This is a genomic window from Flavobacterium sp. WC2409 (assembly GCF_041200085.1).
GTDB lineage: Bacteria > Bacteroidota > Bacteroidia > Flavobacteriales > Flavobacteriaceae > Flavobacterium.
This window is the reverse complement of record NZ_CP165625.1, coordinates 1262057-1377399: the sequence shown is the minus strand read 5'-3', so window position 1 is coordinate 1377399 and position 115343 is coordinate 1262057. Positions and strand designations below refer to the sequence as shown.

Annotated in this window: 102 protein-coding genes and 1 riboswitch (2 of these 103 running past the window's edge); of the genes, 29 read left to right on the top strand and 73 right to left on the bottom strand. The window is 32.5% G+C overall.

What is annotated here, in order from left to right; genetic code table 11:
• The 12 genes from hisD to AB3G34_RS05910 form a co-directional block, all read right to left on the bottom strand.
• Positions 1-1087 carry the 5' portion of a histidinol dehydrogenase gene (hisD, locus tag AB3G34_RS05965; RefSeq protein ID WP_367769802.1) on the bottom strand. It extends 197 nt beyond the left edge of the window, so only the first 1087 of its 1284 coding nucleotides appear in the window; it begins with the start codon at positions 1085-1087; the stop codon falls past the left edge of the window.
• A 112-nt stretch (positions 1088-1199) separates the two neighbouring features.
• Positions 1200-2057 (bottom strand): ATP phosphoribosyltransferase, encoded by an 858-nt coding sequence (hisG, locus tag AB3G34_RS05960; RefSeq protein ID WP_367753009.1) that lies wholly within the window; start codon positions 2055-2057, stop codon positions 1200-1202.
• Positions 2058-2334: 277 nt separating this feature from the next.
• The gene (locus AB3G34_RS05955; protein ID WP_367769799.1) at positions 2335-2856 is read right to left on the bottom strand and encodes a DUF2231 domain-containing protein; all 522 of its coding nucleotides are present in this window, start codon (positions 2854-2856) and stop codon (positions 2335-2337) included.
• Between the two features lie 102 nt (positions 2857-2958).
• On the bottom strand, positions 2959-4077 hold the full coding sequence (locus AB3G34_RS05950) for a VIT1/CCC1 transporter family protein (protein WP_367753005.1): 1119 nt from the start codon (positions 4075-4077) through the stop codon (positions 2959-2961).
• 9 nt (positions 4078-4086) lie between these two features.
• Entirely contained in the window at positions 4087-5205 is a 1119-nt protein-coding gene (locus tag AB3G34_RS05945) for an efflux RND transporter periplasmic adaptor subunit (protein WP_367769796.1), read from the bottom strand.
• A 10-nt stretch (positions 5206-5215) separates the two neighbouring features.
• The gene (locus AB3G34_RS05940) at positions 5216-9550 is read right to left on the bottom strand and encodes a CusA/CzcA family heavy metal efflux RND transporter (RefSeq protein WP_367769793.1); all 4335 of its coding nucleotides are present in this window, start codon (positions 9548-9550) and stop codon (positions 5216-5218) included.
• Between the two features lie 84 nt (positions 9551-9634).
• On the bottom strand, positions 9635-11020 hold the full coding sequence (locus AB3G34_RS05935; protein WP_369753776.1) for an ATP-binding protein: 1386 nt from the start codon (positions 11018-11020) through the stop codon (positions 9635-9637).
• Positions 11020-11682 (bottom strand): response regulator transcription factor, encoded by a 663-nt coding sequence (locus AB3G34_RS05930; RefSeq protein WP_369753775.1) that lies wholly within the window; start codon positions 11680-11682, stop codon positions 11020-11022. The genes AB3G34_RS05935 and AB3G34_RS05930 overlap by 1 nt, the downstream gene beginning before the upstream one ends.
• A gap of 13 nt (positions 11683-11695) precedes the next feature.
• The gene (locus AB3G34_RS05925) at positions 11696-13141 is read right to left on the bottom strand and encodes a DUF3570 domain-containing protein (protein WP_369753773.1); all 1446 of its coding nucleotides are present in this window, start codon (positions 13139-13141) and stop codon (positions 11696-11698) included.
• A gap of 10 nt (positions 13142-13151) precedes the next feature.
• The gene (locus tag AB3G34_RS05920; RefSeq protein WP_367752993.1) at positions 13152-13361 is read right to left on the bottom strand and encodes a DUF4266 domain-containing protein; all 210 of its coding nucleotides are present in this window, start codon (positions 13359-13361) and stop codon (positions 13152-13154) included.
• Positions 13354-14343 (bottom strand): FAD:protein FMN transferase, encoded by a 990-nt coding sequence (locus AB3G34_RS05915; protein WP_369753772.1) that lies wholly within the window; start codon positions 14341-14343, stop codon positions 13354-13356. Before AB3G34_RS05915 ends, AB3G34_RS05920 begins: the two co-directional genes overlap by 8 nt.
• A 5-nt stretch (positions 14344-14348) precedes the next feature.
• Complete coding sequence (locus tag AB3G34_RS05910) at positions 14349-14783, bottom strand: thioredoxin family protein (RefSeq protein WP_369753771.1); 435 nt, start codon at positions 14781-14783, stop codon at positions 14349-14351.
• Between the two features lie 203 nt (positions 14784-14986).
• Between AB3G34_RS05910 and AB3G34_RS05905 the strand changes: the two genes are divergently transcribed.
• Positions 14987-17083: a sulfatase-like hydrolase/transferase gene (locus tag AB3G34_RS05905; RefSeq protein ID WP_369753769.1), complete on the top strand. Its 2097-nt coding sequence runs from the start codon at positions 14987-14989 to the stop codon at positions 17081-17083.
• Between the two features lie 54 nt (positions 17084-17137).
• Here AB3G34_RS05905 and AB3G34_RS05900 read toward each other — a convergent pair whose 3' ends face one another.
• Positions 17138-18142, bottom strand: coding sequence for a zinc dependent phospholipase C family protein (locus tag AB3G34_RS05900; protein ID WP_369753768.1), 1005 nt, complete (start codon positions 18140-18142; stop codon positions 17138-17140).
• Between the two features lie 97 nt (positions 18143-18239).
• Here AB3G34_RS05900 and AB3G34_RS05895 point away from each other — a divergent pair, with 97 nt between their 5' ends.
• A complete protein-coding gene (locus AB3G34_RS05895; RefSeq protein ID WP_369753767.1) occupies positions 18240-18989 on the top strand; it encodes a YoaK family protein in 750 nt (249 codons plus the stop codon).
• Here AB3G34_RS05895 and AB3G34_RS05890 read toward each other — a convergent pair.
• The 14 genes from AB3G34_RS05890 to AB3G34_RS05825 all read right to left on the bottom strand — a co-directional run bounded on the left by AB3G34_RS05890 (position 18973) and on the right by AB3G34_RS05825 (position 33664).
• Positions 18973-19878, bottom strand: coding sequence for a YeiH family protein (locus tag AB3G34_RS05890; RefSeq protein ID WP_369754081.1), 906 nt, complete (start codon positions 19876-19878; stop codon positions 18973-18975). The two genes, AB3G34_RS05895 and AB3G34_RS05890, sit on opposite strands and share 17 nt — an antisense overlap.
• 144 nt (positions 19879-20022) lie before the next feature.
• On the bottom strand, positions 20023-20922 hold the full coding sequence (locus AB3G34_RS05885; protein WP_367769764.1) for a LysR family transcriptional regulator: 900 nt from the start codon (positions 20920-20922) through the stop codon (positions 20023-20025).
• A gap of 20 nt (positions 20923-20942) precedes the next feature.
• Positions 20943-22970: a hypothetical protein gene (locus AB3G34_RS05880; RefSeq protein WP_369753766.1), complete on the bottom strand. Its 2028-nt coding sequence runs from the start codon at positions 22968-22970 to the stop codon at positions 20943-20945.
• 79 nt (positions 22971-23049) lie between these two features.
• Positions 23050-23796: a 3-oxoacyl-[acyl-carrier-protein] reductase gene (fabG, locus tag AB3G34_RS05875; RefSeq protein ID WP_367752977.1), complete on the bottom strand. Its 747-nt coding sequence runs from the start codon at positions 23794-23796 to the stop codon at positions 23050-23052.
• A 185-nt stretch (positions 23797-23981) separates the two neighbouring features.
• Positions 23982-25304: a Na+/H+ antiporter NhaC family protein gene (locus AB3G34_RS05870; protein WP_369753765.1), complete on the bottom strand. Its 1323-nt coding sequence runs from the start codon at positions 25302-25304 to the stop codon at positions 23982-23984.
• 58 nt (positions 25305-25362) lie between these two features.
• Positions 25363-25459, bottom strand: a riboswitch (SAM-I-IV-variant riboswitch).
• Between the two features lie 119 nt (positions 25460-25578).
• A complete protein-coding gene (locus AB3G34_RS05865) occupies positions 25579-26001 on the bottom strand; it encodes a hypothetical protein (RefSeq protein WP_369753764.1) in 423 nt (140 codons plus the stop codon).
• Positions 26002-26089: 88 nt separating this feature from the next.
• On the bottom strand, positions 26090-26962 hold the full coding sequence (sucD, locus tag AB3G34_RS05860; RefSeq protein ID WP_367752974.1) for a succinate--CoA ligase subunit alpha: 873 nt from the start codon (positions 26960-26962) through the stop codon (positions 26090-26092).
• An 84-nt stretch (positions 26963-27046) separates the two neighbouring features.
• Positions 27047-27409, bottom strand: coding sequence for a nuclear transport factor 2 family protein (locus tag AB3G34_RS05855; protein ID WP_367769755.1), 363 nt, complete (start codon positions 27407-27409; stop codon positions 27047-27049).
• A 2-nt stretch (positions 27410-27411) separates the two neighbouring features.
• Positions 27412-28341 carry a UDP-3-O-(3-hydroxymyristoyl)glucosamine N-acyltransferase gene (locus AB3G34_RS05850; protein ID WP_367769753.1) on the bottom strand — a complete coding sequence of 310 codons (930 nt, stop codon included), beginning with the start codon at positions 28339-28341 and terminating at the stop codon, positions 27412-27414.
• Between the two features lie 78 nt (positions 28342-28419).
• Positions 28420-28986 (bottom strand): elongation factor P, encoded by a 567-nt coding sequence (gene efp, locus AB3G34_RS05845; protein WP_367752968.1) that lies wholly within the window; start codon positions 28984-28986, stop codon positions 28420-28422.
• A 120-nt stretch (positions 28987-29106) separates the two neighbouring features.
• A complete protein-coding gene (gene lpxA, locus AB3G34_RS05840; RefSeq protein WP_367752966.1) occupies positions 29107-29892 on the bottom strand; it encodes an acyl-ACP--UDP-N-acetylglucosamine O-acyltransferase in 786 nt (261 codons plus the stop codon).
• A 78-nt stretch (positions 29893-29970) separates the two neighbouring features.
• Positions 29971-31359 (bottom strand): bifunctional UDP-3-O-[3-hydroxymyristoyl] N-acetylglucosamine deacetylase/3-hydroxyacyl-ACP dehydratase, encoded by a 1389-nt coding sequence (locus AB3G34_RS05835; RefSeq protein WP_369753763.1) that lies wholly within the window; start codon positions 31357-31359, stop codon positions 29971-29973.
• Entirely contained in the window at positions 31352-32395 is a 1044-nt protein-coding gene (gene lpxD, locus AB3G34_RS05830) for a UDP-3-O-(3-hydroxymyristoyl)glucosamine N-acyltransferase (RefSeq protein ID WP_367752962.1), read from the bottom strand. The genes AB3G34_RS05835 and lpxD overlap by 8 nt, the downstream gene beginning before the upstream one ends.
• A 39-nt stretch (positions 32396-32434) precedes the next feature.
• Complete coding sequence (locus tag AB3G34_RS05825) at positions 32435-33664, bottom strand: HD domain-containing protein (protein ID WP_369753762.1); 1230 nt, start codon at positions 33662-33664, stop codon at positions 32435-32437.
• 213 nt (positions 33665-33877) lie between these two features.
• Between AB3G34_RS05825 and AB3G34_RS05820 the strand changes: the two genes are divergently transcribed.
• Genes AB3G34_RS05820 through AB3G34_RS05805 form a run of 4 tightly spaced genes read left to right on the top strand, consistent with a single transcriptional unit; the run spans position 33878 to position 40103 of the window.
• Positions 33878-34372: a GbsR/MarR family transcriptional regulator gene (locus tag AB3G34_RS05820; protein WP_369753761.1), complete on the top strand. Its 495-nt coding sequence runs from the start codon at positions 33878-33880 to the stop codon at positions 34370-34372.
• 30 nt (positions 34373-34402) lie between these two features.
• Positions 34403-35509, top strand: coding sequence for an efflux RND transporter periplasmic adaptor subunit (locus tag AB3G34_RS05815; RefSeq protein ID WP_369753760.1), 1107 nt, complete (start codon positions 34403-34405; stop codon positions 35507-35509).
• 33 nt (positions 35510-35542) lie between these two features.
• Positions 35543-38713 (top strand): efflux RND transporter permease subunit, encoded by a 3171-nt coding sequence (locus AB3G34_RS05810; protein WP_369753759.1) that lies wholly within the window; start codon positions 35543-35545, stop codon positions 38711-38713.
• A complete protein-coding gene (locus AB3G34_RS05805) occupies positions 38703-40103 on the top strand; it encodes an efflux transporter outer membrane subunit (protein ID WP_369753758.1) in 1401 nt (466 codons plus the stop codon). Before AB3G34_RS05810 ends, AB3G34_RS05805 begins: the two co-directional genes overlap by 11 nt.
• A 94-nt stretch (positions 40104-40197) precedes the next feature.
• Here AB3G34_RS05805 and AB3G34_RS05800 read toward each other — a convergent pair whose 3' ends face one another.
• The 20 genes from AB3G34_RS05800 to AB3G34_RS05705 all read right to left on the bottom strand — a co-directional run bounded on the left by AB3G34_RS05800 (position 40198) and on the right by AB3G34_RS05705 (position 59782).
• On the bottom strand, positions 40198-40992 hold the full coding sequence (locus AB3G34_RS05800; protein WP_369753757.1) for a DUF1080 domain-containing protein: 795 nt from the start codon (positions 40990-40992) through the stop codon (positions 40198-40200).
• A 155-nt stretch (positions 40993-41147) separates the two neighbouring features.
• On the bottom strand, positions 41148-41630 hold the full coding sequence (locus AB3G34_RS05795) for a GNAT family N-acetyltransferase (protein ID WP_369753756.1): 483 nt from the start codon (positions 41628-41630) through the stop codon (positions 41148-41150).
• A gap of 4 nt (positions 41631-41634) precedes the next feature.
• Positions 41635-42735, bottom strand: coding sequence for a Gfo/Idh/MocA family protein (locus AB3G34_RS05790; RefSeq protein WP_369753755.1), 1101 nt, complete (start codon positions 42733-42735; stop codon positions 41635-41637).
• A 230-nt stretch (positions 42736-42965) separates the two neighbouring features.
• On the bottom strand, positions 42966-43238 hold the full coding sequence (locus AB3G34_RS05785) for a DUF4242 domain-containing protein (RefSeq protein WP_367769734.1): 273 nt from the start codon (positions 43236-43238) through the stop codon (positions 42966-42968).
• A 344-nt stretch (positions 43239-43582) separates the two neighbouring features.
• A complete protein-coding gene (locus AB3G34_RS05780; RefSeq protein ID WP_367752942.1) occupies positions 43583-44218 on the bottom strand; it encodes an NAD(P)H-dependent oxidoreductase in 636 nt (211 codons plus the stop codon).
• 61 nt (positions 44219-44279) lie between these two features.
• Positions 44280-44702: an organic hydroperoxide resistance protein gene (locus AB3G34_RS05775; RefSeq protein WP_367769731.1), complete on the bottom strand. Its 423-nt coding sequence runs from the start codon at positions 44700-44702 to the stop codon at positions 44280-44282.
• Between the two features lie 2 nt (positions 44703-44704).
• Entirely contained in the window at positions 44705-45124 is a 420-nt protein-coding gene (locus AB3G34_RS05770) for a MarR family winged helix-turn-helix transcriptional regulator (protein WP_367769728.1), read from the bottom strand.
• Between the two features lie 277 nt (positions 45125-45401).
• Entirely contained in the window at positions 45402-47066 is a 1665-nt protein-coding gene (locus AB3G34_RS05765; RefSeq protein ID WP_369753754.1) for a serine hydrolase domain-containing protein, read from the bottom strand.
• 75 nt (positions 47067-47141) lie between these two features.
• Complete coding sequence (locus tag AB3G34_RS05760; protein ID WP_369753753.1) at positions 47142-47951, bottom strand: helix-turn-helix domain-containing protein; 810 nt, start codon at positions 47949-47951, stop codon at positions 47142-47144.
• Between the two features lie 185 nt (positions 47952-48136).
• Positions 48137-48982 (bottom strand): transglutaminase family protein, encoded by an 846-nt coding sequence (locus AB3G34_RS05755; protein ID WP_369753752.1) that lies wholly within the window; start codon positions 48980-48982, stop codon positions 48137-48139.
• A 377-nt stretch (positions 48983-49359) separates the two neighbouring features.
• A complete protein-coding gene (locus tag AB3G34_RS05750; protein WP_369753751.1) occupies positions 49360-50919 on the bottom strand; it encodes a serine hydrolase in 1560 nt (519 codons plus the stop codon).
• A gap of 93 nt (positions 50920-51012) precedes the next feature.
• A complete protein-coding gene (locus AB3G34_RS05745; protein WP_369753750.1) occupies positions 51013-51852 on the bottom strand; it encodes a prolyl oligopeptidase family serine peptidase in 840 nt (279 codons plus the stop codon).
• Between the two features lie 114 nt (positions 51853-51966).
• Positions 51967-52515 (bottom strand): transposase, encoded by a 549-nt coding sequence (locus AB3G34_RS05740; RefSeq protein WP_369753748.1) that lies wholly within the window; start codon positions 52513-52515, stop codon positions 51967-51969.
• A gap of 276 nt (positions 52516-52791) precedes the next feature.
• Complete coding sequence (locus AB3G34_RS05735; RefSeq protein WP_369753747.1) at positions 52792-54567, bottom strand: DUF6119 family protein; 1776 nt, start codon at positions 54565-54567, stop codon at positions 52792-52794.
• A 172-nt stretch (positions 54568-54739) separates the two neighbouring features.
• Positions 54740-55240, bottom strand: a complete 501-nt coding sequence (locus AB3G34_RS05730) for a TIR domain-containing protein (protein ID WP_369753746.1) — start codon at positions 55238-55240, stop codon at positions 54740-54742.
• A 1-nt stretch (position 55241) separates the two neighbouring features.
• Entirely contained in the window at positions 55242-55838 is a 597-nt protein-coding gene (locus tag AB3G34_RS05725; protein ID WP_369753745.1) for a hypothetical protein, read from the bottom strand.
• Complete coding sequence (locus AB3G34_RS05720; RefSeq protein ID WP_369753744.1) at positions 55820-56980, bottom strand: toll/interleukin-1 receptor domain-containing protein; 1161 nt, start codon at positions 56978-56980, stop codon at positions 55820-55822. Before AB3G34_RS05720 ends, AB3G34_RS05725 begins: the two co-directional genes overlap by 19 nt.
• Positions 56981-56986: 6 nt before the next feature.
• Complete coding sequence (locus AB3G34_RS05715) at positions 56987-57574, bottom strand: toll/interleukin-1 receptor domain-containing protein (RefSeq protein ID WP_369753743.1); 588 nt, start codon at positions 57572-57574, stop codon at positions 56987-56989.
• A gap of 177 nt (positions 57575-57751) precedes the next feature.
• The gene (locus AB3G34_RS05710) at positions 57752-58393 is read right to left on the bottom strand and encodes a hypothetical protein (protein WP_369753742.1); all 642 of its coding nucleotides are present in this window, start codon (positions 58391-58393) and stop codon (positions 57752-57754) included.
• A 318-nt stretch (positions 58394-58711) separates the two neighbouring features.
• Positions 58712-59782: a type I restriction endonuclease gene (locus AB3G34_RS05705; RefSeq protein WP_369753741.1), complete on the bottom strand. Its 1071-nt coding sequence runs from the start codon at positions 59780-59782 to the stop codon at positions 58712-58714.
• Positions 59783-60184: 402 nt separating this feature from the next.
• Between AB3G34_RS05705 and AB3G34_RS05700 the strand changes: the two genes are divergently transcribed.
• From AB3G34_RS05700 to AB3G34_RS05680, 5 genes are all read left to right on the top strand, one after another.
• Entirely contained in the window at positions 60185-61738 is a 1554-nt protein-coding gene (locus tag AB3G34_RS05700) for a PglZ domain-containing protein (RefSeq protein WP_367769703.1), read from the top strand.
• Between the two features lie 200 nt (positions 61739-61938).
• On the top strand, positions 61939-62346 hold the full coding sequence (gene tsaE, locus AB3G34_RS05695) for a tRNA (adenosine(37)-N6)-threonylcarbamoyltransferase complex ATPase subunit type 1 TsaE (protein WP_369753740.1): 408 nt from the start codon (positions 61939-61941) through the stop codon (positions 62344-62346).
• A 10-nt stretch (positions 62347-62356) separates the two neighbouring features.
• Positions 62357-62830, top strand: coding sequence for a GNAT family N-acetyltransferase (locus AB3G34_RS05690; RefSeq protein WP_369753739.1), 474 nt, complete (start codon positions 62357-62359; stop codon positions 62828-62830).
• Between the two features lie 96 nt (positions 62831-62926).
• Positions 62927-64126, top strand: coding sequence for an alanine dehydrogenase (locus AB3G34_RS05685; RefSeq protein WP_369753738.1), 1200 nt, complete (start codon positions 62927-62929; stop codon positions 64124-64126).
• 36 nt (positions 64127-64162) lie between these two features.
• Positions 64163-64537, top strand: coding sequence for a DUF4258 domain-containing protein (locus AB3G34_RS05680; protein WP_367769691.1), 375 nt, complete (start codon positions 64163-64165; stop codon positions 64535-64537).
• Positions 64538-64688: 151 nt separating this feature from the next.
• Here the strand turns inward: AB3G34_RS05680 and ung are convergent, their stop codons facing one another.
• Genes ung through AB3G34_RS05665 form a run of 3 tightly spaced genes read right to left on the bottom strand, consistent with a single transcriptional unit; the run spans position 64689 to position 66010 of the window.
• Positions 64689-65360 carry a uracil-DNA glycosylase gene (ung, locus tag AB3G34_RS05675; protein WP_369753737.1) on the bottom strand — a complete coding sequence of 224 codons (672 nt, stop codon included), beginning with the start codon at positions 65358-65360 and terminating at the stop codon, positions 64689-64691.
• A 1-nt stretch (position 65361) separates the two neighbouring features.
• Positions 65362-65727 carry a DUF86 domain-containing protein gene (locus AB3G34_RS05670; RefSeq protein WP_367752901.1) on the bottom strand — a complete coding sequence of 122 codons (366 nt, stop codon included), beginning with the start codon at positions 65725-65727 and terminating at the stop codon, positions 65362-65364.
• Positions 65720-66010 carry a nucleotidyltransferase family protein gene (locus AB3G34_RS05665; RefSeq protein WP_367752899.1) on the bottom strand — a complete coding sequence of 97 codons (291 nt, stop codon included), beginning with the start codon at positions 66008-66010 and terminating at the stop codon, positions 65720-65722. Before AB3G34_RS05665 ends, AB3G34_RS05670 begins: the two co-directional genes overlap by 8 nt.
• A gap of 70 nt (positions 66011-66080) precedes the next feature.
• Between AB3G34_RS05665 and AB3G34_RS05660 the strand changes: the two genes are divergently transcribed.
• From AB3G34_RS05660 to AB3G34_RS05650, 3 genes are all read left to right on the top strand, one after another.
• Positions 66081-68249 carry a DNA mismatch repair protein MutS gene (locus AB3G34_RS05660; RefSeq protein ID WP_369753736.1) on the top strand — a complete coding sequence of 723 codons (2169 nt, stop codon included), beginning with the start codon at positions 66081-66083 and terminating at the stop codon, positions 68247-68249.
• Positions 68250-68502: 253 nt separating this feature from the next.
• Positions 68503-68916, top strand: a complete 414-nt coding sequence (locus AB3G34_RS05655) for a thiol-disulfide oxidoreductase DCC family protein (protein WP_369753735.1) — start codon at positions 68503-68505, stop codon at positions 68914-68916.
• 74 nt (positions 68917-68990) lie between these two features.
• Positions 68991-69119: a hypothetical protein gene (locus AB3G34_RS05650; RefSeq protein ID WP_367752891.1), complete on the top strand. Its 129-nt coding sequence runs from the start codon at positions 68991-68993 to the stop codon at positions 69117-69119.
• Between the two features lie 52 nt (positions 69120-69171).
• On the opposite strand, the gene ettA is transcribed toward AB3G34_RS05650, so the two are convergent.
• From ettA to holA, 7 genes are all read right to left on the bottom strand, one after another.
• Complete coding sequence (gene ettA, locus AB3G34_RS05645; RefSeq protein WP_367769681.1) at positions 69172-70866, bottom strand: energy-dependent translational throttle protein EttA; 1695 nt, start codon at positions 70864-70866, stop codon at positions 69172-69174.
• A 196-nt stretch (positions 70867-71062) separates the two neighbouring features.
• The gene (locus AB3G34_RS05640; protein ID WP_369753734.1) at positions 71063-72166 is read right to left on the bottom strand and encodes a response regulator; all 1104 of its coding nucleotides are present in this window, start codon (positions 72164-72166) and stop codon (positions 71063-71065) included.
• Positions 72156-72713 carry a chemotaxis protein CheB gene (locus tag AB3G34_RS05635; protein WP_369753733.1) on the bottom strand — a complete coding sequence of 186 codons (558 nt, stop codon included), beginning with the start codon at positions 72711-72713 and terminating at the stop codon, positions 72156-72158. The genes AB3G34_RS05640 and AB3G34_RS05635 overlap by 11 nt, the downstream gene beginning before the upstream one ends.
• A gap of 1 nt (position 72714) precedes the next feature.
• Entirely contained in the window at positions 72715-73527 is an 813-nt protein-coding gene (locus tag AB3G34_RS05630; protein WP_369753732.1) for a protein-glutamate O-methyltransferase CheR, read from the bottom strand.
• Entirely contained in the window at positions 73528-77583 is a 4056-nt protein-coding gene (locus AB3G34_RS05625) for a response regulator (RefSeq protein WP_369753731.1), read from the bottom strand.
• A gap of 93 nt (positions 77584-77676) precedes the next feature.
• Entirely contained in the window at positions 77677-77859 is a 183-nt protein-coding gene (locus AB3G34_RS05620; protein ID WP_367752879.1) for a CAL67264 family membrane protein, read from the bottom strand.
• Between the two features lie 43 nt (positions 77860-77902).
• The gene (gene holA, locus AB3G34_RS05615; RefSeq protein ID WP_369753730.1) at positions 77903-78907 is read right to left on the bottom strand and encodes a DNA polymerase III subunit delta; all 1005 of its coding nucleotides are present in this window, start codon (positions 78905-78907) and stop codon (positions 77903-77905) included.
• Positions 78908-79001: 94 nt separating this feature from the next.
• Between holA and AB3G34_RS05610 the strand changes: the two genes are divergently transcribed.
• The 3 genes from AB3G34_RS05610 (at position 79002) to AB3G34_RS05600 (ending at position 81359) form a co-directional block, all read left to right on the top strand.
• A complete protein-coding gene (locus AB3G34_RS05610; protein ID WP_369753729.1) occupies positions 79002-79451 on the top strand; it encodes a type I restriction enzyme HsdR N-terminal domain-containing protein in 450 nt (149 codons plus the stop codon).
• Positions 79452-79464: 13 nt separating this feature from the next.
• On the top strand, positions 79465-80451 hold the full coding sequence (locus tag AB3G34_RS05605; protein WP_369753728.1) for a glycosyltransferase family 2 protein: 987 nt from the start codon (positions 79465-79467) through the stop codon (positions 80449-80451).
• A gap of 74 nt (positions 80452-80525) precedes the next feature.
• Complete coding sequence (locus tag AB3G34_RS05600) at positions 80526-81359, top strand: flagellar motor protein MotB (protein WP_367752871.1); 834 nt, start codon at positions 80526-80528, stop codon at positions 81357-81359.
• 381 nt (positions 81360-81740) lie between these two features.
• Here AB3G34_RS05600 and AB3G34_RS05595 read toward each other — a convergent pair whose 3' ends face one another.
• The 5 genes from AB3G34_RS05595 to AB3G34_RS05575 all read right to left on the bottom strand — a co-directional run bounded on the left by AB3G34_RS05595 (position 81741) and on the right by AB3G34_RS05575 (position 86803).
• Positions 81741-82526 carry a hypothetical protein gene (locus tag AB3G34_RS05595; protein ID WP_369753727.1) on the bottom strand — a complete coding sequence of 262 codons (786 nt, stop codon included), beginning with the start codon at positions 82524-82526 and terminating at the stop codon, positions 81741-81743.
• Between the two features lie 33 nt (positions 82527-82559).
• Positions 82560-82802, bottom strand: a complete 243-nt coding sequence (locus AB3G34_RS05590; RefSeq protein WP_367769655.1) for a carboxypeptidase-like regulatory domain-containing protein — start codon at positions 82800-82802, stop codon at positions 82560-82562.
• 84 nt (positions 82803-82886) lie between these two features.
• Positions 82887-83507, bottom strand: coding sequence for an L-threonylcarbamoyladenylate synthase (locus AB3G34_RS05585; protein WP_367769652.1), 621 nt, complete (start codon positions 83505-83507; stop codon positions 82887-82889).
• 70 nt (positions 83508-83577) lie between these two features.
• A complete protein-coding gene (locus tag AB3G34_RS05580) occupies positions 83578-85914 on the bottom strand; it encodes an ATP-dependent helicase (RefSeq protein ID WP_369753726.1) in 2337 nt (778 codons plus the stop codon).
• A 118-nt stretch (positions 85915-86032) separates the two neighbouring features.
• Complete coding sequence (locus AB3G34_RS05575; RefSeq protein WP_369753725.1) at positions 86033-86803, bottom strand: sulfite exporter TauE/SafE family protein; 771 nt, start codon at positions 86801-86803, stop codon at positions 86033-86035.
• Positions 86804-86949: 146 nt separating this feature from the next.
• Between AB3G34_RS05575 and AB3G34_RS05570 the strand changes: the two genes are divergently transcribed.
• Positions 86950-87471 (top strand): hypothetical protein, encoded by a 522-nt coding sequence (locus AB3G34_RS05570; protein ID WP_369753724.1) that lies wholly within the window; start codon positions 86950-86952, stop codon positions 87469-87471.
• Positions 87472-87475: 4 nt separating this feature from the next.
• On the opposite strand, the gene AB3G34_RS05565 is transcribed toward AB3G34_RS05570, so the two are convergent.
• Together AB3G34_RS05565 and AB3G34_RS05560 are read right to left on the bottom strand one after the other, a co-directional pair.
• A complete protein-coding gene (locus AB3G34_RS05565) occupies positions 87476-88372 on the bottom strand; it encodes a patatin family protein (RefSeq protein WP_369753723.1) in 897 nt (298 codons plus the stop codon).
• A gap of 18 nt (positions 88373-88390) precedes the next feature.
• A complete protein-coding gene (locus AB3G34_RS05560; RefSeq protein WP_369753722.1) occupies positions 88391-90457 on the bottom strand; it encodes a M1 family metallopeptidase in 2067 nt (688 codons plus the stop codon).
• A 101-nt stretch (positions 90458-90558) separates the two neighbouring features.
• Between AB3G34_RS05560 and AB3G34_RS05555 the strand changes: the two genes are divergently transcribed.
• Positions 90559-91296 carry a diphthine--ammonia ligase gene (locus tag AB3G34_RS05555; RefSeq protein ID WP_369753721.1) on the top strand — a complete coding sequence of 246 codons (738 nt, stop codon included), beginning with the start codon at positions 90559-90561 and terminating at the stop codon, positions 91294-91296.
• A gap of 59 nt (positions 91297-91355) precedes the next feature.
• Here AB3G34_RS05555 and AB3G34_RS05550 read toward each other — a convergent pair whose 3' ends face one another.
• The 9 genes from AB3G34_RS05550 to AB3G34_RS05510 form a co-directional block, all read right to left on the bottom strand.
• Entirely contained in the window at positions 91356-92840 is a 1485-nt protein-coding gene (locus AB3G34_RS05550; RefSeq protein WP_369753720.1) for an aminopeptidase P N-terminal domain-containing protein, read from the bottom strand.
• 160 nt (positions 92841-93000) lie between these two features.
• The gene (locus AB3G34_RS05545; RefSeq protein WP_369753719.1) at positions 93001-93429 is read right to left on the bottom strand and encodes a hypothetical protein; all 429 of its coding nucleotides are present in this window, start codon (positions 93427-93429) and stop codon (positions 93001-93003) included.
• A gap of 78 nt (positions 93430-93507) precedes the next feature.
• Positions 93508-94053 (bottom strand): DUF1697 domain-containing protein, encoded by a 546-nt coding sequence (locus AB3G34_RS05540; protein ID WP_367752849.1) that lies wholly within the window; start codon positions 94051-94053, stop codon positions 93508-93510.
• Between the two features lie 150 nt (positions 94054-94203).
• A complete protein-coding gene (locus AB3G34_RS05535; protein WP_369753718.1) occupies positions 94204-94650 on the bottom strand; it encodes a YhcH/YjgK/YiaL family protein in 447 nt (148 codons plus the stop codon).
• Between the two features lie 148 nt (positions 94651-94798).
• Positions 94799-95536, bottom strand: coding sequence for a BlaB/IND/MUS family subclass B1 metallo-beta-lactamase (bla, locus tag AB3G34_RS05530; protein WP_369753717.1), 738 nt, complete (start codon positions 95534-95536; stop codon positions 94799-94801).
• A 56-nt stretch (positions 95537-95592) separates the two neighbouring features.
• Positions 95593-97311 (bottom strand): serine hydrolase, encoded by a 1719-nt coding sequence (locus tag AB3G34_RS05525; RefSeq protein ID WP_369753716.1) that lies wholly within the window; start codon positions 97309-97311, stop codon positions 95593-95595.
• Between the two features lie 93 nt (positions 97312-97404).
• Positions 97405-98034, bottom strand: a complete 630-nt coding sequence (locus AB3G34_RS05520) for a hypothetical protein (RefSeq protein ID WP_367769624.1) — start codon at positions 98032-98034, stop codon at positions 97405-97407.
• A 14-nt stretch (positions 98035-98048) separates the two neighbouring features.
• Complete coding sequence (locus tag AB3G34_RS05515) at positions 98049-98519, bottom strand: hypothetical protein (protein WP_367769621.1); 471 nt, start codon at positions 98517-98519, stop codon at positions 98049-98051.
• Between the two features lie 134 nt (positions 98520-98653).
• Positions 98654-99148, bottom strand: coding sequence for a TlpA family protein disulfide reductase (locus tag AB3G34_RS05510; RefSeq protein WP_367769619.1), 495 nt, complete (start codon positions 99146-99148; stop codon positions 98654-98656).
• Between the two features lie 181 nt (positions 99149-99329).
• Between AB3G34_RS05510 and recG the strand changes: the two genes are divergently transcribed.
• The 10 genes from recG to AB3G34_RS05460 form a co-directional block, all read left to right on the top strand.
• Positions 99330-101435, top strand: coding sequence for an ATP-dependent DNA helicase RecG (gene recG, locus AB3G34_RS05505; protein ID WP_367769616.1), 2106 nt, complete (start codon positions 99330-99332; stop codon positions 101433-101435).
• A gap of 281 nt (positions 101436-101716) precedes the next feature.
• The gene (locus AB3G34_RS05500) at positions 101717-102775 is read left to right on the top strand and encodes an efflux RND transporter periplasmic adaptor subunit (protein ID WP_369753715.1); all 1059 of its coding nucleotides are present in this window, start codon (positions 101717-101719) and stop codon (positions 102773-102775) included.
• 68 nt (positions 102776-102843) lie between these two features.
• Positions 102844-105939 carry an efflux RND transporter permease subunit gene (locus AB3G34_RS05495; protein ID WP_369753714.1) on the top strand — a complete coding sequence of 1032 codons (3096 nt, stop codon included), beginning with the start codon at positions 102844-102846 and terminating at the stop codon, positions 105937-105939.
• Positions 105940-105949: 10 nt separating this feature from the next.
• Positions 105950-107254 (top strand): TolC family protein, encoded by a 1305-nt coding sequence (locus AB3G34_RS05490; RefSeq protein WP_369753713.1) that lies wholly within the window; start codon positions 105950-105952, stop codon positions 107252-107254.
• 156 nt (positions 107255-107410) lie between these two features.
• A complete protein-coding gene (locus AB3G34_RS05485) occupies positions 107411-108268 on the top strand; it encodes a bestrophin family protein (protein ID WP_367752828.1) in 858 nt (285 codons plus the stop codon).
• Positions 108269-108981: 713 nt separating this feature from the next.
• A complete protein-coding gene (locus AB3G34_RS05480; protein ID WP_369753712.1) occupies positions 108982-110439 on the top strand; it encodes an FAD-dependent oxidoreductase in 1458 nt (485 codons plus the stop codon).
• 65 nt (positions 110440-110504) lie between these two features.
• Complete coding sequence (locus AB3G34_RS05475) at positions 110505-111302, top strand: DUF1853 family protein (RefSeq protein ID WP_369753711.1); 798 nt, start codon at positions 110505-110507, stop codon at positions 111300-111302.
• Positions 111303-111450: 148 nt separating this feature from the next.
• On the top strand, positions 111451-112098 hold the full coding sequence (locus tag AB3G34_RS05470) for an HAD family hydrolase (RefSeq protein WP_369753710.1): 648 nt from the start codon (positions 111451-111453) through the stop codon (positions 112096-112098).
• Positions 112099-112299: 201 nt separating this feature from the next.
• The gene (locus tag AB3G34_RS05465; RefSeq protein WP_369753709.1) at positions 112300-114141 is read left to right on the top strand and encodes a cystathionine beta-synthase; all 1842 of its coding nucleotides are present in this window, start codon (positions 112300-112302) and stop codon (positions 114139-114141) included.
• A 486-nt stretch (positions 114142-114627) separates the two neighbouring features.
• On the top strand, positions 114628-115343 hold the 5' portion of the coding sequence (locus AB3G34_RS05460; protein WP_369753708.1) for an AraC family transcriptional regulator N-terminal domain-containing protein. It continues 202 nt past the right edge of the window; only the first 716 of its 918 coding nucleotides appear in the window; the start codon lies at positions 114628-114630; its stop codon lies beyond the right edge, outside the window.

Here is a 115343-nt window from a genome sequence, read left to right as displayed (position 1 = left end):
GATTAGTACCCGAAGCATAGTCTCCAGCGCTTTCAGGGGTATAATTCCCTATAAAAACAGAACCTGCATTTTCGATTCCGTCGATAAAAAAATCATCGTTTGCAGTACAAACTATGAAATGTTCCGGTCCATATTCATTGATTAATTCTAAAGCAGTTTTATCATTTTCTACATAAATCAACTTTGAGTTGGCAATCGCTTTTTCGGCAATCGCTTTTCTAGGTAATTGCTCTAGTTGAATTTGAATTTCGGCTTCAACGGCGTCAATCAGTTTTTTTGAAGTTGACACCAAAATAACCTGACTGTCTGTACCGTGCTCTGCTTGAGACAATAAATCAGAAGCTACAAAAGATGGAATAGCAGTATCATCGGCAACAACAAGTAATTCAGAAGGTCCAGCAGGCATGTCAATTGCTACACCAAATTGAGTTGCTAATTGCTTGGCAACAGTAACAAATTGGTTTCCAGGTCCAAAAATTTTATACACTTTAGGGATCGTTTGGGTACCAAAAGTCATTCCTGCAATTGCCTGAATACCACCTACTTTTAAAATTTTAGTAACACCACATAATTGTGCTGCGTATAAAATGGCTGGATTTATAACTCCTTTTTTATCAGGAGGAGAACATAAAACAATCTCATTACAACCTGCAATTCGAGCAGGAACGGCAAGCATCAAAACAGTTGAAAATAAGGGAGCAGTTCCTCCTGGTATATACAAACCAATCTTTTGAATCGGTCTTTTCTCTTGCCAACATTGTACTCCTTCTACTGTTTCTACTTCTACTTTCGCCGTTTTTTGAGCTGTATGGAATTTTTCAATATTGCTTTTAGCCAATTGAATCGCATCTTTCAATTCGTTAGGAACGGTAGCAACAGCAGTTTCGATTTCTTGTATAGATACTTCTAGATTTTCAAAATTTACTCCGTCAAAAATCGAAGTATATTTGGCCACAGCGGTATCTCCTTTTTTCTGAACTTCCTTAAAAATTTCTTTTACAGTAAGTTCGATGTCGTCGATAGTCTTAGTAGGTCGTTCTAGAATTGCTGACCAGGTATTGGGTTTTGGGTCGTATATTTTATTCATCGTATTGTGTTTTAACCGCAAAGTTCGCAAAGGTTTTTCGCAAAGTTTGCAAAGTATCAACTATTTAAGTTTTACTCAACTTTATAATTCATACTTAATAATTTATAATTATTTATAGCACCATTTTTTCAATTGGGCATATCAAAATTCCTTCGGCACCAGCGTCTTTCAATTGATCGATTACTTGCCAGAAAGTATCTTTATCAATTACAGAGTGTACACTGCTCCATCCTTCTTGCGCCAATGGCAAAACGGTTAAACTACGCAATACTGGAAGAATTTTACCTACTTCTTCAATTTTATCATTAGGCACGTTCATCAAAATATATTTTGATTTTCGCGCTCTTAAAACGGATTCAATTCTAAATTTTAAGGTGTCAATTAATTTTTGAACATCTGGAGTTACTTTTGGAGAAACTGCCAATACCGCTTCACTTTTATAAATAATTTCAACTTCTTTTAAATTGTTTTTAAACAACGTACTTCCGCTTGAAACAATATCAACAATGGCATCGGCTAGACCAATATTTGGAGCGATCTCAACCGAACCAGAAATTTGGTGAATATCTACATTTACTCCAAAAGAATTGAAATATTCGATCACCGTATTTGGGTAAGAAGTCGCAATACGCAATCCATCTAAATCTTGAATAGAATTGTATTCGAATGTTTTGGGTACAGCAACTGAAACTTTACATTTAGAAAAACCAAGCTTTTGAATCACTTGAATCCCTTTCCCTTTTTCAACCAATAAATTGTCTCCTACAATGGCAATATCTACCACACCATCAATTAAGTATTGAGGAATATCAGAGTTTCTTAAGTATAAAACTTCTAAAGGGAAATTTGAAGCTTCTGCTTTTAATTGATCAATTCCATTGTTAATAGAGATTCCGCAATCTTTTAGAATTTGGATACTGTCTTCGTTTAAACGTCCTGATTTTTGAATTGCAATTTTTAATGTACTCATTTTTTTGAATTTAATTTTGTTAGTATTGTGTCAGAGTACAAAAGTTAGGCAATAAAAAACCCGTTTGATGTACTCAAACGGGTTTTAAAATATGATGACTTACACCCATTTCATTAACACATCGCTTGAGAGCAATAATGAAAATGATGATGTAATTGTTTTGTAAACATAATTGTGTTATTGTTTTAGAACTTTAATTTCTGATGCAAATATAAATCATATTTTAATTAAAACGCTATTTTAAATTTAACTAATTGCTATTTTATTGTTAAATATCTTATTCGTCGACTTTCCTTTTTAGCGTATCATTAAAACCGGGACGGACACTATTTATATTTTTAGAAACCAAAGTGTCATTGTTATCTCTAATTTCAGTATGACGAATTTCTCCACCAGATGTTCCTACGAACGTTGATAGTCCAGCAGCAATTAACGCCAGAATCAAAGTGATGTATGTTACTATTTTTGCAAATTTATTTCTTTTTTGAGTTGCATAAAGTGATACAATACTGAAAATACCAGTTGCATATAACACCAAAGCAAATTTCTCGGCTATTTGCTCATGTTCATGAATAATTTTTTCTCCAATTGTAGGCATATCTTTTACCATTTCTTCAGCGCCATCACCTGTCGCCATGCTTGCCAACGCGAAAACAGCTGCAATAATAAGTAGAAAAAAACCTGTATTCTTAACCGAATTATTTTTTAAAAATAGTCCAGCAATTAAAACCCCAAGGCCCAATATAGATCCAATAATTGGAAAATGGTTAACTACTAAGTGTAAATGAGCATCATTCATATTTTAAATTTTATGGTTTCATTTTAAAAATTAAAAATAACATTTTAATTTGATTATAATTTACTTTATTTTTTGATTTAATAAGAAAATTCCTTTTGAATTCTAAGCTGCTAAGGATACGCCTATCAATGATCCAATTCCATAGGTGACGGCCGCTGCCGCTAAGCCAAAAAAAACTTGTCTAAAACCTGAAAATAATATACTTTTCCCTGTTAGTAACGTTATTGCAGCACCAATTCCAAAAAGCCCTATTACACTGCTGCCAATACTTAAATAAATGGCATTCATCCCGTCTAAAATCATAAAAGGATATAATGGTATTATGGCTCCTATTGAAAAAAGGACAAAAGAGGCAATTGCAGCTTCCCAAGCGGAACCACCTAATTCTTCTTTATCTATTCCTAGTTCTTCTTTAATTATTGCATCAATTGCAGTTTCAGGAGTTTCAAATGCTTTATCGGCTAATTTTTTAGCCTCTTCCATATTCATTCCTTTAGCTTGATATAATAAAACAAGCTCTTTTTTCTCTTCTTCTGGCGAAGCTTCTAGTTCTTCTGTTTCTAAATCAATTTGGCGTTGGTTCAATTCTCTCGAACTTTGTACGGACAACCATTCTCCCAATGCCATTGAAATTGCTCCTGCCATTAACCCTGCAATTCCAGTTAGTAAAATAGTATTATTAGAAACGGCGGCACCTGCAACTCCCATTACTAAACTCATATTGGAAACCAAGCCATCATTCGAACCTAATACAGCAGCGCGCAAGGCATTACCTCCCACTGATTTATGTCGGCTTTCAAATTTAGATAGAAAACCTCCCGAAACATTCAACGCAGCATTATCATTTACTGCTTCAATTATTTTAAGATGATTGTGCTCAAAACCTGTTGGTTTTTCACCACTTTGTAATTTATTTTTAATAGCGTTAACCGCAAATTGCTTTTCAATATTGGATAAACTACTGATTATCGATCCGTAGCCAAAAAACTTACCAAGTTTTAATTGAAATTTTGCTCTAGAAGAAGGCAGTGGCATTTTATAATTAGACTCAAATGAAATGACTTTGTCAAACATATGTTTAGCATGCCCCTTTTCAATTTCACCTAAACTTTGTAAAACACGAACTAAATTATCATCCGTTTGAATAGCAGCAATACTTTCGTACAAAAATGCAGTATCTACTTCTACTTGTAATTGCTCTTTTAATTTTTTTAAATCCATAATTATCGATTAATTAGTAACATCAAAAACACCTTTTACCAAAATTTTTGAAGATGAATTAATATGAGTATCCGGAAGAATTTCAATAAATTTTTCAGAACGTTCGCCAACTTTAACTGCCACTTTTTTAAAGAAATAACTGTTGTTTTTATCTTCTTTCAATAAAAGTACAAAGTATTTATTATTTTCTGTTATTAATGCTTCGGTAGGAATTGCTAAACCTTTCTTTGAATCCACTATAATAGCAGCTTCTACAAACATTCCTGTTATTAATTTTTGTTTCATGGTTTCGTCTAAATGGCCATGAACATTGATTGTTCTATCACTTCCTTCTATCGATTTTCCTACTAAATGAACTTCGGCGTTAAAAACATCTTTTGAAGCCTCTGGAACAGTAAATTTAATTTTTTGTCCTTCTTTTACATTCAATATATCTTTTTCAAAAACATTTAATTCCAAATGTAAATGAGAAGTTTGAATAATATCTAATATTACATCCGATGGAGAAACGTGCATACCAACATTGGCATTCATTACAACAATATCACCAGATATCGGGGCATAAATGGTTATTACAGAAGTTAAATTTCCTTTTTCAACATTTGCAGGGCTAATATTAAGCATCAATAATTTTGCTTTTAAGCTTTGGTACATCCCTTTTGCTCTGCGATAGTCACTCTCTGCTTTTAAATAATTTTTTTGAGAAGTGATTTTTTCATCGAATAATGTTTTCTGACGTTCATACTCCGACTTTAGATACTTAATTTGTTCTGCAACGTCTAAATATTCTTTTTGAATATCTAAAAATTCTGTGTTTTCTAATGTCAATAAAGCTTGTCCTTTACTCACTTTATCACCTACTAGAAGTGTTGTAGATTTCACATATCCACCTATAAACGAAGTGATCTGAGCTCTATTTTGTGGCGGTACATCAATTTTTCCCGATGTTTTTACCGTTACGTCAAAATCTTCCTCAACAGGAGCTGAAATTTCCATTGCACCCGACTTAAATTGCGCTGTTGTAACTGATATTAGATTGTCATTTTTATCAATGACTTCTTCTGATTTTGTCTCTTTACAAGAAACAAATAGAATGGAAAGAGTAAATATATATAGTGTTTTTTTCATTTTAAATATTTTAGTAATTAAGGAATTGAATGTCAAGTTGTGTTTTATTGAATTGAAGTACATTATCTAAATAATCTACTTGAATAATGGTCGCGTTTTCTAAACTTTGGATGTATTGAAAAAAATCTATCTCTCCATGTTTGAAACTCAAATTTCCTACTTTAATAATTTCGTTCGAAAGTTTTTTACCGTATTGATTGTAATAATTTAAAGCATCTTGGTATTTTGCTAATTCATTCTTTTTTTGATTTAAATAACTATCCATTTTTTGGGTTTCATTTTGCTTTTGTTGCTCCCAACTTTGTAGTTCAAGTTGTGCCACTTTTGATTTTGAAATATTCGCAGTATATAAAATAGGAACTGCAATTCCAATTTGAAAACCATTCAAAGATTGCGAAATTCCTTTGTTAGAACCTCTAAAATAGTCTAAGTGCAAATCTGGAAACCAATTTTGTTTTTGAAGGTATATTTGACTTTCATAATTTTTACTAACACTTTCTAAATAATAATTATAGGTAAATTTACTTAATTCATTAGTTAAGACATTTAACGGTATTATTTTTATGCTTTTAATTACTATTTTATCCTCTGATTGTACTAATGCTTGTAATGTTTCATACTCCGCTTGCTTTTCATTTTTTATTTGAGAAAGTTTTGTTTTTATCTGTCTGAATTTGGCTTCTGCAGTGATTTTTTCGAGATAATTCGTCTCCCCTAATTCAAATCGTCTATCACTTGCTTTAGAAAAATTTTGATACAAACTATCTAAATATTGATACAGTTTTTCTTCATGTTGTAAGTACACGATTTGATAATAAACCTTAGAAATCATTAAGGAAGTTTTGTTTTTTTGAATCTCAAAACTAGCCTTTTCTTTTTCAAATTCTGTTGTATTTACTTTTTTCTGAGCACCATAAACGGTAGGAAAAGAAAAGCGTTGTTGAATCCCGAATATTTTTAAAGGTTCATTATTATAGGCAACATTATTTTGGTCATAATTGTAGTAGATATTCGTTTTATCGAATGCAAAAGCGCTATTTATATTTGCCTGGAATTTATCTACTTGCAATTGATGCGCTTTTAATCCTTTGTTGTTACTTATCCCTTTTGAAATCAAACTATCTAATTCAGTAGTAGTATTTTGTGCAAAACTATAAGAACTGCTTAATATTAAAAATATGATATAAGTAGCACTATGATGTTTTTTAAATCTTGGTTTTCTAAATTCTTTCCCTTCAAAAAGTTTATATAAAATAGGCAATACAATCATCGTTAAGATGGTTGCTGTAAACAAACCTCCAATTACTACGGTTGCTAAAGGGCGTTGCACCTCTGCTCCTGCTGATGATGAAATAGCCATTGGTAAGAAACCTAGAGCGGCAGCGGCAGCAGTTAATAGCACGGGACGCAATCGATCAGTAGTTCCTTTTAAAATAAGTTCATCAATATTTTTCATTCCCTGGTGTTTTAATTCTTTAAAATGCTCAATTAATACGATTCCGTTTAGCACAGCAATTCCAAACAGCGCAATAAATCCAACTCCTGCAGAAATACTAAAAGGCAATCCTCGAATCCATAAAAACAACACCCCTCCAACTGCCGAAAGTGGTATGGCCGAATATACCATCAAGGCCTCTTTTACTGAACCAAAAGCAAAATACAATAATATAAATATTAAAAATAGCGCAATTGGAACTGCAATCATCAGTCTGGCTTTGGCACTTTGGAGGTTTTCAAATTGCCCCCCGTATTGCACATAGTAGCCCGTAGGTAACTTTATTTGAGTATCTACAATTTTCTGAATATCAGTTACTACACTTTGTAAATCTCTATTTCGCACATTGATTCCTACAACAATTCTTCTATTCGTATTGTCTCTTGAAATTTTAGCAGGACCTTCGGTATAATCTATGCTTGCTAACTCCTGCAACGGAATTTGCTCTCCAGACGAAGTGGTGATATAAAGGTTTTTTAAGTCATTTATACCCGTTCTATTGGACTGATCTAAACGGATAACCATGTCAAATCGTTTCTCGCCTTCAAACACATTTCCAACCGTTTTTCCTGCAAAACCAAGCGCTATCATTTCATTTAAATCGGAGATATTCAAACCATATCGAGCAATTTTTGAACGATCATATTTTACTGTCATTTGCGGTAATCCTTCGGTTTTTTCAATTATTATATCCGAAGCTCCTTCTACTTTTGCAATAGCTTTTTTAATTTCATGGGCTTTTCGAGCCAAAACATTTAAATCTTCACCAAAAATCTTCACCGCCACATCTGAACGTGTGCCTGAAATCAATTCATTAAAACGCATTTCAATCGGCTGTGTAAACTCGATTTCCATATTGGGAATTTGTTTTTCGATAGCCGTTTTAATTTTATCAGCTAATTCATCTTTACTGGATGCCGATACCCATTCTGATTTTGGTTTCAATTTTACAATTACATCACTTTCTTCCATACTCATTGGGTCTGTAGGAACTTCGGCAGCACCTATTCTACTAACCACTTGCTCCACTTCGGGGAAATTCTTGAGTATTATTTTTTCGATTTTGGTAGTAGTAGCTATCGTTTTTGTTAATGTAGTTCCCGTTTTAAGAACAGGTTGAATGACAAAATCCCCTTCGTCAAGTGTTGGAATGAACTCCCCTCCCATAGTGGTAAATAAAACGATCGCCATAACTAATAATCCAAAAGCACCATACAATACTTTTTTAGTATTAACCAAAGCCCAAGTTATAAGAGGTAAATACCAAGAATTTAGCTTTCGAATTAATTTACTAGATAACGATTTTGGATTTTCTACGGTTGGTTTTAAAAACAACGAAGAAACCACTGGAACATAGGTAAAGCAGAAGATCATAGCCCCCACCAAAGCAAAACTAAAAGTCATCGCCATGGGTTTGAACATTTTACCTTCGATTCCTGAAAGAGAAAGAATTGGAATAAAAACAATCAAAATAATAAGTTGGCCAAAAATAGCCGAATTCATCATTTTAGAAGCGCTCTTATACGTAATTTGATCAATTTCTAACTGTCGGTCTTCTTTGGAAAGTGGCCCTAACTGTGCTGATTTACTGGCTATTTGGAATGCAATGAATTCAACAATAATAACCGCACCGTCAATTATTATTCCAAAATCGATGGCACCTAAACTCATTAAATTAGCGTCTATTCCAAAAATATTCATCAGTGAAATTGCAAATAACAAACACAATGGTATGACTGAAGCTACAACTAATCCTGAACGCCAATTTCCTAATAATAATACTACAACAAAAATCACGATTAAACAGCCTAGAGTAAGATTTTCGGCCACTGTAAAAGTGGTTTTACCAACTAATTCGCTACGTTCTAAGAATCCATTGATATAAACGCCTTCGGGCAGTGATTTTTGAATGATTGCAATTCTATCTTTCACATCATTGATGACTTGTTTTGAATTGGCGCCTTTAAGCATCATCACTTGTCCAAGTACCTTCTCTCCTTCACCATTACCAGTAATTGCTCCAAAACGATTGGCATGACCAAAACGAACATCAGCCACATTCTTTATATAAACAGGGAAACCATTACTGTTTTTAACAACAATGTTTTCAATGTCTTCCAAGTTTTTAACTTTTCCTTCGGCACGAATAAAATAACTTTGATTTATCTTCTCAATATAAGCACCACCTGCAATACTGTTATTTTTTTCAAGAGCTGTAAAAACATCCGTTGTAGCAATATTCATTGCTTTCAATTGGGATGGATTAATAGCAATTTCATATTGTTTTAAAAACCCTCCCCAAGTATTAATTTCAACAACACCTTTAATTCCTGACAATTGCCTTTTTACTACCCAATCTTGGATCGTTCTTAAATCAGTAACGGAATAGTTGTTTTTAAATTCGGGTTGTACTTCAAGTGTATATTGGTAAATTTCACCAAGTCCAGTGGTTATTGGCCCCATTTCAGGAGTACCAAAACCGGCTGGTATTTTCTCAGAAGCCGATTTAATTTTTTCAGCAATTAATTGTCTTGGTAAATAAGTACCTAAATCATCCTCAAAAACAATGGTGACAACTGATAATCCAAATTTTGAAATGGAACGAATTTCCTTTACTCCTGGTAAATTAGCCATTTCAATTTCAACAGGATATGTAATATATTGCTCAATGTCTTGGGTTGAAAGATTACGTGAAGTAGTGATTACTTGAACTTGATTATTGGTTACGTCTGGAACAGCACCAATAGAAATTTGGAATATAGAAAAAACGCCAAATCCTAAAATACAAAGAGTGAATAATAAAACAATGAGTTTGTTTTTTAGACTAAAAGCTATAATTTTTTCTAACATAAATATTTTATTTTGATCCTTCAAAAGTAAAATATAAAGATAGGGATTAACTTAAGATAGTCTTAAGGGATACTTAAAGAATACTTAATGAAAGTTAAGTTCCACTTGTGTTCCCTCATTTTCTTGACTAGAAATAGTAACTTTAATGTTCAGTAATTTACATAATCTACTAACAATCGAAAGTCCTAAACCAGTCCCTTTAATATCTGGATGATCTGTAGATTGAGAACGAAAAAAAGGGTTAAATATTTTTTGTAAATCTTCTTTTGGAATTCCAATCCCTGAATCAGATATGTGACATGTCACTTTTCCTTCTAATTCAGTTAATACAATTGCCAACTGACCATCATAATTTGAATATTTAATTGCGTTCGAGACAATATTATTAATAATAATGGACACTAAGTAGCGGTCACTTTTTACATATATTTCATTTGTAAATTGTGTATTAACCTGAATATTATTAGACTGAATTAAAGTAGAAAATCTAGAAATAGTATCTAATAATATGGCATTCAAACAAACATTTTCTATTTTAATAGATTGATTTTGATTCTCATATCTTGCCAGTAAAAGTAGTTGATCAACAATATTATTTAAGCGATTTACTTCAGTAATACAATAATTAACTTTATCATGATACTCTTCTTGATTACGCGGTTTTCGTATTAAAACTTCTAATGTTCCTTTAATGACTGTTAAAGGTGTTCGTAATTCATGAGAAGCATCTGAGGTAAATTGTCTTTCTCTTTCAACTGCTGTTTCTATTCGATCTAAAAGATGATTTATCGTTTTTGATAAAATGTATAATTCGTCTTTTTTTTGTGGCAATGGAATTCTGGACTTTAAATTATCCTTTGTAATAATATTTGAGGTTTCTATAATAGAACTGATTGGTTTTATACTTCTACCTGCAATAAATCGAGCGATAAGAAAAAGTATTAATAGAATTAAAGGATAAGCAATAATTAATATTTCGGATAAATTTTGAAGTACCATGGAAGCATCTTCAAGCGACATAGCAATTATTAAATAACCAATTACTTTTTCATTTTGATAGATAGGAACTTGAATTTGACGAATTTTATTTTTTAAAATTTTTGAGTCAAACAATTCATTGTCTGGAACAGATTTATTAAAATATAAAATTTGATTCTTTAAATTAGGTGATTTTTCAAGAACATCCCCATTTGCATCCAAAAATTCAATAAATACAGGATTTACATCAACCGTATTGTGCTCTCTTTCTTTCCATTCTTCCATATGGATTAGGAAAAAAGAGTTGTTTTTAATTTCTATTTCATTCAAATGGTTGTTGACCTCTTTTGAAATATCAGTATTTACGTGATTATAAACACTAAATTTTACGATAGAATGTATAGCAAAAAACACCACAAAAATTAAAAGTGCAGTTGTGATTATATAATTAGAAGCAATTCTATTTTTAAAAGAAAGTTGTTGCATATTCATTAGTCATTAGCTATGTAACCTACACCACGAACTGTTTTAATATAATCTTCTTCGATTTTTAGGTTTAATTTTTTACGAATGGCATTGATAAAAACATCAATTACACCGGTATCGTATTCAAAATGGATGTCCCAAACATCTTCAATTATTTGATTTCTTGTACATACTTTACCTTTGTTTTTAATGAGATAATACAACAACTCAAATTCACGCTGTGTCAATGAAACTTCTTCTTGTTTAACTGATACGATGTGCTTTGTTCTATTGATTTCAATAGTCCCTAAATTCAGAATTTCTTCTTTATTTAGGTTTCGAAAGTGAATCTTGATTCGCTCTACCAATTCTTCAAAACTAAAAGGTTTTTTTATATAATCATTGGCTCCCGCTTTCAACCCTTCTATCGTTTCCTGAATCGTATCTTTAGCTGTTAAAAAAAGAATAGGCACTTTGGTATCTTTGATTCTGATGGCTTTACACAAATCCAAACCACTCATTTTAGGCAACATCCAATCTAATAAAATTAAATCAAAGTTGTTCTTTTGAATTAATTCAAACCCTTGTAAACCATCGGATGCACAAGTGATGTTATACCCTTCTTCTTCCAAACCTTGTTGCAAAAATTGAATAATACCTAATTCATCTTCAACTATTAATATATGCATTTATTAAATTGTTTTATTGTACTTCAAATTTAAACCCAAAAGAAGCAATATTTGCAGATAAACCATCACTCCTTTGATAATGATTCAATCGCAAATCTATTGATTTTAATCCTAAAACAAAGATTCTTGCTCTAGCAAATATATCCGTATACGTAAAACCAAGCCCATATTGATTGCTTACAAATTTAGATAAATCATAATCGGAGGTATAATATTTTTCGGTTGAAAGGTGCTGTTCATAAGGTGCAAAATAATCAGATGCAGTTTGCGTATAGTAGCGATACATTGGATACGCCGTAAATTTTGAATTTATTTTTATAGGCAACTCTATTGATGCCGTATGTGCTTGAATCCCCCAATTGTCCTGATAATATCTATAATATGCACGTGCAACCACATATTCATTGATGTAAAAATTTAGACGAGCGCCAATAGGAATTTTAAATCGAGAACTAGGTAACCTTTCTTTATCATCTGCTAATTGATATACTCCTTTGTTATCATAAGATCCATACACTGGAATATATTGTGATTGTCCAATATAATAGTTGGCTTTATCAGCAAAATAAACCCTTTGATACGGTGTAGCTAATAATCCTTCTTGCTTCAAAAGATCCATAAATATTGATAATTGAATCTTTTTAGTCATGATTTGTGAAAAGGAAATCGAAGCAGAATACGAATTTCTATTTGAATTAGTATAAGGTGTAAAAGCAGACGGCAAATAATTCGTTGATTTATTACCATATCGATCCATAATTGTAACACCAGTTAAATATCCTTGATTTTGAAAGTTAGCACCGTAAGTGGCATATTCATGCAATTCAGTTGGATAAATGGGTCTCCATTGATCCAGATAAGCATTCGCTTTCAAACTAATCTCTGTGTTTTTTTCATTGAATAATTTAGTGTACCCACCACCAAACCCAAACGAAGTATAATCAAATTCATTTGATACAGCAATATCAGCATTCCACAAATTATTTCTATTGTCTGAACTATGACTGTAATTTGCCGAAACTGAAGCCAATTGATCACTCTTCGAAGCTCCGGAAGAAGCTTGCCAAGGTGTTCCGTAAGGTGCAGAACTTACTGTTGTAGAAGTCGTTTTCCCCGAAGCGCCAGAAGATGTTGATGTAGAACTTTTATTGGAATTAAAAGGATTAATATTACTGGAAGACGCTGATGTATAAGTAGAGATTCCAACATCGAATGTTAATACATCATCATCATTAATCGGCACTGCTATAACAATATTGGAGGCAACATCTGTTAATTTTTCGGAACCGATACCTCCGTTAACTGGTGAATGTGTCCCATCTTGATTGTAATAACTCAATAAAAAATCAACTTCTGTATTTTCTAAAACCCTCTTTTTAAAAGTAGTAGCAGTTTCTTTTTCTTGTGCAAAAGCAGTGAAATTAATCAATACAACAATTGCAATTAATATTTTTTTCATCTTTAATAAATTAATTGCATCCACAACCACCACCTGTTTTTCCTCCGTTTGCACCTGCGGCAGCTTCACGGTATACTTGAAAAGTAGTCTCGTATTTTTCAGCTGGCTTTGCAGCTAACTTCATGTCGGGATCATTGATATATAATTTATCATATTCTTTCACAGCAACACAGGATTGCATTGCTAGCGCTAAAACTAAAAAAAAGGGCCATTTATTCATTTTTATAATTTTTTAAATCAATATTTTTTGAGGTGGATATTTTTCCTTTATCGTCAACATAAATACAGCCAATTCCGGGCAGTTGATTCACCAAATCTAAACCAACATCAACTCCAAGTACAAAAATACCTGTGGCTAATGCATCGGCTAATTCAGTTGATTTTGCAAAAACAGAGACACTAATCACACCTGATGCTGGATAACCCGTTCTGGTGTCAATGATATGAGAATAGCGTTTACCATTGAATGTAACATACTTTTCATAACTTCCTGATGTTTCAACAGAACTATCTTCGAGTGGAAAAGTAGCGAAAATTTTATCCTTATTCATTGGGTTTTTAATTCCCACTTTCCATTTCTCTCCATCGAGTTGTTTACCCCAAGTATTGATATCTCCAGAGATATTCACTATTCCAGCAACTACCCCTTTGCCGATGAGCATAGTTTTAATTTTATCAGCAATAAAGCCCTGACCAATACCTCCTAAACCCAATTTCATTCCTTCATTTTTAAGAAAAATAGTTGTGTTTTTTGGATCTAATATGATATTTTTATATCCTACTTTACTAACCGAATTTTTAATCTCTTCAGGTGTTGGCATCCTTGTCATACTTCCGTCAAATTTCCAAATCTTATCCATTGAAGCATAACTAATATCAAATGCTCCTGAAGTTAACTCTGATATTTTCATCGCTCTCCCAACCAAATCAAATACCTCTTGAGGTACTTTTACTGGTTTAATTCCTGCATTTCTATTGACTTCGGATATGGGAGTTGTTGGAATCCAGTCGGAAATTAAATGTTCAATTCGAGAGACTTCCGCTACAGCCATATCAATATATCCATCGGCTTCTGGAATATCTTTAGCTACAACAATCATTTCAAACGGGCTTCCTAACATCGATAAAGTTCTTTTTTGGGTAACCTGAGCCGAAGTTCCAAATACTACAAAAAAGAAAATACAGGAAGATAATTGTCGCATTGTCATTATTTTAAAAATGAATTAAGCAACCCAATATATTCCGTTGGAGAAATATTTTTATAACTTGTAGTGCCCAATACTTTTCCAGTAGTATCTAATACAACTACCAAAGGAAAAATTCCATCCTTATTATATATTTCAGCAAGATCTTGATTTTGTTTCTTGATTTGTGCTTCTAATTGATTTTGCTTTTTCTTTGGAAAATCGGCACGTTCTAATATTAAATTTTCAGCTGCATATTTCTTAAACTCTGCCGATTGCCAAATATTTTTGTCCAACTTGATACAAGGCGCACACCAATCAGAACCTGAGAATACAAGTAAAATGGGTTTGTTTTGTGTAACGGCCTCTTGTTTAGTAAGATTAAAGTCCGTTTTCCAATCTTGTGAATATCCTATTGTTCCAATAAAAAACAATAGAAGCAGCATGTTTTTTTTCATCCAATTATTTATTTTATGAGCGTTAATTAGTGTAATGATTGATTTAAACTTCAGCATTATAATATTTTACAAACTTAACTCAAAAACAAATTGATTATTGTTATCCTAAAGAGTTCTTAAGCTAAAATTAAGAATACAATACCATAAAAAGTTAGTACTATTATGTCTCAAATTGCATATTTTTGCATAAAAATTAAATAGCTATGTCTTTTTTAAAAAAATTATCTCCTTTTTATAATCTTACTCTTTTTTACGTTTTAGTAAGTTTTATATTAAGAATTGTTTTACTTTTTCATCCTATTACACAAACCTCTTTCAAAGGAATAGACGCAATCAAAATATTTTCTTTAGGTTTAGTCTCGGATATTTTTGTTTTCATTTTAGCAAGTGGTTTCCTTTGGTTGTACCTTATTTTTATATCCAATGCAAAGTATTTAAAACCATATGGATATATCCTTTTTGGACTATTTATAGCTTTATTTTTATACATTCTTTCTGGAAAATCAATACTTAATGAATATGGTGGTGCTTTACCTGAAATTGGTTTGGCATTTGTAGGAATCAAAACGGTATTGTTTGGATTATTGCTTTTTTTACCCAAACACAGAAACAAGATTCGATTTTGGCTCTTTAGTTTTGTCTTGTTTTTATTTATTGTTTTTATTTTGCAAAATGCTATAAGTGAATATTTTTTCTGGAATGAATTTGGAGTGAAGTATAATTTTATAGCAGTAAATTATTTAGTTTATACTAATGAAGTAATTGGAAATATCATGGAATCCTATCCTGTCATTCCATTATTTTCAGGATTATTCCTTATTGCCGGAATCGTTACCTATTTTATTGTTGGAAAATCTAAAAGTTACATTGACAACATTCCAACATTTGTTGAGAAAATTAAAATATCAGGATTATATCTAGTCTTATTTGTAAGTTCCTTATTTGTTATTCCATCTTTAGCAACTGAAGAAAATTCTCAAAATATATTTGCTAATGAATTGCAAGCTAATGGAATTTATAAATTTTATTTGGCTTTCATGAATAGTGAATTGGATTATTTTAAATTCTATAAAACACTACCAGAAAAAGAAGCATATACCTTACTTTCTCAACAAATTCCAGGTATTTCAAATGAATCTACTTTAAGGGATATCAAAAGTGCTGCTGCTGAAATGCATAAAAATGTAGTGTTAATTACAATTGAAAGCTACAGTGCTGACTTTATGGAAGCTTATGGAAGCGATAAAAAAATTACTCCTTTTCTAGATAGTTTAGCAAAACAAAGTTTACTGTTTACCAATTTTTATGCTTCGGGAAACAGAACTGTTCGTGGATTGGAAGCCGTAACACTATGCTTACCTCCTACTGCAGGTGAAAGTGTAGTGAAAAGAAAAGACAATAAAGACAAATTTACAACAGGAAGTGTATTTAAGCAAAAAGGATATAATGTAAAATACTTGTATGGAGGAGATTCCTTTTTTGACAATATGGAAGATTTCTTTTCAGGAAATGGATATGATATCGTAGACAAAAAGAATTTTCAACCTGAAGAAATCACTTTTTCGAATGTATGGGGAGTTTGTGATGAAGACATGTACAACAAAGCCATAAAGGTCATGAACGCTGAAGCAAATGAAAACAAACCTTTCTTTAATCATATTATGACGGTAAGTAATCACAGACCCTTTACTTATCCAAACAACAAAATTGACATTCCTGGAGATGCTAAATCACGTGATGGAGGTGTAAAATACACTGATTTTGCTATGAAAAATTTCTTTGAAAAAGCAAAAAAACAGCCTTGGTTCGCCAATACGGTTTTTGTAATTCTTGCCGATCATTGTGCTTCAAGTGCTGGAAAAACCGAATTGCCTTTGGACAAATATAGAATTCCAGCTATGATTTATAGCCCAGGATTTATACAGCCACAACAGTATAATAAACTAATGTCACAAATAGACATTATGCCTACCGTTTTTGGTCTTTTGAATTTTAATTATCAATCTAAGTTTTATGGTCAGGATGTTTTAAAACCAGATTATAAACCTAGAGCATTAATTGCTACTTATCAAGATTTAGGATTGATAAAAGATAATGTTTTGACCATTATTTCACCTAAACAAGCCTATAAGCAATACCAATTGACACTATTGCCAAAGCCTGGAGTTGGTGCCGATTTTCAAATTTATTATGATGAGAAACCACTAGATAAAAGCCGAATGGATTTAGTAAATGAAACTATTTCATTCTATCAAACGGCATCAGATATGCTAAAGAAAAAGAAGTATCAGAAGAATTAATTTAACAAAAAAGCCTGTGAAAATCACAGGCTTTTTTGTTATTATTAAAATTATTTATTCAGCGTCTTTATCACTTTCTATTCCAAATAAATCTCCTTTTTTGAAAAGTTGATTGTCTTTTTTCAAACACTTAGCATTACGTTTTGTCAGTGAGGAAGCATCTAAATTACTTAAATCTGGTTTTCCTGCATTTACCCAAGCCGTATACCAAAAACTAGCTGTAGCGGTAACTGCTTTCTTCATTTGGCTTTCCACCATACCGTTTAAAGCAGTATTGAATTTCCCCGCATATTCATCGGTATATTTTACTCCGTTGTATTTATTTTTTACAATATTTCCCTCTGCATCTGTAACAAAAATTTGATTTGTTGGTAATGAAGTTCTCAATCCTTTATCTGCAGCTAATAATGCTGGTACTAAGCTATGGGTGTCCTTAATCAAGTCCCAAGTCGCTTTGTTTACATCTTCATAATAATGGGCAGGAGCAACCGTAAATTTATAGTTTTTAACAAATAATTCTGGCAATCTACTTTCCCACAAAGCATGAATTCCTTTTTGATCCGTAAATTGACCGTCGTGGTTATCTGAAGTATGCAACGGCATGTGAGCATCTGCTATATAATGACCTAAATCAGCTGCAATAAATAAGATTTCTGATTTTCTTTTGTCTTTAAAAGCTTGAGTCAACTTCTCCATCATTTCCTGAATGTGCCAAGGCAAAGTTCCGTTTTTAGACAAAAATTTATCATCGTATTTCTTCTTGGCTTCTGCCATAGTTTTTGGAAAACTATCTACCGAACCAAAATTCTCCATGTCAAAATAATGTCTAGGTCCTTCGGCCTTATCTTGTAAAATATATTTCCTTAAATCAGGAACAGTCGATTCTTGCGTAATAAAATCGATGTGGTTATAAAAGAAAACCTGAAGTGACTTTGGTAAAGCCATCACTGCTGCTTTATTAATTCTTTCATGTCCTACAATTCCCCAAGAAACAGTTAAGAAACAAATAACTACTGCAGTTAACGTCACTACCGTAGGCTTAAACTTGATATTTTTCATTACATTTATTTATATGAGTTACAAATGTATTTTATTTTTATACAATTAAAAAAAATATCAGTTTAAGATTACAACAATTAACAAAACAGTATTAATTATGTTTCGGCATCAAGGAAAAAACAGAACATTTATTCACAATTTGCGTTTGGCTACTTTACTTTCATTTGTTGCTGGAATAGTAAATATAACTGGAGTTTTGGCAGTAAAGACACTGACTACTAATGTGACTGGTCATTTTGCTTTTTTTGCCGAAGAAGTGATAAAACACAATTATACTGCTGCAATTACTTTTTTTGTATTTACTATTTTCTTCCTAATGGGGGCTTTTACTTCTAATTTTATGGCAGAATGGGTTTCAATAAAACATCCCCATTTATTACATATCATACCTATTTCAATGGAGATAGCTATTTTAACTTTAGTGGGGTTTTTCGGTATTCAAGCCGATTTATACACTTTAGAAGGAAAAATGATTGCTTTTGCAATGCTTTTTGCTATGGGAATCCAAAATTCTTTGGTTACAAAAATATCTCAATCGACGGTAAGAACTACTCATCTTACTGGTCTTTTCACTGATTTAGGTATTGAACTGTCTCAATTGTTTTTTTATAAAAAACAAAATGAAAAAAAGAGATTAAATGCTAGCATCTCTTTGCGATTATCTATCATAACTTTTTTCTTTATCGGTTGTATTTCTGGAGGTTACATCTATACTTTTCTCAAAATAAAAACACTATTAGTTGGTGTCTTTTTTCTTTTAATTGCGCTAATGTATGATTCTATTCGCTTGCGTTTTTTAGCTGTCAAAAGAAAAAAGCTCACTCAAAGCACTAACTTAAATAGATAATAGATACTAAAGCTGCAATAGCAATAAAACCCCAAAGTAAAACCCCTTGCAATAATGGTTTAACACCTACTGTTTTTAAAATTTTCCAATTTAAACCCGCCCCTATTAGAAATAAAGTAACTGTAAGACCCGTTTTGGCAATTGAAACTAAATAAGGCGCTACAAGAGCTGTTTGTGGAACAAATGTGTTACAGAGCATCGCTAAGATAAATAACCCAATAAAATAAGGGATTTTGATTTTACTTTTTTGATTTTTAAATAAGTAAGATGTAATTAATGCCACTGGAATAATCCATAATGCTCTCGCTAATTTTACTGTTGTAGCGATTTGTAATGCCTCTGAACCATATTTATTAGCTGCTCCAACTACTGAGCTGGTATCATGAATCGCAATGGCACACCACAAACCAAATTCATGTTGTGTTAAATGCAACCAATGTCCAACGGCAGGAAAAAGAAACAAAGCAACTGAATTCAAAATAAAAATGACTCCTAAAGCCACCGAAGTTTGTTTCTCATCAGATTTAATGACAGGAGCAATTGCTGCAATGGCACTTCCGCCACAAATGGCAGTTCCACATGAAATTAAATGGGACGTTTTCTTTTCAATACTAAACCATTTACCAATGAAATAGCCTAAAGTTAATGTACTAAAAATTGAGGCTATAGTAAATAAAAAACCTTCTTTTCCAGCAGATAAAGCACTGTTTACATTCATGCCAAACCCCAATCCTACAACTGAGACTTGCAGTAAAATAGTAGTTGCTTTATGATTTAAATGTAAAAACGGATGCCCTGCCAAATTAGCTACAACTAAACCTAATAAAAGGGCAATTGGAGGAGAAATAAAACCCGACAGGCAAATTAGTATCAGAAAAATAAAAACCATTTGCTGTTGCCACTTCTTAATTTCAAAAAGAAAAGTAGATTTATTTGAAACTAGATAAGATTGATTTTCCATCGTAAAGTAATTGTATTATTACTTTACAAAGATCTAACGATTAAACAGTAATTGCCAATCGTATTTAATAATCTACCATAACTTCAAGTTATAATAACCTGCGATATTTTTTATAAATAATTCCGAAAGTGCGTCGGTTTTTCCTTGTAAACTGATAATATAGAAAAACCTTTCTATTGTTAAATTTTTTATATCTAGAATTACTAATTCTTGATTTTTCAGCTCTTTTTCTATTGCATGTATCGAAATAAAAGCAACACAATCTGAATTCATTAAATAAGATTTAATACTTTCAGTACTGCCCAATTCCATCTCAATTAGCAATTGAGATAAATTAATATCTAATGGTTTTAAAGCATATTCAATTACTTCTAGTGTTCCAGAACCTTGTTCCCGCATTAAAAAACGCATATTCAAAAGATCATCTTTTGTTATTTCAGTTTTAGAAACTAAAGGATTATTTAAATTACAAACCAAAACCAGTTCATCTTTTAAATAAGGAGTGTATTTAATTAATTTGTTCTTCGATTGTCCCTCTACAATACCAATCTCAATTTCTTTATTTAGTAATGCATTTTCAATTTGCTCTGTGTTTCCATTTCTCAAATTCACTTTAACATCCTTCAATTTTTGATGAAAACGCGCTAACAAAGGCGGAATGATATATTGAGAAATAGTGGTGCTCGCTCCTATTCGCAACAATCCTCGTTGTTGATTGATTAACGAACTCATATCAAAATCAACATCTCTATAAATTTCAAGAATTTTATTAGTATGACTCAACAACGTTTGACCAGCAAGTGTCAGGGAAACTTTATTTCCATTTCTATCAAAAAGTTTAATTTGATATTGTTCTTCTAATTCCTGTATGTGCTTTGAAACAGCAGGTTGAGTGATAAACAACTCTAGTGCAGCTTTAGTAAAACTCAAACGGTTTGCAACAGTATAAAATACTTTGAGTCTAAAATCCATACTCGTTTTTTATTATTAATTTACAATAAACCATTGTATTTCCTAACAAACCATTCGGTAGATAGGAAAATTACAATCAAAACCAACATCCAATACCAATCAATTAAAGGAGAACGCGTCACATTATTTTTTTGAATGGATTTATAACTTTCATCTGCAAGAAGTGACTTTATTAATTGATTCACTTGATCCGAAAAATAGGCTTGTCCCTTTGTGTTCACAGCTAATTGCTGCAACTTATCTACATCAGGATTGACAAATTGTTTTTCAATATCAAAATCTAATATTTCAAAATGACTGGAATAACTTGTTTTAGAATTCAGTTCAGTTACTCTAAAATTATAGTTGCCTGCTGCCAGTCCGTCTAGATTTACTTTATAGGCATTATTGCTTTTCAATAAATCATAGTTTTTAGTTTGCTTCGTTTTTGTGTTCTCCAATGCAATTGTTAAACGTGCTTTATCGTCAAATTCATAATTCTTATTAAAGTACTGAGCAGTAATTTCAATGGATTCTCCTGAATTATAAAAAGTTTCATGATTAACAACCAATGATTTCTTAGAATTATTAGATGCCAAAAACTGAATTACCTTATCAATAAAAAGATCGTATTTGTCAAATGAGTCGCTATCTACGTGACTTTGTAATCTCCATTTCCAACTATTTTCACCCAATAAGTAGGCCGAGCGTTTTCCTTGATTTTCAGAGAACGCCAATAAAGGAGCGTTTGTTTCAATGTTTCTTATTTTTGAAGAAAGTAATACCGAAACCAGTCCGTTCACAGTAACTTTTCCATAGGCATTTTCCAAGGGAGGGAAATTTTCAAATCCAATATCATCTGTCGCAAAGAGATTGAATTGGGAATTAAAGCTAGCCAAATAATCTTCTTTTTGGCTACTCATTTTAAAATCAAAATTGCTTTGTTGTTGATTTAAAAAAGCAAAATCAGTATGCGTTCCTGTGACAATAAAAGTATTGATTCCAGCTAATTTATTTTCATCAAATACTTTTTTAAATGCAGCTGTTGGCTGGTATAACATTAAAATAGTAAAATCACGTAATGAATTGATTTCTTTAGGATTAATCACCGTTACTTTACGTTGTGAATTAGATTCAATTGCTCTTTTAAATGCTGCAATATCAGGATGATTGATTGCTGTAATTATAGCGATATTGGTCTTTTGATCAATTACTTCTACTGCAAATTTCTTCGTATTGTTATAGGTATTCACCTCTTTTTCTTTTGACGAAAGTGTCGCTTTAAACACTTGAGAACCTATTCTATTGGCAGGCAATAATACAGTAGCAACTGCTGTTTTTTTAGTAGCCGAAAAGGAAATATTTTGTTTACTTAAAATCGTGTTTCCTTGCGAAATGCTGAAATCAGCTATAGTATTTTTATCCCCTGAATATTGAAAAAATACTTCTACAGGAAATTTATTTTTATAAAATGCATATTTATTGACATTCAGCTGCGTGATTTTTAAATCCATCACTTTTGCAGTATCTCCTACAACTAATGGGAAAACTTTATTATTTGAATCAAAACTGTACACATATTCATTACCATTGGTTTGGTTTCCGTCTGTGATAATAACGGTTGGAAAAACTGCATTTTTATTGATGCTTCTTAAATCTTTAGCTATTGCATCTAAATTCGTTTGATATCCTTTAAAATCAAATTTTTCCGATGGTTCAAAATTAGCATCAAATCGATAGGACTGAATATCAAATTTATCTTGTAAATCGGTATTCGAAACTAAAGCTGTATATAATTCTTGCGCTTTATTATTCGCTTTAAGCGCTACAATTGAACTCGAATTATCAACTACAATAGGTAAAGGTGTTTTTACTATCTCTAAGGTATTAGTTTTTATAACTGGATTTATCAGCAACAATAATATCCCGAAAATGGAAGCAAAACGCAATAAAGCCAAAAACAAATTCAGCTTTGATTTGTTTTTGGCTTTATAAAAATATTGAAAAAATGACAAACCGCCTGCAATTACTATTGAAAGTAGAATTAGTAAGATCGTGTTTGTAGTCATTCTTTTTATTTTAAATGATGAATTTTAAATGGAAAGATTTCAATAATTTAAAATTCATCATTTAAAATTTATAATTTCTTTACGTAAGCATTCCTCCACATACATTCAATACTTGCCCAGAGATATAAGAACTCATATCTGAAGCTAAGAATAGACATGCATTAGCAACATCTTCAGTAGTACCACCACGTTTTAACGGAATTCCATCTCTCCATCCTTGAACCACATCGTCGTTCAATTTTGCAGTCATTTCAGTTTCAATAAATCCAGGTGCAATCGCATTACAACGAATGTTACGAGAACCCAATTCTAATGCTACTGATTTAGTAAAACCAATAACTCCAGCCTTAGAAGCCGCATAATTCGTTTGTCCTGCATTTCCTTTTACTCCTACTACACTACTCATATTGATGATAGAACCTGCACGTTTTTTCAAGAATGTTTTTTGAACTGCCTTAGTCATATTGAAAACCGACTTCAAATTCACATCAATTACTTTGTCAAAATCCTCTTCAGACATACGCATTAGCAAATTATCCTTTGTAATTCCAGCGTTATTGATTAAAATATCAACAGTACCAAATTCAGCAATTACAGCTTCAACCATAGTTTGCGCTTCATTAAAATCAGCGGCATTTGATTGGTATCCTTTCGCTTTTATTCCCAAAGCATTCAATTCATTTTCTAATGCTAAAGCCGATTCTACAGATGAACTGTAAGTAAACGCAACATTTGCACCGTGTTTTGCAAAAACCTCTGCAATTCCTTTTCCAATTCCACGACTTGCGCCTGTTATAATGGCCACTTTTCCTTCTAGTAATTTCATATTCGAAAATTAGTTTAATTTTTATTTGAAGCTATTCCCGCTATTCGCTTCAATCTTTTATGTTTTAAAGAAAAACATAAAAGGATTTCCACTACTATCAGGGCTATCTTAGAGTCGTCAAATATAGAATAATTCCTTTTTTAAAAAAAATTTCAAATTCAATAACATTATAAATCGAACCGATTTTAAATATCTAAAAATCGTTTTACTAATTTATCCCAAAATGAACTATAAATCGCTACCAAAGTAAAAATAAATAAAAATAGATGATACCATGCATTCCCAAGCAAATCCATAAAATCAAGTTTCCCATTAGCAAAACTTAAAATCAAAAGTACTTGCGCACCATAAGGCAAAATTCCTTGAATAACACAGGAAAAAATATCAAGAATGGCGGCTGTTTTTTTGGAACTTAAATTGTATTCGTCGTTAATTTCCTTGGCAATTCCTCCAGTAATAACAATAGAAACGGTATTATTAGCAATAGCTACATTAGTAAAACCCACCAAAGCACCTATCCCCGCTTGGGCTGATTTTTTACTCTTAATGCGTTTTTTGATTTGGTGCAATAAAAAATCAATACCTCCAGCCTTATCCACCATAGCGGCTAAACCTCCAGTTAGCATCGATAGTAAAAAGATTTCAGTCATACTGGTGAATCCTTCATAAATTTTTCGAGCAAATTCCATTAACGTAAAATGATTTCCAAAATACCCAATCAATCCAGCCAATATAGTTCCAATAATCAAGGTAGAAAATACATCAACACCAACCAATGCAAGTACAATTACTAAAATATAAGGCACAATTGCAATCCATTCAAAACTTGTTTTAGGAATAGCTACTGCAGTAATATCAGAATTCAATCCCAAATAAAAGAATACTGCGATCGTAATAATAGCAGCTGGAAAAGCAATGAATAAATTGATTTTAAATTTATCTTTCAATTCACAACCTAAGGATTGTGTCGCAGCAATTGTCGTATCGGAAATCATAGATAAATTATCACCTAACATGGAACCTCCTAATAAAGCACCAGCAATCAAAGGCAATGAAGCACCACTAGAATTAGCCAAATCAACCGCAATTGGCCCAATTGCCACAATTGCACCTACAGAAGTTCCTGTAGCAGTTGATAAAAAAGCGGCTATCAAAAAGATCCCCAACGGAAAGTAAGCCACATCCACAGTATTAATTCCAAGACTTACCACGGCATCAACACCTCCCATTGCTTTACTAACCACTGCAAAAGCACCTGCTAATAGATAAATCAAACACATGGTCATAATTTTACTCTCTCCGCAACCTGCAATCAAGGTGGTTACTTTTTCATCCGCTGAACCTTTGAACAGTAAAAAAGCAGCAATAATTCCAATTAAAACCGCTATTGGAGCAGGTAACGCATAAAAGTCATCAAGCCAAATTCCGGCTCCTAAAAAAGTAAAAATAAAAATCAATAAAGGAATTAAAGCATAAGCACTTCCCTTTTTTTTAAATAAATGAGTCATAAATCAGTTTTAAAAATGATAGTATTATTACGAAAACAAAAGCAAAAAAATGGGAATGTAAAACAACATTTTTTCCAAAGGATTTGGCTTATCGTTTTAGCACCTTGCTCGTTGTTGCAGGTTGCTATCTCATTATGAGATTCGTGATAACGGGTGCAAAAGTAAATATTATTTTATATAAAAAGCAATAGTAAACTAGATTTTATAATTTAAAACCAAAAAAGCCTTACCGAAGTAAAGCTTTTTATAAATAAATTATAATTTTTGAAACTGACTAGAAAGCCACATTCCATTTTGGTAATCTTCCATTTTCATCTAAGAAGTTTTGTAACACTTGTCCTTCTACGAATGTTGGAATCCCTTTAGATTTCTCGTTGAAAGTTTCGTACCAAACCACTTCTAAAGTGCTAATATCTTCTTTTACCATTTGTGTTGGCCAAGAATATTTTCTTCCTGTTTTTGCAAACTGGTGTCCTTCAACAATCTTTTCTTTCAAACCACCATTTTTGATTTTCAAAGACCCATCGTTTTGAACAGTTCCTGTAGAACCCACCATGATTAACTCTTTTTCATCTGCAACAGCATAAACCAAAAACACACCACTTCCTTCAGAAGCGTTACATACTTGCTCTAAGCTATCGTCTGCTGTAAAAGTGAAGCTATCGCTTACCTTAAACTTTTTTAATTCTTTGTACATCTTTCTTTTGTATTAATATTAAATAAAATGCCTCACAAAAAAAGTGAGGCATTTTTATAATGACTTGAAATCACCACTAATTTTTCAATTATCCGATAACTTCTTTAACTTTTTTACCAATTTCTGCTGGAGAATCTACAACGTGAATTCCACATTCTCTCATGATTTGTTTTTTAGCTTCAGCAGTATCATCAGATCCACCTACAATAGCACCTGCGTGACCCATTGTTCTTCCTGCTGGAGCGGTAACTCCTGCAATGAAACCAACAACTGGCTTACGGTTACCATCAGCTTTAATCCAATGTGCAGCATCAGCTTCTAATTGACCACCTATCTCACCTATCATAACGATACATTCTGTTTCTGGGTCATTCATCAATAATTCAACTGCCTCTTTAGTAGTAGTTCCAATGATTGGGTCTCCACCAATACCAATTGCAGTAGTGATTCCTAATCCTTGTTTTACAACTTGGTCAGCCGCTTCATATGTTAATGTTCCTGATTTAGAAACAATACCTACAGTTCCTTTTTTAAATACAAAACCTGGCATAATACCAACTTTAGCTTCACCTGGAGTAATGATACCAGGACAGTTAGGACCTATTAATCTAGCATTTCTTTCTTTTACGTAAGCATTTGCTTTGATCATATCAGCTACAGGAATTCCTTCTGTAATAGCGATAATTACTTTTATTCCAGCATCAGCAGCTTCCATAATTGCGTCCGCAGCAAAAGCAGGTGGTACAAAAATGATTGTTGTGTCAGCACCAGCTTGTTCAACTGCGTCTTTTACAGTATTGAAAACAGGTCTGTCTAGATGAGTTGATCCTCCTTTACCAGGAGTAACACCACCAACTACGTTTGTACCGTACTCAATCATTTGAGAAGCATGGAAAGTTCCTTCGCTTCCTGTAAATCCTTGAACAATTATTTTGGAATCTTTATTAACTAAAACACTCATGATATATATTTTATGTGATTTTTAAAATTGTGATGCAAAAGTAAGGTTTTGAAAATTATTTTTAGCCCTTTATTATCAAATAAATTAGGATAATTGACTCATTTGATAACCTCTATATAATTTATTGTCTTTTATTTGCCAAATTGCAATAAAATGGGCCAATAACATTTCTTCTCTAGGGTTCTCTATTGTTTTTACAAAATGCGAATAACGAACCGTAACCATATCATTTTCTGAAACGATATGACTTATTCTTACTTTCGAACGAACATAAGCTTTACTCAAATCATTAGAGAGACTCACTAAAGAATCATAATCCAATTGAATAAATCCTTTACTACTATTCCAATCTACAATGATATCAGAATGCAAATAATCTTTCAAAATGTCACTATCAATTAGCGCATCTGATTTGTAAAACTTTTGAATAATTTCTTTTGCCGACATAATTATTTCAATTTATTGAGTATCTCAGGTATTCTTTTAATATTGGCCAGTTGTTTCAACTTCTCTCTAGATTCTTCAATTGGTGTACCGAAATAAGTCTTACCCCCTTCTACCGATTTAGTCACTCCAGTTTGCCCTAAAATTACTGCTTTTTCTCCAATTGTGATGCCGCTAGTGGTTCCTACTTGTCCCCAAATCGTAACTTCATCTTTAATAATTACACATCCTGCAATTCCAGTTTGTGAAGCGATAAGACATTTTTTTCCAATCACGGTATCATGGCCAACATGTACCTGATTGTCAATTTTTGTTCCTTCTCCAATGATTGTATCACCTGTAACCCCCTTGTCAATTGTACAAAGTGCACCTATACCAACATTGTCTTTAATTACAACTCTACCACCCGAAAGTAATTGATCAAAACCATCTTCACGTTTCTTATAGTAAAAAGCGTCAGCTCCCAAAATTGTACCTGCGTGAATAATTACATTGTCGCCAATAACTGTATGATCGTAAATCGAAACATTAGAATGAATCAAGCAGTTTTTCCCAATTTTCACATGATTACCTACAAAACTATTTGGCTGTATAATAGTATTTTGCCCTATTATAGCTGAAGTAGAAATCGAAGCGTTTGAAAATTGAAAAGGTTTGAAATGTTTTGTTAAAGTATTAAAATCTCTAAACGGGTCATCAGAAATTAACAATGCTTTTCCAGGAGGACAATCTACTTTTTTATTTATTAAAATGATAGTTGCTGCTGAATTTAATGCTTTATCATAATACTTAGGATGATCAACAAAAACAATATCACCGCGTTCAACAACATGAATTTCATTCATTCCTAAAACTTCAAAATTGTCATTGCCAACATATTCGCATTGTAGCAAATTTGCAATTTCAAGTAAAGATTGTGCTTGTGTAAATTTCATTTATTTATTTTTAGTCTTTGCTTTCAATCACTAATAAAATAGAATTACTAGTGATTGAAAACTAAAAACGTATAAAAATTATTCCTTAACACGCTCCATGTATGAACCTGAAGCTGTATCTATTTTAATTTTATCTCCTTCGTTAATGAATAAAGGTACATTTACTGTCGCTCCAGTTTCTACCGTAGCCGATTTTGTAGCATTTGTAGCTGTATTTCCTTTAATTCCTGGTTCAGCATATGTTACTTCAAGTACTACAGATGCAGGCATATCTACTGAAAGAGGCAAGTCAGTTTCAGTATTAATACTAACCATTACGCTTTCACCTTCTTTCAATAAATCTGGTGAATCCAAGATGTTTTTATTCAAAGATATTTGTTCGAATGTCTCTGTATTCATAAAGTGAAAGTCATCTCCTTCTGGATATAAATATTGAAATTTATGATTTTCAACGCGAACTTCTTCAATTTTATGTCCTGCAGAAAATGTATTATCCAATACTTTTCCATTACTCAAACTTCTCAATTTGGTTCTTACAAATGCAGGTCCTTTACCTGGTTTAACATGAAGAAATTCAATGATTTTGTAAATATCATTATTGTACTTAATACATAATCCGTTTTTGATGTCTGATGTAGATGCCATTTTATTTTTGTTTTTTCTCCATTTCAGCCCTTTCTTAAGTGAAGGGAAGCTGGATGGAAGTGTGTTACTTATTGTTATATTTTTATCTATACCTCCACAAACTAGTGGGAGGACTAGGCCTTAATAATTCCCGGTATATCCTTTCATAACACCACGAGACGAATTTCTGATAAAATCTAATATTTCATCACGCTCAGGAGTTGCTTCCATTTCCGCTTCAATAATTCCAATTGCTTGGGTTGTATTATAGTTTTTTTGATATAAAATTCTATAAATATCTTGAATCTCTTTAATTTTCTCCGTTGTAAAACCTCTTCTTCTTAACCCAACTGAGTTAATTCCAACATAAGATAAAGGTTCTTTAGCAGCTTTTGTAAAAGGAGGAACATCTTTCCTCACTAATGAACCACCCGAAATCATCGCATGATCTCCAATATGAATAAACTGATGAATAGCAGCTAAACCACCTATAACGGCAAATTTCCCAACCGTAACATGTCCAGCTAATGCAACACCGTTAACGATAATTGCATTATCGCCAATGTGACAATCATGCGCAATATGTGCTGTAGCCATAACTAAACAATTGTTCCCAAGGGTTGTTTGACCTGAAGCAATTGTTCCTCTATTAATGGTGACACATTCTCTTATAGTACAATTATCACCTATTATTGCTAAAGATTCTTCTCCACCAAATTTTAAATCCTGCGGTACTGCAGATATTACTGCACCAGGAAATATATTGCAATTTTTTCCTATTCTTGCGCCTTCCATAATGGTAACATTAGAACCTATCCAAGTTCCATCACCAATAACAACATTATTGTGAATGGTTGTAAAAGGCTCTATTACAACATTTTTGGCGATTTTAGCGCCAGGATGAACATATGCTAAGGGTTGATTCATCTGCTTTTTTTTATATTAGTATTTTCAGAATAATAAACTCCAGATAATTGACTTAGAGTGTTTATTCTAATTTAATTTTTATTGCTTTTTGGCAATCTGAGCCATTAATTCTGCTTCTGCAACTAATTTTCCATTTGCATAAGCATTGGCTTGCATATGACAAATCCCTCTTCTAATCGGTGTGATTAAATCACATTTGAAAATCAAAGTGTCACCTGGTAATACCTTATGTTTGAATTTAACATTATCTATTTTCATAAAATAAGTCAAATAATTTTCAGGATCAGGAACAGTACTTAAAACTAATATTCCTCCTGTTTGTGCCATAGCTTCCACTATTAAAACCCCTGGCATTACAGGAGCTTCTGGAAAATGTCCAACGAAAAAATTCTCGTTCATTGTAACATTTTTCATACCTACCACATGACTTTCAGACATTTCAATAATTCGGTCTATCAACAAGAAAGGGGGTCTATGAGGAAGAACTGCCATGATTTTATGGATATCCATTAATGGTTCCAAATTCAAATCATAAACAGGAACATAATTTCTTTGTTCTATTTTGATAATTTTGGCCATTTTTTTAGCAAACTGAGTGTTTACAAAATGTCCTGGCTTATTTGCAATTACTTTACCTTGAATTTTTGTTCCAATTAAAGCTAAATCACCAACAACGTCAAGTAGTTTATGTCTTGCTGCTTCATTTGGATAATGCAAGGTAAGATTATCTAGTATACCATTTGGTTTAACATTTATAACGTCTTTTCCAAATGCTATTTTTAAATTTTCCATCGTAGCCGCAGATATTTCTTTATCAACGTACACAATAGCATTATTCAAATCACCACCTTTAATTAGTCCATTATCCAACAAAGCCTCTAGTTCATGTAAAAAACTAAAAGTTCTTGATTCCGATATTTCTGTTTTAAAATCAGAAATATTTTTCATGTTGGCATTTTGGGTTCCTAAAATTTTAGTCCCAAAATCTACCATTGTTGTAACACTATAGTGATCACTTGGCATAATCAAAATCTCACTACCCGATTCTTCGTCAGTGAAAGAAATAACTTCTTTTACCACATAAATGTTTCGCTTAGAATTTTGTTCTTCAATTCCCGCTTTTTCGAGAGCTTCAACAAAATACTTAGACGACCCATCCATAATAGGAAGTTCTGAAGCGTTTAGTTCAATTATTACATTATCCAAATCACAACCAACTAATGCCGCCAATACATGCTCAGGTGTTTGAACTTTAACTCCAAGTTTCTCTAAATTAGTACCTCTTTGTGTATTAACTACATAATTAGCATCTGCTTCAACAACTGGCTGTCCTTCTAGATCTACTCTAACAAAAGTAAAACCATTATTAACTGGAGCAGGTTTAAAGGTCATTTTGACTTCTTTCCCTGTGTGTAATCCAACTCCAGTTAGCGAGATTTCTGTTTTGATGGTTTTTTGTTTAACCATTGTTTCCATTTTTTTGGTTTAATATTTGTTTTTTTAACTCTTCTATTTCTGCAACAATTTTCGGTAAATTTCTGAAATGTACATATGATTTACTAAAATCATTGTATCCAAATGCTGGACTTCCCTGCAAAACCTCATTGTCTTTTATATTTCTTCCTACACCTGCTTGAGCTTGAATGCGAACATTATCACCAATGGTTAAATGCCCTACAATCCCTACTTGCCCACCAATCATTCCGTTTTTTCCGATTTTGGTAGAACCTGCAATTCCCGTTTGAGCGGCAATTACGGTATTCTCTCCTATTTCTACATTATGGGCAACTTGAATTTGATTGTCTAGTTTAACTCCTTTTCTTATAATTGTAGAACCCATTGTCGCTCTATCAATTGTTGTACAAGAACCTATATCAACATCATCCTCAATAATTACGTTGCCTATTTGAGGTATCTTCTTAAAAGTTCCATCTGTATTTGGAGCAAATCCAAATCCATCTGCTCCAATAATTACTCCTGAATGAATGGTGCAATTATTACCAATTTCAGTTTCCGAATATATTTTTGCACCAGCAAAAATAGTGACATTATCTTTAATGACAACATTATCTCCGATAAAACAATTGGGATAAATTTTCACATTAGTCCCTAGAGTAACATTAGCTCCTATATAACTAAAACTTCCCAAATATAAGTTTTCACCATATTTAGTGTTTTCTGGCAGTACTGAAGGTTGCTCCACTCCTATTTTATTGCCTTTTGCTTCAGCATAAAATTCTAATAATTTTGAAAAAGATAAGTAGGCATCGTCTACTTTTATTAAGGTAGTTTTTAATTCCGATTCTGGAATAAAGGATTTGTTTACTATGGTAATGGTTGCCTCTGTGGTATAAATATAATTATTATATTTTGGATTTGCCAAAAAAGTTAAAGAACCTTCTTTACCTTCTTCTATCTTAGATAACTCAGATACTTGAGCATTGAGATTGCCAATAACTTCACCTTCCAAAATTCCCGCTATTTGTTCTGCTGTAAATTTCATTGCGACAAAAATATAAAAAAATAGATTTTAAATGTTCATTTACATCAGTTGTTTTGGGAAACAGATGTAATATTTAGTAACTGATTTCGATAATGATTTTAAATTCAACTGGTCAGATGATTCAATTACATCTTCAACTGTTCGATCTTTTTTCAAAATTCGTATGGGTTCTGCTTCTTTGCTATATGCTTGATTTTTTATTTTACCTTTAAAAATAAAATAATTAGTTTCTAACAAACTAATGTTGTTTTCCAATGCAAAGCGCTCTTTTAAAGGGTGTAAATCTTCAGTAGGCACTTTTTCACTTGTTAATTTTATTTTCAATAAATCCCTATTAATAATCATTTTACTCAATGAAGACAAAATAAAATCATCCTCATGTTGCCATCCCTTTAGTGCACTTATTATATCAAAATCATCGAGCTGTGAAAATAAATTCAAAATTTCAGTATCAAATGCATCTAATGTAATTTTATTTTGAAGAAAAAACTGCAAGGGTTTACTACAAGGCAATATAGTTCCTTTTAAAGTTAATTCTTTGGCTCTCTTTAAAATTTTAGTTAAAATTAACTCAGCTACCAAACTGGTTTTATGCAAATAGGCTTGCCAATACATTAAACGTCGGGACATTAAGAATTTCTCCACTGAGTAAATTCCTTTTTCTTCGATTACCAAAACATCATCCACAACATTCATCATTTGGATCAATCGCTCCGAATTTACATTCCCTTCGGCAACTCCGGAATAAAAACTATCGCGTTTTAAATAATCCATTCGATCCATGTCTAATTGGCTTGAAATAAGCTGCAACATGAATTTTCTATGATAATCCCCTTCAAAAACTTGAATAGCTAAACTCAACTGACCTTTAAACTCACTATTTAATTGATGCATAAATAACAATGAAATTTCTTCATGATGCACATCTTCAACAATGCTTCTTTCCATAGCATGTGAAAAAGGACCATGCCCAATATCATGTAATAAAATTGCAATATATAATGCATTTTCTTCTTCTTGAGATATAGAAACTCCTTTAAAACGCAATACATCAACTGCTTTTTGCATCAAATGCATACAACCTAAAGCATGATGAAAACGGGTATGATTGGCTCCTGGATAGACTAAATAAGATAATCCCATTTGAGAGATGCGTCGAAGTCTTTGAAAATAAGGGTGCTGTATTAAATCGTAAATTAATGCGTTGGGTATGCTAATGAAACCATAAATGGGATCATTGAATATCTTTAGTTTATTGATTTGACTCACTAGAAGTTAATTTTTAAGGAACAAATATAAGTAAATTAGATTTTATAATTTACAGCCTATAGATACATACTTTATAACCCTATAAATTATCAATTTCGTATTTATTTCCATCTAAATTAACAACATAAAAATAGTGTATTAAAATTAACATAATTTTAAGTTCGATTAGTTCGGTGTTTTATGAACCAATGTTACATTTGTAAAAAAATTAACATGGATATTCAGAAAGAAAAAAATGAACTAAAAGAAATGTTTGGTGTTCATTTTGAAAAACTTTATAACATTCCACCTTTGGCATCACGCATTCTTGGTACACTCATAATTGATGGCTGTAAATCTGGACTTACATTTGAGACTCTTGTTGAAACAATGGGCGCTAGTAAAAGTTCGATTTCAACTAATTTAAATTTACTCTTAAAAATGGAAAAGATCATCTATTTCACCATAACGGGAGATCGTAAAAAGTACTTTAAGGCTGCTAATTTAAGTAAGCGCTTAGAAAACTATCTGAGATTAATTGATTCTGAAATGACCATTGTAAACCGAATGATTATTTATAGAGAACATACCGCATCTTGTCCAGCTGAGAGATGCAATCTGGAAAATACAAAAGCCTATAAAATTCATTTAAATGAGGTTGAAATATCGCTTAAAAAAACAATTGAAGAATTTAAAACAAAAGAAACCAAAAATATAATCAATCAATAATAATTAATCCAAATCAGTAAATATTCACAGATGAAAAAAAAATATTTTATAAGTGCCGTTTTGTTATCCATAAGTTTGCTCTCCTGTAAAAAAGAAACCACTCAAACAGCTCCACCAGTTATGCCTTATAAGGTAGTTGAAATTGGTAAATCTGACACTTCTTTATTAGCAGAATACCCCGCAAGTCTAGAAGGGATTACAGATATAGATATTCGTGCAAAAGTAGATGGATATATTGAAAAAATATATGTACAAGAAGGACAAGAAGTTAAAAAAGGGCAATTACTTTTTAAACTAGAAACACAAACTGCTACCCAAGAAGCTGGGGCTGCAAAGGCTAAAGTTGCTGCTGCACAAGTTGAAGTAAGCCGTTTAAAACCATTAGTTGATCGTAATATAATTAGTGATGTACAACTAGAAACTGCCAAAGCAAATTTGGCAAGTGAAAAAAGTACCTACCAAAGTATAATTGCCAGAATTAATTATGCAACCATAAAAAGTCCAGTTAATGGAATAGTGGGCACTTTACCTTTACGTTTAGGAAGTTATGTCAGCAGTCAAACAGCAGAGCCATTAACTCGTATTTCAGATATTAGTACTATTTATGCTTATTTTTCAGTAAATGAAAAACAACAATTAGACATCATGATGAATGCTGAAGGTAAAACATTTCAAGAAAAAATCAACAAAATGGAAAAGGTAAATTTGATTTTGAGTAATGGTATGCCATATGAGCAAAAGGGTAAAATTGAAACTTTTAGTGGACAAGCCAATACGCAAACAGGTTCCTTTAATGTAAGAGCCAGTTTTCCAAATGGAAACAAATTATTGCGGTCAGGTGGCAGTGGAATTGTCCAAATCCCAACAAATTTAAAGGATGTTATTATAATCCCACAAAATGCTTCATTAGAATTACAAGACAAACGCATTGCTCTTATTGTAGATAAAGACAACAAAGTGAAAGCAGTGCCTATTGAAGTTCGTGCAATTCCTGGAGGTAAATTTTTTGTAGTAGACAGTGGATTAAATGTAAATGATAAAGTCCTTGTTGAGGGAGTTGGAATAGTTACTGAAGGAACGCTTATCAAACCTGAGGTAGTAGATTTTAATACTATAATCAATCCAACAAAAAAATAATTGACAAACTAACTATTGAATAAATAACAAAATATGTTTTCAAAATTCATTGACAGACCGGTATTGTCAACAGTGATATCTATTATCATCGTAATTTTGGGGGTTTTAGGGTTAATCTCGCTTCCAGTTTCACAATATCCAGAAATAGCACCACCTACTGTAACTGTAGCGGCAAATTATCAAGGAGCAAGTGCCGAAGTTGTAATGAACTCGGTAGTAATTCCTTTAGAAGAACAAATTAATGGTGTTGAAGACATGACTTACATGACTTCAACATCAAATAATGATGGTTCAGCATCTATTAGTATCTATTTTAAATTAGGTACTAATCCTGATTTGGCAGCGGTGAATGTGCAAAATCGTGTATCACGTGCAACGTCACTACTACCCCAAGAAGTTACTCGAGCGGGTGTTACAACATCAAAAAGACAAAGTGATAATATTTTGATTTTCTCACTTTATAGTGAAAATCCTGATTATGATGATACATTTCTTCAAAATTACGCCAACATTAATATTTTACCTAAAATTAAACGTGTAGCGGGAGTTGGAGAAGCTATGATTTTTGGTCAAAAAGACTACTCTATGCGTATTTGGTTAAAACCTGACGTTATGGGGGCTTACGGTCTAGTACCATCGGATATTACGGCGCTATTAGCGGAACAAAATATTGAAGCCGCTCCAGGACAATTGGGTGAAAATAGCGACCAATCTTTTCAATATACCTTAAAATACAAAGGACGTTTACAAAATATAAAAGAATTTGAAGAAATTATTGTTCGTTCAACTGAAAATGGAGAAATCCTTAAATTAGGTGATGTAGCAAGAATTGAATTGGGTGCTGTTAATTATGCGAGTGATGCCTATACAAACGGCAATAAATCAATAGCTATTGCCATTGCACAAACCGCAGGGTCTAATGCTCAAGAAGTAATTGAAGGGTCATTAAAAGTACTGAATCAAGCCGAACTGAATTTTCCAAAAGGAGTAAAATATGCTACATTAATTAATGCCAATGATTTCCTAGATGAGTCAATCACAAAAGTGATTCATACACTAATTGAGGCATTTTTACTAGTATTTATTGTCGTTTTTATCTTTTTACAAGATTGGAGATCGACTCTTATTCCTGCGATTTCCGTACCAGTAGCTATTTTAGGAACGTTCTTTTTCCTTAATTTATTTGGCTTTACCATTAACTTATTAACGTTATTTGCCTTAGTACTTGCGGTCGGAATTGTAGTGGATGATGCTATTGTAGTGGTGGAAGCCGTGCATGCCAAAATGGAAGCGGGTGAGCACAATCCTAAAAAAGCAGCTCACAGCGCCATGCAAGATATTAGTAGTGCAATTATATCCATTACACTGGTAATGTCGGCTGTATTTATTCCTGTTTCTTTTATTAGTGGTTCTGCTGGAGTTTTCTACAAACAGTTTGGATTAACGCTAGCGGTTTCAATTGTATTGTCAGCTATTAACGCACTAACACTTTCTCCTGCATTATGTGCTATTTTCTTAAAAGAACACGATAAAAGTGCAAAGAAAAAAGGTTTCATGGAACGTTTTTATACCGCATTTAACGCTGGATTTGAAACGACGACAGCTAAATACAAAAGATCTGTAGAGTTTTTTATAAAACGCAAATGGTTGGCTTTTTTAGGAATTGCTGTTTTTGCCGGAATTTTAATCTTATTATTAAATATCACACCAAAGGCTTTTGTCCCTGGTGAGGATACAGGAGCTATTCTTTCTGATGTTTCTCTTCCACCGGGTACTTCTTTACAAAGAACAGAAGAAGTGTTATTACAAATTGAAAATAAAGTAAAAGATATTCCTGAAATAAAAGAGGTACTTAGAATCTCTGGTCGAAGTTTAATCAGTGGTACGGGAAGCAACTACGGAATGGTAATTGTAAAATTGAAACCATGGGCGGAACGTAAAGATGCTAATCAAGAAATAACTGCAGTTGTTGCGGAATTATTTAAGCGAACAGCTGCCGTAAAAGATGCGAAAGTACTCTATTTTGCTCGTCCGACACTTGTTGGTTTTGGTTTTACCAATGGATTTGAATTTCAACTACAAGATCAAAAAGGAGGATCTATACAAGAGTTAAGCGAAGTAAACAATAAATTTTTGGCAGCATTAAACAGTCGACCAGAAATTAAATATGCAGCTACCTCATTTTCTCCAAATTACCCGCAATACCGAATTGATTTAAATGTTCCGCTTATAAAAAAATCGGGGCTTACAGTCACTGATGTTTTAGGAACAATGCAAGGGTATTATGGTGGTGTATATGCTTCTAATTTCAACAAGTTTGGAAAACAATACCGAGTAGTATACCAATCAGATCCCGAATTCAGAAACAATCCTGAATCGCTAAACAAAGTTTTAGTTAGAAATAGTAGTGGACAAATGGCTCCTATTTCACAATTTGTGACTTTAGTAAAAGTGTTTGGACCTCAAGCTATAGACCGTTTCAATTTATTTACTTCTGTTAAAGTAACTGGAGCGCCAAATGATGGTTTCAGTACTGGTGATGCTATTAAAGCAGTTGAAGAAGTAGCTAGTCAAAACCTACCTGTTGGATATGGTTATGAATTTTCAGGAATGACGCGTGAAGAAATTAGTGCAGGTGGACAAACCTTGTATATTTTCATGCTGTGTCTAATCTTTGTTTACTTCTTACTTGCCGCTCAATATGAGAGTTATATGTTGCCATTTGCAGTATTAATATCACTACCGATTGGTTTAGCAGGTGCTTACTTATTTGCTTATTTATTCAATGTAAGTAATAACATCTACTTGCAAATTACGCTCATCATGCTTATTGGATTGCTCGCTAAGAACGCCATTTTGATAGTAGAGTTTTCGGTTGATTCAAGAAGAAAAGGAATGACTATTGCTCAAGCAGCAATTCATGGCGCTGTTGCTCGTTTACGACCTATTTTAATGACATCATTTGCATTTATCTTTGGACTAATGCCACTTATGTTAGCTAAAGGAGCTGGAGCCGTAGGAAATAATGCTATTGGAACTGGAGCAATTGGAGGAATGTTAATAGGAACTATTTTTGGAGTATTTGTGATACCAGTATTGTTTATCGTTTTCCAAACATTACAGGAAAAAATTTCTACAAAACCGCTTCCTATAGAGAATCAGGGAACAGATGTTGCACTTTTAGATGAAAAAAATGAAAAATAATATATATAGAATCGCACTCTTAGGAGTGACGGCAGCACTAATGCAATCGTGTTTTGTTGCTAAAGATTACAAACGTCCAGAATTGAAAACAGAAAACTTGTATAGAAATGAAGTGGTGTCTACAGACACTGCTTCACTAGCGAATGTTTCTTGGGATAAAATTTTTACTGATCCTCTTTTGCAGGGTTATATTAAAAAAGGGTTAGAAAACAATTTAAACATTCGGATTGCCTTGCAAAATCTTGCTGCCGCACAAGCTACAATGAAGCAAGGACAAGCAGGTTACTTCCCTACTCTATCTGCTGGGACAGATTGGACACACAACAAAATTTCTAAAAACAGTCAGAATGGATCTTTCTTAACAGATTTAAATACCGATCAATACCAATTGACTGGAAATCTATCCTGGGAAGCTGATATTTGGGGAAAAATAAGAAGTAATAAAAGAGCAACTAATGCTGTCTACTTACAAACAACGGCAGCCAATCAAGCCATAAAAACGCAATTAATTGCTGATATAGCTTCTACTTATTACCAACTGCTTTCAGTTGATGCACAGATAAAAGTGGCTGAAGAAACTTTAATCAATAGAAACAAAAGTATCGAAACCATTTTAGCATTGAAAAAATCGGGGAATGTAACAGAAGTGGGGGTAAAACAAACAGAAGCTCAAAAATATACGACCGAAATTATTATTGCTGATTTAAAAAATAGCATCATTATTTTAGAAAATACAATGAGCGCACTTTTAGGAGAAGCTTCGGGTAAAATTGAACGATCTACTTTTGAATCTCAAAAAATGCAACCTAGCATTACTACTGGTGTTCCTGCTAATTTATTGAGAAATAGACCTGATGTTATTGCTGCTGAGTACAACTTGATTAGTAATTTTGAGTTGACCAATGTGGCCAAAAGCGGTTTTTATCCTTCCTTAAAAATTACTGCTATAGGCGGACTTCAAAGTATCGATTTAAAAGAATGGTTCAGTGCCAATTCTATCTTTGCCAATATTGTAACGGGATTAACCCAACCTATTTTCAATCAAAGACAAGTTAGAACTAAGTTTGAAATAGCTAAAGCCAATCAGGAAAAAGCCTATTTGCAATTTGAACAATCCCTACTTACGGCTGGTAAAGAAGTTTCGGATGCACTGGCACAGTACAACAATGAAACTTATAAAATTACGGTTCGTGAGAAACAAGCGGATGCATTAACAAAAGCGGCCACTTTCTCTGATGAATTATTGACCTATGGTTTGGCCAATTATTTAGAAGTATTAACCTCTAAAAATGATGCTTTAAATGCTAAATTAAGTTTAGTAGATAATAAGTTCCAACAATATAAAGCTGTAATTCAATTGTACAAAGCCCTTGGAGGCGGATGGCAATAATAGAATTTCTAAAATACAATGTTTACTAATTCCGAAAAAGCCACTAAGTACTGTACTTAGTGGCTTTTTTATATGCTTTTATAAAATTGAGTTTTTACAATTTTCTAAGCCAGATATTTCTAAACTGTGTTTTACAACCGTGTTCTTGTAACGAAATCACATCATCTCCATGAGAAGAAGGATAATTATGCAAACCAGAATACAATGTTAAACCATTTATGGTTGTATTGTTTTGTACCAAAACCCCATTGTGAAAAACAGTAATTCTTGCTGGTGCATCAATGAGACCATTCGCTTTAAAGCGAGGTGCTGTATAAACTACATCATAGGTATTCCATTCCAAAGGTGTTTTCATTGCATTTACTAATGGTGGGTGATCTTTATAAATACTTCCCGCTTGTCCATTACTATAGGTTCTGTTGTTATACGAATCTAATACTTGTAGTTCATATCTATTTTGGAAAAACACACCGCTATTTCCTCTCCATTGTCCTCCATCAATCACAACATCAGGGGCACTCCATTCAATATGCAATTGACAATCGCCAAACTGCATTTTAGTTTGAATTCCTCCAGCATCAGGAACTACTTCCATATAATCGTTGTTCACGATTTTCCAGGCCGCAGGTTTGGTAACGTCTTTTTGACTTACCCATTGATCCATATTTTTACCGTCAAATAATATAATCGCGTCAGAAGGCGCATCTCCTAACTTTTTTGCAGGTGTAATTACACTAACTTGCGGCTCCCAAATTTCGGTCATTTCTGGTTTCATTGGCATAGGAGATACTTCTGGTGGCGTATTAATCACCGTATGTTGTGCCATTGCAATTGTAGTTGAAAATAAAACAACTAATAATAAATAACTGCTAACTTTTTTAAATTTCATAACTGACTAAATTAATTTTATTGGACAAAGTATAAATTTATAATAAAATAGCTATCTTTTTGCATCATAACTAAAAAAAAAATAAGCTTTAATTATTATGTTGTTAAAAATAACCGAATTCTAGCAATCTATTTAATCCTGTTATTTGATTCTTTTTAATTTGTCAAAATCCAATCTGCAAGGATCAACTCCATTTTATAATCGGCGGTTTGATACATTAAATCCGTTAAAGGAATTTCTTTAAAACCTAAGCTTTTATAAAGTGCAATGGCGCTCAACAATTTAGTATTGGTTTCCAAAATAATGGCTTCAGCATTACTCTTTTTGCAAATATCAAGACAATGTACCATCAGTTTTCGTCCAATCCCTAATCCTTGATAGTCTGAATTAACTCCTAATTTTAGTATCTCAAAATTATTTTTCCCTTCTTTTACTATCGAAATAGTTCCCACAATAGTATTGTCATAATGAGCCAGAAAAATTGAACCACCTTTATCTAGAATTTCTTCTTTTGGAAAGTCAAGCATCGGCATATCTGCGGGTTCTAATAAACCATATTTCTCTAACCATTCTATAGAAAGTCTTTTATATTCTTTATGGTATTTGGGTTCGTAAGTAGCAATTTGTAATTCTTTCATTATTTTATTTTATTTCAATCGTACGGTTTGTTTTGCTGCTTTTTATAGCAGCATCAAGGATTTCCATAACAATCATATTATTTTCCAAAGAAGAAAGGTCGTAAGGCTTTAAAGTAATTTCATCTCGTATCACCGCTGCAAAAAAAGCAAATGGATCATTATAAGGAGCTTGAAGTGCGGTAGCTTTATGCCCATCTTCAGTAAAACCGTCATACCCTTCTGCCATTCTTACTCGTATGTCATTTTTATTATCGGCATAAATAGCTCCAGTTAAGCCGTAAATTTCCATATCCTTTCTTCCTATTGGCCAGTTCCACGAACCTTGAATCGTAGCATTTGCAGTATCATAAGTCAATACTATAGTAGATTCATCATCTACTTTTGGATTGTTTTCTTTTTGTAATTGTTGCGTAATGGCTGTAACCGTTTTGGGTTTCTTACCTTCCATTAACCAAGTCATTAAATTAACTCCATAACAACCAAAATCAGTTATAGCCCCTCCTCCATTCAGTACAGGATCCGTTAACCAATCTAAAAACTCCGAATTCACTCCAATTTTTTTAGGTCCTCTGTGTCCATCATGCACCACCACTTTACGTAAGTCTCCAATTTTTCCTGCCTTCACTAAATCATAGGATTCCTTATTTGACGGATACCAAGTGGTCTCATAATTCGTCAATAATTTAATCTTGTATTTCTTTGCAAGAACCTCCATTTTTTTGGCATCCTCCAAACTTACTGCCAATGGTTTTTCTACCATTACATGAATGCCTTTTGGTGCACAAGTGGCTACAACGCCTAAATGCTCATAAATACTTCCAAAAGCGGTAACTGCCTCTGGATGTTTTTTAGCAATCATTTCATCCATCGTATTATAAACTAAATCCATGGAGAAATGATATTGATCAGCATAACGTTGCGCTAACTCTCGATTCGTTTCCACAATACCCACAATATCAATATCTCCCCGGTCTTTAATCCCTAAAATTCCATGAACATGAGTGTGTGTAAGACCAATAATTCCTACTTTAAGTACTTTTTGTTGTGCAATGCAATTTATGGTTAGAATGGCTATAAAGACAGTGAAAATATTTTTAACTTTCATATATGGATGTTTTATTTTTATTATCTGTACTAATTTTCACTTACGAATTTAAAAAAATAAACTAGATAACGTTAAATGCCTTTCATTGAATTTCCTTTTTCTTTTTTATAAATGACAATCCATTTTTAGAAACAAAGGATTTGAAGCAGTTATTTGCCTACTCCAAGCACAAAAAAACTACACCTTACCTAAAAGTGTAGCTTCCATTTTTTTGAAATAAATAGGATATTTTATTGTGCGGTATTTGGATTTATTTCGGCAAATACTTCACTAACTGCATTAGCTGGAAAACCACCTAGTTTAGCATGTTCACGCACCATATCTTCATTAGGCGCAGTGTATACACAATAAATTTTATCTTTTGCTACAAAGCTATTGTGCCATTTTATTTCGGAACCCATTTTATCCAACACATTACAAGAGGTTTGCGAGATATCTTTTAGTTGTTGTGGGGTAAGTTTACCAGCTCCAGGAATTTCTCTTTCAATTACATATTTTGGCATCGTCTTTATTTTTGTGACACTAAATTAAATTCAGTACCAAGCCGTTTTTTAAAATGGTATCTGCTTCCATTATTCATTTGCATCTTAAAGTTAATAAAAATATTTATGAAAATATCACAAGCACTTAATTATCATCTATTTAAATATTTTTTTGTAGTGAAATAATAAAACATTGTTTGTGTTTTTTATAGATTACAATTAAAAAAAGGAACACAAATTGATTTTAAAACTCTTACTAAAAACGCAAAAAACCTAGAACAAAACTGGGTTTTGGTCTAGGTTTTAATTGAATAATTTACTTTTCTAAATTTAGAATCTAAGCTGGAATATTCTAACTGAACTATTTATTTCAACTCTATTACAAATTCTTCTTTAGGGGTTCTTACTTTTTTCATGGGAGCAATCCAGTCGTTAGGTGTGTCAGCATAACCTACATACATCAAAGAAACACTTTTTAATCCTCTTTTGTCTAATTCTAAGATTTCATCAACTACAGTGTTGTTAAAACCTTCGACTGGTGTACTATCTACTTTTAGTTCAGCGGCTTGCGCCAAAGAAAGACCAAGTGCAATATACGTTTGTCTGGCGATATGAGCAAAATTCTCTTCGGCAGATTGTGCTAGGTAGATTTTCTTCAACATATCAGTATAGCTATCAAAACGCCCTCTTGGTAATCCACGAACATCAGTTGTATGATTATAAACTTTATCAATTCGTTCAGCAGTATAACGATCCCATCCAGCAAAAACGACCACATGAGAACAATCTCTCATACATTCTGGATTCAAAGCTCCTTTTACTAATTTTTCTTTTAATTCTTGATTTTCAACAACAATCACTTGGAATGCTTGTAATCCTGACGAAGTTGGCGCTAAACGTGCCGCTTCTACAATTTTATCAATGTCTGCTGCACTTACTTTTTTGGTTGGATCATATGCTTTTACGGCATGTCTCCAGTTTAAATTTTCTAATAGTGTCATTTTTTTTTATTGTATTTATAGGTAATATGTGATGGAAATTAGTACGAAACTTATTGTCAATTTAATTGTTTGAAACAGTCAACTTCACTAGCATATTACCTCTAGTTGCATTAGAATAGGGACAAACTTGATGTGCTTTTTCAATTAATGATTGTGCTTCATCCATGGATACTCCAGGAATATTAGCATGCAGTTCCGCTTCTAATCCAAAACCACCATTTTCAATTTGTCCAATACTTACTTGGGCAGTTACCGAAGTTTCACCTGTTTGTATTTTTTCTTTTTTTATGATCAAGTTGAGTGCACTATCAAAACAAGCTGAATAACCCGCTGCAAAAAGCATTTCCGGATTTGCATATTCATCATTTGCTCCACCTAAAGATTTGGGATATCTCACTTCTAAATCGATAATTCCATTTTCACTTTTAACTTGTCCATTTCTACCACCAGTTGCGGTAGCATTAATTGTATAAATTGCTTTCATTTTTATTTCTTTAATATCTTAGTTATTATATTTTTTAAGCTTAACAAATCTTCTGCTGAAACATTCATAGATTCCATTAATTGACCCGGAATACAGGATGCTTTTTCTTTTAATGCTAGTCCTTTTTCGGTTAGTGAAATATTAACCAATCGTTCATCAACCGTACTTCTAATTCTTGAAACAAATTCTTTTTGCTCCATTCTTTTTAGCAAAGGGGTTAACGTACCACTATCTAGTTTTAATTTTTCTCCAAGTTGATTTACAGTCTGTTCTTTGTATTCCCAAAGTACAAGCATCACCAAATATTGCGGATAAGTAAGTTGTAACTCTTCTAACAAAGGACGATATTGATTTATAATTTCCTTTGCAAATACGTACACAGGAAAACAAACTTGCTCGCTAATATTTAATTGGTCTTTCATCTTTACTTTTTGATGGTACAAATATAGTTCACAATTAAATTGTGTACAATTTAATTGTGAAAGATTATTATTATTTTAACAACTGTTACAATATGAAAATCTATTATCCATTTCATTTATTGTTGGCTTTTATTAGACAACAATACTTAATACAACATATTGAAGTACTCCTACTCCATATATTTCAAACTTAAACGACTTTATGATAAACAAAAAACCTAGAACAAAAATGGTTTTCATTCTAGGTATATTCTTTTTTACAATTTCATTATTTCTTTTATTTAATTATCGCTGGCAAAATATAATCTTTTACAATTGTATCTGCTTGCGCATGTGCATAGGGTTTATTATATGCTTTGGAAGTGATAATAATAGTAATGGGAAGGTCTTTAAACATAATAAATTCATTGCCTCCATTTCCTGCACAATAATAGGTTTCATAATTTTCACCTTTATAGAAAACCGATTTGTTCCAGAACAAATAACTGTAAAACTGATTGTCTCTTTCGGGAATTTGAATTTGGTGTGTGAACGTTTTTTCTACCCACTCTTTTGGTAGTATTTGTTTTCCATTCCATACGCCTTTGTTTTTATATAATTGAGCATATTTAGCATAATCCAAAGACCTCATTTGCAAACTTCCTGCCGTATTTACTACTTTTTGTGGCGTATATTGCCATTGGTAATTTGTAATATTCAAAGGTTCAAACAGTTTTTCACTGGCATATTTTTCTAATCCTCCGATAATTTTTTTGTCTAAAATGTCACCTAATACGACACCTCCGGCTGTAAAATAATCCCATTTCCCTCCATTTATTTTCGAATGATCCATAGGCAAGTCTAAGGTAAATTTTACCCAATTAGCTGTAGGATACATATTCTCCTCATTTCCTGGCGAATTACCGTCTGCATCTGAGCCATTAAGTGCGGAACTCATGGTCAATAAATCCTTTATCTTGATACTGTCTTTCATTGGTTCATAATTATCAAATTGCTTTAAATCATAGAAAGAATTCAATGTTTCATTTTCATTTTTAATGTATCCATCACGAATCGCCATACCCATTAAAGTGGATGTAAATGACTTTCCTGCGGATCTCGTGTCGTGCAATGTATTTCTATCGGCATCATTAAAGTATTCTTCCAGCATTAGTTTTCCCTCTCTAATAACTACAATACTGGTGATTTCTTTCAAATTGTACTTGGCAATTTCCGAATTGAGCATTTCAATTTTGGCTTTGTCAAAAGGCAATTTGGAAATCTCCCAACCGCTATTGGGTTGAATGGCTTGAATCGCCATTTGTTCGGCCGTTATTTTAGGTGTTTTAATTACAAGTTGTACTTGGCCTGCAGCAATTAAATCGCCAACTATTGCGTCGCTACCCTCTTCCCTTTTCACATAGGGTCTAATCTCGATTTTGAGTTGGTGTTTGCCTTCAGTCAATGCTTTTTCTCCACCCTTAGTTTTAAATCGATCCCAAAGATACATCGCCCACCAATCTTCGCCTTTAGAACTCGTCAATGGCACTCTGAAAGTGGTAGACGCATTTTTAGTACCGCCAGATCCAAAACTGCATCCATGATGAATGTTTTCTTTGTAAATCAATTGTCCATCAATGTAAAATGAAAATTGAAGATTTCCTACATTTAGTAATTCTTCAATTGGTAAATCGGGAGCCAATTGATGCAGATAATTGGTAACCGAATTATTCATGAAAACTCGGATATTCAAGTCTGATTTTCGAGTTAAATTAAAGGAAGTTAAGAAATCCGATTCTTTATATTGATCTAATGGAATATTCCCATTCATGAAAGTAATTTTTCCAACATTCGCTTTGTGCAAATCAGTTGTAATGCCTTCGGTGGCTACTACGTCTTTTATTTGTCCAAAACTGGTTAGAAAAACCAAGTTAACTAAAATGGTGGCAAAAAACTTTTTCATAATTGGTTACTTATTTAGGTACAAAACTATAACCCAAATGAGTTAAAAAATAGAACAGAATTAACATTGGTAAAATTAACTGAAAAGAATTTTTCTATATTCAGAAGGATTAATTCCATTGATTTCTTTAAAACAACGGGTAAAATGACTTTGATCTGCAAAGCCACAATCTAAGGCTATGGTGGTCAAACTTAATTTTTTCTGAGAGATGAGTCGCAATGATTTTTCGACTTTTAATTTTCGAATGTATTCTCCAAAACTAGAATGAAAATATTTAGAAAAGTCTCTTGATAAATGCACAGGATGAATATTAACCGTTTTTGACAAATAGTCTAAGGTAAGTGCATCTGTAAATTGTTCATTCAATATCATATTGATTTCCGAAACCCAAGTAGGCTTAATATTCGCCTTAGTTTGCTTATCAATTAACATTTTGGCTAAGGATTCTAATAATAAAGTTTGAATAGAAAGCGGACTTGTGGTATCGTCCATTTTGGTTTCTCTAAAAATTTTATACATTAAAAATTTCAAATCAGAGTTGGCAATATTGATACTCCCTTCTAGATTATTTGCATCAAATTCTAAATCTTCAAACCAATTTTTTTCTATTTCAATATGAAAACCTCTTGTAAATCCTTTGGGTTTGATATTGTAGTGTGGCTCTTGCCAATTATGAAATAGCAAACTCCCTGCGGAGCAGTTGTATATCTCCTTTTTATTTCCTTCAATCACATTTCCTTCCAAAATAAAAGTAAAATAGGCGTTTTCATGATAATGCCAGTCTACCTTCTCATGAGTATAAACGGTATCGGTCAACGTAATTCCATCTAAATGAATCGTTTTATTCGTTTGCCCATAAAATTCTCCTCTTTGTGATTGTTTCATTATTTGATTCTAATTAGCATTTCGCTTTTTGAAAATAACATATAAATTAACAACTTATTTTTGATTTTAGATTACAGTTGCTTGCTAGAATTCAATTATTTATCATTTCCACCCTAGAGAGAAATCACATAGAAAGGGTAAAGATTGTTATTTACTTATTCAAAATGACAATTAGGTATTCCTTTTTATTGAAAGGACAAACCTTTATAATTTCCGTCATATTTATAAGGTTGAAAGGATGGATCGACTACTTGGCAGTCAACAATTACGTTTGTACCATAAGCGTCACCAAAAATACTGGCAACAGCAGCATCAGCAGCATCCCTTCCGTTAGCAATTTTTACCAATCCGTTGAGTGGTGCTAATTTGGTTGAATCAAATACAATCCAGTTTCCATCTATATATACTTCCATGCAAGCATGAAAATCGGGTGGATTTAATTGATACGCATATCCTGTGAAGTATCTCGCAGGAATTGTTAATGCTCTACACAGCGCTATTCCCAAGTGTGCAAAATCACGACATACCCCTACTCTATCATTTAAAGTATCGATAGCCGAAGTTTGTGAATTTGTGCTTCCGCTGGTATAACTAATATTGTTATAAATCCATTCAGTTATAGCCACAACAGTTTCGTAAACCGAATTGTATTGCCCGAATTGATTGTATGCGAATTCCATAACTAGATCGGATTGACAGTACCTACTTGGATACAGAAATGAAGCAATATAACTGTCTAATTCCACTACATCGACGACATTGGCCGAGGCACTTTCATCTATGATTTTATAGTTCATATCTACAACTGCTGAATATGTTAAGGTAAAAGTAGTGGGTTGCTGAACCTTAAGACGAATAAACCTAGAACTACCGTCGTGGGCAGTATATTGTTCTAAATACATTGGTGGATCTACCTGAATATTTTCTTGCAAGACTTTTTGACTATAGGTATTTAAGGCTTGAATATTAAAGATGAAAGTGGTAGGACCATTTACAACATACGAAAGCGAACAGTTTACATTGAAATTCATATCAATTATTTTTTAATTTATTCGTTTTGGTAGTTATTTATGTGTCGGGAATCGCCACAACTACTTTTCCGTTTTTCTGATGATAAATGTAGGAAGAAAGTAATGGTAAGACTTATATAAATAAAGACAAATATTATATAATTGTTAGTTAGTTAAAATGTGGATTCTTAATTTCTTCAACTTGTTGTATAGAAAAATAGCATTCCAAACCTCTTTAGACTTATGTTCTATTGGTATGGGAAGGATTTTCGATAGAATTATTGGTAAAAAAACTACTATTTTAAGAGAATTGTTAGCGCAACTAGTCTGTCAAGAATTCTTTTGGAAATGATCAACAGACTTGCACTAATTAAGTTGGATTTATTCTTATTGGTTTACTAGTTTACTCTTTTTAGGTCTAAATCTTGAAAGTCAAAACTAAAGTCAATATTTGGTGAAATTCCTTTCATCTTTATCGATTGTGCTTTTCCGGTTTCGTCTGCGGTAAAAGTGGCCATCGCATCACAATTCATCGCTTGATATTCCCATTTTATGGCAAATGTATTGGCATCATAAAAAGCCAAAGGACCATTTAATTTTGGCGAACGTAAACATTTCATCCACAATTTCTTGTCTTTTAAAAATACTTCCACTTTTCCAAACCAGTTGTCCTCATAAACACCTATAAAATCTTGATTTTTGATTTTGGTGTTTTTTACAGCTTCTACTTTTTTCCAAACTTCCTTGGTTACATCATCACCTTGATTTCTACCTTCATTCATCCATCCCACCATTTTATCGGTCCACCCAAAATCGTCTAAACCTAAATAACTGTCGCTTATCGTTTGGGTAACTGCACTAAATAAACCAGCTCCACCATTCTCCGTATTGGTCAAAATAACAATTCCTAAGTTCATGTCAGGATACATCGTAATTATAGATAACATTCCTGGCAGACCGCCTGTATGAGAAACTTTAAAATTCCCTTTGCTATCCCCTAATTCAAATCCTAAACCGTAACCCGCAAAATGAGAATTATATCTTGGGTCTGGATTGGCCTGCTCTACGGTATGTATGCGCCACATTTCGTTATGATTTTTTTCAGAAAACAAAGTAGATTGCATATCAACACCATATTTTCCTTTATTCATCTGTGTCATCATCCATTTTGACAAGTCGGCTACATTTGAGTATACACCTCCCGCTGCACTTGCTGTACTAATAGCATACGATTCAATGGTTTTTATAGTCCCTGATTCTGATGAGTGCGAAACCGCTAGATTACTCTTGTCTTTCAGTAAGCTCCCCACATAAGTACGGTTCATTTCTAATGGAGTGATGATGCGCTGTTGCACAAATTGCTCATAACTCATGCCACTCTCTCTAGCGATAACTTCTCCTGCAACGATATACAATAGATTATCATAATCATATTGCGTTCTAAAGGGCGAAACCGCTTTGAAATGTTGAAAGCTAGTCACCACATCGTTCACAGTAAAGTTAGAACCATCAGGAAAAAACATTAAATCCCCAACACCCAAACCAAGGCCACTGCGGTGTGTCAACAAATCTAGGATGGTAAAATTGGCAGTAACATAATCGTTATACATTTTAAATTCGGGAATATGGTCAATCACTTTATCCGTCCATTTTAATTTGCCTTCGTCTTCTAAAATCGCCAAAGCAGCCGTTGTAAATGCTTTAGTATTAGAAGCTATTTGGAAATTAGTATTTTCATTGACCACTTGCTTAGTTAGAATAGAACTGACTCCATATCCTTTTTGATGAATAATTTTACCGTCTTTAACAATAGCGATGGCAGCACCTGCTACCTTAAACTTTTGTAATGCCTCTTGCATCAAAGAGTCAATTTTGGTTGATGACAATTGAGCAAAACTTGCGGTTGATGTCAAACAAATAAATAGTACTGCTAAAAATGATTTTGACCTTTTTTTCATATTGATTTGTGATTTAGATTTCGATAATTATAGTTTTTTAGTTTTCCAATTTTATGGTGACTATGGATTATAAATGTAGGTAAGAGATGTTTTTTATTTATGCTTATCAAATAACCATTTAGGAATTTCCTCGGTTATTAAAAAAGGAATGACAATAGTATTATGATTGAGGTTATTAAAAGTCGTAAAAATCAAATTTTTGTTTGAAAGTAATTTATTAAACAATTCAACACTTCCGATATAGGGATTCTCGTCATCTTTTTCCCCATGTATAAGCCATAAATTTTTCTTGCTTAATTTTTTAAGATTTGAAAAATCAGGAACAGCTGCAACAGAAACGGTAGCCGCAAATATGTTTGGCGCAATATTCAGTACGTTTTGTGCAGTTGATGCCCCCATAGAATAACCAATTAAGTAAATCCTATTTTTATCAATGTTTGGATATTCTTTTTCAACATTTTTAATTAATTCCAATACCGCAAAAACATCTTTTGAAGATTTTGAAATTTGAATACCATCAATATTCTTTTCATAATTTGAAGAACGCTTGCTGAATTGTGGTGCAATTACATAACATTGATATTTATTATAAATTTCAGGTCTTAACCAAATTTTTGCAAATGGTTCAAGTTGATTTTCATTATCATTTCCAATTCGGGTAGAGTTGTGAAAGGTAATTACTAAAGGATATTTTTGGTTATTACTATTATTTTTTGGCTTTAGAAGCCGATACGGAATTTGTATATTCTCTTTACTAAATGTTTTTTTTAGATAGACATCCGTATTTAGGCTGTTTACTATTTTTCTGTTATTTACCAAAGCCAAACTATCAACAACCGCTTCTCGGAATTCTTTTTTCTGTGCAAAAGTGGAATTTGCAATTAAAATCAAAAAAATTATTGTTAGATTTTCTTTTAAATTTCTTGTATACATACTTTTTTTCTAAAATTACGACAAACATTCTGGGATTATAAATGTAGGTAATTGGTTTTGTTTTTCACGAGCTCACTGCTAGCACAAGCATCTCACTCGTGCCCACAATAAAAATCAATTTATATCTATTTCTAAAATTGTATGATCATTATTTCCATAGTTTCTAGCTGAACTATATTTCCAATCAATTGAATCAGTTACAAAACCAGATTCTACAGGATTTTGATGAATATATTTAAGTTTTTGTTCAAAAACTTTTAAAGACCAAATTTCAATTGGATGATTGTCTTGTTGCCAAAACTGTCTGTGTTTTACATTGCTATTCTTTTTCCCTGCACGTTCCATCATCCAAAGCATCCATTCTCTTCTACTTTCTTGAGCGTTTTCTTCAATTGTTTTGAGCATTTTTTTAGATGTAAAACCTTTAAAATCTCTCATCAAACCAGAAGGATCTCCATGATTTGAACGAAAAATTAAATGAACATGACTTGGCATAATGCAATAACCATAAATTTCCATTCCTTTATTTTTTCTACAAAAATCTAAGGATTCAATGATGTTCCCAAAATAAGTATCTCGTGTAAATACATCAATCCAATTAATGGTTGCAAAACTTACAAAATAAGCACCCGTACTTTCACCAAATTTATATTTTGTACTCATATTTATTACAGTATTTGCTTTGTGGTTCAGCTCATCGTAGCTAAAGACCGCTAGCGCGAGCGTCTCGCTCGTGCCCATTATCAAAAGCAATTTAAAATAAAGTAAACCATTATTTTTGATATTTTTATTAATGAACTATTTTATAAATAAATTATCAAAATAAACTGCTATAATAGAAAACTACATGTATATTTTTTCATAAAAATTTGGTTATATTTAGTTTGTGGGCACGAGCGAGACGCTCGCGCTAGCTGGGGGCTGTTAGCAGTTGTTTTTTTATTTTTCTAACTGTAAAATTTTAAAATCAATTTCTAGATTTCTCATACTTTTAGATAATTCATTAAGAGAAAATTTCGCAATATTTGAATCAAATTTTTCTATCTCATTTTCTAGATTACGTAAAGATTTAGAAGTGTCTAATACTGCTAGAACGAAAACAATTTTTCGATTTTGCATTAAATCGATGAAATCAGCTTTTTTTACTTTTGACAAGTGATTTTTTGCTTCTATGGAATATTGAGTTGCACCATTGTTTTTTATGACAGTGTCATATAGTGTTCCTAAAAATTTATAACTATTTTTTGAATCTTCAATTACTTTTCTTCCAGCAATTAGTATTTGACTACATAAATCTCGCATAGAATTGTCGAATCCTTTTTTAACATGATAAAAGTATATATTATTAGCATCCCATCTTAATATATCACAAGCTTCAATGTTTTCAGGAGTAAATTTGTCAAAAACTATAGAATTTTGTTTTGTGAAGTATGAGGAATTATAGTCATTCTCACTACCAGTAATCCATTTGTCCATTTTTGGACCATTATATTTATTTGAATTTATGAAGTGGTTTGCTTGTTCATTTATTTTATCGATAAAAGTCTTTCGTATTTCGAACCAATCTCTTTCAATTAAAAAATAACTTTTATTGCCATGTGAAACTTCAGTACAAAAATGATTTTTTAAATTATCGCTTGTTAAGAAATTTCCATTTTCATCAAATGTTTCAATAGATGCATTTGTTATACATTTTTCAAAGTTTGCACTCGTTAGAGTACTATCTATGTTTCTAATTTCATCTAAAACAGTCTGAATGTTTGTGATTGCATTATCAAATTTTATTTCTTGTTTTTTTCTATTTATTGTGAATTTTAGAACTGTTAAATTTGCATAGTAGTACTTTTCAAAATCTTTATTTGCAATTTCAATGCTAAAAAAATTATTAGAATTAACGTAATTATCAAAGACTTTTTTTTGTATGTCTTCCCATAAATCACTTATTAAAACAATATTTGATTTGCTGATTTTTTCTATACTATTTATTTCAACTATTGGAGCTTTTGTAATTAGGTTTTCACATTTTTCAATCAAAGTAAGTAGCTCTATAAATGAAATTGATTTTTTAAGTGAAAATGAATTTTTCGCAATACATAAACTACCTAATTTCAAATCATTTTTTGCAAATCCAAAAAAATTAATCAATTGGTCTTTACTAATTGATGCATTTAATTCATTATAGATATTTCCAAAACTTTCATTTTCAAATAAATTGTAATCATTTCTAAAAAATTTAATTGCTCCTTGAACCCCACCAGTAAGATTCCTTTCTTTTGAAGATCTTAATGCCTTATCGTCAGATTTAATTATACGAGAAAGAATTTCAAGGCCAAAATCATTTGTAGATATTTCTTGGATTGTAACATGAGCATAACCACCAGTCGAAGCAAAATATTTTTTTGTTAAAAGGTTAAACAATATAATCACATAACTTTCTGATGATGAATCAGTGTTTTTTATAATGTCCTGATTTGGTTCTACAATTGTACTTACAAAACCTTTCCACTTTACTAGGTTACTGGTCTTTTTATAATATACTTTTATTTCATATTTTGAACTTAGATTAGGAAGAATAGATTGTTCTTTAAATCCTTTATTTTTAAGCAATGTATGAAGAAATTTAAAATTAATTTCTTCTTCTATAACTTTTGATTTCTTGAGGACTTTTACAGATTCTTTTAGTAAATAGAAGTTATTTTGAATTTTATCTGACATATGAAAATTGATTATTTTGTTTATTCTGAGGTAAAATAACTGCTAACGTTATGCCACTTTGAGATGGCTGGAAGTTCGTAACCGCTCAATTTTCGGCTTAACGAAAACTTGATGCGAAACGGTAATTCCACTAAATTCCAGCTAGCTCAAAATGGCGGTTAGCGGATGGGCTTTAGTAATTGTTTCTGATAGTAATAGCTTCTTCAATCCAAATTTCTATATTTTCTTTAATGTAATTATAAACATTAGTGCTTATAGCATAAGGAGGATTATAACATTTTACAACAGATGATAGTTTCTTTTTTCCATTATCAAGAGTAAAATGTTCAAATGGATTGGCTCCTTTATTGGATTGTACGCCTATACTATTTTTTAAATTATGGATATGAATACCTAAAACTCCTTTACCGTCATTCCAAGATTTTTCTATTTCATAATCGATCCACTTTCTTTTAGCAGTGTTTTCTCCCACTAAAATAACAGTACAAGATCTGTTTTTTAGATTTTCATCTATCCATTTTTGAATTTCCTGATCTCCTTTTTGTTTCACTTCTTCCCATTTATTATCTGAAACAGGTTTGTTATCTTCAACATGTCCAATATTTCTAACTTGAGAAACTCGCCAATTGTCTGGAATGTATTGAAAGCTATAAAACACTTGTCTTTTTGCCATATTAATTAATTTTATCAATTAGTAATTCTTGAAATAAGCTCATATAGCCATAGTCATTAATAAGTTTTTCACTACTATATTTGTCAATGTTACTTTCGTAAATAATTTTTGAAGCTGCTCCTGTACTTGCAATTGGTAGTAGAATAGAATTAGGGTTTAATTCTTTAAATAAATTATACTCATCTTCAACACCTTCCATTCCACCTATAAATACACCTGCTTCAAATATATTATCCCCTAACATTTTTTCTCTCATCAAACGGAGGCTTGCTTTTAAGTCTCCTAAATCTTCTGTAATCTCTATCGTTTCAAATTCCTTATTTTCGATTGGGAAAATTTTTTCAAAATGTTTTGATTGATACAATTTAACGTGATTTTGAATATCTATATCATATTTTTCCAAGACATAATATATAATTGGAGTTATAGATGGATGACCACCCCAAATTAATCTATACTTCGGTATAACAAGTGAAGCTAGAGCAATTACAGAGTCCCTAATTGCTATAATATCTGCCGTGTTATAATATTTTTCATGTCTTCCTTTGAAAGGAATACTAGCAGATAAAAATATATTTTTTAATTCTTTTGTAGCCATATATCAAACTCTTGTTTTTTAATTGTTTTTACATCTAAATATTCATTTAAATAGCTAAGGTGATTTAACCATTTTTCTCTAATTCTTATATCATCGTAAATTAGATAAACTTCCTTAACAGAATATTCGCTAATTTCTTTTTTTAGTTTAGATGAAGTATTGCAATCAAATGATTGTGGAATACCAACAGAAGGTATAAATATTCTTCTCTTGTTACCTTCAATTTCTTCAGTGATAAATCTTTCAGGCTGGATATTGACCTTTTTTCCGTATTTACGTGCTGTATTAAGAAATTCCGTGATTAGATTATCTTGTCTTGACGCTAGATTTCTTGCACGGATTGATTCAACTTGTTTAACTAAATTATTAACTGTTTCATCATTCAGTTTAGAAGTATTTTTATTATCATAAATTCCATTTTCAAAATTTGAATTTAGTAATTGATAGGGGTAACATACTTCTGCCATCCTTTCTAATCTATGATTTGGCCAAATAGCTTGAATGATACCGATTTGTTTTACAGATGCTTCAGCAATTTCTTTTTCACACCATTCACTTTCTAAAAATCTCGGTGTATTCAAAAGTAGAATAACATCACAGTCTGTCATTCTATGCCATAATTCATCTTGAAATGGTTCTCCTTGTTTTATTGAATGAGTATCTAAAAAAACATCAAAATTGTTTTTTTCAAGTGTTTCATATAACTGAATTGCAACAGAGGTGGATTCATTTCTTTTATAACTTATAAATACTTTTCTGCTACTTCTTAACTTTCCAAATGATTCTAATATTAAGTTTACAATTTTATCTTGATCATAATCAGAATATTTTAATCCATTTTGATTGCTCAATATTTTTGGAATTTCTATGCCGAATGAATTAAAGAAAATTGGCAGTACAATATTCCCTTCGTTTAGTAAATTTTCGATTTCTGGTAAATCGACAAAATCTCCATTCTCATTTCCAATGTACAAGATAAAGGCGGGTTGATTGCCTTTGTATGAATTTAAGCTGTCCTTAAAATATATTTCATAAAATTCCTTTTGAAGTTTTAACTCTTCAATTTTTTCATAGTATAATGAAATAACACTTTCCACAAATGGTTTGATTGTGCCTAAAATAATTAATTGATATTTGAACATAGTCTTTTATTGATTAAGCCATTCTTTTAATAATGTGATGTATCGAATACCATCTTTATTTTTTGGTTTACAGACGTAATACCCCTCAACAAAATGATGTCCGTGAATATTGTTAAAAGCTCTATTATATTCTATAGTTGGGTAAATTTGTAAGTATTCATTTCCTTTGTACTGTGAATCTCTTTCTCCTTTTTCTTTTATTGGTATTATTGCAATATTTTCAATATACTTATGAGTATCTCCTATTCCTAATTCCCAATTACACCAGTAAGATTCTATTGCTTTTTCTGTAGCTACTAAAACAAATTTTTTGGTATATTTTATAACTTCTTTAATTCTAAGTGCGGTTTCACCAGAAGTTTCATTAGGCATTTTATTGTCCATACTATCGATGTAAACTTTGGCACCAAGATCTTGAAACATTTCTAGAATTCCTTTTGCCTCTTCTAAGTCTTCTAAATCACTATGTTTATGAGATATAAAAACTGTTGGTTTATATTCAGTTTTTGACTTGCTAAATGTTCTCGTTTCTCTAATTGATTCGTTTAGATTTACAAACTTATTTGTTTTAAAATGTCCTCTTTCAAAAATCATATTGGTAATTTGGTTTTTATGACGTTATGCTTGTTTAGCCTTTCCGCTAACGTTATGCCACTTTGAGATGGCTGGAACTTCGTAACCTTTCAGTTTTCGGTTTAACAAAAACTTGATGCGAAACGATAATTCCACTAAATTCCAGCTAGCTCAAAATGGCGGTTGTGCGATGTATTTTTATATAGTTTTAATGAATTCAATAAATTTATTTTCCATTTTTCCCGTTCTTAAATATCTTGGATGATACGTTCGGTAAGTTTCGATAGGTAAATTTTTATGTTTTAATTTGCATAAAACTTTCTTTTCAAAACCAGGAACATTAATAAATTCTATTTCTGAAAATATTTTTTTTATTCTATGGTCAAATGTATGACTTGTGAAAAAAATACAAATTTTCGGTTTTGTAATTTCAAGTTCTTCAATAAGTAAATTGTCTAATTTTGAAATTATTAGCTCATTTTCGCCTGTTGGTCTTTTTCTGTCAACATCAAATTTGCTAATATTTGTCCAAGCGCTTGAGTATTCTTTATTTTTCAATGCACGTTCAACTTTTCGCATAACGTTCCAAAAAGGAGAAGAATAATAGTTTATTCCAAGATTAAATCCTTCATAAACTTCCATTTGCTTTGTTATGTCTTCATAATTTTCCCAACCTTTAGTTTCTTGTCCAATAATTAACAACTTATTATTTTGGTTAGAATATTCCGAGTTGGGAGACATTAAAAACGGTCCGTAAGTTTTTCCGTTTTTCACTTTTGTTTTTATTTCTTCAAATTCGTTTGCTCTTCTACTATATAATTCGAATAAAGTATTTTTCATATTTTCTTTTTCTGCGGTTTTTTGGTTAATATATCGCACAACTAGTATATAACATAAAGTTTATACCTCTTTTAATTAAATTCTCTCTCTTTACTCGAAACAAAAATCCACAACAAAAGGAAAGTGTACTTTCTTCTTATTGTGGATTAATTTTGTTTTTACGTGGTTTTCAAATGTATGATTTTTTTTATTAAAATACCAATACCCAAATGTAAGTTATAGAAAATCAATCTCTTTACGGTTTTCCTCATTTTGCCCGTAATTAGGAGAACAATTCGTATTAGCAGTTGGCTACTCTTTGCTATTTTACTTCTTATGTTATTCGTAGTTTTTTATTGTAGTTAATAATTCAGTTTTATAATTATAAATATCGTCTAAGGAAGAAATTAATTTTTTCTCTCCATTCTCTTTTCCATTGTTGAAAAGTTCAACATATTTATTTGCTGAATTAAAATGTAAGCGACAAATTGGCTTTCTATTATTGTCATCTAATAAAATACCATAATATGATTGAGTATCTCTAAATGCAATGCGAGACGCTGGCAAAATTTCTCTTAAAATGGCTTTTACTATTTGAGAACCTTCAATCTCTTCTTCCGTTGTAATGAATTTTGGAGTTTCAACATTTTCATCAATAGCTATAGTTGGTTCATTAGTCTTTGATGGAACGGTTTCAGTTATATTTAAAGCATTTGTCAATCTGAAGTTTATTGATTCATTTATTGAGTTTGAGAATGCTTTTTTAGTATATTCTTTGAATGCAACTAATCTTGGAGCTGTTAAAGGTTTGTTGAAAAATCTGTTTACTAAAAGACGAACTATTTCATCCGAAGGTTCTTGTATTTCTTTTTCAAATTCGTTTCTAATAGCCTTTATATATTTTAATCCTTCTGCTGAATCTAAAATTTCTTCAAGGTTGTATCCGTTTTTAGAAAAATTTTCTAGAATTTTTAAGCTTGTATCTTTTAAGTTTGATATGTCTAAAGTAAAAAATGGTTTTTCATCCATTATATTAGGTTTCTCTAAATCTGCATAAAAATTATAAATATGACCGTTTGTCAAAACTCCAAAACGTGATTTTGAAACGTGATAATATCTATGAAGTTGAGAATTATGAGCATCAACATTTTCTTTCCAATTTTTACATTCAATTATTAAAATGGGTTCCCCATCTTTTTTAATTACATAATCTATTTTTTCTCCTTTTTTAGTTCCAATATCACAAACAAATTCAGGAATTACTTCTGTTGGATTAAAAATATCATATCCAAGAATTTGAATAAAAGGCATTACAAATGCATTTTTAGTTGCTTCTTCTGTATTTATTTGGTCTTTTAGAGAGTCAACTCTTTGATGTAACTGTTGCAATTTTAATTTTAAATCTTCCATTTCTGTTGTTGTTTATGTTGTGAAGTACTTTTGTTATGGTGTTTTTTCGGATAGCCAAAACTATTAAAATACCAATATTCCAAATGTAAGTTGTAGAAAATCAATCTCTTTACGGTTTTCCTCATTTTGCCCGTAATTAGGAGAACAAATCATTCTAGCAATCCCAATCCTGCGTGAGGGACGGAAACGGAAAGCCCACAGCCCCGCTTTTTTTGGCGGGGCGAGGACTTGCAGTGGACTGCCCGACCGGAGCTTTGGCGGAGGGCACGCCCAGAAAAAAGTACTAATCCGCACCCAATAGCGTTTTAACAGTAAATTTTATAATAATATTAATATCTAGACCTTTTAAAAAAATGTAATTTGGCATCTTGCTAGCGCATTTAATTCTTGATAAATTACGATATGGATAAGATAAAAATACTTTGGGTGGATGATGAGATTGATTACTTGAAACCACACATCCTTTTCTTGGAACAAAAAAATTATAGTGTGACGACTTGTAATAACGGTCGGGATGCGATTGATATTTTTGAAAATGAGAATTTTGATATCGTTTTTCTGGATGAGAATATGCCGGGTATGAGCGGGCTGGAAACGCTGTCTGAAATGAAGGAGAAAAAGAGCATGGTTCCCATGATTATGATTACCAAAAGTGAGGAAGAGTATATTATGGAGGAAGCCATAGGGTCTAAAATTGCCGATTACCTAATAAAACCGGTGAACCCCAACCAGATTTTGCTGAGTTTGAAAAAGAACTTGGATCACTCGCGCTTGATTTCGCAAAAAACGACACTCGATTACCAGAAAGAGTTTAGAAAAATTACGATGGAAATGGCGATGGTGAACTCCTATGAAGACTGGATTGAGTTGTACAAAAAATTGATTTTTTGGGAACTGCAGTTGGAAACCATCAACGACCAAAGCATGGTGGAAATACTGGAATCTCAAAAAGCAGAAGCCAACTCGCAGTTTGGTAAATTTATAGAACGCAATTATGAAGATTGGTTTTTGCCAAAAGCCGATAAACCGGTGCAATCCCATACGTTATTTAGAGAATTAGTGGTTCCGGAGTTGGTTAAAAAAGACAAACCAGTGCTGTTTGTCGTAATTGATAATTTGCGTTACGACCAATGGAAAACATTCGAAAGTGTTGTCGCTGAACATTATAAACTAGAAAAAGAGGTGCCCTACTACTCTATTTTGCCTACGGCGACGCAGTATGCTCGTAATGCAATTTTCTCTGGTTTGTTACCCTTAGAAATGGAAAAACAATTTCCGCAATACTGGAAAAATGATCCTGAGGAAGGCGGAAAAAACTTGTATGAGGCTGAATTCTTGTCGGCTCAATTGAAGCGATTGGGATTGAAAATCAAAGAGGATTATTTTAAAATCACGAATCTCGCCTCGGGTAAAAAACTGGTAGAGAATTTCAAAGGATTAAAAGATAATGACCTAGTTACGGTAGTGTACAACTTTGTAGATATGCTTTCTCACGCGAAAACCGAAATGGATGTAGTGAAAGAATTAGCCTCCGATGATAAGGCGTATCGCTCGCTAACGCTGAGTTGGTTCAAGAATTCTCCTTTGTTAGAAATCATTCAACAGGCACAAAAACTAGGTTTTAAACTGATTCTAACTACGGATCACGGAACAATCAATGTGAAAAATCCATCGAAAGTGGTGGGGGATAAAAACACGAGTTTGAACCTGCGTTACAAAACCGGTCGCAGCTTAACCTACGAGTACAAAGATGTATATGCTGTAAAAGAACCAAAAAAAATAGGTTTGCCTGCTATAAATATGAGTAGTTCTTATATTTTTGCAAAAAATGATTTGTTCTTGGCCTATGTTAACAATTACAATCATTATGTGAGTTACTATAAGAATACGTACCAACATGGTGGAATTTCGCTAGAAGAAATGATTATTCCGTGTTTGGTGTTTAATCCAAAGTAAAAAAAACTTTGTTTAAAGTTTTTTTTGTGTAAGGTTTAAAGTTTGACGTAGTTTGAAAATATAGTTTAAGGTTTCTTTTGTTTCAAGTTTATGGTTGCCTTGATTGTTAATATAAAAAAGGTTTCAGGTTTATACTATTGTAATAGAAGAGAGAATTGAATTCAAAATTTATAATTCAGAATTTAAAATAATAATAAAAAATGGAATTTATTTTTTCATTAGAAGACATCGCCTCCGTAGCGGAAATAGTAGTGGCCGAAAAACCCAAAAAAGTAATTCTTTTTCATGGAGAAATGGGTGCTGGAAAAACGACTTTTATCAAACAACTGTGTAAAACACTGGGTGTTACAGAAGCCACAAGTAGTCCAACTTTTTCTTTAGTTAACGAATACCATACTATTGACAATCAAATTGTTTACCATTTTGATTTTTATAGATTAAAGAACGAAACCGAAGCGCTGGACATGGGCGCCGATGATTATTTCTATTCTGGGAATTGGTGTTTTATCGAATGGGCTGAACAGATTCCGAATTTGATTCCGGAGGAACATTCCGTTATTAAAATTGAAGTCCTTCCCGATGGCAAACGTCTATTGCATTTAAGTTAATTAGTATACAATGAATACAGAACCAACTGTTGTTGTTATTCCTTTTTCGGATGAATTAAAGGAACCTATAAAAACCTTGAATGAGGAATGGCTGAAACGTTATTTCAAGATAGAGCCCAAAGACGAGCAAGTACTCACCAATCCACAAAAATACATCATCGAACCAGGTGGAATGATTTTTTATGCGCAGTACAACAATAAAATTGTGGGTACAGTCTCGCTTATAAAAATCAATGAAACCGACTTTGAATTAAGCAAAATGGCAGTTACTGATGGTGTTCAAGGTTTAGGAATAGGAAAAAAGCTGTTAGATCACTGCATCCAAGTGGCTAGCGAGCAACAAATGAAAAAACTTATTTTATATTCAAATAGAAAACTGACTCCAGCAATCCATTTATATGAAAAGTATGGATTTGTTGAAGTCGCCCTAGAAGATGGCGTGTACGAAAGAGCTGATATAAAAATGGAACGAATTATGGATTAATTACTACTAACCTTTTTTATTGATTGCTAATTGATAAAAATCAGTTTTTTTTTAAACTTTTTTATGTAATTTTACTCTTTAATCATCACACCAACAATGTCAATATCTTTTTATCCATTCACGAAAGCAGAACTTTTACCACAGGAAGAAAAACTGGAGGTAGCAAGACGCAAGAGCGATCTTTTTATTGGTATTCCTAACGAAACCAGTTACCAAGAGCGTCGCATTTGCCTTACGCCCGATGCTGTAAATTCCTTGACTTTTCAGGGACATCGTGTAATGATTGAAGCAGGAGCTGGAGAAAATTCCAGTTACTCGGATAAAGAATACAGTGACGCTGGAGCAGAAATAACCAATGATACCCGAAAAGTATTTGGTTGCCCTATGATTCTAAAAGTAGGAACTCCTACGCTGGCCGAGATTGAAATGATGAATCCACAAACCATCTTGATTTCGTCTATCCAATTAAAAACAAAAAGCAAGGCCTATTTTGAAGCGTTAACTAAGAAAAAAATAACGGCTCTCGCTTTTGAATACATAAAAGACCAAGACGGTTCTTACCCTGCGGTGCGTTCCTCGAGTGAAATTGCTGGAACTGCTTCCATATTAATCGCTGCTGAATTGATGATTACCAATGAATTTGGAAAAGGGCTATTATTTGGAAATATTACCGGAGTTCCACCCACTGAAGTAGTGATTATAGGTGCGGGAACAGTAGGTGAATTTGCTGCAAAAACAGCTATTGGCCTTGGGGCAACGGTAAAAGTATTTGATAATTCAATTACAAAATTGCGTCGTTTGCAAAACAGTTTAAACCAACGAATATTTACTTCTACCATACAATCCAAAGGGTTGTTAAAAGCCCTTAGACGTTGTGATGTAGCTATTGGCGCCATGCGCGGTATCGATCGCTGTCCCGTTATTGTTACTGAAACCATGGTCGAGCACATGAAAAAAGGAGCCGTTATTGTGGATGTGAGCATTGATACAGGCGGTTGTTTTGAAACATCAGAAGTAACTTCGCATGAAAGGCCTACCTTTATAAAAAGCAACGTATTACACTATTGTGTTCCCAATATTCCTTCGCGCTATTCTAAAACCGCTTCCCTAGCCATCAGTAATATTATTACTCCTTTTTTAATGAAAATCGCAGAAGATGGCGGAATTGAAAGCGCCATTCGTTGTGATCTAGGCTTGAAACATGGAGTTTATTTATACCATGGAATTCTGACCAATAAAGCCATTGGCGACTGGTTCGATTTACCCAATAACGATATTAATTTAATTGTGTTTTAAGAAATCTTTCCTTTACCTTTGCCAAAAAAATAATTCATGAAGTTTGCACAACGTTTTGCCTACTATTTAGTGGGATTAGTTATGGGTCTGTTTTTCGTAGCCTTAGTTTTTAGCGGTAAAGACACCCGTTGTAATTATTTTCCAAATTCTAGAGTTTTAAACGACTTAAGAAACAAACCTTTCGATTATTCCGAAAAAGCGTCCAAAGTTTTAGCCGAAGGCTGGATTGACACCATTGATATCAAAAACACTTTGCAATACGGAGATGTTGACTTTGATAAAAGCAACACCGAATTTCATAAAGCCAAACTATACGTTATTGAAGGAAAGACAATGAAAAATATTCCTATAACACTTAAAATCAGCAACCGCGAGGACAAAGCTACCTTAGAGGAAATTATAAAAAACTAGTACGTCCCTTATTTGGGCGTGCCACCACTAAAAAAAGAGGCTCATTATCAGTACGGTAATGAGCCTCTTTTTTTAGTGCTGTCGGGCTATCCGCGCTACTTGGTAGCTAGCTATTATCCCTCACGCAAACTGCAATCGACTAGCATCTATTCTAAAACCAAGAAATTACAGTCTTTCCCTCTTTTTCTAAATACGCATTTACTTGGCTAAAATGTTTGTTCCCAAACCACTTCCCCTGATTGGCACTCATAGGTGATGGATGCCCCGATTCTAAAACCAAATGTTTTGTACGATCGATTTTCGATCCTTTTTTATGTGCAAATGCACCCCAAAGTAAAAACACAACTCCTTCCTTCTCCTTTGAAATCTTTTGGATTACTGCATCCGTAAAAAGATTCCATTTTAAATGTTTGTGACTATTGGGCGTGTCTTTTCTCACGGTTAGCGAAGCATTTAAAAGCAATACGCCTTGCCTAGCCCAGGACTCTAAATTCCCTGAATTAGGCATGAAAATCGAATCCAAATCATCATTAATTTCCCGATAGATATTGCGCAACGATGGTGGAATTCGAACGGCATCATTTACCGAAAAACACAATCCATTTGCTTCTCCTTCCCCATGATACGGATCTTGACCAATGATAACCACTTTTAAATCATCAAAACTACAATAGTCAAAAGCGGCAAAAATCAACTCTTGTGGTGGATAACAAACGCTATTTTGATATTCTTGCTCCACATTCAAAAGTAATTCTTTAAAATACGGTTGCTGCGTTTCTTCAGATACAATGCTCTCCCACTCCGGATTAAGATTAATTTGCATATTATTTGAATTTCCCTAATTCGGTTTTAATTGCTACTTCTAATTGTGGTAAATAATTTTCACCTATTTCATAAATCACCTCAAAATCCAGCATTTCATAATGATGGGAGATAAAATCACGAAATCGAATAATTTTATTCCATTCTATTTCTGGATAATTATCCTGTAATAAATTATGTTTTCTCGAACTGTTTTTAACGTTCTCTCCTATTGCTTGAAGTCGGGTTACAATTGCGTCTAATAAAATTTTACCGTATTCAGTAGCTACAAAATCGGATGCCACATTGATTTCAGTAAATCTTTTATTACAAATAGTGATGTGTTCTAAAATAGTTTCTAACGAATATTTATAAACGTCATCATACATAAATTAAATCTTTTTCAATACTATTAAAAAAACGGTCCGAAATATGTGGCCCCTTTCTAACAATTTCAATTTTAGAATTTAATTTATCCTCTAAGTAAGAATACAACCCCATTAAAATACTGTAAGAGGGTTTATTAAATTCAACAAAAAAATCAACGTCACTCTCCGGATTTTCTAATCCTTTAGCATAAGAACCAAACAAAGCAATCGTCACAACACCATAATTTTCTTTTAGGTACTGCTTGTCTTTTTGAAGGACGTTAATAATTTCATCTTTTTTCATTAAACAAAGATAAAAAATAATACATTCAAATTACTTTGTAACTTTGTGACTTTGCAACTTATCTCAAAAAATGATATCCATTACCGAAAAAACATTACAAGATTTACAATTTCCAACTGTTCTAGAAACGATTTCAACGATCTGCAATACTGACATTGGAAAACAAAAAGCTTTAGAAATAACTCCCTTTAAAGATAAAGAAACTTTGATGCAGGCTTTAATGCAAACTTCAGAGTATGTTTCGTCTTTTCAAAATAATAATGCAATTCCCAATCATGGTTTTGATGCCATCACACACGAAATTAAATTTCTAGCCATTGAGGATAGTTTTCTAGAAGTAGGAAGTTTTAGAAAGATAGCAACGCTTTCTTCTACAGTGAATTTTTTATTGAATTTTTTTAAAAAGTTTGATGATTATTACCCGCATTTAAACACCAGAGCCAATCAAGTAGAATTGACTAAAGATATTATCACTCAAATTGATCAAATCGTTGATAAATATGGAGAGATAAAAGACAATGCTTCCCCCGTATTACTAGATGTTCGTAGAAGTATGAATTCCGTACGCGGAAAAGTAAATCAAAGTTTTGGATCAGCATTAACGCAATACAATAGTTTAGGCTACCTAGACGACATCAAAGAGAGTTTTGTACAAAACCGCCGCGTTTTGGCTGTTTTAGCCATGTACCGCCGTAAAGTAAAAGGATCAATACTTGGAAGTTCTAAAACAGGAAGCATTGCTTATATTGAGCCCGAGGCTACCTTACAATATTCACGGGAACTAAGTAATCTGGAATATGAAGAAAAGGAAGAAATCACTCGGATTCTAAAACAATTATCAAATGATATTCGTCCGTATTTGCCCTTATTGAAACAATACCAAGATTTCCTTAGTGATATCGATGTGATTGCTGCCAAAGCAAAATACGCCGATAGAATCAACGGAATCATGCCTCAAATCACGGACAATCGCCGACTCTTTTTTAGAGATGCGTATCATCCTATTTTGTATTTGAATAACAAACAGAAAAGGGAAATAACGCATCCGCAAACTATCGAGCTGCAACAGGAAAATAGAATTATTGTCATTTCTGGACCTAATGCAGGTGGGAAAACCATCTCTTTAAAAACGGTTGGTTTATTACAATTAATGCTACAATCAGGGATGTTGATTCCGGTTCACGAGCGTTCAGAAACCTTTTTATTCGATAGAATACTTACAGATATTGGTGACAATCAATCTATTGAAAATCATCTTAGTACCTACAGTTACCGACTAAAGAACATGAACTACTTTCTCAAGAAGTGCAATCGCAAAACGATGTTCTTGATTGACGAATTTGGTACCGGTTCTGATCCTGAATTAGGAGGTGCATTGGCTGAAATTTTCTTGGAAGAGTTTTACCATAGAGAAGCCTTTGGAATTATTACAACGCATTATTCCAACTTGAAAATCCTTGCCAACGAGTTGCCTTATGCTACTAATGCCAACATGATGTTTGACGAAAAGTCATTGGAACCCATGTATAAATTGGCTTTAGGTCAAGCAGGAAGTTCGTTCACTTTTGAAGTCGCTTTGAAAAACGGAATTCCGTTTAGTTTAATCAATAGAGCCAAAAAGAAAATTGAAGTGGGCAAAGTACGTTTTGACAAAACGATTGCTACTCTTCAAAAAGAACGTTCTAAGATGGAAAAAACGTCTCAAACGCTAAAGGAAGAAGAGACTAAAGCGCGTGAAGAAGGCAAGAAAATGGAGACGATCAATGTCAAAATAAAACAAAAATTAGAGAGCTATCAAGAATTGTATGACAGCAATCAAAAGACCATTTACATTGGCCAGAAAATAGAAGATATTGCCGAGAAGTATTTCAATAACAAAAACAAAAAAGACCTGATAGGGGAATTTTTGAAAATTATAGAAATAGAAAATTCGAAGCGCAAGAAAGCAACGCCAAAAGAAGCCAAAGCTATTGTAGCCAAGAAAAAAGAAGTCATTGAGGAGGTTACAGTTCATGTAGAGGAAATTCGCAAAGAAAAAAAGGAAAAGAAACTAAAACCCATAATAGAAAAACCCAAAGCTATTATACGCTTAGGCGACCGAGTGCGCATGCTCGACGGTAAAGCAGTTGGAACAATTGACAGTATTGAGAAAAATAAAGCAACGGTGAATTACGGTATGTTTACTTCCAAAGTAAGTATGGACGAACTAGAACTAGTTGAAGCAATGAAGAAGAAGTAATCGATAAATAGGGTCATTGCGAGGAACGAAGCAATCACACTAAAATACGTCGACAAACAGAAAATACAAACAGAGTCTTTGTGAGGAACGAAGCAATCACACTAAAATACGTCGACGTACAAATTAAAACTTATTGGAACGGAAATACTTGATGAGATTGCTTCGTTCCTCGCAATGACTCAAGTAATCGAGTCCCATTAAGATAAAAACTATAAATAAAATTACTCAACAAGACAAATTGTAAAAATAGCTTATGATTGAACTCCCACAAAATAGAAAAATTATCATCTTTGATGGGGCATGCAATCTGTGTAATACAGCGGTGCAGTTTATTATAAGGCATGACAAAAAAGACCGTTTCCGTTTTGTGGCTTTGCAATCGGAAATTGGACAAGAAATTATGAAACATATTGGTGTTGACATCCAAAAAACAGATAGTATTGTTCTTTACGAACCTGGAATCGCCTATTACATCAAAGGGGAAGCGGCTTTAGAAATAGCAAAACACCTAAGTGGTGGAATGGCAATACTATCCATTTTTAAGGTTCTTCCTACTTCTCTAACGAACAATATATACGATTACATTGCTAAAAATAGATACCAATGGTTTGGCAAAAAAGACAGCTGCATGATCCCTACCCCCGAATTGAAATCAAAATTTTTATAACTATTGTTGGTTTATGACTTTTATCATATTAAATTAATGCTACTATTTCTATTTTTGATTTAAAATAAAGTAACATGAAAAATATAGCACTTATTACTTGGGATAGTGGTTCCATTATTATCGTTTTTGTCTTTGGGTTTGTTTGCATTGCTTTGGTGGCCACAGTACTTTTACTAATGAAAAACGATAAGAAAAAGAAATAAAAAAAGGATATCTAAATTTAGATATCCTTTTTAATATAGATTATTAGACTAATTATCCTCTAATTAATTTTCTGTATTTCAAACGTTTTGGAGTTAAATCACCACCTAAACGTTTTTTCTTGTTCTCTTCGTATTCAGAGAAACCACCTTCAAAATAATACACATCAGAATCTCCTTCAAAAGCTAGAATGTGCGTACAAATTCTATCTAAGAACCACCTGTCGTGAGAAATTACTACTGCACAACCTGCAAAACTATCCAATCCTTCCTCTAATGCACGTAGTGTATTAATGTCCAAATCATTAGTAGGCTCATCCAATAACAATACATTTCCTTCTTCTTTCAAAGTCATAGCAAGGTGCAAACGGTTACGTTCACCTCCCGAAAGTGTAGACACTTTTTTGTTTTGATCGCTTCCACCAAAATTGAAACGGCTTAAATAAGCACGTGAATTCACTTGGCGTCCACCCATCATAATTAATTCTTGCCCATCGCAGAAGTTTTCCCAAATTGATTTATTAGGATCAATATTAGAGTGTGCTTGATCGACATAAGCAATCTTAACTGTGTCTCCAATAGCAAACTCTCCAGCATCTGGTTTCTCCTCACCCATTATCATTCTGAAAATAGTAGATTTACCAGCACCATTGGGCCCGATGATTCCAACAATTCCTGCTTGCGGCAAAGTAAAATTCAAATTATCATACAATAACTTATCTCCATATGCCTTAGCAACACCTTTGGCTTCAATTACATTGGTACCTAAGCGGGGACCATTCGGGATATAAATTTCTAATTTTTCATCTAATGCTTTTTGGTCTTCGTTCAATAACTTATCGTAGTTCTGTAAACGTGCTTTTTGTTTTGTTTGACGTCCTTTAGCTCCTTGACGAACCCAGTCCAACTCACGTTCTAAGTTTTTTCTACGCTTAGAAGCTACTTTTTCTTCTAATGCCATTCGGCTTGACTTTTGGTCTAACCAAGAAGAATAATTCCCTTTCCATGGAATACCTTCACCTCTATCCAACTCAAGAATCCAACCTGCAACATTATCTAAGAAGTATCTATCGTGCGTTACAGCGATTACTGTTCCTGCATATTGTGCTAAATGTTGTTCTAACCAAAGGACACTTTCGGCATCCAAGTGATTCGTAGGCTCATCTAAAAGCAATACATCAGGTTGTTGTAATAACAAACGACATAAAGCGACACGACGACGCTCTCCACCGGAAAGATTTTTGATTGGAGTATCACCATCTGGAGTACGCAAAGCATCCATGGCAATCTCTAATTTAGTATCAATTTCCCAAGCACCCAATGCGTCAATTTTATCTTGAAGCGCTGCTTGACGATCCATCAATTTGTCCATCTTGTCTGCATCTTCATAATTTTCTGGAAGACCAAATAAGTCGTTGATTTTATTGTATTCTTCAAGCACTTGCATCGTTTCAGCAACCCCTTCACGAACAATTTCGATTACGGTTTTACTGTCGTCCAAAATAGGCTCTTGTTCTAAATAACCTACTGTATATCCAGGAGCAAAAACTACATCTCCTTGGTAGTTTTTATCTACTCCTGCAATAATTTTTAATAAAGAAGATTTACCTGATCCGTTAAGACCTAAAATACCAATTTTGGCACCGTAGAAAAAACTTAAATAGATATTTTTAAGAACGGGTTTATCTGCTCCTGTATAAGTTTTACTCAATTTTGACATTGAGAAAATTACTTTTTTATCGTCTGACATAAATTATTATTTAATTGTTTTTAAAGTTATAATACAATTGGGATAATCTTTTAAAGACTATTCAATCACTATTACAACACACAAAATTAGTAAAATTTTAAAGTGCAAAGGTATTATATTTTTGTCAACAAAATCCCTTTAAACTAGAATGAATAATCGTATCGCTAAATATTGATTACACAACAATTAATATGAATTATGCATTCTTACTTGTAATCTCAATATTAGAAATCACAAACTCACATCCTACATCTGAATTATTTTTAACATCGATAGTAACATTATTTCTCTCCACTAGTTTCTTAACTAAGTTTAATCCAATTCCTGTACTACTTTCACCATTAGAACTATTACCTAAAGTTTGAAACATTTCGAAAATTTTATTATGATACTTGTCCGCTATTCCTGGACCATTATCTTTAATTGACAAAGTGGAATTCTCACTATCTAAACTAATGCTAATTTTTGAAATTTCTTTATTATTATATTTAATAGCATTCGAAACTATATTTGAAATAATTTGATGAAAAGCAATCGGTTGAAATAGAATATCATGATTTAAATTTACTTTCTCAATTTGAACATTTTCTGGTGGATTTATGAGTTTTAAAACTTCATCGAGTGCCAATGCAATATTGACTTCTTCTTTTCCTTCATTATTTTGCACATTTTTACTGTAATACAATAAATCTTCAATAAGTTTAGACATACTTTTTGACGAAGTTTTTACCATATCAAACAATTCAGCAACTTCACCATCAACATTAATGATATGGTCTTCCTCAATTAGATTAATTAATGCTTGAATATTCCCCAAAGGAGTTTTTAAATCATGAGCAATGATATGTGCAAATTGTTCTAACTCTTCATTCTTTTGAGCTAGTGTTTCATTTAACCTTTTTAGTTCTTGATCATAATCCCAAATTTTTAAAAATGATTCTACTTTTTTTCGAGTAATCTCTGTATTTAAAGGTTTAAATAAAAAATCTATAGCCCCTAAGTCATAGGCCTTAGTAATATATTTATGTTCATTGCTAATTGCTGTGACAAAAATAGTAGGAATAAACGCTGTATCTGGATGACTTTTTATAATTTCCACAAACTCATACCCATCCATATCAGGCATTTGAACATCAACAAGAATTAAAGAAACCTTTTTCTTAAGTAATATTTGTAAAGCTTCATTTCCAGACAAACAACATATAATTTCTCTTTCCGGAAGATCTAGAATACTCTTTAAAGCCATCAAATTTTCGGGCTTATCATCAATTAATAAAAGAGTATGTTTTTTATTTTGCATAACAATTCATTTGTTTAATAATATCGTTTAGTGTAGACACTTTATGTTTTTTATATAATTCAATTGCAGCTCGTGGCATCGAAGCATATTCGGCTTCGTTACTATCCTGGACGATCGTTTCTCCTCCATTTTCGGCAATTATTTTAAGCCCCATTGCTCCGTCTTCATTCGCACCAGACAAGAGTATTCCACAACAGTTTTCTTTTAGAACATAAGAAAAAGATTCAAAGCTAACATCTATAGATGGCCTGCTATAATTAATTTCTTCTGAAGCATCCAATGAGAAACTTAAGTTTTCATTTAATAACAAATGATAATCGGATGGTGCCGTATAAATATATCCAGCTTTTATAAATTCTTTATCCTCTCCCTCTTTTACTATATAATGTGATTCTAATTGTAAGTAATCTTCTAAAATAGTTTTTGTGTTTTTCAGTCTATGTAAAATAATGACGATAGGTATATTCATCTCCTTATCCAATCCTTTTAGAATGGATAATATAAGATTAAAAGAACCTGCTGATCCCCCAATAATTATCGTTTTCATATCATTTTATTTTTTGATAAATTTTTTCCTTGCCATCAATAATTCTAAATTTATCTTGAATCGTGCTGAATCGTAGTGTTTCTTTATTTCCAAGTGCCAAAAACCCATGAACAGGTAAACTATCATAAAACAGTTTTAAAACTTTATTTTGTAATTCGTCATTGAAATAAATTAAAACATTACGGCATAAAATAAGCTGACATTCTTTGAAAACACCATCGGTCACTAAATTGTGTCGAGAAAACAAAATGTCTTTTTTTAGTTCGGTATTTATTATCGATTTCTGTCCATCAGAAACAAAATATTGATTCAAAGATTCTTTACCTCCACATGAAAAATAATTCTTTGAGTATTCTTTGAAATCCTTATTAGAATAAATTCCTTTTTTTGATTTGTCTAAAGCATTTGTACTGATATCAGTGGCGTATAATCTTGATTTACACAGTAAATTCATTTCTTTCAACAGAATAGCCAAAGAGTACGTTTCTTCACCAAAAGAACAACCTGCACTCCATATATTGATTTTAGGGTAACTCTCTAAATAAGGAAACACATTATTTATTAAGGATTTGAAAAAGTCTGGATCTCTAAAAAACTCACTTACATTCACAACAATTTCATTTATGAAAGTATTAAAATTTTCAGGATTGTTCACTAATTCATTCTTTAAATGAACGATTGTAACCAAGCCAGATAGTTCCATAAATCGATTGATACGTCTCAAAAGGGAAGCTCTAGAATACCCTTCAAAGTCGTAACCATATTGTTTTTTTATTAAAAAAACTATTTCATCTATGTCGCTAAATTCTATCATTTATTTATATACCCATATACTAATTAAAGAAATAAGCTGTTGTATATCAATTGGTTTCGATTGATAATCAGATGCTCCTGCATTTAATATCTCTTCACGATCTCCTTTCATTGCCTTTGCTGTTAGTGCAATAATAGGAAGGTTTTTCCATTTAGGATTTTCTCGTATTTTTTTAGTTGCTTCAAAACCATCCATCTCAGGCATCATAATATCCATTAGGACAATATCTATAGTTGCGTTGTTCTTTAAAACCTCAAGCGCTTCAATACCATTAAAAGCAGTTAAAATAGAAGCTCCCTTAGTAGTTAATGCACTCGAAAGGGCATAAATATTTCGAATATCATCATCAACAATCAAAATTGTTTTATCCTTAAGCACTTCACCTCCTAATAAATTTTGGACTGTTTTATTTACCTTTTTATTAGAAGTCTCCACAGTATCAAGAAATAACAGTAATTCATCTTTTAATCTCTCTGTAACATTGCTGGTTTTTATTACGACTCCATCTGCGCTATTTTGCAGTTCTAATTGCTCTTCATCTGTTAAAGATTGTCCTGTATTTACGATTATATTAATCTGATCATTTTTAGATATTTTTCTAAGCGCAGCTATATTTGCTATGTTCTTAGAATCAGGCAAACCGATATCCATAATCGCACAATCAATATCATCATTCATTAAAATGTGCTCTGCTTCTTTAAAAGTATGCGCCTGAACACAAATTACGTTTCTGTCGCAATTATGAATTAATTCTTTAATGGAATAATTAAGGCTCACGTCATCTTCTAAAATCAATACTTTTTTAAATACTTTATTTATTTGAATATCGATTGACTCAAAAGCACTTTTTAATTTATCCGTAGTTATAGGTTTAATTAAGAAATCAAAAGCTCCCATTTCTTTGGCTAATTTCTCTCTATTCATTCCGGACATCACATGAACAGGAATGTGTTGTAATTCTTTATCTTCTTTTAGCCATTTTAAAACAGTCCAGCCATCAATTCCAGGTAATTTCATATCTAGAATAATCGCTTTGGGCTTGTATTTTTTGGCATATTGATAACCTGTTTCTCCTTGATAGGCAACAATTGCTTTAAAACCATTGTCATGAGCTACTTGTAACAATACATCCGCAAATGAAGCGTCGTCCTCAATAATCAATATAGTCTTGTCATCTACCGAAACAAAATTTCGATCATCATTAAGATTTTCTGATAAATCTAAAACTGCTTCCAAAGGTCGAGAAGTTTCTACTCTTTTCGATTCTGTTTTAGGATCAGTAATAGGTACTGGTTCTATACGTTCCACTTTATTATCTTGAAAAGTAACTGGAATATGAACACTAAAAACACTTCCGTTGTTTAGCTCACTTTCAAATGCTACTTCCCCTCCTAGTAATAATGCTAATTCTTTAGATATAAACAATCCTAAACCTGTACCACCATATTTTCTACTAGTAGAACTATCCGCTTGTTGAAATGTTTGAAATAATTTCTTTTTGTTTTCTTCTGAAATTCCAATTCCATTATCTTCAATATAGATTGACAAAATTTCATCTTGTTTCAATTTAGCCAATATTTCAGAAGTAAAATCAGTCTTATTTGAACCTGATGAAAAGCGCAAAGAAACGGTCCCGCTGTCAGGTGTAAACTTTAATGCATTGGACAAAAAGTTTTTAAGAATTTGTTCTAGCTTTCCAATATCTGTATGCAATTTTCTGGGGCAATCTTCAGTAATGGTTGTTATAAATTCTATTTTTTTCTTTTCCATTTGAGCTCTAAACAAGCCATCCATATCCGAATAAACTCGTTCAACGATAGAGTCCTCAGAATAAATCTCGACTTTACCAGCTTCAATTTTAGAAATATCTAAAATATCAGTGATCAGGTTCAATAAATCTTTACCTGAAGAGTTGATTACTGAAAGGTTATCAATTTGTGGATCTGTTAAATTGCCTAAATTATTTTCTTTTAAAAGATCCGAAAGTATTAAAATACTATTCAAAGGAGTTCGTAATTCATGCGACATATTAGCCAAAAACTCCGACTTGTATTTACTTGCCTGTTCAATTTCATCCGCTTTAATACTTAATTCTTCTTGAGCAATAACCAATTCTTCATTTTTAATTAGAACTTCATGGTTTTTATTTTCAAGTTCACGCCCTTTCTCTTCAAGATACGCATTCGTTTGTTCTAATTCAGAAGCTTGATTTCTAAGTTCTTCCTCAGATTGCTGTAACAACATAGACTGTTTGTTCAACTCCTCATTACTTTGTCGAAGTTCTTCTTCTTGAACTTGTAAAATATTATTTTTAAGTTTAATTTCATTAACAGAAACTTTCAATTCTTCGTTACGAATATAAACTTCAATGGCACTTCCCATAGATTCTGAAACAGTGTTCAGAAAAGTTTCATGATCTTCACTAAAATTTGTAAGAGATCCTATTTCTATTACTCCAATCACTTCGTTTCTATAAGAAATAGGTGTGATTAAAACATTAAAAAATGGCGATTCCCCTAAAGAAGAGGCCAAATAAGAATAATTATTAGGCAAGTTATTCAAGCATCTCTGTTTGTTTATTTGAGCCACTTCGCCAACTAAACCTTCTCCAAACATAATAATTTCAGGAGTATTCTTGTTGTCTGCATATCCTCCTATTTTATTCAATTGTTTGTTATCCTCAGCTGAATTAATAATATAAAAATTAGCTTGACATCCTTTGGTCTGTTCCACAAGTGTAAGGCAAATATTCCTTCCAAACTCATTTAAATCTTTTGAATCTAAAATAGAATAATTTATTGCACTAATACTTTCTTTCATTTTATTAATCTCCGATGTTTCATCCTCCATCCGCTTCAATTCAAGAGACATTGCATTCATTGACTTATTAAGAGTGTCATTTGGGCTTCTTAAGTTAATTTTTGTCCCATATTCTCCAGAACTTATTTTAGAGGCCAAATGAAACTGTTCTTTCATCCCTTCCAATAACTGATTGAAAGAATTACTAATATCTACAAATTCTGAATTTCCAAAAAAAGCAGGGTTACGTATAATTTTACCTTGCGATATTTTCTTAATCGTATTAGACATAACATTTAGAGAACCAGATAATTGATTAACTAATTTATATAATAAAATAAAAGTGATTGTCAAAAACAGTAAAAGAATTGAAACTAAAATTAGTACACTTTTTAATGCGTCCGCTTTTTCTTTACTAGCAAATTTTACAATATAATTTAAATTTTGTTTTTCTAATTTCGCTATGTTTTTTACTATTAAAGTAGAATTAATCCACCATTCCCTAGGTGAAAGTTTTAATTTATTATCTATTACATTTTGTGCATTACCACTGAAAGTAGTATAGGAATTGGATTTTTGAAATTTTAAAAGATCTTTATTAATTGAATCCAATCTATAGTTTGATAATTTAAACTCAACACTTCGTACATATACTTTTGATTGAAAGTACAAATCTAATAAGGTGTCATCATTTTTTTTATCAATTAAACTCTGTATAACGACCCCTCTTTTTAATAAAGCTGCCCTTTTTAATAGCACATAATTAGTATAATTATTGGCCAAAGTAGTAATCTTAGGATATTTACAATACACCACTTCTCTATCAATTAAATTTATTAGATTTTCATTGATAATAGTATATTTCACAAAGGATGTTATAGCAGTTTCCTTTTTGTTTTCAATACTCTCATGAAGATTTATTATTGTTGTATATAATTTTTTAAAATCATTCGATATTAAAGTGTCTTTAAAATTATTTTTAAAAAACCACTCATTTGTTTTTTGCTTACTTTCTAAATATTTTTTTTTAATAGATGCATCAAAAAGGGAATAATTATGCAACCCCCTTTCGGTACCAATCAGCTCAATTCCTTCCGAAAGTGTAGCGATGTTTTTGATGTTATCTAAACTTTCATCTATGTTTTTATAGTGTTCTAAAGAGAAGTTTATATTTGAAACAGTAGTATAAATTAACCCTGAAAAAGGAATTAATAGAATTAATATTAACTGAGATTTAATTGATAATTTATTCCACATAGCTACTTCTAATTTTATTTTATAAATATATTATTATAAATAAAAAAACACTATTTACATAGTGTTTTTTTTGTCTTTATATAGTATCCCTAATTACAACCTCCCTTTTAATGAACTAAAAACCCAAGCGTTTGCTAAAAACCCAACTCCAACAGCGGCAAAACCCCAGCCCGAAACATCGCGGTATCTAAAGGCGCCAAGACCTATTAAAAGTAATCCCATTACTATCATAATTAAAGTTGCCCATCCTAGGATGGTATTCTTATTCATTCCCATAATTGTGGTATATTTAAAAAACAAATATCGTGAATTTTAGCGGCTAATTAAATATATTATAAAGCATTTCTTTTAATAAATCAGAATTTGACATCGCATTTGCACCAACTCCTTTACTTTTTACGTCAATATCTCGCAACGAGGCTACTATTTGACTTACTTTTCGCATCGGATAGTTCTTTATGGCTAAATCATACTCTTTTAAGAAAAAGGGATTAACACCCAAAACTGTAGCGACATTTTTGGGATTTCGATCCTTTAAACCATGGTATTTTAATAATTGAATAAAAAAACCAAAAACTAAACTTGTAGTTACAACCATTGGATTTTCCTTTGGGTTGTTTGCAAAATTTTCAGCAATTGTATACGCTTTTAATTGATTGCGTTCCCCTATTGCTTTTCGCAATTCAAAAACATTGAAATCTTTACTAAAACCAATGTTTTCCTCAATGTCTTTTGGCGTTATAGAACTGCCTTTTGGTAAAATAATCTGTAATTTCTCTAATTCATTATTGATTTTACTTAAATCAGTACCTAGAAACTCTACTAACATAGCTGAAGCTTTGGGTTCGATTCCATATTTTTTACCTGCTAAAACACGCTTAATCCAGTCACCAACTTGATTTTCATATAGTTTCTTGCTTTCATAAACAACTCCAGCTTTCGCCAATAATTTGGTGGCTTTTTTTCGTTTATCCAGTGTTTTATATTTATAACAAATGACCAAAACCGTGGAAGGCATTGGGTTTTCGGCATAACTTTCCAATTTATCAATTGTACGACTTAAATCTTGTGCTTCTTTGACGATTACAACTTGACGATCTGCCATCATAGGGTAACGCTTAGCAGTAGATACAATATCCTCTATAGATACATCTCTACCATATAAAACAGTTTGATTGAATCCTTTTTCTTCTTCCGTGAGGATATTCTTTTCTATATAATCGGAGAGTTTATCAATATAATAAGGTTCTTCACCCATTAAAAAATAGATAGGTTTAATATTACCTGCTTTTATATCATTTACAATTTTTAAAACCTCGTCCATGTTTTTTTTTGGTTTAAAGTTTAAGGTTTAAAGTTTGTCGTATCGTGTACAACTTTAAACCTTAAACTTTAAACTAAATAACTATTTTTGCTTCATGCAAAAACTAAATTTTCAACTTTATAACTTTCGGTTCAAAAATAGCGAAAATAAAGTCTCTATTTTTGATGAAATCAGGAAAAAATTTATCATTCTTACTCCCGAAGAATGGGTTCGTCAACATGTTGTGCAGTTTTTATTAGAAGAAAAAAAATATCCTAAATCATTAATTAATGTTGAAAAAGTTTTAAAAGTCAATGGCTTACGCAAAAGATATGATGTAGTTGTTTTCAATACTGATGGCTCGATTTTCATTTTAATCGAATGTAAAGCTCCCGAAATAAAAATAGCACAAATTACATTTGACCAAATAGCCCGATATAATATGACAATGAAAGCGGAATATTTGATGGTAACTAATGGATTGAATCATTACTTTTGTCAAATGGATTTTGAAAATGAAAAATATCAGTTTTTAGCTGAATTACCCATGTATAAAGTCCAATAATTAAATCATTTAGATGAAAATAGCTGTTGTCATACTCAATTGGAACGGAGTACAATTATTAGAACAATTTTTACCTTCTGTAGTGAAAAATTCACCCGAAGCAACCGTATACCTAGCAGATAATGCCTCAACGGATGATTCTATTTCATTTGTATTAGCCAATTTCCCTTCTGTAAAAATCATAAAAAATGATAGTAATTTGGGTTTTGCAGGCGGTTACAATGAAGCATTAAAGCATATTGATGCCGAAATTTATGCATTAGTAAACTCAGATATTGAAGTGACTGAAAATTGGTTACAACCCATCATAGAGACTTTCGAAAAAGAACTACAAACAGCCATAATTCAACCTAAAATTTTAGACTACAAGAATAAGGAGTATTTTGAATATGCAGGCGCTGCTGGCGGTTTTATTGATCAATATGGTTATCCATATTGTAGAGGACGCATTTTTGAAACGATTGAAAAAGACAATAGACAATATGATGATAATTGTGAAATATTCTGGGCTTCAGGTGCTTGTTTTTTTATTCGTAGTTCGGTTTACCATGAATTAAATGGATTTGACGCTGATTTTTTTGCACATCAAGAAGAAATTGACTTATGTTGGCGTGCGTTTAATAAAGGGTATAAAACAGTTTACAATTACAAATCAGTTGTTTATCACGTTGGTGGCGCCACCTTACAACAAGGAAATCCAAGAAAAACTTTTTTGAATTTCAGAAATTCATTGTTAATGTTAACAAAAAACTTACCCAAAGAAAAGTTATATTCTATACTATTTTATCGCATGCTATTAGATGGAATAGCAGGGATACAATTTATTTTTAAAGGAAAATTTTCACATTTTACCGCTATTTTAAAAGCTCATCTTTCTTTTTATAGTTTATTTTCAAATACTTACAGAAAAAGAGATGATTTTCAGCAAAAAAAATACTATACAACACAAAGTATCGTTTATACCTATTTCGTTAATAATGGCAAGGTATTTGAAGGTTAATTTTAACAATATTTTATACCTATTATCTAATCATTAAAAACTAACTTTGTAATTGAACCCTAATTAAAAAATTTATGAAAAAAATCGTAATTGCATTATCCGTTCTAGCTCTTTTAACTTCTTGTGTTTCTAAAAAGAAATACGCCGATTTAGAAGCTCGTAACAAAGAGACTCAAGATTTACTAAATTCTTGTACCGTTAAATTAAACTCTTGTCTAGAAGAAAAAGCAGGGTTAACAGCTACGGTTGCTGGTTTAAAAGATCACAATCAAACTTTGATCAATACGTCTAAGGACATGACGATTTTGACTACTAAAGGAGCTGAAAATATTGAAAAAGCTTTAGAGTCAATTAAAGAAAAAGATTTAAAAATTAGTAGAATGCAAGATGCATTAACTAAAAAAGACAGTGTTACTCTAGCTGTTGTTACTAGTTTAAAAAGTGCTGTTGGGATTTCTGATCCAGATATCGAGATAAATGTTGAAAAAGGAGTTGTATTCATTTCAATTGCTGATAAATTATTATTTAAAACTGGTAGTTATGATGTAACTGATAAAGCAAAAGCAGTTTTAGCTAAAGTAGCAAAAGTTGTAAATGACAAACCAGATTTTGAATGTATGGTTGAAGGACATACTGATAGTGTTCCTTATATTGGAAACGGTGTTTTACTTGACAACTGGGATTTAAGTGTGAAACGTTCTACTTCAATTATTCGTGTATTAACAAATCAATTGGGTGTTAAACCAGAACAATTAATTGCCGCTGGTAGAAGTTCTTACGTACCGTTAGTTGCTAATGATACAGCTGAAAACAGAGCTCGTAACAGAAGAACTCGTATTGTAGTTTTACCTAAAATTGATCAATTCTATGAAATGATCGAAAAAGAAATGAAAAAACAAAAACAATAGTTTTTTTTAAAAATCTTTTAAAATATATCCAAAAGCGTCTTGAAATTTCAAGACGCTTTTTTTGTGTGATTTATTTAATGATTGAATAAAATTAAAAAAAATGAATCGTCGATAGAAAAAGAAAAAGCAGGTCGTTAGACCTGCTTCAATGTATCCTTAACCTTTTTTAATAACCAATTAAATATAATTAAGAATAACATGCTTATACTTGTTAAATCTTCATCATTCCTACACAAATGTAAATATTAATTCAACACAATTGACTTTTTTGGGAATTTATTTAATTTTTTTACAAAATATTTTACAGAATATTTTTTTTCAGTTTTTAAAAGGCTCATCACCAGATAAATCAGATTTCGCCATTTAAACACAGTCAAAAATTTATTTTAAAATACCTGTATTGTATATTTCATTTTCGGGAACATAAACATAATTTAAAGGTAGCCTATCTCCCACTTTTTCTTCTGAAAGTTTCCCCGAAAAAACAATGTTTTCTATTTTAGAATTATTACCATCTGGATAAACATAAAAAACATCCGTTTCAAAAATAATTCCTGAATGCTCATTTTTATTAAATATTAGATCATAAGATGCGACCTCATTTATGTTCTCCTTTTTATATTCCTTTGCCAGCACTTCTACTTTTACAAAATCTTTTTCCCTTTCAATTTTAAAGCAGTTCTTAGGGTCAAGAACATTCTTATTGTGAATAATTAAAAATTGCTCTTTATCCCAAATATTATTAGCCAAATTTAAAAAAAAAAGAACTTGAGAACCTTCGTACGCTTTTTTTCGAAGTGCTAGAATTTCATTCGAATTATCAATTTCTTCAAACCGGCTTAATCCACTATAATAGCTTTCAACTAAATCCTCTTTGGTTACACTTAATTTACTAAAAGTGGCTTCAAAATTGGTTAATTCGTAATCTATTTTATATCTTAAGGAAGGGTTTGAAATTAGTAATGGCTTATCTGAGAATGCCTTTAAAACAAAATTTACTTTGTCATATCTGAAATAAATATCATCTTCATTTTGTATTTTTAATAGTTTACTATTATGTGTTTGCCCTAAAAAACAGTCTCTAAATATTTGTAATTTTTGCTTTCTAGTAAATTGATCTTTCCTTTTTACAACTACTCCTTTTAGAGAATTTAACGAAGGAGTCAAAGTAATAGTTAGCTCTTTTGTAACATCAAGTCCTTAAAGATATTCAGTTTGATACCCCATAAAGCTTATTACTAAAATACTATTTGTTTTAGGTTCATAATGCAAATCAAAATTTCCGTTCTCATCTGATATAGTAGCTATTGTAGTGCCATCGATATAAATATTCACACCCGACAATGGTACTTTTGCTTTATTGAGTACTTTTCCTCTAATACTATTTTGAGAAAAACAATTTAAAGCGACTGTCAAAAAAAACAAAACCATTACATTTTTCATAAATTGAATTGATTAAAAACTAATTATTACAATCTAATTTAGACCATTATTCTTAACAATTTCAATTATTTTGTACTATTTTTTTTATAAAATATCCAAACTCCCTTTTCCTTCTCTAATTATAACAGGCTCATCACCAGACAAGTCAATAATTGTTGACCCTACGTTATCTCCATAACCACCATCAATTACCATATCTACTAGGTTTTGCCATTTTTCAAAAATAAGCTCTGGATCAGTTGTATATTCAATTACATCATCATCATCATGAATTGATGTAGAAACAATAGGATTTCCTAATTGACGAACAATTTCAAGTGCAATTGAATTATCAGGAACACGAATACCCACTGTTGTTTTCTTCTTGAATTCTTTAGGTAAGTTATTATTACCTGGTAAAATAAAAGTATAGGGACCTGGCAAAGCTCTTTTTAAAAGCTTAAAAGTCGAAGTCTCAATTTGCCTTACATAATCAGAAATATTGCTTAAGTCATGACAAATAAATGAAAAATTAGCTTTGTCTAATTTAATTCCTTTAATCTTCGCAATGCGTTCTAGTGCTTTTGTATTGGTAATATCACATCCCAACCCATACACAGTATCTGTAGGATAAATTACCAATCCGCCATCCTTTAAAACCTTCACTACTTTGGCAATAGCCGCTTCATTAGGGTTATCAGGGTATATTTTTATAAATTGAGCCATTTTTTTAGTTTAAAGTTTCTGGTTTAAAGTTTCAGGTTTAAACAACTTTAAACCTGAAACTTTAATTTTTTTATCCAATAATATCCAACTTTGCAAAACGCAATAATAATTTCTTAATTCCACCTACCTCAAACTTAATTTCGGCTTTTTTATCAGCTCCCACTCCTTCAATGTTCACAACTTGCCCTCTACCAAAACGCTCGTGCATGACCAAATTTCCTTGAACTAATTTATTATCAAATAAATTAGCACCACCTGTGGGAACATTTCCAGAAACAGGTTTTAATTTACGAACATTTATCTCTGGTTTGGATACACTACTATTAGTATAATTAGCTGGTGGAGTTCCATTCGACGGCTTAGCCAAACGCATTTTTGATTTATCCACATCTCCAAAAATATCCTTATCAATCATAGATTTGTAACGATAATTACTTTCTGCAGGTGTAAGATACTCTAAATATTGTGAATTTATTTCCTCAATAAATCGTGAAGGCTCACTATCCGTTAATTTTCCCCAGCGGTAACGAGACTGCGCATACGTAAGATACGCTTGATGTTCCGCCCTTGTTAAGGCTACGTAAAATAAACGTCGTTCTTCCTCCAGCTCACTTCTAGTACTCATACTCATCGCACTTGGAAATAAATCTTCTTCCATTCCAACTACAAAAACGTGCGGGAACTCCAAACCTTTGGCTAGGTGAATAGTCATCAACGCTACCCGATCTTCATCACTCGTATCTTTATCTAAATCCGTAGCCAAGGCCACATCTTCCATAAACTCTGATAAAGCGCCACGTGCACCATCAATCTCTTTTTGACCTTCGGTGAAATCTTTAATCCCGTTTAATAATTCTTCTATATTCTGGATTTTAGCCATTCCTTCTGGCGTAGCGTCTTTTTTTAATTCTTGTACTAATCCGGTTTTCTTAGAGACATGATCGGTAATATAAAAAGCATCTTGATTTTCATTGATCACTTGAAAACTTTGAATCATAGTGACAAAATCACTCAGTCGTTGTTTTGTACCTGAATTTAATTTCAAATCAATTTTATCAATATTTTGCATCACTTCAAATATCGAACGCTTGTAATGATTGGCCGCAACAGTGAGTTTTTCGACAGTAGTATCACCAATCCCTCTTGCTGGATAATTGATCACTCGCATTAATGCCTCTTCGTCTTTTGGATTAATTACCAAACGCAAGTAACACAAAACATCTTTAATTTCTTTCCTTTGATAAAAAGACAAGCCACCATAAATTCGGTACGGAATATCTCTTTTTCTCAACGCATCTTCCATAGCACGTGATTGTGCATTGGTACGATATAAAATAGCAAATTGACCATTATTCATTTGGTTTTGCATCTTTTGTTCAAAAATGGTACTCGCTACAAAACGCCCTTCTTCGGCATCGGTCATAGAACGATGTACTTTGATCTTTGGACCAAAATCATTGGCTGTCCAAACTATTTTATCCAGTTTGGTTTTATTATTGTCTATAATCGTGTTTGCCGCTTCAACAATATTTTTTGTCGAACGATAATTTTGTTCTAATTTGAATGTTTTTACTCCTTCATAATCTTTCTGAAAATTCAAGATGTTATTGATATTTGCCCCACGAAAAGCATAAATACTTTGTGCATCATCACCAACTACACATATATTTTGGAATTTATCCGATAATGCTCTAACAATCAAATACTGGGAATGATTCGTATCTTGATACTCATCCACCATGATATAACGAAAACGGTTTTGATATTTGGCCAATACTTCAGGGAAACGTGTCAATAATTCATTGGTTTTTAACAATAAATCATCAAAATCCATTGCTCCCGACTTGAAACATTTTTCTACATACTTTTGGTACAACTCCCCCATCCTTGGTTTCTTGGCCATAGCATCAGCCTCCATCAAATCAGGATCGTTGAAGTAGGCTTTGACAGTTATTAAACTATTTTTAAAGTTCGAAATTCGGCCTAAAACCTGTTTTGGTTTATAGATATCTCTATCTAGCTGCATTTCTTTTATAATACCTGATATACATCGCAATGAATCTTGAGAATCATAAATAGTAAAATTTGAAGGATAACCTAATTTATCAGCTTCAGAGCGCAGAATTCGAGCAAAAACCGAGTGAAATGTTCCCATCCAAAGATTTTTAGCTTCACCAGAACCTACAATATCCGAGATCCGTTTTTTCATTTCACGTGCCGCTTTATTGGTAAATGTCAGCGACAAAATATTAAATGAATCAACACCTTGACTCATTAAATAGGCAATTCTTATCGTCAAAACACGTGTTTTACCAGAACCAGCACCAGCAATAATAATCATTGGGCCTTCTTTTTGTAAAACAGGTTCGCGTTGTGCTTCGTTAAGTTGGGAAATGTATTTTTGCATGAAAATTTTCTATTTATGCAAAAATAAGAATTTAAGATTTAATACTGTTGCAAGTACTACAATTTTAAAGGACTAAAGTAAAGTACTTGAAAAATGACATTTGAGAAAAGAACTCCATTTATTTTTTCCAAAAAACATCATAGGCAAAACGAATTAAAGTACCAACCACAACCACTAAAAAGAAAATACGAATGAATCCATTTCCTTTATTGATTGCTAGTTTGGCTCCTAACCAGCCTCCAAAGGCATTGCAGGCAGCCATTGGCAAAGCGATTGCCCAAATGATTTTTCCTTTTAAAGCAAACAGACAAATCGAACCAAAATTAGTTGCTAAATTGACCATTTTAGCATTTGCGGAAGCATGAAGAAAATCAAAACCCATTAATGCAATAAAAGCGACTACAAGAAAACTACCCGTTCCAGGACCTATAAAACCATCATAGAAACCAACGATAAAACTAATCAGCACTGCATTAAGAATTTGAGTTCTTTCAGAAATATTTTTTTCGACTAATTGCCCGAAATTTTTCTTGGCATACGTATAAATTGCTAATAATGACAATATAAAAAGCAATAACGGTTTCATAAAATCATTACTCATATACGTCAATAATGTAGAACCCAAAAAAGCCGAAGGTAAAGCCAATCCCATCATAATCAACAATAACTTCCAGTTCATAGTTACCTTTTTTAAATATTGATAAGCCGCAAAAGAGGTTCCACTAAAAGCAGGTATTTTTAAGGTTCCAATAACAGTTGAAACTGGTAAATTTGGCAATAATATTAATCCTGCTGGTGTTTGAATCAAGCCACCACCACCCACAATTGCATCAATAAAACCCGCAGCAAATGCAGCTACACAAAGTAAAATAATAATGTATGTTTCCATTTATTGGCAGTTGTTATAGGTAAGACAATCGTACTTTCGTTTTTAATATTTTTTGTAAAAATACTACTACCTTGGATTTATTCCACTATAATTAAAGTGGAATTATAATCAAAAAGTATATTTTTGCGTATCATAAAATACTAATAATGGATTCGACTACAATCACTGAAATAATTGCTTTTACACTTCCTTCACTTATTACTGGAGCGGTGGCTTACTATTTGTTTGATGCACACTTCAAAGACCAACAAAACACCAGACGATGGTTATTGCAAAAAGACAATCAATCAGCATCATTACCAATTCGTTTGCAAGCTTATGAACGTATGACTTTGTTAATGGAACGCATCAATCCATCACAGTTAATGGTTCGTATCAATCCAATTTCTGAAGATAAAAATGAATACAGAAATTTTGTAATTGCCCAAATTGAACAAGAGTTTGAACACAATTTAGCACAACAAATTTATATTTCTAATGAATGCTGGTCTGTCATAGTAACCGCCAAAAATGCGACTATCCAAATGATTCGCTTGGCAGCACAACATGAAAAAGTAACCAATGCCCATAGTCTCCGTGAATTAGTAATCTCAGATTTATTACAAAAAGCTTCTCCAAGTAGTACTGCATTAGCTTATCTTAGAAATGAAGTGAGTAAGTTATGGTAAAAAGTTAATTTTCTTTGTTGGTTCCATTCCGTTCCTTAGCGGTTTCGTATCCTTGTTTCCACCATTTTTCCATTTGAGTTTTATTGAAAACCAGTGCATTACTTGTTAACTGGGTGGGTGTATAATATAAATTGAGTTTTACATTTTCATTAATTGCAGTTAATTTCCCTATAGTAATATCGTTTTTTTGAACTTGTTCGAGTAATGTTCCGAAAAGATTTACTAATAATGAAAATGGGTTTTTCCCAGTGAATTTGGGTGAAATATGAACTTCTGTCTCCAGAATAATGGCATCTATTTCAGTTGCTCCACGATTAATAGCTTCTCGAATAGGTACCAAACTAGTAAACCCTCCATCACCATATTCGCTATTGTTTTTAATAACAAGACTCATAAAAGGAATATAATTACAAGAAATCCAAATCCAATCACAAAAATCATTGTATTCAAAATCAGAAAGGGCTTTGTATTCTACTTTGTTACTACTTAAATTCGTTACAGTAACAACAACAATTTTATTACCGCTTTTTAATTGATAAAAATCCTCTTTTGTAATCGTTTTTTTTATCAACTTTTTTAAGTTAAAACTTTCTCCAAATGTATTTGAACCTCTTAGAAAATTAATTAAAACATTAAAATGGTTTATTTTTATAATATCAACGCCATTTTTATTTTTTATTTTAAATGGGCATCTGTTAAATATATTCTCCTCCGTAACTGATGTATATACCTTTTTTATTGCATCAATTTTATCTAAAGCCAAATGAGTAACCAGCAAACTTCCGGTAGATGTTCCAATAAAAATGTCATATTTATTTTTTTCTTTATCCAATAAATACTCAGCAACACCACCTGCGAATGCGCCTTTACTTCCTCCTCCTGAAATTACTAATGCTCTCATGGGAAACTGTTTTATATATTACTCTATTAACAACCTGTTCAACTGAAAATACTCGCTTTCATTTAAACTTGGTAAAACCTTTTCAAATGAAGCTCTCATTTTTGGGTTTTTAAGTAGTAATCGAATATTATCTCTTCCAAATTTAGAAAATTGCCACATATGATGTGTTGTTGAATTGATTAAATTTTTTAATACATCATCATCATTTAATAATTGAAAAGCAATCAGTTTTTCCAATGCATTTTGCCTTGTAATGGCTTCATAATTGGTAGAAGAATAATTGATTAATTCCTCAATTAAAGCCTTTTTATCGACTGAATAATCTGGAGTTGACAAAGCCAATGACAACCATAATGTTCTTAAATTATAGTCATTAAAACCAATCCAATCCTTTGATAAATCTAAATATTTAATACGATATTCAGGGAAGGAATTCCATAAATAATACAATGCAATTTCTTGAGTCTGATAGGATTTATCATTTAATAGTGTTTCATATTCTTCTCTAAATTCTTCAGGAATTTTAGGCAATGAAACAGCAACTTCTTGTCGAACTTGAACATTATTTGTAGCTAAAGCCAATTCCAATAATCCTTTTTTATTTTCAAAAATTTCATTTTTCAATTGGTTGACAATTGCTGCTTTTACCGTATAATAGGCATCTGATTGAAGTGTTTTAGCAAAGAATTCTATTTTATCTGCCAATTCATTTTTCTTTACTTTTTCGACTTCAAACAACAACTGAACTGTTTTGTTTTTTAACAGTAACTCATTAGCTTCTTGAGTGTTAAAAACAGTTGATTCTAGCCATACTTTACTGAATTTAGTTGTGTCGAAATGTGAAAATTTATGAATTTCATCAAAGAAATTTTCGGTTGTTACTGTCTTATATCCATAGGTATTTAAATAACTGCAAACTGCTTTTTTGAAGGCTTTATCCCCGACAGATTCATGCAAAACAAAAAGTGCCCAAGCTCCTTTTTGATAAAAACTCAATGAACTTGCTTTGGCATTCAAAACCGGAATCGTATCTGTTCTGGACGCATATTTTATTTGTTGGGCTGATTCATATAATTTGGAATAGAAATAATCGTCGCCATATATTTTTCGTTCCGCTAATAACGCATAATAAGTCGCAAATCCTTCCTGTAACCAATGATGCTTTCCACTTTCGGCAGTTATCAAATCTCCGAACCATTGATGTGCTAGTTCATGTGCATTGACATTGGTATAGGAACGATCTGAAAAACCGATAGAATCTACTACATACCTGCTGGAAAACAAAGTAGCCGATGTATTCTCCATACCTGCATACAAGAAATCTCGAACAGGAATTTGCCTGTATATTCTCCAAGGGTACTTCACTCCTATTTCATTTTCTAAAAAATCAAATAGTTCCTTCGAATAACGATAAGTTGGTTCCCACTTAGATTTGTCTTTGGACTCAAAATACAAATCTAAAGGGATTCCTGAATTGGAATATAGGGTTTGCTTTTCAAATTTACCTATAGCCATCATTAGCAAATAGGAACTCATTGGTTTTTGCATGTTGAATCTCCAATAGGTCATTGAATCGTTATTGATTTTACTGGTCAAAACTCCGTTAGTGACTACTTGATATTTAGAATCCACAACCACTTCCAGATTAAAAATAACTTTCTCGCTTACATCATCAAAACTTGGAAACCAATTACTGGTGTATCTTCCTTGCCCTTGTGTCCAAATTTGCACATTATCTTTTTCTTCTGAACCTATAAAATACAACGCCTGCTTTGGCTTAGCTGTATAATTAAAACTAATGTTATTTTTTCCTTTTTTGAAATCGGAAATCAATACAATTTGTTTTTTGGTATTAATAAATTGGATTCCTTTTTGATTTAATTCTACTTCATAAAATTCCATATTTTGTGCATCAATTTTAATGGTATCAATAGGTTTTAAAACCTCAAACCAGTAACTGACTGCACCTGAAACTGATTTTTCAATAGGATTAACCGTAATTTGACCTTGAACTATTTTAAAGTCAACGGATTTAGTTTGTTGTGCAAAAGCAAATGTGGATATAAATAATAAAAGGTATTTCATTTTAAAAAATTAATGCATCTATCTTTCAAAGTTACGAAGGTTTCTCGAACTAATAGAACTAATTTTGTAAGTTTACTACCTGAAAAAACAATACAATCTCATTGAAAAAGAAAGCCCTATTTAACTGGAGCAGCGGTAAAGATTCTGCTTTGGCCTTATACAAAATACTGCAAGATCCTAATTTTGAAATTAGTTGCTTGCTCACTAGTGTTAATCAACAATTCCAACGTATCTCGATGCATGGTGTTCGAGTGGAATTACTACAACAACAAGCAAGTAGCATGGGATTACCATTAGAAATAATGCAAATTCCCGAAATGCCAACTATGGAAGTGTACGAAAAGGTAATGCAGGAAACATTGGAGAAATTGAAAAGTCAAGGAGTAACCCATTCTGTTTTTGGAGACATATTTCTAGAAGATTTGCGTAAATACCGTGAGGATAAATTGGCCGAAATAGGCTTTGAAGGCGTTTTTCCACTATGGAAAGTCCCAACACAAGATTTGATTCAAGAGTTCATCCATTTAGGTTTTAAAACGATTGTAGTTTGCGTGAACGAACGCTATTTAGATAAAAGCTTTGTAGGTCGGGTAATTGACCAAGATTTTATCAATGATTTGCCTGAAAATGTGGATGTATGTGGTGAAAATGGAGAATTTCATACTTTTACTTTTGATGGTCCCTTATTTAGTAAACCTATTGATTTTGAAATTGGTGAAATTGTGTACCGTAAATATGAAAGACCCGAAAAAGAAGAGTCCTCTGACACAGCCTGCGATACAAGTGCACCAGATGCATTTGATTTTGGTTTTTGGTACTGTGATTTACTCAGCAAATAATAAAACAAAAAGCTCCGAAATTATCATTTCGGAGCTTTTTATATTCTAAAAATAAAATATCAATCTAGATTAGGCAGTGATAAGGTATCAAAAACACTTTTCTCTTTCATTAATGCTTCAATTTCTGAAGATTTTCTAGGCGCTTCAGCCGATAATATTACAGGACCATTTGTTGTAATTAAAATATCATCTTCAATACGAACTGCAATTCCCCACCATTTTTTATCACAGTCACTTCCAACAGGGATATAAATTCCTGGCTCAACAGTAAGAACCATATCTTCTTCAAAGTTATTATACAAGCCCGGATCATGAACATCTAAACCAATATGATGTGAAGTACCATGTGGAAAATATTTTCTGGAATCTCCTTCTGTTTTTATAATTCCTAATTTTACTAAACCTTGACTTATAATTTTACGAGCTGCACCATCTGGAGCACTAATACTATTTCCAATCACAGCTGTAGCAATACCCGCTTCTTGTGCATCATAAACCAAGTCGTATATCACTCTTTGCTCAGGAGAGAATTTACCATTTGCTGGAATAGTTCGCGTTACATCGGCACTGTAGCCGTGATACTCCGCTCCTAAATCCATTAAAATTAACTCGTTTTCCACTTTTGTTTTGCTGTTTTCAATATAATGCAACACACATCCATTGTTTCCAGCACCCACGATAGAAGGATATCCTTCAAACTCACTTCCGTATTTTTTATAGACAAACTCATGAAGTCCCTGAATCTCAGTTTCTGACATTCCAGGATGCATGGCTTTCATAACTTCACGCTGTCCCATAGCTGAAATACGCACTGCCTTCGTAAGTAAAACCATTTCCTCTTTGGTTTTTTTTTCACGTAAACTAGCCATGTACGTTATAATAGACTCAGTATCTAAAATGGCTTTCTTTGTTGTTATATTTTTCTTTAAGCCCAATTCTTTTTGTAATTTAGAATCTGTTTGTGGTACAGTCTTCACATCATATCCAACCTGACTTTTAAATGCCGCAACCAACTTGTATAAATCGGCCTCTTCTTTTTTTGAATTTCTATAGTCATCATTAAATTCCTTGAATTGCACTGTCGAAAAACTAGCATAGTCAATCCCTGAATTCAAAAAATCTTTTCCATTAAAAGCTACATCAAACCCCAGTTCTTTTTTGGCTCCATAGGTGCCCAAACGAATACCTGTCCACTGCTCTGCTTTTGGATTTTTTTCCTGCACATATAACATTTCGTTGTAGGTTTTACCCTCTTTATTGGTCTGATCATTCGAAAAAATAACTAAAACTGAATTGGGTTCTTTATATCCCGTTAAGTAATAAAAATCAGGATCTTGATGGTATACATAATCAACATCATTAGCGCGGTTGCGAACTGGATTACCAAAAAAAACGGCCACACTATTATTGGGCATTTTAGCACGTAGCGCTGCTCTTCGTTCTTTATGAAATTGTGATGATAGATAATCATTGGGAGTTCCTGTTTGTGCAAATGCAAATGAGGCAAAAAACAAACTGATAATAACGGATAGTTTTAAAGACATAATTTTTATAATATAAAATGAGCTTAAAGAAACGGTATGAAAATTAGTATTAAGTAGTAAATATAACCGATTTATTTTTGCAAAAAAAATATTGTTTAAAGATTAAAAGAGAAGTTCTTTTTATCTTTAAACAATAGTAGCTTCGTATTAAAACAACTTCCTAGTTTACTTTTTTATATTCTAATCCTGGACCATCACAATTTCTCCAAGTACTTGACAAAATTGAATTGGGCAGGATATAAAGCTCTTCCTTATTATTTCCATAACAACTTCCTATTATATCATTATCGATTTTATAGGTTAATTCCAGAAAAGACTCCTCTTGCACTTTTGAAAAAACATAGGTTCCAGACAGTTCCGTTTTTTCTCCATTTCTAGTTCTGGATTTAGTAAAGCTACCATCAGTTTTGAAAGTGTAACTCTCTTGCCACTCCATTCCTGTACCAGTAGTTTCAGAATTTGGCAAGTTTCCAGACATTTTGTATAATTCCCATTTTCCATGATACGCGGTTGTGATCGCTTTTATATTGTCATTGGAACAAGAACAAAAAAGGGCTAGCAAAGCACAAAAAATAATTGATTTTTTCATTTTTATCAACTTTTAAATTTCTTACAAGATGCTATTTGATGGTAAAGGTTGCTTCAATTTAATCATTTTTAAATTCTTTTATCGTTCTTCATACATTTTCAACAACTGCGTTACTGTATTCCAATTTCTAATCGTTGCAGTAAGACTTAATTTTTTCTCAATGTATTTTTGGTCTAATCGAGTTTTTCCTGCACCTACGGCATATTTAATAAAGATTCTGTTGCCGTCAATTTGGGCTTCATCTGGTTTAAACTGACTAATTTTTAAATCATTGATATTTTCAGAACGCAATTCTTTAGAAACAAAAGCCACATATATTTTTTTGATGTCCAATTCTTTCTCTTTCAAAAAAGGATTGTTAGTAAAACATTTTTTTAAATCTTCTATTCCTATTACAATTGTTGGCACATCATGTCCAAATGCTTTAAAAATTTCTTGTTTGATGATAAAACCAACTTTGGCAGCACTTTCTTCTTCAGAATCTACAAAAACATTACCTGATTGAATATAGGTAGCCACATTGGTAAAGCCTATTTTCTCCAAAGTCGTTTTTAATAAATCCATTTTCATCATATTATGTCCAGAAACATTGATACCACGAAGGAGTGCGAGATGCGTTGTCATTTTTTACAGTTTTTGTTATTGTTCCAAAGATATTGTGTTTAAAGTAGAATTCACAATTTTATTAAATTAGAAAATACAGTTTAGTTTTAAGCACAAAAAAAATCCGAAAGTGATAGCACTTTCGGATAAGTAACTTTTAATTTTTACTTTTTAAATCAAAACCTTAACAACTACTTTTTTAACTCTGGCGCTTTCTCCATCTTTTACACTTGGTCTGTGCAAATCATCTGGAAAAAACACCGTAAACATTCCTGCCTCCAGTTTTAAATATGTTGTTTCTCCTTCATAAAAAGTGTAATCTTTATCTAAATCACTAGTCACTACTTTTTGATCATTTTTGGTACTTACCCCAATTAATTCAGACCCATCAATCACATATTGAATATCGATATATTTTGTATGACCTTCGAGTGCACAATCTTTGATTTCTTTTGTATCGTATTCCTGAACAATAGCAAATACGACTTTATCCTCAATTTCATAGGTCCCTGCTTCTATTGAAACCAAATCAGTATTTTTAATAAATTCAAATCCTCTAGCTAATCTTTCGGTTAGGTTAGCGTAAAGGCCATAATTTTCAATTTTATCAATTATCATTTTTTATATTTTATGTTTAATTTTGTTGTAATGCTTTTGCAAATTTGAGGAAATATAATATTCTAATTCAAAAATCAACTTTTTTTTATTTTATTGCTTTTCTAAAATAGGGTTAGAAATTGTCGAAATAATTAAGATCAATCATGGATCACTTTGTTTTTTTATTTTCTTCCAATAAATCTAAAGTATGACTTAAAGCATTTGTACTTGTCCAATCATGATGTCCTGTAATAATGTATTTTGGGTTTTTGAATCTAGCTTGCACCCGTTTAATTGTATTTGGCCATTGCTTTATATTAGCTTCTCCAACATATTCTAAGTCTGTAGCATCGATGCTCTTTACTAAGCATCCCCCATAAAGCACTTTCTGTTGATCAAACCAAACTACAATATTATCTTTTGTATGCCCTTCACCGCCATAAAAGGTTTCAAACTTAAATCCACCAATATTGAAAACAGAATCTTTAGCCATTAGGAATTTAGCCCTTGGTCTTTTATTTTCTTTCGAAATTTTATCTGTTTTCTTAGTGGTATAGGTTTTTATTCCATATTGTTTGTAGAAATCAATTCCTGAAGTTCTATCTTCATGAGAATGTGTGGATAGTGCCAAAACTACTTTTTTATGATGTTTTGCTTCAATACTATCCAATAACAATTGATATGGAAAATCATCCCAAGGGGAATCAAAAAGAATAACACCAGCTGGAGTAACCACATACATAGCATTGGCATCTTGTTTTTTAGCGCCAAACATTTTATAGGTAGTGTAAACATAAAAATTAGTCGTAATTGGGCTAATTTTTAATTCGTTTTTTACGGTTTGCCCAAAAGAAAAAGTAGAACTGACTATTAAAAATAAGGTTGTTAGAAGAATGTGTTTTTTCATTAGTATTGCTATCGATGATTTATTAAAAGTTCTAAGACAAATATTTTAATAGGGACTTATTCCACTTTTTTAGCATTCATATCTTTTCCCATATTTAATGTCAAGCTATCAACATGTCCATTTTTATCGCTATTAAAAGTAAACTGAGCTGTAATTATTTTACTATAAAATCTATTTTGCGCCATTGGATATACAGTTGTAATTTTTTCGTTAGTTCCTTGAATATATAATTGCCCTTTATCCTCGGTTACTGTAAAAGAATAATTTTCATTTAACTGATATTTACCCAAATAGCTTTTAAGAACTTCTGGAGCAACTGTAACATCAGTAATTAAATCAGTTGTTGCAATCCCTAATTTTTTTAAAACGTTTTTTGCATTTGCATTATCTGGATTTAGTGCCACTGATTTTTTATAATTTTCGATAGCATTGACGGTGTCTTTTTGCAATAGATAAGCCTCTCCTAAACTATCATAAACATTTGAAGAGTTTGGATTTATTAGAACATTAAATTTAAATATCGAAAAGGCTTCCGATAATTTCTTTTCGTTAAGGAATTTGTAACCCAATTCATTAATAGCAGCATCGTCCATTGCATACTCATTTGGCTTCGATTGTATAGATTTAGTCGTTTTTGCAATAGCATCATCTACCGAGTTTACTTCTAATGCTTTTTGTAATTCTGAAAAAACGGTAATCTTAGGAATTTCATAAGGTTTAGACGCTAATATGTTTTCTATCGCCACATTCATCTCATCTTTATTAATAGCATTTCCAGCATTCGTAAGCCAGATATAAGTGCTTTTTTTCTCTAAATCCCTCATGATAAACGCACGGTAACCAAAATCACTTCCTGAGTGGTTAACTGATTTTTTTTCTGGAGTAACAAACCATCCAAATCCGTAATTAGATACTGAACCATCATTTAAAACAACAGGAGTAAACGCTTCTTGCATAGTTTTTTTAGAAACTAACTTTTCAGTATATAAAGCTTGATCCCATAAAAACAAATCATCAACATTTGAAAACATACTTGTAGAACCCGTGTGTGAAACTACATAATCGTCAAGTTCACCAATAACAGTATAACCAATAGCTCTATTTTTTAAATCAATTTTTGGTGTATCCCCAACCAAAGTATTTTTCATTTTTAATGGCTTAAAAATATTTTCTTTCAAAAATGCTGCTAAGGACTTATTCGAAACTTTTTCTACAATTAAACCCAACATAACGTAACCAGCATTATTATACACATAGCGCTCTCCAATGCCAGCGTCCAACGCTTCTCTTTCTTCTATTATTTTTAAAATTTCAGCATTCGTCAGGTTATATTTCTTAGCGAATGGCTGATATAATGGCATACCCGATGTTTGATTTAGTAAATTCCGTATTGTAATATCCTTCCCATAAACAGGGAATTCAGGGAAATACTTGGTGATTTTATCATCGTACGAAAGCTTATTTCTTTCTTTTAAAATCATTATTCCCATAGCAGTGAATTGCTTAGAAACAGATGCCAAATCAAAACAAAATTCTGGTTTTAATAACTGTTTTGTTTCTTTATTGGCATAGCCAAAAGCTTTGCGATAAATCACTTTTCCATTTTCAGCAACTAAAACAGTCCCATTAAATACACCACTTGCATGAGCTTGATTCATTAATTTATCTAGTTCTGCCGTTTTATTTTGCGCTACAGCATGTGGTAAACTAGTTAATAGAATAGTAATAGTTAAAAGTATTAATTTGAATAAAAATGGGGTTGTTGTTTTCTTCATTTTGGGACTTGTCTGAATTTATATTTTAATAATTTGAAGGGTGAAAAGTTTTTTCAAGTAGTAAATTTATAAGTTTCTTTAAATAAAAAGTATTTATTTTTCAAGTAAAATTTTATATGGAGGTAAAAGAAACTCTTCATTATTTTCTTTAGTTTCGATAATAGCTGTAGCTTCCATTCTTGCAATAAAATCGATAAAATAATAATCAACTCTAAGAAATACTGATTTCATAATATCAGTAATTTTATTTTTATTAAAAGCGGTGAAATTTTGAAAATATTCTGGACTTACTTTCAAATCATTTGCAAAATAATAGTCTTGTTTTCCTACACTGTCTCGAACACTTAATTTATCACAAACATGTCCCAAGATAGTATCGGCATTTTTAATAATTTCATACTCGAACTTGGTGTTTTTAATTTTTGAAGCAACGATATAAAATAACGTATCCGAATCTATTTTACTCTTCATGTACAACCTATTTTCCTTGGGATCATACAGTTGAAAAGCCATATATTGCGAGTTCGTAATTTGTTTATAAAATCCTTTCTTGGTTATAAATGTAGATGTACCTCCCAGAAATTTTATAATTTCAGGAGAATCAATAATCGCTTTACTATCCGTTTGATAATACGATAATTTATATTCAATTTTACCTTCAAAATCCTGACTGTAAACGGAAATTGAGATCAACAAAATAAAAGAAGTAACAATTTTTATCATACTAATATTTTGAATTAGTTAAAGACTGGATTAAAAATTTCATATTTTAAAGAAGTATTGGCTAGTATAAAATCAACAGCTATTTTTGTTTTATCCACTTTTGTTAATGTAATCACTTTGATTTTTTTTGTATGATTTTGATTAAGCAAATTTAAAGTAAAACTTACTACAGTAGTGTTTAAATCAGGCTCCCAATTGTGAAATTCTTTAATGTCATAGGAGTAATTATAGTTAGTAGATAACCTTCCTTTAAAAACGGTTACTATTTTAAAATCACATTTAATTGCTTTTTTATAAGTCAATTTTTCAAATAAAAAAACTCCATTATACAATTCATTCTTTTTAACCACCAACCCTTTCTTGGTAAACATCACTAATATGAAAATGAGGCTAAAAGCAAACAATCCTAATTTAATGTAAATAAATTCATTAGATCGCAATGAATACAACATTGCAAATAATGTAATTAAGCAACTAAATGTCAAAATAAATAAATTTTGAAATTGTTTAAAATCAAGATTCCTTTCTAAAATTATTCTTTGCATCGTAATTATTATACCAAAAATTAAAAAATCTTTAAATCCTTTAAATCCTTTAAAAGTGTTTTAGTGAAAATATTTTATTTTTTATATTCCCCAATGATCTTTTTTATAACTTCAGATGTTAATTCATATCCTCTTAATATCGGGTAACCTTCCCAACGTATAATCCCATCAGGATCTATTAAAATACAATGTGGAATAGCAGCTATCCCTAGAAAATCATACATTTTTCTATTGGTATCAATTGCACTATAATACTCAATTTTAGGGTCAATAAGTTTATTTACTTCCTCTTTTGTTTCATCGCTAATACCTATTACTACAAGATCATTTTCAAATTCTGTTTTAAACTTATTCAATTCTGGAATAGCTCTTTTACACGGACCACACCAAGTTGCCCAAAAATCTATTAAGATAAATTTTCCTTTTGTATTAGGCTTATCAGAAAGCCATTTTTCAACAGTGATTTTTGGCGCCTTTTGATTAATAATTGATTTAGCCCACATTTTTTTTTGCTGTGAGAAAACATTCAAAACAAACAAAAATGTGAAGAGTAATACTATTTTTTTCATTTTATTTTTTTTATTTCTAAAATCATATTTCAAATATACACTTTTTTCCTACATCACATTCCATCCGTCCCATTTCCAAATTTCCAAACAAAAAACTATCTTCGCTTCATCAAAATAAAAATCCGCATTAATCTGTGTTTTGCATTTGCAAATCCGTGTTACCCGCGTCCAATACAGTCAAATGAATAACCTCCTACTTACTCCCATTGAATATTTGAAAGGCGTTGGTCCCAGTCGGGGCGAATTGCTACGCAAGGAATTGGGGATTCATAAGTATGCCGATTTAATCAATTTTTACCCCAACCGTTACATTGATCGCACCCGTTATTACAAAATCAATGAATTGCAAAATAATGTAGCCGAAGTTCAAATCATTGGTAAAATTATCAATGTCAAAACGGTGGAGTTTGGTAAAGGCAGGAAACGATTAGTAGCAACGTTTGTCGACGATACTGGACAAATGGAACTAGTATGGTTTCAAGGACATAAATGGGTTCGTGAATCACTCAAAATCAATGAGGTTTGCGTTATTTTTGGAAAATGCACGTCGTTCAATGGTATGTACAATATGTCACATCCTGAAATTGAATTATTGAGCGAACATGAAAAAAGTTTACGCTCCGCCATGCAACCCGTTTATCCTTCGACAGAAACACTCACAAATCGTGGTATTTCAAACCGTACGATTAACAAAATCATGCAACAGTTGTTTCTTGAAACGCATACTTTGTTTACCGAAACGCTTCCGGATTATCTCATTGCTGAACTAAAGCTGATTTCTAAAAAAGACGCTTTAATCAATATCCATTTTCCTAAAAGCACCGAAGCTTTGGCGAAAGCCCAATTCCGATTAAAATTTGAAGAATTGTTTTTTATTCAGTTGCAGTTAATTACTAAAAACCTGATTCAGAAACATAAAATCAAAGGGCATCCTTTTACTGTTGTAGGTGAATTTTTTAATGAATTTTATCAAAATCACCTGCCTTTTGAACTCACAGGAGCACAAAAAAGAGTGATTAAAGAAATAAGAACGGACATGGGTAGCAATGCCCAAATGAACCGATTATTACAAGGTGACGTAGGTTCTGGAAAAACGATTGTGGCATTTATGACGATGTTATTGGCGCTTGATAATGGTTTTCAAGCCTGCTTGATGGCGCCTACCGAAATCTTGGCAAATCAGCATTTTATAGGATTATCAGAATTAGCTAAGGAACTGAATATTAACATTAAACTACTCACTGGTTCAAGTAAGACTGCAGCACGAAGAATCATTCACGAAGAACTAGAAAATGGGACTTTGCAAATTCTGATTGGTACACATGCATTGCTAGAAGACAAGGTGAAATTCAAAAATTTAGGATTAGCAGTAATTGATGAGCAACACCGTTTTGGTGTGGAGCAGCGCTCTAAATTGTGGAAGAAAAACGTGATTCCGCCACATGTTTTAGTGATGACAGCAACGCCTATTCCTAGAACATTAGCCATGAGTTTGTATGGCGATCTGGATATATCTGTGATTGATGAATTACCTCCAGGAAGAAAACCCATTCAAACGGTACATCGTTTTGATAGCAACCGCTTAAAAGTTTGGAAATTCATACGCGATGAAATTGCGATAGGACGCCAAATTTACATTGTTTATCCGCTGATTCAAGAATCGGAGAAAATGGATTTCAAAGATTTAATGGACGGCTATGAGAGTATTTCTCGTGATTTTCCGCTACCCCAATATGCCATTTCAATTTTACACGGAAAAATGAAACCTGCCGATAAAGATGCTGAAATGAAACGCTTCTCCGAAGGTAAAACCAATATAATGGTCGCAACTACTGTAATAGAGGTGGGTGTTAATGTACCCAATGCTTCAGTAATGATTATAGAAAGTGCGGAACGTTTTGGCCTTTCACAACTACACCAGTTACGAGGTCGCGTAGGGCGTGGTGCCGACCAAAGTTATTGCATCTTGATGACGAGTCATAAATTGAGTTCGGATAGTAAAACCCGAATGGAAACCATGGTGAGTACTAACGATGGTTTTGAAATTGCCGAAGTCGACCTTAAACTTCGTGGTCCTGGAAACTTAATGGGAACGCAGCAAAGTGGTGTACTTAATCTTCAAATTGCTGATATTGTAAAAGACAGAGACATTTTGGCGTTAGCCAGAAACCATGCTATGAAAATATTAAAAGAAGATGCTCCGTTGCAAAAACCAGAACATGCTTCCCTAAGAGCAGTTTATATTGAATTGACCAAAAAGAAAAATATTTGGAACTATATCAGTTAGTATTTTTTTTAAAATATTTTTCCCTTTTCCTTTAAACCTTTTAACCATTTTAACGTCCTACTACCATTTAAGAATGATATCAATTGTTTTTCTGAATTTTAAAAATGAGCCTCTCCATTACTATTTCTGAGGATTCATTCATTTTTTTCCATTTATTAAAAATATTTGTATAGACAAACGTTAAATAAAAATTAACAAATTGCTGATTCGGAAATGAAAACCTAAATTTGATTTTTTAACATAATATTATAAAACCCTAATCCTTACTTTACTCAATAACTATGAAAATAAAATACTTTATATACACTTTGTTAATTGTTGGTTTCGGTGCTTTTATCACGTATCGAATTATGGAAAATAAAGAAAAATCGGAAGCAGGAAATGATAAATCAGGAAAACCAAAAGCCATGCGTTTGTCAGGAATTGTGGTTCAACCGCAAACTTTTGATAACAATTTATCCCTTTCGGGTTCAATTGAAGCCAATGAGCAAGTAGAGATTCGATCTGAAGTATCTGGAATTGTAGAAAGTATAAATTTTCAAGAAGGAACCAATGTCAGTAAAGGACAATTGCTTTTTAAAGTTAATGATACCGAATTAAGAGCGCAACTAAGTCAAGCCAATACCAAAGAAAGTTTAGCTTCAGAAAACGAGCGAAGAGCTAAACTTTTATTACAAAAGGAAGCCATCAGTCAAGAAGAATATGATGTGGCAAGAGCCGAATACGCTTCAACAAAAGCGCAAAGTCAATTGATTAAAGCCCAAATTGCCAAAACAGCAGTCAGAGCTCCGTTTTCAGGTAGAATTGGTTTGCGTTCGATTTCCAAAGGAACCTATATTACTCCTACAGTTTTAGTAGCCAAACTCGTGAACATTGGTCAATTAAAAATCACCTTTTCGATTCCTGAAAAATATGCCAATCAAATAAAAAATAACACCAATCTGAATTTTACAGTGGCGGGATCTTCTGATACGTATTCAGCCAAAGTATATGCTATAGAGCCGGCTGTAGAAATTGCTACCAGAACATTACAAGTTCGTGCGATTACAGATAATAAAGATGGGAAATTGTTACCTGGAACTTTTGCTAATGTCGAATTACCACTAGATGTCATTAAAGATGCTATTGTTGTTCCTAGCCAAGCGGTGATTCCAGTGCAAAACGGTAAAAAAGTGTTCATTTCTGATATGGGAAAAGCCAAAGAAATAATGGTGGAAACTGCCACTAGAACGGATGCTTCTCTATTAATTTTATCGGGATTAAAAGCGGGTGATACTGTAATTACAACTGGTGTAATGGCATTAAAAAATGATGCTCCTGTTAAAGTAACCGTTAAATAGATTTAGGGTATCCGATTCAAAGTCGAAATCTTAGCCTTCAAATCAGCAATAAAAAAATAAAAATCTAAATGAGTTTATCTACACTAAGTATTAAAAGACCCGTGATGACTATTGTTATGAATTTAACAATAGTATTATTTGGGATTATAGGATATACCTACCTTGGCGTTCGAGAATTTCCTTCTATAGATCCCGCTCAAGTTTCTATTCGTACCAATTATACTGGTGCTAATAGTGATATTATAGAGTCACAAATTACGGAACCACTTGAAAAAGCAATCAACTCGATTGACGGAATTAGAAATATCACTTCTTCCAGTACACAAGGAAGTAGCAATATCACGGTAGAATTTAACTTGGATAAAGACTTAGAAGAAGCCGCCAATGATGTTCGTGACAAAGTATCTCAAGCCATTCGAAGCTTACCACAAGATATTGATGCGCCACCTGTAGTTTCTAAGGCTGATGCCAATAGTGATGCAATTATTTCGATGACCGTACAAAGTGACACTCGTAGTCCACTAGAATTAAGTGATTATGCGGAAAATGTAATTTCACAACGTTTAGAAACCATTCCTGGGGTAAGTGGTGTTCAAATTTGGGGTCAAAAGCGCTACGCCATGCGACTTTGGATTGATCCTGTAAAACTAGCTTCCTACGGATTGACAGTAGCCGAAGTGCGCACCGCATTGAATGCACAAAATGTCGAATTGCCTTCAGGAAAATTAACGGGTGATAATACGGAGTTGACCGTAAAAACGGTTGGAAACTTAGCAACTGCCGAAGAATTCAATAATATCATCATCCGAACGAATGGTGATAAAATTGTCCGTTTAAGTGATGTAGGTAGAGCCGAATTAGGCCCTGAAAATATCGAAACCAAATTAAGTCAGTCAGGTTTACCATTGATTGGTCTTGCGATTGTTCCTCGTCCAGGCGCAAATTATCTAGATATTTCGAAATCTTTTTATGAGCAATTCGAAGCGTTAAAGAAGGATTTGCCAAAGGATATCAAATTAAACATTGCGCTTGACAATACCATTTTTGTAAAAAAATCAGTACTGGAAGTGGCCGAAACCTTAGGGATTTCTATTCTTTTGGTGATTTTAATTATCTACTTATTTTTTAGAGATTGGGCTATTGCTTTTAGACCTTTAATTGACATCCCAGTTTCTTTGATTGCAACCTTTTTCATCATGTGGTTGTTTGGTTTTTCAATCAATGTTTTGACTTTATTAGCCATTGTTTTAGCAACAGGATTAGTAGTTGATGACGGAATTGTTGTCACCGAAAATATTTTCAAAAAAGTAGAAGAAGGTATGACGCCTATCGAGGCAGCTATTAAAGGGTCTAACGAAATCTTTTTTGCAGTAATCTCTATTTCAATCACCTTGGCTGCAGTATTCTTACCTGTAATATTTCTGGAAGGATTTGTGGGCCGACTCTTTCGAGAGTTTGGCGTCGTAATTGGTGCGGCGGTTTTAATTTCGGCCTTTGTATCGTTAACTCTTACACCCATGTTGAATGCCTATTTAATGAAAGGTGGCGAACAAAAAAAATCAAAATTCTACGTTTTAACCGAACCGTATTTCCAAAAATTAAACACTAATTATGCCGATGCGCTAAGTCGTTTTATGGCTAAAAAATGGTGGAGTTTCCCCATCTTATTTGCTTGCTTTGCTTTGATTTTTGTTTTTTATAATTTGATCCAAAAAGAAACTGCACCTTATGATGACCGTAGTTCTTTAATTCTAAGAATGACTGCTCCTGAAGGTGCGAGTTATGAATATACGGACCGATTCATGCAAGAAATCGCCCAATTGGTAGATGACTCTATTCCGGAGAAAAAAGTAAGTTTGGTGGTGACTTCCCCTGGTTTTGGTTCTTCCTCAGTGAATAGTGGTTTTATGCGTCTTTCGTTAAAAGAACCAAGTGAAAGAAAACTATCCCAAGATGAAATTGCCGAAAAATTAACCAAATGGACCAAACAATATCCGGATGCCAAAACATCAGTGACACAACAGCCTACCATCGCCGTAAATAGACGTGGTGGTTTGCCTATTCAATACATCATTCAAACCCAAAGTTTTGCTAAGTTAGAAGAGAAAATTCCATTATTTATGGAGGAAGCGGCCAACAATCCTACTTTTGCCATGACCGATGTGAATTTGAAATTCAACAAACCTGAAATCAACGTAACTATTGACCGTGAAAAAGCGGAGAGTTTAGGTATTTCAGTAATTGATATTGCACAAACTTTGCAGTTGTCATTAAGTGGACAACGTTTTGGCTATTTCATGAAAAAAGGAAAACAATACCAAGTTATTGGACAATTTGACCAAAAAGACCGTTCGAAACCATTGGATTTAACCTCAATGTATGTTAAAAACAACAAAGGGGATTTAATCCAAATGGATAATATAGTGAGTATTGAGGAACAAAGTAAACCACCACAGTTGTATCATAACAATCGATTCATGTCGGCTACTGTTTCTGCAGCGCTCGCTCCAGGCAAAAGTATCAGTGATGGAATTGAAGCTATGGAACAAATTAGAGCCAAAGTACTTGACGATACTTTTACTACCGATTTAGGTGGAGAATCTAGGGATTTTGTAGAGAGTAGTTCGAATACTTCTTTTGCTTTTGGATTGGCTTTGCTATTAATATTTTTAATCTTGGCGGCACAATTTGAAAGTTTTATTGATCCATTTATTATTATTCTTACCGTTCCTATGGCTGTGGCAGGAGCCTTATTTTCCTTATGGTTATTTGACCAAACTTGGAATATTTTTAGCCAAATTGGAACTGTAATGCTAATAGGTTTAGTAACCAAAAACGGAATCTTAATTGTCGAATTTGCGAATCAACTTCGAGAACAAGGCAAACCAAAATTACAAGCCATTCTAGAAGCTTCAGAGGCGCGTTTGAGACCTATTTTAATGACGAGTTTAGCAATTTCCTTGGGAGCTTTACCAATCGCTATGTCGCTTGGTGCCGCTTCGACAAGTAGAATTGGAATGGGAGTTGTAATTGTAGGAGGAACTATTTTCTCATTGGTATTAACCTTATTTGTAATTCCAGCACTTTATTTTATGTGGTCTAAAGCCCGCAAGCATTACCCAGAATTTGAACACATTGAGGAATATGAAAACGAAAGTAAATAAAAAGACGAACATGAAAATAATATTCAAAAGTGTACTATTGCTGTTCTTCTGTTTCATTAAAGTAAATGCACAGGAAGTATTATCATTAGAAGATGCTGTAAAAATAGCCTTAGAAAACAATTACGAAATTAAGATTGCCAAAAACGATTTAAAAATAGATCAAACGAATGTGACAGCAGGAAATGCGGGAATGTTACCCAAAGCCACTGCCTCTATAACGCAAAACAACAACCTGCAAAATTTGTCACAAACCCGTACTGATGGTACTTCAACCAGTTTGAATAATGCCAAAAGCAACAGTTTAAATTATGGCGTGGGTCTGGATTGGACTATTTTTGATGGCTTTAAAATGTTTGCTAGAAAAGATCAATTGCAAGAATTACAAAAACTTGGTGAAACCCAGTTGAAACTCACCATTATTACAAAAATAAGTGATGTGCAAACCGCTTATTACAATTTGGTACAGCAACAGCAACAATTGGCAGCTTTAGACACTACTATTGTTATTTCGAATCAAAGAGTGAATCTGGCCAAAAATCGGTTTACTATTGGTAAAGCATCTAAACTGGAGGTTTTAAATGCGCAGGTAGACATTAATACGGATAAAGTGACTTTGCTAAGACAACAAGAATTATATAAAAATTCTAAGATCGCACTCAATCAGCTTTTGGCTAGAGATACCCAAATTGATTTTAAAGTCGTTTCAGATTTTACGATGAAAAGCAAACTGGAATTTGCCGAATTAAAGGCATTAGCCGAAAAGCAAAACCCACAAATAGAAGCTTTAGTCATCAGTAAAAAAGTAGCTGAACTCGAATTAAAACAAGTAAAATCAGGGCGCTACCCTACTGTAAAAGTGAATACTGGTTATAATTTTGCCGAAAGTCATTCCAGTCTTGGTTTTACTACGCAATCATCGGCACGTGGATTAAATTATGGTTTTAGTGCTTCTTTGAACTTGTTTGATGGCTTTGCGCAAAAAAGAAATGAGACCATTGCCAACATTGAAATTGAAAATTCAACCCTGCAAATAGAGCAACAAAATCAAGCCTTAAACACGCAATTGGCTACTTCCTACCAAACCTATTTAACCAATTTAGAATTGATTGATTTGGAAGAGACAAATGAAGCGATTGCCAAACAAAATTTAGATATAACCTTAGATAAATTCCATATTGGTACTATTACCACACTCGAATTTAGAACGGCGCAATTGAATTATGTCAATGCTAAAGTCCGTTATAGCGATGCCCAGTTTCAGGCAAAATTATCCGAAATTGCGTTGAAAGAATTAGCGGGAGCTATCCAATTTTAAATTAGATTTGTAGCAAATCTGAGGAATAGAACATAGACATTATAAAAAGAATTCTTGAAATTAGATAAAGTAATCATCTGGTTTTCGGTAAATAACTTCTAAGTGCAATCCTCAGACTTTACGACTTTAGGACTTTTTAACTTTCGACTTACTAAAATGATTTCATACAACCCAAAAGACTGGATTACGTTTATTTTTCGTTTTCACAAAGCCGACACTTTTCGGCAGCTGATTCCCATGATGATTTTCATAGGTACCTATTCAGCTGGGATTGCCTATCTTGAAATCGAATATTGGGAATTGCCAGAAAACAGTCATGTCAAGAACATTTCTATCATGCATGGCATGCTGGGATTTGTGATTTCATTATTGCTCGTTTTCAGGACCAATACCGCTTACGATCGCTGGTGGGAAGGACGTAAAATATGGGGAAGTTTAGTAAATAACTCTCGAAATCTAGCTATAAAACTGTCCGTTATTTTACAGGAAGAATCGGACCGTGCTTTTTTCAGGAAATTAATTCCTAGCTATGCTTCTATCTTGAACAAACATTTAAAAGACGAAGAAACCAGCAAGCAACTTTTTGAAGATATCATCATCGAGCACCACAAACACAGACCCAATCAAGTGGCCAAAATTTTATTTCACAAGATCAATGACCTTTATAATTCTAAGAAAATAACGGGTGACCAACTCATTATTTTGAACCACGAGATCCAGTCTTTGACTGATATTTGTGGCGCTTGCGAAAGAATCAAGAATACGCCTATCCCCTATTCTTACAGTGCTTTTATTAAGAAATTCATTTTCTTTTACGTGATGACCTTACCATTTGGGTACGTATTCAATTTGGGGTATTATGTGATTCCTGTAGTAGTTTTCATATTCTACGTTTTGGCAAGCTTAGAGTTAATTGCCGAAGAAATCGAAGATCCTTTTGGCCATGACGACAATGATTTACCTACCAAAAAAATTGCCGAAAACATCAAGCGCCACGTCGAAGAATTGCTGTAAATTAAATACATTTTAGTTTTTTTTAGGAGCTTATCCCGTCATTCGTTACAGTCTTTTTGTAATAAAACCCTTTTTCTAGGCTGTTGCAGGAGCTTCCTTTGGTCGCTCTGCCCCAACCAGAAAAAGTGGTTTTCTCCCTGCAAAGACTTTCACTACTACCGGGGCTAATAAACCTGTGCTAAATAATGACGTTTACGGTTTCCCTTAATCAAATTCATAGCGAGGAACGAAGCTATCTCACTAAAACAAATCGACTATAAAGCTAAAAAAATATCGCAATGGAAATACTGGATGAGATTCCTCATTCTTCGGAATGACAATATTGTAGAAATATAATGAGAAACCAATATTATACCAGACTTAAAGTCGTAGCGAGGAACGAAGCTATCTCACTCAAACATCGACAATAAAACTAAAAAACTATTGCAACGGAAATACTAGATGAGATTGCTTCGTTCCTCGCAGTGACAAAGTGTATAAAATTCTCCTGCCTAAGTACTAAAACCGTGCAACTAGATTATCGTCATATAGATTTATAAAAAGGCAACAGCAGTCCCTATCCAGTAACATACTTATTGGAAATATCGTTTTTAATCGTATTTTCGTACCACTGAAAACACTCGTTTTCATAAGTTCTAAATTGGCTAGAGGCTGGAGTAAGTAGTTGAAAATAAATACCCATTTGGGTTAAAATCAAGTGAAATAAAGAGAAATTGAAAAAGGTAGAAAATACAGCAACAAGCTGGACTTTGTGTCCCGATTGTAGAGGTCGCGGCAAAAAAAGTCGGGGACTATCTAAGAAATTGCGAGACCGCTACCAGATAGCAATTGATCTATTTGAAAAAACAAATGGTAAAGGAGTAGCGCCTATTCCTCCAAAAGGGCACTTATATACCTGCATGAACTGCAATGGGTCTGGCTTGATTGCTTCTGACAGCCCTCCTATTGCTGATAAAGAAAACTTTCCACACGTTGCTATTATTGGTGGTGGTATAGGTGGAGTTGCTCTAGCGGTGGCATGCTTGCACCGCGGAATCCCTTTTACCCTTTATGAACGCGATACCAACTTTGATGCTCGATCTCAGGGTTATGGACTTACATTGCAGCAAGCTAGCAAAGCGATCGAAGGATTGGGGATTTTCTCATTAAAAGAAGGGGTACTTTCAACACGACATCTCGTTCATACTCCAGAAGGAAAAGTGATTGGAGAGTGGGGAATTAGAAAACGGATGCAGAATGATGAGAAAACATCTTCGAAACGGACCAATGTCCATATCGCAAGACAATCTTTGCGCTTAGCGCTCTTGGAGCAACTTGGCGGAAATGATTCGGTACAATGGGGACATCAGTTGGTCCATATTAAAGAATCAAAAGAGAGTGGTGTTCATCTCACCTTTGAGGTAAATGGAGAGAAGAAAAAGGCAACAGCAGATCTTGTGGTTGGTGCCGATGGTATTCGTAGTTCCGTTAGGAAGTTGCTGATTGGTGAAAACAGTACTCCCTTGCGTTATCTAGATTGTATTGTGATTTTGGGTATTTGTCCTTTGGCGGATCTTGAAGGACTAAATAGTTCTTTGCTGGACTCGGCCACCGTATTTCAAACTGCCAATGGCCATGAACGAATTTACATGATGCCATATAAAACAGACTCGGTAATGTGGCAATTGAGTTTCCCCATGTCAGAAAAAGAGGCGAAGGAATTAAGTTCTCAAGGACCACGAGCACTGAAGGAAGAAGCCTGTCGCAGGACGCAATGGCACGATCCTATTCCACAGATTTTAGCGGCGACTCCAGAAAGTCATGTTTCTGGCTATCCCGTGTACGACCGAAAATTACTAGAAACAGTATTATTAGAAAAGGCAGGAAATGTAACCGTGATAGGCGATGCAGCACACCCAATGAGTCCATTCAAAGGACAAGGAGCAAATCAAGCACTACTGGATGCGCTTTCTTTAGCTAAGAGAATCTATAGTGGATGTCAACCTTTTTCTCAATGGAGAAAAGTAGGATTGAGAGAAAGTGTATTAAAAGAATTCGAGTTCGAAATGCTGGAACGTTCTTCCATCAAAGTCAAAGATTCAGCCTCGGCTGCAGAGTTTCTGCATTCTGAAATAGTCCTCCATGAAGGTGATGAGCCTAGAGGTAGAATTTTAAAGAAAAAAGATAGTTAACAATTAAGCTGCTCAATATTTTAGCGGGAGACTCATTGTAGTATAAAAAACTTGAATGCATTTTAATGAAAACTAAATCTAGGATAGCTTCAATTCTAAAAGCAAATTGTTTAGACAGTACGGTTACTGGTATGCCTACTTTTTATTTGTCAGAATTAATCCTTCAAAACGACCAAGATTTCCAATTACCAACCAATGTGAGATTGGGCCATTTAGCCGAAAAAATTGTTTCTGAATTAATAAAATTGTCTACAAACTATAAGGTATTATATGAAAATTCTCAAATAATTGAAGACCAAAAAACCATAGGCGAAATTGATTTTATAGTAGAGAACAGCATAGATAAGAAGTTAATTCACATAGAATTAGCTTATAAATTTTATTTGCTTGATCCAAGTATTTCTTCGGAATTCATAAACAACTGGATTGGTCCCAACAGAAACGATTCTTTACACCAAAAATTAGATAAATTAAAAAGTAAACAATTCCCTCTATTATACCATAGCTGTACAAAATCAAAATTTAGCACCATTGACATAAACACTATTTCGCAAGCTTTATGCTTGTTAGTGAGTTTGTTTATTCCTTATGAATTTAACACAAAACTACCTCCTGCCTATCAGAAAGCAGTAAAAGGATATTACTTCAATTTAGAGACTTTCAATAGCATTGACAATCCAGAAAAACAATATTATTTACCATCAAAAAAGGAATGGGGAATAAGGCCTTCTGAAAATGAAATTTGGAATGATTATAAAGGCATCGAAAATCAAATGAATACAAGCCTAAAGGAAAAACAATCGGTATTGTGCTGGCAAAAATATAAGGAAGACCATTTGTCTTTTTTTATTGTTTGGTGGTAGTTTGTATAAATTATTCCAATGCCACGGTACTTAAAAGCAACAATAATATTAAAAAAGGCAGGACTAAAAATAACAATATTCCTATCTTTGGGACATTTCCAAATATAATTGAAATGCATGTCCTTTCGATTAAATAAAACAATAACAAATGAGATTTAAAGGAGTAATTTTTGATTTAGATGGAACATTAGTTAATTCACTTGAAGACATTGCTGATGCGATGAATAATGTGCTACAAAGCCTAGACTTCGCTACTCATAGTTATGACGATTATCAATATTTTATAGGTAGTGGTCTCCGTAATTTGGTTAGTAAAGCCTTGCCAGAGAACCATAAGGATGAGAACCAAATTGATTGTTGTTACCAATTGATGGTAAAGGAATATCGTTCTATTTGTACGCGTAAAACAAAACAGTATGATGGTGTTTTTAAATTACTGGATCAACTGATTGAGCGTGGAATTAAACTGAGTATTTTTTCAAATAAAGCTGAGGATTTGACTCAAGAAATCACTACCGCCCTATTTCCTAATTATTTTAATCCAGTTATAGGTTTAACAACGGAGCCTCTTAAAAAACCCAATCCATTTAAAGCTACAGCAATAAGCCAAAATTTAGAACTGAAACCCGAAGAAATTATTTTTGTAGGCGATTCAGGAATAGATATGCAAACAGCTACTAATGCTAATATGTATGCCGTAGGTGTATCTTGGGGCTATAGACCAAAAGAAGAATTGCTATCCAATGGTGCCAAAAAAGTTTTAGATCATCCCTTAGATTTAATTTCGATTTTATAAGATGTATTGCTTTTCAATATTATACTTCATTTACACAAAAAATAATCCACAGCTCCACTTTAATTGATATGAACAAATAAACGCATTTTAACCACATCTAAAGTTAAGGAGACTTTAGACAAACTGCTATAAAAACATCTTGTTCCATTTTTAGAATAAATGGAATTCATGTACCTTGCTACTCTATTCAAAAATGAAATTATGGAAGTCAATAAAATGCTTAATTATATAAAAGAAGTTTTAAAAAACAAACCTGCTGGCTGGTTGAATATCACAACCCATCGACTAGATATTTATGATGAAAAATTGGCTAAAACTCAATTTTTAGACCAATTTGAAACCTTATTTAATAACAATAATGCAACATCAGTAGCACTAAGTGAATTACCTACTGCTTACGACTATATTCGGTTAGGTCACCCCTTATCTTGTGTTCTAGAATGGGCAATGGCTAAGTTGCAACAGCTAAAGCCAGAAAATACAATTAGTTTTTCATCAAAGACAGTTCCTGTTTTGGCCATTCTAAGAAAAAATGCATTAGACCATAAAAACACTCAAATTCTTTATACTGGGAAATTACCCGCTTTTTTTGATGCGGAAGTTCTAAAACACGTTTATGGATATCAATTTGATTTAAAACATGTTGAAAACTCCGAGACGATTCCAGTCTTTGAAGGAAGTACTATTTTCGTTTCAGAACACGATGAAATGAATGCTATTGATCTCAATCCAAATATTGATTTTTATATCAATCTTTATGCTGACCTTGGAAGTATATTAGTAGTGAACAAGGGAAATGAACCTTATATCTCAGACATTCAGCATGTAAGACGAAGAGAGACCATCTCCATGACACCTGCCAATTGTCTTACTGCTTTACAATTGCTAGTAGATAAATCCGCTTTAGATACTACAAAAAGTAATGTCGAGACAAATAAACCATTAGTCTTACATTCAATTAGAGAAATTACTGATACATCTACTAAACCATTAGTTGCTTCTAGTGGACTATCAATTCAATATGCGATTTTGATGGGGCTTATTGACGATGCGCTAGAAAAACACAAAGGAAAAGCGATTAAAATTATCGTTCCTCCCAATTGTTATGGTGGAACCAATGACCAAGCTAGACGCGTTGCTGCAAGTGTTGCTAATGTAGAAATTGTGGATTTAGCTGTTGATGGTGGTAACGATATGGTTCAAAGCATTGATACTGTTTTAGCAAAAATGGCTAACGAGGATGCTGTACCATATATCATTGCTGAAATTCCAACAAACCCAAGAGTAGAAGTACCAGATTTAATGCAGTTAAAAGCTGTTTTAAGTAAAGCACGTACCACTGCTAATGGTGCAATGGCGATCGATCCTGTTTTTATTTTAGATCAAACTTTTTGTCCTAACGTTCACTTTTTGGGTGAAGACGAAGTACTATCAGCGGTTAGAACTATTTCATTTGCAAGTGGATCAAAATTTCCAAGTGGCGGGCAATGTACTGCTGGCTACTGTGTAGGAAATAAAAAAACAGAAGCTTTGATGGAGAAAATAGAAAAGCACTTACTCCTTTGCGATAACGAAGCTACAGCACTACAATATGAAATATTAGCAAAACAATTACCATCGATGAATCAAAGGATTACTGATGCTTATATCAATACCCGTGAATTTGTAAACTTTATCCATGAAGTATTACCAGCTGCGAAAATCAATTTTGTTTCAGAAGAATTAGCACAACAAGGATTTACACCTTCTGTTTTTTCATTAGACCTTCCTACTAAAGGGAATACGGATGAGGAAAGAGAAGCGAATAAAAGAGCCTTGAATCTTAAACTTATTAACTTAATGATTACTAAAATTCCTAATGAAAGTAAGTTTTGCGTGAGTTATGGACAGTTAAAAGGCTGTTACTGGACGATACCTGCAACTTCTACTCAAGGAACGACTAAAGAAGGAGACAAAGATTATATTGTTCGTGCCTCCCTTTCTCCAAATATGGATTTGGAATTGCACAAAAAAGTATTTTTGGATTTTGTTAAAACAATTTAAATATTTTGGGAGGCTTAATAGCCTCCCTTTTTTTATCAATTAATACATTTACAAATTAGTTAAGTAAAGTCACTTAAAAACTTGTAAATAAAGTATATATAGTTATTAAATTAATTATTTTATACCATTTCGCTCTCTGTGGGAAGAGCAGATTGTAGAAAACACAATTACTTAAAATAATTAGTGGCGTCTGTTTTATAGTTCTATTGAAAAAGATGCGTTCTCCCCTAGCCCTGATGGTAGCGACATCTCCCGATATAGAAAAATAAGGCTTTTTAGCCGTAGTTTTTGTAATCGGGAATATAGCGTACAGCAGGAATTGACGCTCTTAAATGTTGATTCGTTCTGCTCCAAAAACACTAGGATTAAAGGTTATTATTATTATTGTATTCATTAAATCATAATTATATTCTTTTTAACAAAAAAGCATTTCGTTAATACATTTATTTTCAGTAAGTTTATAAATCCTGATTACAAACGCTAACAATGAATCGTACCTACATTACTCCTCCTCATTTATCGAATGAAAAATCACTGAAAACCTTAGTGGAGAACAGAACGGTTTACAATTTAAATCATTGTGAATTGAATCTTTTTGAGACGTATAAAGCATCCGAATTGGTTTCTTTGAAATTTAATGATTTAGTGGTGACGAGTATGTTGAGAGGTAAAAAAGTAATGCATCTTTTTGACGATCCAGGTTTTGAATATTTACCTGGAGAAACGGTAATGATTCCTTCGAATGTAGAAATGAAAATTGATTTTCCTGAGGCTTCAATACATAATCCTACACAATGTTTAGCACTGGCAATTGATCAACAAAAAATTACAGATACTTTGGATTTCTTGAACGAGCGTTATCCTAAGGAGGGAAACAAGCAGTTTTGGCATTTAAATTATCAAAATTACTATTTCTATAATAACGTAGAACTGGCGACAACCATCAATAAATTAATCAAGGAATGCATGAGTACATCAGTAACGAAAGATGTTTTGGCCGACTTGACTTTACAAGAATTGTTGATTCGAATTATTCAAACCCAAACGGCAAAATCCATTGATGATGGTTTATATGCTGATCCAAACTCTCCGATAACTCCCGTAATCGACTACATCCGATTGAATTTAAGAGAGAACATCAGTCTTAAAAATTTAAGCGAAAAAGCCTGTATGAGTACCACTTCATTCTATCGTTTCTTTAA

Excerpts from the sequence above, each read along its gene's own strand:
- AB3G34_RS05560 (WP_369753722.1), bottom strand. The coding sequence starts at position 90,457 with ATGAAATACCTTTTATTATTTATATCCACATTTGCTTTTGCACAACAA.
- AB3G34_RS05665 (WP_367752899.1), bottom strand. The coding sequence starts at position 66,010 with ATGAAAAAAGATGAAATTATTAACGTCCTTCAAAAAGACAAGCAGTAC.
- AB3G34_RS05905 (WP_369753769.1), top strand. The coding sequence starts at position 14,987 with ATGTCTTTTTTAAAAAAATTATCTCCTTTTTATAATCTTACTCTTTTT.
- AB3G34_RS05730 (WP_369753746.1), bottom strand. The coding sequence starts at position 55,240 with ATGGCAAAAAGACAAGTGTTTTATAGCTTTCAATACATTCCAGACAAT.
- AB3G34_RS05585 (WP_367769652.1), bottom strand. The coding sequence starts at position 83,507 with ATGGCTCAATTTATAAAAATATACCCTGATAACCCTAATGAAGCGGCT.
- AB3G34_RS05610 (WP_369753729.1), top strand. The coding sequence starts at position 79,002 with ATGCAAAAACTAAATTTTCAACTTTATAACTTTCGGTTCAAAAATAGC.
- AB3G34_RS05835 (WP_369753763.1), bottom strand. The coding sequence starts at position 31,359 with ATGGTTAAACAAAAAACCATCAAAACAGAAATCTCGCTAACTGGAGTT.
- fabG (WP_367752977.1), bottom strand. The coding sequence starts at position 23,796 with ATGAAATTACTAGAAGGAAAAGTGGCCATTATAACAGGCGCAAGTCGT.
- AB3G34_RS05630 (WP_369753732.1), bottom strand. The coding sequence starts at position 73,527 with ATGATAGAATTTAGCGACATAGATGAAATAGTTTTTTTAATAAAAAAA.
- AB3G34_RS05850 (WP_367769753.1), bottom strand. The coding sequence starts at position 28,341 with ATGAAATTTACACAAGCACAATCTTTACTTGAAATTGCAAATTTGCTA.
- AB3G34_RS05955 (WP_367769799.1), bottom strand. The coding sequence starts at position 2,856 with ATGAATGATGCTCATTTACACTTAGTAGTTAACCATTTTCCAATTATT.
- AB3G34_RS05620 (WP_367752879.1), bottom strand. The coding sequence starts at position 77,859 with ATGGGAATGAATAAGAATACCATCCTAGGATGGGCAACTTTAATTATG.
- AB3G34_RS05565 (WP_369753723.1), bottom strand. The coding sequence starts at position 88,372 with ATGAGAGCATTAGTAATTTCAGGAGGAGGAAGTAAAGGCGCATTCGCA.
- AB3G34_RS05475 (WP_369753711.1), top strand. The coding sequence starts at position 110,505 with ATGAAAACTAAATCTAGGATAGCTTCAATTCTAAAAGCAAATTGTTTA.
- ung (WP_369753737.1), bottom strand. The coding sequence starts at position 65,360 with ATGCAAATTAATCTTAATCCGGAGTGGGAGAGCATTGTATCTGAAGAA.
- AB3G34_RS05765 (WP_369753754.1), bottom strand. The coding sequence starts at position 47,066 with ATGAAAAAGTTTTTTGCCACCATTTTAGTTAACTTGGTTTTTCTAACC.
- AB3G34_RS05470 (WP_369753710.1), top strand. The coding sequence starts at position 111,451 with ATGAGATTTAAAGGAGTAATTTTTGATTTAGATGGAACATTAGTTAAT.
- AB3G34_RS05915 (WP_369753772.1), bottom strand. The coding sequence starts at position 14,343 with ATGCGACAATTATCTTCCTGTATTTTCTTTTTTGTAGTATTTGGAACT.
- AB3G34_RS05575 (WP_369753725.1), bottom strand. The coding sequence starts at position 86,803 with ATGGAAACATACATTATTATTTTACTTTGTGTAGCTGCATTTGCTGCG.
- AB3G34_RS05925 (WP_369753773.1), bottom strand. The coding sequence starts at position 13,141 with ATGAAAAAAATATTAATTGCAATTGTTGTATTGATTAATTTCACTGCT.
- sucD (WP_367752974.1), bottom strand. The coding sequence starts at position 26,962 with ATGAGTGTTTTAGTTAATAAAGATTCCAAAATAATTGTTCAAGGATTT.
- AB3G34_RS05885 (WP_367769764.1), bottom strand. The coding sequence starts at position 20,922 with ATGGATTTTAGACTCAAAGTATTTTATACTGTTGCAAACCGTTTGAGT.
- AB3G34_RS05545 (WP_369753719.1), bottom strand. The coding sequence starts at position 93,429 with ATGAAAAAATCAATTATTTTTTGTGCTTTGCTAGCCCTTTTTTGTTCT.
- AB3G34_RS05690 (WP_369753739.1), top strand. The coding sequence starts at position 62,357 with ATGAATACAGAACCAACTGTTGTTGTTATTCCTTTTTCGGATGAATTA.
- AB3G34_RS05720 (WP_369753744.1), bottom strand. The coding sequence starts at position 56,980 with ATGTTCAAATATCAATTAATTATTTTAGGCACAATCAAACCATTTGTG.
- AB3G34_RS05485 (WP_367752828.1), top strand. The coding sequence starts at position 107,411 with ATGATTTCATACAACCCAAAAGACTGGATTACGTTTATTTTTCGTTTT.
- AB3G34_RS05870 (WP_369753765.1), bottom strand. The coding sequence starts at position 25,304 with ATGACTCATTTATTTAAAAAAAAGGGAAGTGCTTATGCTTTAATTCCT.
- AB3G34_RS05725 (WP_369753745.1), bottom strand. The coding sequence starts at position 55,838 with ATGGCTACAAAAGAATTAAAAAATATATTTTTATCTGCTAGTATTCCT.
- AB3G34_RS05890 (WP_369754081.1), bottom strand. The coding sequence starts at position 19,878 with ATGGTTTTTATTTTTCTGATACTAATTTGCCTGTCGGGTTTTATTTCT.
- AB3G34_RS05500 (WP_369753715.1), top strand. The coding sequence starts at position 101,717 with ATGAAAATAAAATACTTTATATACACTTTGTTAATTGTTGGTTTCGGT.
- AB3G34_RS05760 (WP_369753753.1), bottom strand. The coding sequence starts at position 47,951 with ATGAAACAATCACAAAGAGGAGAATTTTATGGGCAAACGAATAAAACG.
- AB3G34_RS05680 (WP_367769691.1), top strand. The coding sequence starts at position 64,163 with ATGAAGTTTGCACAACGTTTTGCCTACTATTTAGTGGGATTAGTTATG.
- holA (WP_369753730.1), bottom strand. The coding sequence starts at position 78,907 with ATGGACGAGGTTTTAAAAATTGTAAATGATATAAAAGCAGGTAATATT.
- AB3G34_RS05605 (WP_369753728.1), top strand. The coding sequence starts at position 79,465 with ATGAAAATAGCTGTTGTCATACTCAATTGGAACGGAGTACAATTATTA.
- AB3G34_RS05540 (WP_367752849.1), bottom strand. The coding sequence starts at position 94,053 with ATGACAACGCATCTCGCACTCCTTCGTGGTATCAATGTTTCTGGACAT.
- AB3G34_RS05880 (WP_369753766.1), bottom strand. The coding sequence starts at position 22,970 with ATGACTACAAACACGATCTTACTAATTCTACTTTCAATAGTAATTGCA.
- AB3G34_RS05700 (WP_367769703.1), top strand. The coding sequence starts at position 60,185 with ATGGATAAGATAAAAATACTTTGGGTGGATGATGAGATTGATTACTTG.
- AB3G34_RS05780 (WP_367752942.1), bottom strand. The coding sequence starts at position 44,218 with ATGACACTATTAGAAAATTTAAACTGGAGACATGCCGTAAAAGCATAT.
- AB3G34_RS05865 (WP_369753764.1), bottom strand. The coding sequence starts at position 26,001 with ATGTACAAAGAATTAAAAAAGTTTAAGGTAAGCGATAGCTTCACTTTT.
- AB3G34_RS05625 (WP_369753731.1), bottom strand. The coding sequence starts at position 77,583 with ATGTGGAATAAATTATCAATTAAATCTCAGTTAATATTAATTCTATTA.
- AB3G34_RS05550 (WP_369753720.1), bottom strand. The coding sequence starts at position 92,840 with ATGTCTTTAAAACTATCCGTTATTATCAGTTTGTTTTTTGCCTCATTT.
- AB3G34_RS05785 (WP_367769734.1), bottom strand. The coding sequence starts at position 43,238 with ATGCCAAAATATGTAATTGAAAGAGAAATTCCTGGAGCTGGTAAACTT.
- AB3G34_RS05935 (WP_369753776.1), bottom strand. The coding sequence starts at position 11,020 with ATGAATATGCAACAACTTTCTTTTAAAAATAGAATTGCTTCTAATTAT.
- AB3G34_RS05590 (WP_367769655.1), bottom strand. The coding sequence starts at position 82,802 with ATGAAAAATGTAATGGTTTTGTTTTTTTTGACAGTCGCTTTAAATTGT.
- AB3G34_RS05510 (WP_367769619.1), bottom strand. The coding sequence starts at position 99,148 with ATGAAAAAAATAGTATTACTCTTCACATTTTTGTTTGTTTTGAATGTT.
- AB3G34_RS05800 (WP_369753757.1), bottom strand. The coding sequence starts at position 40,992 with ATGAAATTTAAAAAAGTTAGCAGTTATTTATTATTAGTTGTTTTATTT.
- AB3G34_RS05815 (WP_369753760.1), top strand. The coding sequence starts at position 34,403 with ATGAAAAAAAAATATTTTATAAGTGCCGTTTTGTTATCCATAAGTTTG.
- AB3G34_RS05940 (WP_367769793.1), bottom strand. The coding sequence starts at position 9,550 with ATGTTAGAAAAAATTATAGCTTTTAGTCTAAAAAACAAACTCATTGTT.
- AB3G34_RS05930 (WP_369753775.1), bottom strand. The coding sequence starts at position 11,682 with ATGCATATATTAATAGTTGAAGATGAATTAGGTATTATTCAATTTTTG.
- AB3G34_RS05910 (WP_369753771.1), bottom strand. The coding sequence starts at position 14,783 with ATGAAAAAAAACATGCTGCTTCTATTGTTTTTTATTGGAACAATAGGA.
- AB3G34_RS05685 (WP_369753738.1), top strand. The coding sequence starts at position 62,927 with ATGTCAATATCTTTTTATCCATTCACGAAAGCAGAACTTTTACCACAG.
- AB3G34_RS05805 (WP_369753758.1), top strand. The coding sequence starts at position 38,703 with ATGAAAAATAATATATATAGAATCGCACTCTTAGGAGTGACGGCAGCA.
- AB3G34_RS05920 (WP_367752993.1), bottom strand. The coding sequence starts at position 13,361 with ATGAATAAATGGCCCTTTTTTTTAGTTTTAGCGCTAGCAATGCAATCC.
- AB3G34_RS05520 (WP_367769624.1), bottom strand. The coding sequence starts at position 98,034 with ATGATAAAAATTGTTACTTCTTTTATTTTGTTGATCTCAATTTCCGTT.
- AB3G34_RS05655 (WP_369753735.1), top strand. The coding sequence starts at position 68,503 with ATGATTGAACTCCCACAAAATAGAAAAATTATCATCTTTGATGGGGCA.
- AB3G34_RS05525 (WP_369753716.1), bottom strand. The coding sequence starts at position 97,311 with ATGAAGAAAACAACAACCCCATTTTTATTCAAATTAATACTTTTAACT.
- AB3G34_RS05770 (WP_367769728.1), bottom strand. The coding sequence starts at position 45,124 with ATGAAAGACCAATTAAATATTAGCGAGCAAGTTTGTTTTCCTGTGTAC.
- AB3G34_RS05895 (WP_369753767.1), top strand. The coding sequence starts at position 18,240 with ATGTTTCGGCATCAAGGAAAAAACAGAACATTTATTCACAATTTGCGT.
- AB3G34_RS05900 (WP_369753768.1), bottom strand. The coding sequence starts at position 18,142 with ATGAAAAATATCAAGTTTAAGCCTACGGTAGTGACGTTAACTGCAGTA.
- AB3G34_RS05670 (WP_367752901.1), bottom strand. The coding sequence starts at position 65,727 with ATGTATGATGACGTTTATAAATATTCGTTAGAAACTATTTTAGAACAC.
- AB3G34_RS05660 (WP_369753736.1), top strand. The coding sequence starts at position 66,081 with ATGATATCCATTACCGAAAAAACATTACAAGATTTACAATTTCCAACT.
- AB3G34_RS05855 (WP_367769755.1), bottom strand. The coding sequence starts at position 27,409 with ATGTCGGCAAAAGAAATTATTCAAAAGTTTTACAAATCAGATGCGCTA.
- lpxA (WP_367752966.1), bottom strand. The coding sequence starts at position 29,892 with ATGAATCAACCCTTAGCATATGTTCATCCTGGCGCTAAAATCGCCAAA.
- lpxD (WP_367752962.1), bottom strand. The coding sequence starts at position 32,395 with ATGAAATTTACAGCAGAACAAATAGCGGGAATTTTGGAAGGTGAAGTT.
- AB3G34_RS05945 (WP_367769796.1), bottom strand. The coding sequence starts at position 5,205 with ATGAAAAAAACACTATATATATTTACTCTTTCCATTCTATTTGTTTCT.
- AB3G34_RS05820 (WP_369753761.1), top strand. The coding sequence starts at position 33,878 with ATGGATATTCAGAAAGAAAAAAATGAACTAAAAGAAATGTTTGGTGTT.
- AB3G34_RS05745 (WP_369753750.1), bottom strand. The coding sequence starts at position 51,852 with ATGTATACAAGAAATTTAAAAGAAAATCTAACAATAATTTTTTTGATT.
- AB3G34_RS05640 (WP_369753734.1), bottom strand. The coding sequence starts at position 72,166 with ATGCAAAATAAAAAACATACTCTTTTATTAATTGATGATAAGCCCGAA.
- AB3G34_RS05705 (WP_369753741.1), bottom strand. The coding sequence starts at position 59,782 with ATGGAAGATTTAAAATTAAAATTGCAACAGTTACATCAAAGAGTTGAC.
- AB3G34_RS05755 (WP_369753752.1), bottom strand. The coding sequence starts at position 48,982 with ATGAATTTCAATGTAAACTGTTCGCTTTCGTATGTTGTAAATGGTCCT.
- hisG (WP_367753009.1), bottom strand. The coding sequence starts at position 2,057 with ATGAGTACATTAAAAATTGCAATTCAAAAATCAGGACGTTTAAACGAA.
- AB3G34_RS05750 (WP_369753751.1), bottom strand. The coding sequence starts at position 50,919 with ATGAAAAAAAGGTCAAAATCATTTTTAGCAGTACTATTTATTTGTTTG.
- AB3G34_RS05950 (WP_367753005.1), bottom strand. The coding sequence starts at position 4,077 with ATGGATTTAAAAAAATTAAAAGAGCAATTACAAGTAGAAGTAGATACT.
- AB3G34_RS05465 (WP_369753709.1), top strand. The coding sequence starts at position 112,300 with ATGGAAGTCAATAAAATGCTTAATTATATAAAAGAAGTTTTAAAAAAC.
- AB3G34_RS05790 (WP_369753755.1), bottom strand. The coding sequence starts at position 42,735 with ATGAAAGTTAAAAATATTTTCACTGTCTTTATAGCCATTCTAACCATA.
- AB3G34_RS05810 (WP_369753759.1), top strand. The coding sequence starts at position 35,543 with ATGTTTTCAAAATTCATTGACAGACCGGTATTGTCAACAGTGATATCT.
- AB3G34_RS05735 (WP_369753747.1), bottom strand. The coding sequence starts at position 54,567 with ATGTCAGATAAAATTCAAAATAACTTCTATTTACTAAAAGAATCTGTA.
- AB3G34_RS05775 (WP_367769731.1), bottom strand. The coding sequence starts at position 44,702 with ATGAAAGCAATTTATACAATTAATGCTACCGCAACTGGTGGTAGAAAT.
- AB3G34_RS05600 (WP_367752871.1), top strand. The coding sequence starts at position 80,526 with ATGAAAAAAATCGTAATTGCATTATCCGTTCTAGCTCTTTTAACTTCT.
- recG (WP_367769616.1), top strand. The coding sequence starts at position 99,330 with ATGAATAACCTCCTACTTACTCCCATTGAATATTTGAAAGGCGTTGGT.
- AB3G34_RS05715 (WP_369753743.1), bottom strand. The coding sequence starts at position 57,574 with ATGATTTTTGAAAGAGGACATTTTAAAACAAATAAGTTTGTAAATCTA.
- tsaE (WP_369753740.1), top strand. The coding sequence starts at position 61,939 with ATGGAATTTATTTTTTCATTAGAAGACATCGCCTCCGTAGCGGAAATA.
- ettA (WP_367769681.1), bottom strand. The coding sequence starts at position 70,866 with ATGTCAGACGATAAAAAAGTAATTTTCTCAATGTCAAAATTGAGTAAA.
- efp (WP_367752968.1), bottom strand. The coding sequence starts at position 28,986 with ATGGCATCTACATCAGACATCAAAAACGGATTATGTATTAAGTACAAT.
- AB3G34_RS05570 (WP_369753724.1), top strand. The coding sequence starts at position 86,950 with ATGGATTCGACTACAATCACTGAAATAATTGCTTTTACACTTCCTTCA.
- AB3G34_RS05535 (WP_369753718.1), bottom strand. The coding sequence starts at position 94,650 with ATGATAATTGATAAAATTGAAAATTATGGCCTTTACGCTAACCTAACC.
- bla (WP_369753717.1), bottom strand. The coding sequence starts at position 95,536 with ATGAAAAAACACATTCTTCTAACAACCTTATTTTTAATAGTCAGTTCT.
- AB3G34_RS05650 (WP_367752891.1), top strand. The coding sequence starts at position 68,991 with ATGAAAAATATAGCACTTATTACTTGGGATAGTGGTTCCATTATTATC.
- AB3G34_RS05740 (WP_369753748.1), bottom strand. The coding sequence starts at position 52,515 with ATGAGTACAAAATATAAATTTGGTGAAAGTACGGGTGCTTATTTTGTA.
- AB3G34_RS05495 (WP_369753714.1), top strand. The coding sequence starts at position 102,844 with ATGAGTTTATCTACACTAAGTATTAAAAGACCCGTGATGACTATTGTT.
- AB3G34_RS05580 (WP_369753726.1), bottom strand. The coding sequence starts at position 85,914 with ATGCAAAAATACATTTCCCAACTTAACGAAGCACAACGCGAACCTGTT.
- AB3G34_RS05710 (WP_369753742.1), bottom strand. The coding sequence starts at position 58,393 with ATGAAAAATACTTTATTCGAATTATATAGTAGAAGAGCAAACGAATTT.
- AB3G34_RS05635 (WP_369753733.1), bottom strand. The coding sequence starts at position 72,713 with ATGAAAACGATAATTATTGGGGGATCAGCAGGTTCTTTTAATCTTATA.
- AB3G34_RS05490 (WP_369753713.1), top strand. The coding sequence starts at position 105,950 with ATGAAAATAATATTCAAAAGTGTACTATTGCTGTTCTTCTGTTTCATT.
- AB3G34_RS05795 (WP_369753756.1), bottom strand. The coding sequence starts at position 41,630 with ATGAAAGAATTACAAATTGCTACTTACGAACCCAAATACCATAAAGAA.